This is a genomic window from Maricaulis sp. D1M11, from assembly GCF_047308265.1.
In the GTDB taxonomy this organism is placed as follows: domain Bacteria; phylum Pseudomonadota; class Alphaproteobacteria; order Caulobacterales; family Maricaulaceae; genus Maricaulis.
Genome location: NZ_JBKQWY010000002.1, coordinates 1 through 112685 on the forward strand (window position 1 = coordinate 1; position 112685 = coordinate 112685).

109 protein-coding genes and 2 tRNA genes (1 of these 111 running past the window's edge) are annotated in these 112685 nt (G+C 60.3%); 55 read left to right on the top strand and 56 right to left on the bottom strand.

The window, feature by feature from the left end:
* Window positions 1-246 precede the first annotated feature (246 nt).
* The 6 genes from RMQ97_RS04105 to gluQRS form a co-directional block, all read right to left on the bottom strand.
* Window positions 247-372 carry a hypothetical protein gene (locus RMQ97_RS04105; protein WP_413659581.1) on the bottom strand — a complete coding sequence of 42 codons (126 nt, stop codon included), beginning with the start codon at window positions 370-372 and terminating at the stop codon, window positions 247-249.
* A gap of 300 nt (window positions 373-672) precedes the next feature.
* Window positions 673-1158 carry a hypothetical protein gene (locus RMQ97_RS04110; protein WP_413659582.1) on the bottom strand — a complete coding sequence of 162 codons (486 nt, stop codon included), beginning with the start codon at window positions 1156-1158 and terminating at the stop codon, window positions 673-675.
* Between the two features lie 654 nt (window positions 1159-1812).
* Window positions 1813-2394, bottom strand: a complete 582-nt coding sequence (locus RMQ97_RS04115; RefSeq protein WP_413659583.1) for a cob(I)yrinic acid a,c-diamide adenosyltransferase — start codon at window positions 2392-2394, stop codon at window positions 1813-1815.
* A 30-nt stretch (window positions 2395-2424) separates the two neighbouring features.
* On the bottom strand, window positions 2425-2631 hold the full coding sequence (locus tag RMQ97_RS04120) for a twin transmembrane helix small protein (protein WP_413659584.1): 207 nt from the start codon (window positions 2629-2631) through the stop codon (window positions 2425-2427).
* Window positions 2631-3677, bottom strand: coding sequence for a Rieske 2Fe-2S domain-containing protein (locus tag RMQ97_RS04125; protein ID WP_413659585.1), 1047 nt, complete (start codon window positions 3675-3677; stop codon window positions 2631-2633). Before RMQ97_RS04125 ends, RMQ97_RS04120 begins: the two co-directional genes overlap by 1 nt.
* Before the next feature lie 74 nt (window positions 3678-3751).
* The gene (gene gluQRS / locus RMQ97_RS04130; protein WP_413659586.1) at window positions 3752-4618 is read right to left on the bottom strand and encodes a tRNA glutamyl-Q(34) synthetase GluQRS; all 867 of its coding nucleotides are present in this window, start codon (window positions 4616-4618) and stop codon (window positions 3752-3754) included.
* A gap of 84 nt (window positions 4619-4702) precedes the next feature.
* Between gluQRS and RMQ97_RS04135 the strand changes: the two genes are divergently transcribed.
* From RMQ97_RS04135 to RMQ97_RS04145, 3 genes are all read left to right on the top strand, one after another.
* The gene (locus tag RMQ97_RS04135) at window positions 4703-5377 is read left to right on the top strand and encodes an alpha/beta hydrolase (RefSeq protein ID WP_413659587.1); all 675 of its coding nucleotides are present in this window, start codon (window positions 4703-4705) and stop codon (window positions 5375-5377) included.
* Between the two features lie 226 nt (window positions 5378-5603).
* A complete protein-coding gene (locus tag RMQ97_RS04140; protein ID WP_413659588.1) occupies window positions 5604-6170 on the top strand; it encodes an HNH endonuclease in 567 nt (188 codons plus the stop codon).
* Window positions 6171-6271: 101 nt separating this feature from the next.
* Window positions 6272-9004 carry a M16 family metallopeptidase gene (locus tag RMQ97_RS04145; RefSeq protein WP_413659589.1) on the top strand — a complete coding sequence of 911 codons (2733 nt, stop codon included), beginning with the start codon at window positions 6272-6274 and terminating at the stop codon, window positions 9002-9004.
* Between the two features lie 155 nt (window positions 9005-9159).
* Here the strand turns inward: RMQ97_RS04145 and RMQ97_RS04150 are convergent, their stop codons facing one another.
* From RMQ97_RS04150 to RMQ97_RS04160, 3 genes are all read right to left on the bottom strand, one after another.
* Window positions 9160-9723, bottom strand: coding sequence for a demethoxyubiquinone hydroxylase family protein (locus RMQ97_RS04150; RefSeq protein WP_413659590.1), 564 nt, complete (start codon window positions 9721-9723; stop codon window positions 9160-9162).
* A complete protein-coding gene (locus RMQ97_RS04155; protein ID WP_413659591.1) occupies window positions 9720-10229 on the bottom strand; it encodes a disulfide bond formation protein B in 510 nt (169 codons plus the stop codon). The genes RMQ97_RS04150 and RMQ97_RS04155 overlap by 4 nt, the downstream gene beginning before the upstream one ends.
* A gap of 74 nt (window positions 10230-10303) precedes the next feature.
* On the bottom strand, window positions 10304-10936 hold the full coding sequence (locus RMQ97_RS04160) for an exopolysaccharide biosynthesis protein (protein WP_413659592.1): 633 nt from the start codon (window positions 10934-10936) through the stop codon (window positions 10304-10306).
* A 126-nt stretch (window positions 10937-11062) separates the two neighbouring features.
* Here RMQ97_RS04160 and RMQ97_RS04165 point away from each other — a divergent pair.
* The 9 genes from RMQ97_RS04165 to pgeF all read left to right on the top strand — a co-directional run bounded on the left by RMQ97_RS04165 (window position 11063) and on the right by pgeF (window position 19443).
* Window positions 11063-11147, top strand: a tRNA-Leu gene (locus tag RMQ97_RS04165).
* 244 nt (window positions 11148-11391) lie between these two features.
* Window positions 11392-12267 (top strand): hypothetical protein, encoded by an 876-nt coding sequence (locus RMQ97_RS04170; protein ID WP_413659593.1) that lies wholly within the window; start codon window positions 11392-11394, stop codon window positions 12265-12267.
* A gap of 114 nt (window positions 12268-12381) precedes the next feature.
* Window positions 12382-13266, top strand: a complete 885-nt coding sequence (locus RMQ97_RS04175) for a hypothetical protein (protein ID WP_413659594.1) — start codon at window positions 12382-12384, stop codon at window positions 13264-13266.
* 124 nt (window positions 13267-13390) lie between these two features.
* Window positions 13391-15184 carry a long-chain-acyl-CoA synthetase gene (locus RMQ97_RS04180; RefSeq protein WP_413659595.1) on the top strand — a complete coding sequence of 598 codons (1794 nt, stop codon included), beginning with the start codon at window positions 13391-13393 and terminating at the stop codon, window positions 15182-15184.
* On the top strand, window positions 15181-15756 hold the full coding sequence (locus tag RMQ97_RS04185) for a DUF924 family protein (protein WP_413659596.1): 576 nt from the start codon (window positions 15181-15183) through the stop codon (window positions 15754-15756). The genes RMQ97_RS04180 and RMQ97_RS04185 overlap by 4 nt, the downstream gene beginning before the upstream one ends.
* Window positions 15757-15905: 149 nt before the next feature.
* Complete coding sequence (locus RMQ97_RS04190) at window positions 15906-16130, top strand: hypothetical protein (RefSeq protein ID WP_413659597.1); 225 nt, start codon at window positions 15906-15908, stop codon at window positions 16128-16130.
* A 130-nt stretch (window positions 16131-16260) separates the two neighbouring features.
* Window positions 16261-17205 (top strand): alpha/beta hydrolase, encoded by a 945-nt coding sequence (locus RMQ97_RS04195; protein ID WP_413659598.1) that lies wholly within the window; start codon window positions 16261-16263, stop codon window positions 17203-17205.
* A gap of 16 nt (window positions 17206-17221) precedes the next feature.
* Window positions 17222-18658, top strand: coding sequence for a protein adenylyltransferase SelO family protein (locus RMQ97_RS04200; protein WP_413659599.1), 1437 nt, complete (start codon window positions 17222-17224; stop codon window positions 18656-18658).
* Window positions 18655-19443 (top strand): peptidoglycan editing factor PgeF, encoded by a 789-nt coding sequence (pgeF, locus tag RMQ97_RS04205; RefSeq protein WP_413659600.1) that lies wholly within the window; start codon window positions 18655-18657, stop codon window positions 19441-19443. The genes RMQ97_RS04200 and pgeF overlap by 4 nt, the downstream gene beginning before the upstream one ends.
* Here the strand turns inward: pgeF and RMQ97_RS04210 are convergent.
* Window positions 19421-20341, bottom strand: a complete 921-nt coding sequence (locus tag RMQ97_RS04210) for a LysR family transcriptional regulator (RefSeq protein ID WP_413659601.1) — start codon at window positions 20339-20341, stop codon at window positions 19421-19423. The two genes, pgeF and RMQ97_RS04210, sit on opposite strands and share 23 nt — an antisense overlap.
* 98 nt (window positions 20342-20439) lie before the next feature.
* Here RMQ97_RS04210 and RMQ97_RS04215 point away from each other — a divergent pair, with 98 nt between their 5' ends.
* Window positions 20440-21369 carry an NAD(P)H-binding protein gene (locus tag RMQ97_RS04215; protein WP_413659602.1) on the top strand — a complete coding sequence of 310 codons (930 nt, stop codon included), beginning with the start codon at window positions 20440-20442 and terminating at the stop codon, window positions 21367-21369.
* Window positions 21370-21391: 22 nt separating this feature from the next.
* Here the strand turns inward: RMQ97_RS04215 and RMQ97_RS04220 are convergent.
* The 3 genes from RMQ97_RS04220 to RMQ97_RS04230 all read right to left on the bottom strand — a co-directional run bounded on the left by RMQ97_RS04220 (window position 21392) and on the right by RMQ97_RS04230 (window position 22927).
* A tRNA-Arg gene (locus RMQ97_RS04220) sits at window positions 21392-21468 on the bottom strand.
* 76 nt (window positions 21469-21544) lie between these two features.
* Window positions 21545-22093, bottom strand: coding sequence for an SMI1/KNR4 family protein (locus RMQ97_RS04225; RefSeq protein ID WP_413659603.1), 549 nt, complete (start codon window positions 22091-22093; stop codon window positions 21545-21547).
* 285 nt (window positions 22094-22378) lie between these two features.
* Window positions 22379-22927, bottom strand: coding sequence for a methyl-accepting chemotaxis protein (locus tag RMQ97_RS04230; protein WP_413659604.1), 549 nt, complete (start codon window positions 22925-22927; stop codon window positions 22379-22381).
* Between the two features lie 194 nt (window positions 22928-23121).
* Here RMQ97_RS04230 and RMQ97_RS04235 point away from each other — a divergent pair, with 194 nt between their 5' ends.
* Complete coding sequence (locus RMQ97_RS04235) at window positions 23122-23895, top strand: thermonuclease family protein (RefSeq protein ID WP_413659605.1); 774 nt, start codon at window positions 23122-23124, stop codon at window positions 23893-23895.
* 239 nt (window positions 23896-24134) lie between these two features.
* On the opposite strand, the gene RMQ97_RS04240 is transcribed toward RMQ97_RS04235, so the two are convergent.
* Complete coding sequence (locus RMQ97_RS04240; protein ID WP_413659606.1) at window positions 24135-25049, bottom strand: RNA polymerase factor sigma-32; 915 nt, start codon at window positions 25047-25049, stop codon at window positions 24135-24137.
* Between the two features lie 114 nt (window positions 25050-25163).
* Between RMQ97_RS04240 and RMQ97_RS04245 the strand changes: the two genes are divergently transcribed.
* Window positions 25164-25703 (top strand): GNAT family N-acetyltransferase, encoded by a 540-nt coding sequence (locus RMQ97_RS04245; protein WP_413659607.1) that lies wholly within the window; start codon window positions 25164-25166, stop codon window positions 25701-25703.
* Between the two features lie 136 nt (window positions 25704-25839).
* Here the strand turns inward: RMQ97_RS04245 and RMQ97_RS04250 are convergent, their stop codons facing one another.
* The 6 genes from RMQ97_RS04250 to RMQ97_RS04275 all read right to left on the bottom strand — a co-directional run bounded on the left by RMQ97_RS04250 (window position 25840) and on the right by RMQ97_RS04275 (window position 31573).
* A complete protein-coding gene (locus tag RMQ97_RS04250) occupies window positions 25840-26361 on the bottom strand; it encodes a CarD family transcriptional regulator (protein ID WP_413659608.1) in 522 nt (173 codons plus the stop codon).
* A gap of 219 nt (window positions 26362-26580) precedes the next feature.
* Entirely contained in the window at window positions 26581-26922 is a 342-nt protein-coding gene (fdxA, locus tag RMQ97_RS04255) for a ferredoxin FdxA (RefSeq protein ID WP_413659609.1), read from the bottom strand.
* Between the two features lie 69 nt (window positions 26923-26991).
* A complete protein-coding gene (locus RMQ97_RS04260; RefSeq protein WP_413659610.1) occupies window positions 26992-27441 on the bottom strand; it encodes a TerB family tellurite resistance protein in 450 nt (149 codons plus the stop codon).
* A 13-nt stretch (window positions 27442-27454) separates the two neighbouring features.
* Window positions 27455-27778, bottom strand: coding sequence for an RNA-binding S4 domain-containing protein (locus tag RMQ97_RS04265; protein ID WP_413659611.1), 324 nt, complete (start codon window positions 27776-27778; stop codon window positions 27455-27457).
* On the bottom strand, window positions 27775-30684 hold the full coding sequence (locus RMQ97_RS04270) for a helicase-related protein (RefSeq protein WP_413659612.1): 2910 nt from the start codon (window positions 30682-30684) through the stop codon (window positions 27775-27777). Before RMQ97_RS04270 ends, RMQ97_RS04265 begins: the two co-directional genes overlap by 4 nt.
* A 61-nt stretch (window positions 30685-30745) precedes the next feature.
* On the bottom strand, window positions 30746-31573 hold the full coding sequence (locus RMQ97_RS04275; protein WP_413659613.1) for a DUF3108 domain-containing protein: 828 nt from the start codon (window positions 31571-31573) through the stop codon (window positions 30746-30748).
* Window positions 31574-31782: 209 nt separating this feature from the next.
* On the opposite strand from RMQ97_RS04275, the gene rpmB reads away from it, so the two are divergent.
* The 3 genes from rpmB (at window position 31783) to RMQ97_RS04290 (ending at window position 34513) form a co-directional block, all read left to right on the top strand.
* Window positions 31783-32067 carry a 50S ribosomal protein L28 gene (gene rpmB / locus RMQ97_RS04280; protein WP_413659614.1) on the top strand — a complete coding sequence of 95 codons (285 nt, stop codon included), beginning with the start codon at window positions 31783-31785 and terminating at the stop codon, window positions 32065-32067.
* 151 nt (window positions 32068-32218) lie between these two features.
* On the top strand, window positions 32219-34060 hold the full coding sequence (locus tag RMQ97_RS04285) for an amidohydrolase (RefSeq protein WP_413659615.1): 1842 nt from the start codon (window positions 32219-32221) through the stop codon (window positions 34058-34060).
* 84 nt (window positions 34061-34144) lie between these two features.
* On the top strand, window positions 34145-34513 hold the full coding sequence (locus RMQ97_RS04290) for a hypothetical protein (RefSeq protein ID WP_413659616.1): 369 nt from the start codon (window positions 34145-34147) through the stop codon (window positions 34511-34513).
* Here the strand turns inward: RMQ97_RS04290 and RMQ97_RS04295 are convergent.
* The 5 genes from RMQ97_RS04295 to RMQ97_RS04315 form a co-directional block, all read right to left on the bottom strand.
* The gene (locus RMQ97_RS04295; protein ID WP_413659617.1) at window positions 34510-35430 is read right to left on the bottom strand and encodes an esterase-like activity of phytase family protein; all 921 of its coding nucleotides are present in this window, start codon (window positions 35428-35430) and stop codon (window positions 34510-34512) included. The two genes, RMQ97_RS04290 and RMQ97_RS04295, sit on opposite strands and share 4 nt — an antisense overlap.
* Window positions 35431-35646: 216 nt before the next feature.
* Window positions 35647-37554, bottom strand: coding sequence for a cobaltochelatase subunit CobT (cobT, locus tag RMQ97_RS04300; RefSeq protein WP_413659618.1), 1908 nt, complete (start codon window positions 37552-37554; stop codon window positions 35647-35649).
* 69 nt (window positions 37555-37623) lie between these two features.
* Entirely contained in the window at window positions 37624-38526 is a 903-nt protein-coding gene (locus tag RMQ97_RS04305; RefSeq protein WP_413659619.1) for a histone deacetylase, read from the bottom strand.
* A 39-nt stretch (window positions 38527-38565) separates the two neighbouring features.
* Window positions 38566-39543 (bottom strand): cobaltochelatase subunit CobS, encoded by a 978-nt coding sequence (cobS, locus tag RMQ97_RS04310; RefSeq protein ID WP_413659620.1) that lies wholly within the window; start codon window positions 39541-39543, stop codon window positions 38566-38568.
* 124 nt (window positions 39544-39667) lie between these two features.
* Window positions 39668-40282, bottom strand: a complete 615-nt coding sequence (locus RMQ97_RS04315) for a J domain-containing protein (RefSeq protein WP_413659621.1) — start codon at window positions 40280-40282, stop codon at window positions 39668-39670.
* Window positions 40283-40346: 64 nt separating this feature from the next.
* On the opposite strand from RMQ97_RS04315, the gene RMQ97_RS04320 reads away from it, so the two are divergent.
* The gene (locus RMQ97_RS04320; protein ID WP_413659622.1) at window positions 40347-40616 is read left to right on the top strand and encodes a BolA family protein; all 270 of its coding nucleotides are present in this window, start codon (window positions 40347-40349) and stop codon (window positions 40614-40616) included.
* Between the two features lie 10 nt (window positions 40617-40626).
* On the opposite strand, the gene RMQ97_RS04325 is transcribed toward RMQ97_RS04320, so the two are convergent.
* The 3 genes from RMQ97_RS04325 to RMQ97_RS04335 are packed head-to-tail and all read right to left on the bottom strand — an operon-like array spanning window position 40627 to window position 43551.
* Window positions 40627-41910: an HlyC/CorC family transporter gene (locus RMQ97_RS04325; protein WP_413659623.1), complete on the bottom strand. Its 1284-nt coding sequence runs from the start codon at window positions 41908-41910 to the stop codon at window positions 40627-40629.
* Window positions 41907-43031: a 3-dehydroquinate synthase gene (gene aroB / locus RMQ97_RS04330; protein WP_413659624.1), complete on the bottom strand. Its 1125-nt coding sequence runs from the start codon at window positions 43029-43031 to the stop codon at window positions 41907-41909. The genes RMQ97_RS04325 and aroB overlap by 4 nt, the downstream gene beginning before the upstream one ends.
* On the bottom strand, window positions 43021-43551 hold the full coding sequence (locus RMQ97_RS04335; RefSeq protein ID WP_413659625.1) for a shikimate kinase: 531 nt from the start codon (window positions 43549-43551) through the stop codon (window positions 43021-43023). Before RMQ97_RS04335 ends, aroB begins: the two co-directional genes overlap by 11 nt.
* Before the next feature lie 123 nt (window positions 43552-43674).
* Between RMQ97_RS04335 and RMQ97_RS04340 the strand changes: the two genes are divergently transcribed.
* The 5 genes from RMQ97_RS04340 (at window position 43675) to RMQ97_RS04360 (ending at window position 48076) form a co-directional block, all read left to right on the top strand.
* Window positions 43675-43815, top strand: a complete 141-nt coding sequence (locus tag RMQ97_RS04340) for a hypothetical protein (protein ID WP_413659626.1) — start codon at window positions 43675-43677, stop codon at window positions 43813-43815.
* A complete protein-coding gene (locus tag RMQ97_RS04345; protein WP_413659627.1) occupies window positions 43796-45439 on the top strand; it encodes a hypothetical protein in 1644 nt (547 codons plus the stop codon). The genes RMQ97_RS04340 and RMQ97_RS04345 overlap by 20 nt, the downstream gene beginning before the upstream one ends.
* Before the next feature lie 3 nt (window positions 45440-45442).
* A complete protein-coding gene (locus tag RMQ97_RS04350; protein ID WP_413659628.1) occupies window positions 45443-46375 on the top strand; it encodes a site-specific tyrosine recombinase XerD in 933 nt (310 codons plus the stop codon).
* Between the two features lie 95 nt (window positions 46376-46470).
* Window positions 46471-47454, top strand: coding sequence for an acetyl-CoA carboxylase carboxyltransferase subunit alpha (locus tag RMQ97_RS04355; protein WP_413659629.1), 984 nt, complete (start codon window positions 46471-46473; stop codon window positions 47452-47454).
* 217 nt (window positions 47455-47671) lie between these two features.
* Window positions 47672-48076 (top strand): hypothetical protein, encoded by a 405-nt coding sequence (locus tag RMQ97_RS04360; protein ID WP_413659630.1) that lies wholly within the window; start codon window positions 47672-47674, stop codon window positions 48074-48076.
* A 155-nt stretch (window positions 48077-48231) separates the two neighbouring features.
* On the opposite strand, the gene RMQ97_RS04365 is transcribed toward RMQ97_RS04360, so the two are convergent.
* Window positions 48232-49467, bottom strand: coding sequence for a CsgG/HfaB family protein (locus RMQ97_RS04365; RefSeq protein ID WP_413659631.1), 1236 nt, complete (start codon window positions 49465-49467; stop codon window positions 48232-48234).
* Entirely contained in the window at window positions 49464-49889 is a 426-nt protein-coding gene (locus RMQ97_RS04370) for a hypothetical protein (RefSeq protein ID WP_413659632.1), read from the bottom strand. Before RMQ97_RS04370 ends, RMQ97_RS04365 begins: the two co-directional genes overlap by 4 nt.
* A 318-nt stretch (window positions 49890-50207) precedes the next feature.
* Between RMQ97_RS04370 and RMQ97_RS04375 the strand changes: the two genes are divergently transcribed.
* Window positions 50208-51011 (top strand): hypothetical protein, encoded by an 804-nt coding sequence (locus tag RMQ97_RS04375; RefSeq protein ID WP_413659633.1) that lies wholly within the window; start codon window positions 50208-50210, stop codon window positions 51009-51011.
* 80 nt (window positions 51012-51091) lie between these two features.
* Here RMQ97_RS04375 and RMQ97_RS04380 read toward each other — a convergent pair whose 3' ends face one another.
* Both RMQ97_RS04380 and RMQ97_RS04385 read right to left on the bottom strand, forming a co-directional pair.
* Window positions 51092-52363: a CsgG/HfaB family protein gene (locus RMQ97_RS04380; protein ID WP_413659634.1), complete on the bottom strand. Its 1272-nt coding sequence runs from the start codon at window positions 52361-52363 to the stop codon at window positions 51092-51094.
* The gene (locus tag RMQ97_RS04385) at window positions 52356-52754 is read right to left on the bottom strand and encodes a hypothetical protein (RefSeq protein ID WP_413659635.1); all 399 of its coding nucleotides are present in this window, start codon (window positions 52752-52754) and stop codon (window positions 52356-52358) included. Before RMQ97_RS04385 ends, RMQ97_RS04380 begins: the two co-directional genes overlap by 8 nt.
* 593 nt (window positions 52755-53347) lie before the next feature.
* Between RMQ97_RS04385 and RMQ97_RS04390 the strand changes: the two genes are divergently transcribed.
* A complete protein-coding gene (locus RMQ97_RS04390; protein WP_413659636.1) occupies window positions 53348-54280 on the top strand; it encodes a hypothetical protein in 933 nt (310 codons plus the stop codon).
* Window positions 54281-54376: 96 nt separating this feature from the next.
* On the opposite strand, the gene RMQ97_RS04395 is transcribed toward RMQ97_RS04390, so the two are convergent.
* Both RMQ97_RS04395 and secA read right to left on the bottom strand, forming a co-directional pair.
* On the bottom strand, window positions 54377-54847 hold the full coding sequence (locus RMQ97_RS04395) for a GNAT family N-acetyltransferase (protein ID WP_413659637.1): 471 nt from the start codon (window positions 54845-54847) through the stop codon (window positions 54377-54379).
* Window positions 54837-57722, bottom strand: a complete 2886-nt coding sequence (gene secA / locus RMQ97_RS04400; RefSeq protein ID WP_413659638.1) for a preprotein translocase subunit SecA — start codon at window positions 57720-57722, stop codon at window positions 54837-54839. The genes RMQ97_RS04395 and secA overlap by 11 nt, the downstream gene beginning before the upstream one ends.
* A 162-nt stretch (window positions 57723-57884) precedes the next feature.
* Between secA and RMQ97_RS04405 the strand changes: the two genes are divergently transcribed.
* The 3 genes from RMQ97_RS04405 to RMQ97_RS04415 are packed head-to-tail and all read left to right on the top strand — an operon-like array spanning window position 57885 to window position 59502.
* Complete coding sequence (locus RMQ97_RS04405; RefSeq protein ID WP_413659639.1) at window positions 57885-58847, top strand: peptidylprolyl isomerase; 963 nt, start codon at window positions 57885-57887, stop codon at window positions 58845-58847.
* A 53-nt stretch (window positions 58848-58900) separates the two neighbouring features.
* Window positions 58901-59314: an 8-oxo-dGTP diphosphatase MutT gene (mutT, locus tag RMQ97_RS04410; protein WP_413659640.1), complete on the top strand. Its 414-nt coding sequence runs from the start codon at window positions 58901-58903 to the stop codon at window positions 59312-59314.
* A complete protein-coding gene (locus tag RMQ97_RS04415) occupies window positions 59311-59502 on the top strand; it encodes a Flp family type IVb pilin (RefSeq protein WP_413659641.1) in 192 nt (63 codons plus the stop codon). The genes mutT and RMQ97_RS04415 overlap by 4 nt, the downstream gene beginning before the upstream one ends.
* Here RMQ97_RS04415 and RMQ97_RS04420 read toward each other — a convergent pair.
* Window positions 59499-60416 carry a methyltransferase domain-containing protein gene (locus RMQ97_RS04420; protein ID WP_413659642.1) on the bottom strand — a complete coding sequence of 306 codons (918 nt, stop codon included), beginning with the start codon at window positions 60414-60416 and terminating at the stop codon, window positions 59499-59501. The two genes, RMQ97_RS04415 and RMQ97_RS04420, sit on opposite strands and share 4 nt — an antisense overlap.
* 50 nt (window positions 60417-60466) lie before the next feature.
* Here RMQ97_RS04420 and RMQ97_RS04425 point away from each other — a divergent pair, with 50 nt between their 5' ends.
* From RMQ97_RS04425 to RMQ97_RS04440, 4 genes are read left to right on the top strand one after another with little or no spacing between them, the layout of a single operon-like run.
* Entirely contained in the window at window positions 60467-61234 is a 768-nt protein-coding gene (locus RMQ97_RS04425) for a ComF family protein (protein ID WP_413659643.1), read from the top strand.
* Window positions 61235-61253: 19 nt separating this feature from the next.
* Window positions 61254-61511: a glutaredoxin 3 gene (grxC, locus tag RMQ97_RS04430; protein WP_413659644.1), complete on the top strand. Its 258-nt coding sequence runs from the start codon at window positions 61254-61256 to the stop codon at window positions 61509-61511.
* A gap of 4 nt (window positions 61512-61515) precedes the next feature.
* Entirely contained in the window at window positions 61516-62421 is a 906-nt protein-coding gene (locus RMQ97_RS04435) for a carbon-nitrogen hydrolase family protein (protein ID WP_413659645.1), read from the top strand.
* The gene (locus RMQ97_RS04440; protein ID WP_413659646.1) at window positions 62418-62843 is read left to right on the top strand and encodes a DUF1178 family protein; all 426 of its coding nucleotides are present in this window, start codon (window positions 62418-62420) and stop codon (window positions 62841-62843) included. The genes RMQ97_RS04435 and RMQ97_RS04440 overlap by 4 nt, the downstream gene beginning before the upstream one ends.
* Here the strand turns inward: RMQ97_RS04440 and ubiG are convergent.
* Window positions 62840-63601, bottom strand: a complete 762-nt coding sequence (gene ubiG / locus RMQ97_RS04445) for a bifunctional 2-polyprenyl-6-hydroxyphenol methylase/3-demethylubiquinol 3-O-methyltransferase UbiG (RefSeq protein WP_413659647.1) — start codon at window positions 63599-63601, stop codon at window positions 62840-62842. The two genes, RMQ97_RS04440 and ubiG, sit on opposite strands and share 4 nt — an antisense overlap.
* Before the next feature lie 217 nt (window positions 63602-63818).
* Here ubiG and RMQ97_RS04450 point away from each other — a divergent pair, with 217 nt between their 5' ends.
* The 4 genes from RMQ97_RS04450 (at window position 63819) to ispG (ending at window position 69512) form a co-directional block, all read left to right on the top strand.
* Window positions 63819-65036, top strand: a complete 1218-nt coding sequence (locus tag RMQ97_RS04450) for an aspartate kinase (protein ID WP_413659648.1) — start codon at window positions 63819-63821, stop codon at window positions 65034-65036.
* A gap of 3 nt (window positions 65037-65039) precedes the next feature.
* A complete protein-coding gene (ptsP, locus tag RMQ97_RS04455) occupies window positions 65040-67340 on the top strand; it encodes a phosphoenolpyruvate--protein phosphotransferase (RefSeq protein WP_413659649.1) in 2301 nt (766 codons plus the stop codon).
* A gap of 78 nt (window positions 67341-67418) precedes the next feature.
* Window positions 67419-68273, top strand: a complete 855-nt coding sequence (locus RMQ97_RS04460) for a helix-turn-helix domain-containing protein (RefSeq protein WP_413659650.1) — start codon at window positions 67419-67421, stop codon at window positions 68271-68273.
* A gap of 90 nt (window positions 68274-68363) precedes the next feature.
* Complete coding sequence (gene ispG, locus RMQ97_RS04465; RefSeq protein ID WP_413659651.1) at window positions 68364-69512, top strand: flavodoxin-dependent (E)-4-hydroxy-3-methylbut-2-enyl-diphosphate synthase; 1149 nt, start codon at window positions 68364-68366, stop codon at window positions 69510-69512.
* 3 nt (window positions 69513-69515) lie between these two features.
* Here ispG and RMQ97_RS04470 read toward each other — a convergent pair whose 3' ends face one another.
* The 3 genes from RMQ97_RS04470 to RMQ97_RS04480 are packed head-to-tail and all read right to left on the bottom strand — an operon-like array spanning window position 69516 to window position 72290.
* Window positions 69516-69926 carry a hypothetical protein gene (locus tag RMQ97_RS04470; RefSeq protein ID WP_413659652.1) on the bottom strand — a complete coding sequence of 137 codons (411 nt, stop codon included), beginning with the start codon at window positions 69924-69926 and terminating at the stop codon, window positions 69516-69518.
* A gap of 9 nt (window positions 69927-69935) precedes the next feature.
* Window positions 69936-71330, bottom strand: coding sequence for an MBOAT family O-acyltransferase (locus RMQ97_RS04475; protein ID WP_413659653.1), 1395 nt, complete (start codon window positions 71328-71330; stop codon window positions 69936-69938).
* 12 nt (window positions 71331-71342) lie between these two features.
* Window positions 71343-72290: a DUF459 domain-containing protein gene (locus RMQ97_RS04480; RefSeq protein ID WP_413659654.1), complete on the bottom strand. Its 948-nt coding sequence runs from the start codon at window positions 72288-72290 to the stop codon at window positions 71343-71345.
* 336 nt (window positions 72291-72626) lie between these two features.
* Between RMQ97_RS04480 and RMQ97_RS04485 the strand changes: the two genes are divergently transcribed.
* The 3 genes from RMQ97_RS04485 (at window position 72627) to RMQ97_RS04495 (ending at window position 77559) form a co-directional block, all read left to right on the top strand.
* A complete protein-coding gene (locus RMQ97_RS04485; protein WP_413660015.1) occupies window positions 72627-73517 on the top strand; it encodes an ABC transporter ATP-binding protein in 891 nt (296 codons plus the stop codon).
* 28 nt (window positions 73518-73545) lie between these two features.
* Window positions 73546-77145 (top strand): ABC transporter permease/M1 family aminopeptidase, encoded by a 3600-nt coding sequence (locus RMQ97_RS04490; protein ID WP_413659655.1) that lies wholly within the window; start codon window positions 73546-73548, stop codon window positions 77143-77145.
* Window positions 77146-77214: 69 nt separating this feature from the next.
* Window positions 77215-77559, top strand: coding sequence for an ArsC/Spx/MgsR family protein (locus RMQ97_RS04495; protein ID WP_413659656.1), 345 nt, complete (start codon window positions 77215-77217; stop codon window positions 77557-77559).
* Between the two features lie 14 nt (window positions 77560-77573).
* Here the strand turns inward: RMQ97_RS04495 and RMQ97_RS04500 are convergent, their stop codons facing one another.
* Window positions 77574-78686 (bottom strand): PDZ domain-containing protein, encoded by a 1113-nt coding sequence (locus RMQ97_RS04500; RefSeq protein WP_413659657.1) that lies wholly within the window; start codon window positions 78684-78686, stop codon window positions 77574-77576.
* Between the two features lie 69 nt (window positions 78687-78755).
* Between RMQ97_RS04500 and RMQ97_RS04505 the strand changes: the two genes are divergently transcribed.
* The 5 genes from RMQ97_RS04505 (at window position 78756) to RMQ97_RS04525 (ending at window position 82786) form a co-directional block, all read left to right on the top strand.
* Complete coding sequence (locus tag RMQ97_RS04505) at window positions 78756-79337, top strand: TIGR00730 family Rossman fold protein (RefSeq protein WP_413659658.1); 582 nt, start codon at window positions 78756-78758, stop codon at window positions 79335-79337.
* A 77-nt stretch (window positions 79338-79414) separates the two neighbouring features.
* Window positions 79415-79834 (top strand): MAPEG family protein, encoded by a 420-nt coding sequence (locus RMQ97_RS04510; RefSeq protein WP_413659659.1) that lies wholly within the window; start codon window positions 79415-79417, stop codon window positions 79832-79834.
* A gap of 58 nt (window positions 79835-79892) precedes the next feature.
* Entirely contained in the window at window positions 79893-80966 is a 1074-nt protein-coding gene (gene prfA / locus RMQ97_RS04515; RefSeq protein ID WP_413659660.1) for a peptide chain release factor 1, read from the top strand.
* Complete coding sequence (gene prmC / locus RMQ97_RS04520; protein ID WP_413659661.1) at window positions 80963-81928, top strand: peptide chain release factor N(5)-glutamine methyltransferase; 966 nt, start codon at window positions 80963-80965, stop codon at window positions 81926-81928. Before prfA ends, prmC begins: the two co-directional genes overlap by 4 nt.
* A 207-nt stretch (window positions 81929-82135) precedes the next feature.
* Entirely contained in the window at window positions 82136-82786 is a 651-nt protein-coding gene (locus tag RMQ97_RS04525) for a DUF4167 domain-containing protein (RefSeq protein WP_413659662.1), read from the top strand.
* Window positions 82787-82816: 30 nt separating this feature from the next.
* On the opposite strand, the gene RMQ97_RS04530 is transcribed toward RMQ97_RS04525, so the two are convergent.
* On the bottom strand, window positions 82817-83581 hold the full coding sequence (locus RMQ97_RS04530; protein ID WP_413659663.1) for an MOSC domain-containing protein: 765 nt from the start codon (window positions 83579-83581) through the stop codon (window positions 82817-82819).
* 155 nt (window positions 83582-83736) lie between these two features.
* Here RMQ97_RS04530 and clpB point away from each other — a divergent pair, with 155 nt between their 5' ends.
* A complete protein-coding gene (gene clpB, locus RMQ97_RS04535; protein ID WP_413659664.1) occupies window positions 83737-86349 on the top strand; it encodes an ATP-dependent chaperone ClpB in 2613 nt (870 codons plus the stop codon).
* Here the strand turns inward: clpB and RMQ97_RS04540 are convergent.
* The 4 genes from RMQ97_RS04540 to RMQ97_RS04555 form a co-directional block, all read right to left on the bottom strand.
* Window positions 86346-86783, bottom strand: a complete 438-nt coding sequence (locus RMQ97_RS04540; protein WP_413659665.1) for a glyoxalase superfamily protein — start codon at window positions 86781-86783, stop codon at window positions 86346-86348. The genes clpB and RMQ97_RS04540 overlap by 4 nt on opposite strands.
* 189 nt (window positions 86784-86972) lie before the next feature.
* Entirely contained in the window at window positions 86973-88052 is a 1080-nt protein-coding gene (arsB, locus tag RMQ97_RS04545) for an ACR3 family arsenite efflux transporter (protein WP_413659666.1), read from the bottom strand.
* 142 nt (window positions 88053-88194) lie between these two features.
* On the bottom strand, window positions 88195-89037 hold the full coding sequence (gene purU / locus RMQ97_RS04550; RefSeq protein WP_413659667.1) for a formyltetrahydrofolate deformylase: 843 nt from the start codon (window positions 89035-89037) through the stop codon (window positions 88195-88197).
* Between the two features lie 16 nt (window positions 89038-89053).
* Window positions 89054-90559 carry a peptidoglycan DD-metalloendopeptidase family protein gene (locus tag RMQ97_RS04555; protein ID WP_413659668.1) on the bottom strand — a complete coding sequence of 502 codons (1506 nt, stop codon included), beginning with the start codon at window positions 90557-90559 and terminating at the stop codon, window positions 89054-89056.
* A gap of 266 nt (window positions 90560-90825) precedes the next feature.
* Between RMQ97_RS04555 and chpT the strand changes: the two genes are divergently transcribed.
* From chpT to RMQ97_RS04585, 6 genes are all read left to right on the top strand, one after another.
* On the top strand, window positions 90826-91491 hold the full coding sequence (gene chpT, locus RMQ97_RS04560) for a histidine phosphotransferase ChpT (protein WP_413659669.1): 666 nt from the start codon (window positions 90826-90828) through the stop codon (window positions 91489-91491).
* Window positions 91492-91657: 166 nt separating this feature from the next.
* Window positions 91658-94441: a chemotaxis protein CheW gene (locus RMQ97_RS04565; protein ID WP_413659670.1), complete on the top strand. Its 2784-nt coding sequence runs from the start codon at window positions 91658-91660 to the stop codon at window positions 94439-94441.
* Window positions 94438-94917: a chemotaxis protein CheW gene (locus RMQ97_RS04570; RefSeq protein WP_413659671.1), complete on the top strand. Its 480-nt coding sequence runs from the start codon at window positions 94438-94440 to the stop codon at window positions 94915-94917. Before RMQ97_RS04565 ends, RMQ97_RS04570 begins: the two co-directional genes overlap by 4 nt.
* A gap of 14 nt (window positions 94918-94931) precedes the next feature.
* A complete protein-coding gene (locus RMQ97_RS04575) occupies window positions 94932-95306 on the top strand; it encodes a response regulator (RefSeq protein ID WP_413659672.1) in 375 nt (124 codons plus the stop codon).
* A gap of 9 nt (window positions 95307-95315) precedes the next feature.
* Window positions 95316-96509: a protein-glutamate methylesterase/protein-glutamine glutaminase gene (locus RMQ97_RS04580; RefSeq protein ID WP_413659673.1), complete on the top strand. Its 1194-nt coding sequence runs from the start codon at window positions 95316-95318 to the stop codon at window positions 96507-96509.
* Window positions 96506-97345 carry a CheR family methyltransferase gene (locus tag RMQ97_RS04585; protein ID WP_413659674.1) on the top strand — a complete coding sequence of 280 codons (840 nt, stop codon included), beginning with the start codon at window positions 96506-96508 and terminating at the stop codon, window positions 97343-97345. Before RMQ97_RS04580 ends, RMQ97_RS04585 begins: the two co-directional genes overlap by 4 nt.
* Before the next feature lie 141 nt (window positions 97346-97486).
* Here RMQ97_RS04585 and ctrA read toward each other — a convergent pair whose 3' ends face one another.
* Both ctrA and RMQ97_RS04595 read right to left on the bottom strand, forming a co-directional pair.
* A complete protein-coding gene (gene ctrA, locus RMQ97_RS04590) occupies window positions 97487-98182 on the bottom strand; it encodes a response regulator transcription factor CtrA (protein ID WP_413659675.1) in 696 nt (231 codons plus the stop codon).
* Window positions 98183-98554: 372 nt separating this feature from the next.
* The gene (locus tag RMQ97_RS04595) at window positions 98555-99985 is read right to left on the bottom strand and encodes a hypothetical protein (protein WP_413659676.1); all 1431 of its coding nucleotides are present in this window, start codon (window positions 99983-99985) and stop codon (window positions 98555-98557) included.
* Window positions 99986-100252: 267 nt separating this feature from the next.
* Between RMQ97_RS04595 and fliI the strand changes: the two genes are divergently transcribed.
* Both fliI and fliJ read left to right on the top strand, forming a co-directional pair.
* Window positions 100253-101593 (top strand): flagellar protein export ATPase FliI, encoded by a 1341-nt coding sequence (gene fliI / locus RMQ97_RS04600; RefSeq protein WP_413659677.1) that lies wholly within the window; start codon window positions 100253-100255, stop codon window positions 101591-101593.
* The gene (gene fliJ, locus RMQ97_RS04605) at window positions 101590-102006 is read left to right on the top strand and encodes a flagellar export protein FliJ (RefSeq protein WP_413659678.1); all 417 of its coding nucleotides are present in this window, start codon (window positions 101590-101592) and stop codon (window positions 102004-102006) included. Before fliI ends, fliJ begins: the two co-directional genes overlap by 4 nt.
* A gap of 116 nt (window positions 102007-102122) precedes the next feature.
* On the opposite strand, the gene RMQ97_RS04610 is transcribed toward fliJ, so the two are convergent.
* The gene (locus tag RMQ97_RS04610; RefSeq protein ID WP_413659679.1) at window positions 102123-104222 is read right to left on the bottom strand and encodes a TonB-dependent receptor domain-containing protein; all 2100 of its coding nucleotides are present in this window, start codon (window positions 104220-104222) and stop codon (window positions 102123-102125) included.
* Between the two features lie 135 nt (window positions 104223-104357).
* Between RMQ97_RS04610 and RMQ97_RS04615 the strand changes: the two genes are divergently transcribed.
* Window positions 104358-105344 carry a DUF6607 family protein gene (locus RMQ97_RS04615; protein ID WP_413659680.1) on the top strand — a complete coding sequence of 329 codons (987 nt, stop codon included), beginning with the start codon at window positions 104358-104360 and terminating at the stop codon, window positions 105342-105344.
* 73 nt (window positions 105345-105417) lie between these two features.
* Here RMQ97_RS04615 and RMQ97_RS04620 read toward each other — a convergent pair whose 3' ends face one another.
* The 8 genes from RMQ97_RS04620 to fliG form a co-directional block, all read right to left on the bottom strand.
* Complete coding sequence (locus RMQ97_RS04620) at window positions 105418-105741, bottom strand: hypothetical protein (RefSeq protein ID WP_413659681.1); 324 nt, start codon at window positions 105739-105741, stop codon at window positions 105418-105420.
* Between the two features lie 30 nt (window positions 105742-105771).
* A complete protein-coding gene (locus RMQ97_RS04625) occupies window positions 105772-106572 on the bottom strand; it encodes an AAA family ATPase (RefSeq protein ID WP_413659682.1) in 801 nt (266 codons plus the stop codon).
* A complete protein-coding gene (locus tag RMQ97_RS04630; RefSeq protein ID WP_413659683.1) occupies window positions 106572-107567 on the bottom strand; it encodes a flagellar biosynthesis-like protein (FlhF) in 996 nt (331 codons plus the stop codon). Before RMQ97_RS04630 ends, RMQ97_RS04625 begins: the two co-directional genes overlap by 1 nt.
* 21 nt (window positions 107568-107588) lie before the next feature.
* Complete coding sequence (gene flhA / locus RMQ97_RS04635) at window positions 107589-109661, bottom strand: flagellar biosynthesis protein FlhA (RefSeq protein ID WP_413660016.1); 2073 nt, start codon at window positions 109659-109661, stop codon at window positions 107589-107591.
* 116 nt (window positions 109662-109777) lie between these two features.
* Complete coding sequence (locus RMQ97_RS04640; RefSeq protein WP_413659684.1) at window positions 109778-111151, bottom strand: sigma-54 interaction domain-containing protein; 1374 nt, start codon at window positions 111149-111151, stop codon at window positions 109778-109780.
* 43 nt (window positions 111152-111194) lie between these two features.
* A complete protein-coding gene (gene fliN, locus RMQ97_RS04645; RefSeq protein WP_413659685.1) occupies window positions 111195-111551 on the bottom strand; it encodes a flagellar motor switch protein FliN in 357 nt (118 codons plus the stop codon).
* A 13-nt stretch (window positions 111552-111564) separates the two neighbouring features.
* Window positions 111565-112212: a FliH/SctL family protein gene (locus RMQ97_RS04650; protein ID WP_413659686.1), complete on the bottom strand. Its 648-nt coding sequence runs from the start codon at window positions 112210-112212 to the stop codon at window positions 111565-111567.
* A gap of 9 nt (window positions 112213-112221) precedes the next feature.
* On the bottom strand, window positions 112222-112685 hold the 3' end of the coding sequence (gene fliG, locus RMQ97_RS04655; protein WP_413659687.1) for a flagellar motor switch protein FliG. The gene runs 562 nt beyond the window's last position; 464 of the gene's 1026 nt are visible here — the last part of the coding sequence; its start codon lies beyond the right edge, outside the window; the stop codon is at window positions 112222-112224.

Sequence of the window (112685 nt, forward strand, 5' to 3'; positions counted from 1 at the left end):
CTTCACCGTGGCATCGCCATTTCTGCGAACGGAGCGCGCATAGACCCAGTCACCCACGCGGACGGTGTCTCATACGCTGGGCGCGATGCAAGTGGGATGGGTGATATTCGTGTTATGCAACCAAAGTGGGGTTGGGGTGTGGCGCGAGTAACATGCACGTTATCGTGCGGTCTTCGCATCTAAACGGTCTTTGTATCTAAGCGGTCCTTGAAAACAGCCCCCGGCGGATGCTGGGGGCTATTCGGATCAATCAAATTTGCTTGTACAATAGCCAAGCGCATCGCGAATTAATTCCCCAAATGCCTCGTCGCTCTCCGGCATGGCAATCAGCTCCTCCGAATAGCCTGTCTTTGCGGGACCAAAGCCGTTCATTGTTTCCTGATGCTCTCGGTGCACTCAATCCCGTCACAAATGCGCGTGTCATCTGCCCGAACTTGGAGATGACGGGCCTTAAAAAACGAGCGACAACAGATCCGGCACCGCCCAGCGCAAGCCTACCCGCACTATGGCTACCGGGTTGTCCCAGATGACCGGGCTGGAGTGCCAGGCGCCAGGGGAATAGAGGAAGTATGGGCGCAGCCGGGAGGAGTGAATCTGCCGACGTTACAGCGCAGAGTTAATCCGGCAGTATATAGAACGCTTCATCGAAGCAGCCCGAAAATAACTGCTAGGCTAACAGAAATCCGCGTATTCAATTGCCGCCCCAACAACAAGCCCATAATCTAAACCGACCTCCCACTCGCCGTTATAGTAAAAATGGCCCTCAATTGAATACAACCCTCTGAATACGTTAAATTTGTAGTGCATTCTTCTTGTTTCGCTCTCCACCAGTAAGTCAAATTTATATGAATCGCAGATATCATCTGTATTATTGCTATTGGATATCTGAACGGTGTAGGTGCCATTCTCGATCGAGAATTCACGCTCATGCGAATTATTTGGAATGATGATAGGAAAATCCCCATCCCTGCAATATCGGACACCTTCAACATCACATTCCTCGAACCTGAGTAAAAGGTCATCGTATCTCGCTTTCTCACTGCCCTCAAACCAGTATAGTATTTCCCCCGATTCAATGCTCACGAAGTTGGCTGTAACCTCGTCATTGTCGATAGGCGAGTGCATTAGATGAAATTGGCCGAACAAGACATCTAGCATTTTGCCTCCTCCAAATTCTATTCTTGGATGTACTTGACGCTGTCTGGATGGAGCGACCAGTTATAAGAGAAATCTGCCGGAGTGTATCCGAGCCCAATCAAAGTTTCATAGGCAGTATCTTCAACCCATTGGTGCGCCCTTGTAAAGCCGCCGCTATTAGGGCGACCAATATGCAACCGTTCATGGATGATAGTATCCAAAATCTGAGCGAATCCTCATTGAAACGCGTTTTGAGTAATTGCGAACCATTATTAGTCACGTACCCCTAACGTCTTTGATAGTGAGCTGGGTCACAACATATGGTGCGATATCGCCATTGCGGTCTATTCGAAGATATACGACCCCCTCACGGCCTCGGACTTCAGGCATCACGCTCCTCGGCCCCAGCGTCACAATGTCATCCGCAGCGCGCACGGGCCGCAGCGCGCACGGGCCGTGGCGCGCAGGCCGGTCGAGCCACCAGGAAACCCACGGACTAAAGCCCCAGCAGCAACTCCCGGCACAGCGCCGACGCCACCGAACAACGTCCCGACGACATTGGATGCGGCTGCCGGGACGGTTTCGGTGGGTGCCGGTTTTCGCCCCGCCTGCAAGCCCACAGGCATGTTGGGATTGACCCTGCAGGCCATTGGCTTTGGCAATGCGATAGCTTCGCTAGGTGTCGCGCGAGGCGCCGGGCACCCACAACACATCGCTCCGACCGTCATCATTGGTGATGCGCGCCATGACGAAGAGCAGGTCAGACAGGCGATTGGCATAAGTCAGCACCGGTGCACCGACAATGTTACCGGAGGCGATGAGGGCCGAAATCTGGCGTTCGGCGCGTCGACAAATGGTGCGGGCCATGTGCAGGCGGGCGGCGGCCTCTGTCCCACCGGGCAGGATAAAGGAGTTGAGGGCATCCAGCCGGTCGTTCAGCCGGTCAATCTCGCCTTCCAGCCAGGTCGTTTGTCCGGCATCCATGCGCAGCGGCTGCCAGTCTCGCGGTGTGTCACTCTCGGGCACACACAGATCGGCGCCCAGATCGAACAGATCATTCTGGATCCGTGCGAGAACCGGGTCGAGCTCATGGTCGGCGCCCAGGGCGCAGCGCGCCAGCCCGATGGCGCTGTTGGTCTCGTCGATATCGCCATAGGCGGCCACACGATGATCGTGTTTGACGGTCTGGGACATGTCGCCGAGACGCGTGGCTCCGGCGTCCCCGGTGCGTGTGTAGATTTTTGTCAGCTTGACCATGGCGTACTCTGGGGCGTGCTCTGGGCAGGGTTAGCTGCCGAAATTCGCTTTCACAAACGCCAGCAGGCCGAGCAGGGCGATGGCCAGGGCCTGGAGGGCAACGCGCGCGCGCATCAGCTTGTTGGATTGGGAGCGCGCCTTGTCGCCCGAGCGGTAGAGCGAGATTATGCCCAGCACGAGCACGACGGCCGTGCCGCCAATGGCCAGATAGATCAGGATTGAGAGGAAATCGGCCATCAGCTTCTCCAGCGCAGTGTGGCGGGCTTGACCGGATTGCGGAAGGGCTCGCCGGTGTCGCGATGTTTGGTCCAGGCATCTTTCAGGCGGAAATACCATTTCGCCTGAACATCAGCATCATGGATGAGCATGAGATTCGGGTCATAGGCCAGGCCCACCTGCTGGGCATTCACGGCGTCGCGATCCTGTCCCAGGAAGGTCTCCCCGGCCAGACGCAAGATAGGGCGCGGCACGAAGTTGAGAAGGGGATGGTTCCAGTAGATCGCAATGGTGATGGCGGTCTTGGTCTCATTGGTCGGGGTCACCGCCGTAAAGATGGTGATGTGTTTGCCGCCCGCCTTGATGTATTCGGTGCGCAGGCCCGGGATCTGGACCTGGATCTCCGTCGTCCGGCCTTCACCGAGAAGATTATAGACAAAGGAATTGGCCGACGGGGTGTGGGGCAGCATGGAGAATCCGCGTTCGATCGGTCCAAACGCCTTCTCCTTGTCGCGGACGGACTTCTTTGTCCGATACCACCACTGGCGGTGGATATAGGGAATGTGGGCCGGGTCCATCAGACCAATCACCGCGTGATCAACCGAACAGTTGAACACGTCAGTAATGATCATCCGGGGCTTCTCGCCCTCCGGCATATCCAGTTTCGGGGGCTCAATGGTCGGTTCGCCCGAATCTTCCGCGCCATAATAGATCCAGATCAGGCCCTGGTCCTCATGCACCGGAAAGGCGCGTGTGCGGATCTTGCTGAGATCCATCGCCTCGGCCTGGTCGGCGGTCAGCGAGGGAATGGCGGCACACGACCCGTCCGTGCGGAAACGCCAGCCATGATAGGGGCATTCCACATGGGTCTCATCGCCATGCTGCTGGGCTTCGCCGCCGGACAGCAGAATGCCGCGGTGCGGGCAGATATCCTTGAGGGCATAGGCGCGGCCCTGATGGTCGCGGCCAAACAGGATGGGCTGGCCCAGCAGCTCCCGATGCAGGTGCTGGCCCGGTTTCAACTCGCTCGACAGAGCGCCGAAATACCAAAGATCGCGCAAAAACATGGGCTCAGCTCTTAGCGGTCCTGACGCGTTTTGCCTAGACAGGGTCTGTGTGACGCCGCTGCGGCATTTTGGATTTAGCCGGTCGGTCTCGCGGCCTGGAGACGCGCGTGAACATCGGCGGGGGACAGACCGGCTTCGCGCAGGCTTTTCAGGGTGGCGGCTCTGTCGCGCTTGGCGAGGCGCTTGCCTGTTTCATCCGTTATCAGCGGGTGGAAGCGGTAGACAGGTGTGTTCAGTCCCAGCAGACGCTGTAGCAGGACATGTAATCCTGTGACCTCTTCCAGATCTACGCCGCGAACAATATGTGTGATCTCCTGCAGGGCGTCATCATGCACTACGGCGATATGATAGCTGGTGCCGATATCGCGCCGCCCGAGAATGACATCGCCGAGCGCATCGGCCTGTGCGGCGCGCCAGCCTTCCCCCATCACCTCAAAACCCAGCCGGTCGAATTCCTTACCCAACAGGTCGCGGCAATGATCGATCGACAAACGCCAGGCATGGCTTTCACCGCGGGCCAGGCGTTCGGCTTCCTCGTCAGCGCTCATCGGATCGCGGGGGCCGCGATAGATCTGGCCGTCCGGTCCCTCGCCCGGGCCGTGAGGCGCGCGTGCGATCTCGTCGAGAATGTCGCGGCGGGTCTTGAAGCAGCGATAGGTCAATCCTAGTCCGGTCAGTGTCGAGAGCGTGTCTGAATAGGCGTCAAAATGCGCGCTTTGCACACGCACGGGCTTGGGCCAGGCGAAACCCAGCCAGGCCAGATCGTCGAGAATGGACTGAGCGAATTCGGGCTTGCAGCGCGTGGTATCGATATCTTCGAGCCGCAAGATACATTCCCCGCCCGTTTCGGCGGTCAAATGCCAGGCGCACGCCGCTGAATAGGCATGTCCGAGATGGAGGTGGCCGGACGGCGAGGGGGCGAAACGGGTGCGAAATCTCATCTCCCCTGCATGACAAGCCGCGCGTGCGGCTTCAAGCCCCCGATTGCGGCGCTATAGTGGGGGCACATGATTTGAGGATACCCCATGACCCGACCGATCGATGGCCCCCGCCTCGCCCCGCGCAATGGCCAGGCGCCGAGCAAACTTGTCATCCTGTTCCACGGGTATGGATCCAACGGCGATGACCTGATCTCGCTGGGGCAGCACTGGTCCGCCCAGCTGCCGCATGTGCAATTTGTCTCTCCCAATGCCCCGGACCCGGTGCCCGGCGCGCCCAATGGATTCCAGTGGTTTCCGATCTCCAATCTGGACCCGCACCGTATCGAACAGGGTGCAGCGATGGCGGGCCCGATTGCGGATGCCTTCATCACGCAGGAGCTGACACGTTACCAGCTGAAAGAAGAAGACCTGGTTCTGGTCGGCTTTTCACAGGGTACAATGCTGTCACTTCAGGCGGGATTGCGACGTGAACGCCCGATTGCTGGCATTCTGGGCTATTCCGGAGCCTTGCCGGGTGGAGATCGGCTGAAAGACGAGATGCGGTCCAAGCCGCCGGTCTATCTCATTCATGGTGACCAGGACCCGGTCTTGCCGCCCGCCTTCATGTTCGACGCCCTCACAAAGCTGACCGAGGCCGGTCATGGCGCGGAATGGCATATTTCGCAGGGTCTGCCGCACTCGATCGGACCGGACGGGCTGGAACTGGGGCTCAGCTTCATTAAATCGGCTCTGTCGGGACGTTATCGCACAGCTGTCTGACACCGTATCTGGGGGTCTTCTGCGAGGGACACACAAGATTATTGGTCGCGTCATGGTTTTGTCACGCGAACAGCTGTAGTGTCCGCACCAAGTTCTAGGAGCGCGCTGATTCTCCTGTGGTTTCAGGCGCTGCTGACGAACTTGGGAGGTGCGTTTTCAGGACGAAGCACGTCAGGACACATCCCCCGACCGGCCCGCATCTGGCGTGCTGTGAGGGAGGACGAGCATGAAAGTGCTCAACCAGGCGCTGGACGGGTGGCCTTGCCTCGTTCTGAACGCTGATTATCAGCCTTTGAGCTATTGGCCTTTGTCGACCTGGCCCTGGCAAGAAGCGATCAAGAATGTCTTCCTTGAACGTGTTGCTGTCGTCTCCCACTACGACGAGGTCGTGCACTCTCCGACCTTTGAAATGCACGTGCCCTCGGTGGTGGCCCTGCGCGAATATGTGACGCAAAACCGCTCCCCGGCGTTTACACGATACAATGTCTGGCTCAGGGACGGCTTCCAGTGTGCCTATTGCGGCAAGGAGGGCGTCGAGAATCTGACCTTCGACCACGTCATTCCGCGTCGTGCCGGCGGCAAGACGAGCTGGGAGAATATCGTGGCGGCGTGTGGTCCGTGTAACCTGAAAAAGGGGGGACGCAATCCTCGCGAGGCCGGCATGCCGCTTGCGCGTCCGCCCATGCGTCCGACCATGCACGAGCTTCAATCTCAAGGCCGCAAATTCCCGCCGAAATTCCTCCACGAAAGCTGGATGGATTATCTCTACTGGGACGTGGAATTGCAGCACTGATTGCGCGCTTGGCTTCATTACAGCGATTTTACTTCCTGTCCTTCGCCTTACGGAGCATGTTTCCGTCCGACTATGGGAGCACTGTGAGGGGAGAGACCATGATGATCCGCACACTTACGGCAGCGGCAACAGCCTTGCTGTCGATTACAACGATCGCAACGGCTCAAATGCCGGATGTCGATATTCCGTTCGAACGGTTCGAACTGGAAAACGGACTGACCGTCATTGTTCACGAAGACCGCAAGGCGCCGATTGTGGCTGTCAGTGTCTGGTATGGCGTTGGTTCCGCTGACGAGCCGGAAGGTAAGACCGGCTTTGCCCATCTGTTTGAACACTTGATGTTCAACGGGTCGGAAAACTTCAACGACGACTATTTTGGTCCGTTCGAACAAGTCGGCGCCACGGGTATGAACGGCACCACCTGGTTTGACCGCACGAATTACTTCCAGACCGTGCCGACGCCCGCCCTTGAAATGGCTCTGTGGATGGAATCCGACCGCATGACCCACCTGATGGGCGCGATCGACCAGGACAAGCTGGATGAGCAGCGCGGCGTGGTTCAGAACGAGAAACGCCAGGGCGATAACCAGCCCTATGGCATGGTCAACTATTCCCAGCTGCGCGCCCTTTTCCCGGAAGGCCATCCGTATGCGCATTCCACCATCGGCTCCATGGCCGATCTGGAAGCGGCGTCTCTGGACGATGTCGGCGATTGGTTCGAACAATTCTATGGTGCGTCCAACGCCATCGTCGTCCTGGCTGGTGATATCGATGCCGAAACGGCCCGCCCGCTGGTCGAGCGGTATTTCGGCGATGCCCCGGTTGGTCCTCCGATCACCCGCATGCAGGGCTGGGTTCCCGAGCGGGAATATGAGACCCGCGAGGTGATGTATGACGAGGTCCCGCAGGCCCGCATCTATCGCACCTGGGTCGTGCCGGGCCGGACCACCATGGAGCGCGCGGATCTGGAGCTCTTTGCCGAGGTTCTGGGTGGAGGCCGCACTTCGCGCCTCTATCGTGAACTCGTGTTTGAAGGTCAGGTCGCCTCCAGTGCCTTTGCTTATGTGCAGGAGCATCAGCTGGCCTCCATGTTTGAAATCCAGGTGACGCTGAACCCCGATGCCGATGTGGCCGATGTGTCGGCCCAGATCGACGCCATTGTCGACGAGCTGCTGGAAAACGGTCCGACTGAGGACGAGATTCAAGCGGCCCAGACCGGTATCAATGCCTCCACGATCCGCGGTCTTGAACAGATCGGTGGCTTCGGTGGCAAGGCTGTCGCCCTGGCCCAGGGTGAGCTCTATGCCAATGATCCGGGCTTCTGGCGGACCTATCTTGAGCGCGTCAACGCGACTACGGCTGACCAGACCCTGACGACCGCGCGTGAATGGCTCAATACCGGCTATCACCAGATCGAGGTTTTGCCTTTCGGTGAAATGGCGTCGGTGGAAACCGATGCGGACCGGTCCGGCCTGCCTGAAGTCGGCGAAACGCCGGTTCTTCAATGGCCCTCCGTCGAGACGGCGGAATTGTCCAATGGTGTGGAGATTGTCTTTGTGCGCCGCGATGCGGTGCCGGTCGTCGGTCTCTCCATGGTGTTTGATGCCGGTTATGCCGCTGACAATGTCGGGGGTGCGCCGGGTCTGAACAGCTTTGTCATGGATATGCTGGATGAAGGTGCGGGCCGTATGGACGCGCTGGAAATTGCAGCGGAAGCCGAACGCCTGGGCGCCAATCTGTCGACCGGATCCAGCCTGGACCAGTCCACGGTGTCCCTCTCGGCGTTGAACACCACGCTGGCTGACTCGCTCGAGCTGATGGCCACGGTGATCATGGATCCGACCTTTGCCGACGACGATATTGAGCGCCGTCGTCAAGCCCGTCTCAATGGTATCAACCAGGAAATGGCCCAGCCGGTCGGCTTGGCCCTGCGCCTCCTGCCGCCGGAACTCTATGGTGAAGGGCATGCCTATGCTGTGCCGTTCACGGGGTCGGGGACGCCGGAAGCTGTCAGCAGCTTCACACGGGAAGATCTCGTCAATCACCAGCGCAACTGGTTGCGTCCGGATAATGCCACCCTGTTCATCGTGGGTGACACGACGCTGGATGAAATCCGTCCGATGCTGGAGCGGGCCTTCCGGGGCTGGCGTGCACCGCGCACCGCCCTGCCGGAGAAAAACCTGGCCACTGTCGCCAATGCCGATCAGCCGCGCATCATCATCGTGGACCGCCCGAATTCGCCGCAGTCCATGATCCTGGCCGGTCGTCTGGGTCCTGAAGGCAGCCATCCGCAGGACATCGCCATCAATGCGGCAAACGACGCCATCGGGGGTCAGTTTTCTGCACGGGTGAACATGAATCTGCGCGAAGACAAGGGGTGGGCCTATGGTGCCTATACCTTCCTCAATGGCGCTCTGGGACAGCGCCCGTGGATGGTCTACGCGCCGGTTCAAACCGACCGGACAGCGGATTCCATGGCGGAACTCGTGCGTGAGCTGACGGAGTTCACGGGCGATAACCCGATGACGGCGGATGAGTTGACCCGCACGATCAACAACGCCACGCGCTCGCTGCCGGGACAGTATGAAACCGCCAGCTCGGTGCGCGGTTCCCTGATCTCTAGCCATCTGTATGGCCGGGGCTGGGACTATCCCGCCACCCTGACCGAGGCCTATCGCTCGCTCGACCTTGATGAGGTGCGTGGTGTGGCCGGCGAACTGGTGACCGCAGACGATCTGGTCTGGATGGTGATCGGTGATGCTGCCGTGATCGAAGAGTCGATCCGCGAGCTTGGCATTGGCGAGATTGAAGTCCGACGCGTGGGCGGCGAGTAAATCGTCACACCTGCCAGAGACACAGGAAAGCGGGAACCCTCGGGTTCCCGCTTTTTCTTTACCAGACGCGTTCAAGCCTGAAAGATTTAAGCTTGGTGTGGCGTGTTTAATCGGCCAAGTCTTATTGCGCTTCGGGGGTTACCCGTTCGAGGCGATCAGATACGCTCAGCGATCTTGATCACGACCTTGCATCCGGTCTGGATGAAGCGGGACAGCAGCGGATAAGCCGCCGCCTCGCGTGCGCCTTCCTCCACGGCCAGGTCACGGTGGGCGACTTCTTCCTCGCGGAATTTGTCAAAGAGGGTCGCAAGCTCGTCCTCGCCCATCTCGCGCAATTCTTCCACCTGCCCGGCATAATGCGCCTCGATTACGGTCTCGACCGCTTCGGTACAGGCATGGGCGGCCTTTTCGCCCATCAGTGCGGTTCCCGCCCCCAGGGCCTGACCGGCAATGTTCCAGATCGGGGCCAGCACAGTCGGGCGGGCCTTGTGTTCCATGATCAGCCCGTCAAACGCGTCGAGATGATGCTGTTCATCGGCTTCCATCTCTTCGAGCTGGTCGGCAATGCGGGCCTTGTGGGGAAGCTTGCCAAACACCGCGCGTTGTCCGCGATAGATGGCGACGGCGCCATATTCTCCGGCATGATCCACGCGGATCATCTGTTCGATGCGCGCCGTATTGCGTTTGCGACCCGGCATGGGTGGTGTGAAATCGCTCATTTGCGCAATCCCTGAAGCCCCACAAAGATGGAAACACCGGCCATGCCCAGCGAGATCAGCGCATTGTATCCGGCCATCGAAATGCCCAGCAGGGTCCACGCCGCCTCATCACACATCACGGCTGGAATCTCGCCATCGAGCGCCGCGAAGAGATCGGCCGTGTTGACCGAAACAGTGCCCGCTGTGGTGCAGGTTGCCGGACCGTCCCACCAGTCATACTCAATCCCGGCATGCCAGCCGGCAAAACCAAAGGAGTAAAGGAGAATAGCGGCGATGACGAACAGGGCCCAAGGCGCAAACCGGCCCAGATTGGGGCGCACGATCAGGGCTGCTCCTGACGCCAAACCCAGCGCAATGACGGCCATATGGATGTAGCGCTGGTCATAACACAGGGCGCAGGGTGCATATCGGCCAATATATTCAAAGCCCCAGGCGCCCAGAAGCATCATCAGGGAGCCGGCTGCCATGAGCAGCGGCCAACGGGTCAGCGGAAATTGGTTCAGCACGGGCGTCATGCCTCTACAGTCAGTAAAAAAGCCAATCAGGACAAAGCGACACAATGGCGCAGAGACGGGGCTGATCAAGCACTGCCGGACAGCCAGCTCGTTACCACATCTTTCATCATCGACAGGGCGGCGTCTCCCACAAATATCAGAAGCGCAATCCATGCCGTACCCAGCACGAGACCCAGGAGGATCAGCAGTCCGTCCCGTGTGACCAGGCCGAGCGAGGCAATGGCGATGGCGATGCCGGGGGTGGTGTTGGTGGCGGGCAGCGGGATCATGATGCTCGCGCAAAATACTGTAAACACGAGTCCAATCACTCTCTCCGCACCGGCAGCTGACAGTACCAGAAGTCGCGGGCGCGCGAGGGTTTCCAGCCATCCGAACCATTTGCGGCCGCCGCGCGCCATGCGTTGCAGACTCTCCAGCGAGAGATTGCGCTCGCGAAAACGTGAGGGCAGCCAGGGTTCGTCGCGCCCGGCCAGCATCTGCAGGGCGAGGAACATCATCGGAAAGGCCACGACCTGTGGCACGCCGTAGAGAAACGGTATGGAGACGGGCAGTGCAAAGGCGAACAGAATGATGCCAAAGGCGCGTTCGCCCAGAGCATCGACAAACTCACCCAGGCTCAGCCCGTCCTCAGGTGCGGTTTCAGCAAGGCTTTCCAGCGCGCTGATCAGTCCGCCCTGGGGCATCTCATCGTGGGACATAGGGATCTCCGGAAGGCCAAGAAGCAAGGGTGGGCCCGACAGTGTGCAGGCGAGGGGTGAAAACACTGCAAACCAGATTGACATTTGGCGCGCAAGAAACATTCTTGCGGCCACCTGAAACACAGGGCCCCTGTGGCGGAATTGGTAGACGCGACGGATTCAAAATCCGTTTCCGCAAGGAGTGTCAGTTCGAGTCTGACCAGGGGCACCATTTTTTCGTTGTTTTCTCTCCGCTCGATACGAATCCCTAGTCATGTTCAGTATTGGGGGCGGGCGTGCTTCATCAACCCGCGACAATCTTCTCTGCGTCAGCCCCGCTCGAACCCGAATGCGTTCGCGGTGTTGTGCGGGAGATCGGGCTCGCCTGAAGCACGCCATCTCTTGTCTCGATTTCCAACCGGCCTGCTGTTAGTGTTCCCTTGAATCTTTGGGGAGATTCGCTCAGGAGGAGAGACATGCTGACGCCAGCTCAAGCGGCAGGTGTGACGCGCGGCGTTCTGGCTGTGAGTTTTGCCATTTTGGCCGTGTTCAACATCCTGCCCGGCGCAGAGGCGTCATGGTCAGCATGGCTGAGTGACCACCCTGTTCTGGGCGACATCTCCAATCAGGCCCTCGGATTGGCGCTCGCCGCCGCCGTCTATCAACTCGCGATTGCAGGTCTGCTTGGCATACCCATGCTGGGCGCGCGTTTGCGCCGGGTGGGGTATGGGCTTGTGGGCGGGTATGCGATCGGCAATTTGCTGATCCTGGTCTCGAATTCCAACTGGCTGTCGCCCATGGCCGATAACCAGGCCTTTGCCGATGGACACATCCTTCTGATCGCCAGTGTCCTGCCGGGCCTGGCCCTCTGGGCCGCCGGTTTTGAGCATGACCGCATGTTCACCGCACGCCGGCAGGCCGACCAGTCACTGGCCCGCCATCTCATCGTGACGGGGTTGATTTTGGTGCTGATGTATATCGGCCTGACCAAAATCTGGCCCACTCCCGCTGATTATACCGGGCAAAGATTTGCGGCGTCTCTGATTGGGCGCGTGTCGGGCGAGGTCTGGGGGCCTTGGATTCTCAAAGTGTTGGGTGTCATTCAGATTGTGACGGCACTGGCGCTTAGCGGGTTTTGGTATAGTCGGCGCTTCTTGCGGGCGGGCCTGATCCTTGGAGCGTTCTGGATCGTCTGGGCCTGGGTCAACGCCACCACGTCGGGCCATTTTTTCCAACCCGGTGCGGGTTCGACCTGGCAGTTGGGGGATATGGGAGAATGGGCCCTCAAGACCAGCTGGGCGGCAGCGGCCCTTCTGGCCATCCTGTCCGAGCGCCGTCGGCGTCGTCGTTGAGGACTTGGCAAAAACAGGATTCCTGATCGTGAAGACCTGAGGTGTTTACATCTTGGCCAGACTTTCCATGATCTAGTCGTCGCACTACGTCTTTTGAAAAGGAGACTGCGCACCGTGATCAAATCTGTGCACGCCGCCATTCTGACACGCTGGACTCTCGTCAGCGTCTTTGGACTGTTTGGCCTGTTCGGACTCTTTCCTGGTGCGGCCAGTCACTGGCGATCCTGGCTGAGCGAACACGCTTTGCTGGACGGGCTGACGGGTTCGGGATGGCTGGTCGCCTTGCTGATGGCAGCCTATTCGTTTCTCATCGCGGCGCTGCTGGGTTTCCCCGGCCTGTCCGCTGGATGGAGGCGGAGCGGCTACAGGCTGGCTGCTTTTTACGGTGGTTTGGTCGCCCTCTTGGTCATCATCAATCCGTTCTGGTTGTCGGACCTGCACGTGCTGACCACGTTTCGCGACGGGCATACTCAACTGATCAGTCTCGTTCTTCCAGGGCTTGCGCTGTGGACTGCAGGAACGGAAGGAACCGGTCGGACCGGTCGAGACAATCGCTTCGCCAGGGAATGGGGGCGTCACCTGATGGTCGCAGGGCTGATTCTCTTCATGGTCTTTGTGGGGCTGGTCAAAATCTGGCCGACCGAGGCGGATTATGCCCGCGCGGTCTATGCCAACAGCTTCTACAAATGGCTGGGGTCTGGTGAGACTCTAAACACGGTTCTGGTCTGGACCGGCTATGGACAGATTATTGCCGCACTGGCACTGGCGGGCTACTGGTTCTCTCGGCCTGTCTTCCGGCTCGGGCTCGCCATGATGGCCTTCTGGCAGCTCCACGCCTACCTGATCCTTGTTCAGCCCGGTCTGGAATGGATCGATTTTGAGACAGAGACCGGATTTGCGGTGGGTGTGACACTGGTTTGGGCCTTGAAACTCACCTGGGTGACAGCTGTTGTGGTCGTCCTTGCGTCGGAACGCCAGCGCCGTCGCCTGTGGCCTTGACGCTGAAACTTAGCGTAACGTTTTGAAATAGGCTTCACACTTACCTCGCCAGAAGGCGTGCCTGCTTGACCCGTGCGCCAAGACGGGATGCTTTGACCGAAAACAAGATCGGGGAGATCAGGCCATGGGACTGCTGTCAGCGGTCAAGCGTGAGCTTAGCTACATCACGCAAATGCGCGATATTCTGAGTAAGGTTGATGCGGTTGGACCAAAGTCCGGCCTGCGTGTGCCGGATCATATCGAACGCACAGTCGATGCCTATCCGGACCGGGTGATGGCGTATACGGATGAGGGTGAGATCCGGTATGCCCAGTTCGACGCCTATGCCAACCAGGTAGCCAGCTGGGCTCTGGCCCAGGGGCTCAAGCCCGGCGATTGCGTCGCCCTTCTGATGGGCAATAAATGGCAATACATCGCGATCTGGTTTGGCCTCTCCAAGGTCGGGGTCACCGCTTCACTGCTCAATAATCAGCTGGCCGGCAAATCGCTCGCGCATTGCCTCAATGTTGGCGAAAGCGCTCATCTGATCGTGGATGCGGATCTGTTCGAGAATTACACCTCGGCCTGTGACCATGATTGCGACGCGGTGGTGCCCTGGATCTATGGCGATGCGCCCGAGGGTGTGGCCAGCTTTACCGACACGATCGCCAGCTGTGGAGATGAACGTCCGGACACGGCGTTGCGCGCCGAGGTCAAGAATTCGGACACCGCACTGAAAATGTTCACCAGCGGCACGACCGGGCTGCCCAAGGCGGCGCTCGTGACCCATATCCGCGCGCTGTATTATCTCAACGCCTTTGCGGCGACCTCCAAATCCGGCCTGGATGACCGCATGTATCTGGTCCTGCCGCTCTATCATGCAACGGGTGGTCTGTGCGGCGTGGGCTGTGCGCTCTCTTATGGCGGCGCCCTCATTATCCGGGATCGCTTCTCGGCCTCAGCGTTCTGGCCGGACGTGAAACACTTCAAGGCGACCCAGTTCATGTATGTGGGCGAGCTGTGCCGCTTCCTCGTGAATTCACCGGAGGCTCCGGAAGAAAAAGAGCATTCGCTTCGCGTCGCGATCGGTAACGGCATGCGCCGTGATGTGTGGGACGCGTTCCAGGCCCGGTTCAACCTGCCCTGGATCATCGAATTCTATGGATCCACCGAAGGCAATGTCGGTCTGGTCAATGCCACCAACTTTCCGGGAGCGGTCGGCCGTGTGCCCGGCTATCTGAAGAGCCGTTTCAATGTCGAACTGGTTCGTTTCGATATCGATACGGAAATGCCGGTGCGTGATGAAAATGGTCGCTGCATTGTGTGTGGACCGGATGAAGTGGGCGAGGCCGTCGGGCGGATCGATCCGAATGACAGTCGTTTCCGGTTCGACGGATACGGTTCAAAGGCGGATACTGAGAAGAAGATCCTGCGCGATGTGTTCAAGCCGGGCGATGCCTGGTTCCGCACGGGCGATCTGATGAGCCGCGACAAGCTTGGCCATTTCTTCTTTGTCGATCGGGTCGGCGATACGTTCCGTTGGAAATCCGAGAATGTGGCGACGGGCGAGGTGGCCGAGGCCCTGAATGTGCCCGGTATCGAACAGGCCAATGTGTATGGCGTCGAGGTTGACGGGCATGCAGGGCGTGCAGGCATGGCCGCCATTGTGGGGCAGCCCGATGCGATCGATCTCGACAGTCTGCATGCGCATGTCCATGACAGCCTGCCGGCCTATGCTCGTCCGCTCTTCCTGCGTCTCCAGGAACAGACCGACACAACGGGCACGTTCAAGTTTCGCAAGGTCGATCTGGTGAAAGATGGATTTAATCCTCAAAAGATCGACGAACCGCTCTTTTTCGATCATCCGAGTCTGGGTAAATACGTGCCATTGACGCCTGAGATTTTCGGGCAGATCCAGGATGGAAGCCTTCGCATATGAGCCAGCCCGCCGCGACGCCTGATCGTATCCTCGACTTTTGGTTCAATCAGGCCGGACCGGCGAAATGGTATGAGGGCGGACCCGCCTTTGATGCCCGGGTCCGACGTCAGTTTGCGAGTGCGGTGGAGATGCATGCGCGCATCATGCTGGCACTGGAGCCGGGTGAGCGCCATGACTGGCAGGCCGAACCCTGGTCGGCCCTTGCTCTGATCATCCTGTTTGACCAGTTTCCCCGCAATGTCTGGCGCGGTTCCGGCCGGTCCTTTGCCTATGACGGGCTGGCTCGGGAGGTGGCGTCAGACATGATCGAACGCGGGTATGACTGGGTCATCCCCGGTGCTCAACGCGACTTCATCTACCTTCCATTCATGCATTCGGAAAATCTGGACGACCAGATCTTCTCACTCAGCTGTTTCCGCGAGCGATTGGATCACCAACGCCAGGTGCCCTACGCCCTCGACCACCACGCCATTATCGAACGGTTCGGGCGTTTTCCCTATCGCAATGCCGCACTCCAGCGGCCCACGACCGAGGCCGAGACAGCCTGGCTTACCGAGCGGACGGCAGGCTGACCCCGGCAAAATTCGCCGCGTGGCAAGCTTGTCCGTTGTCCGGGGGCTTCGCTCTGACGTAATGCGTTGATGTAAATGGCTTAATTTCCGGAACCGTCTGGCATTGGCCTTGCGTTGCATGCAAGCATAGCTTTGCCCCGGGGACATTCATGACACCGCACGTTCACATCACCGTTGAAGATATTCGCCAGATTGCCTGGACCCTGGTGGATCTGCACGGTGCACAGGCCATCGGATATGCTGACGAGGCGATGCAGGATCTGGAAGCCCAGGGACAGCCTGAAGGCGCGGAAGCCTGGCTGGCTCTGAAATCGGTGATGGAAGACGCGCTGGCCGGTCGTCTCGACCGCGACGCCCATCTCACCCTGCACTAGCCCGGCGAACCGAGACCGGTCCTGCAAGAGCGGAATCAGACCGCTGCTCCACTGACGCAGCTGGGGAATTCTCCATCCTTGGACGAAACACGCCCTTGCCTCGCGGGCCGGTGCCGCCTAACGCTGGGACATGACCGAAACGCCCTGGACACTCGCGCTTGCCCGCCTCGGCCTGGAAGACCCTTTCAGCCCCGGCCAGACCACGCCCCATATGCGCCGCGCCTTGCAGAGGGCAGCACCCTATCTCGATATTCCGGGACCCGATCTCGCATCCGTTGAGGGTCTTCTTCTGCCCGGAGCAGAGGATGCGCGCCCGGCCCGGCTCTACACACCCCCGGGTGTTGCGGATCGCGGTCCCTGCCTGATTTTCATGCATGGTGGGGGTTATCTGATCGGGGATCTCGACACTCATGACCGTCTTTGCCGCATGCTTGCGGGATGGAGTGGTGTGCGTGTGCTGGCGCTGGATTATCGTCTGGCTCCGGAACACCCCTTTCCAGCAGGCGTGGAAGATGTCCTGGCGATCTTTGACGCGCTCGTGTCGGGCGCTGTTGAGGTGAGGGGGGTGGACCCGGACCAGCTGGCTGTTGGCGGGGACAGTGCAGGCGGAGGGCTGACAGCCATGCTCGCGCAACAGCGCCGGGAGCAGATCCGCTTCCAGCTATTGATCTATCCCCTGCTCCAGATCGTGCAGACCCGCAAACCGAAGCTGAAAGCGCTGGAAGGCCATTTCCTGTCGGTCATGGCGCTCGACCAGATCGTGGATGCCTATCTGGCCCGGCCGGAACAGGCGTCCGATTTGCGGGCGTCTCCCTTGATGGAGAATGATCTCAAGGGCTTACCCCCGGCTTTCACGCTGGCGGCCGAGCTCGATCCCTTGCTGGATGAAGGGCAGGCCTATCATCAGCGGCTACTGGCAGCAGGGGTGCCGGCCACCTATCTTCTCGGTCAGGCCTTGCCGCACGGCTATGCCACTTTCACGGCGATTTTTCCGCCAGCCCGACACCTTGTGCGCCAGGCCGCCGATGCATTGGCGTCTGCGTTCAGAACGACCGGTCTGCCTGCTCAGGGCTGATCAAGCGGAGATCCGGATGACTTTCAGTTCACGCTATCAACCTGCCCCGGCCTATACCGATCTGGGTGAGGGCTTCTTCGATCCGGTGGATGCGGCCGCATTTCCCCGGTCCGACCTGCGCTACTGGAATGAGCGCTGGGCGCAGCATATCGGTCTGGACACCCTGGATGCGTCCGAGAAAAAGACGTTCTTCCATCGGTTTGAGGCTCTGCCAGACAATCATCCGCGGTCGTTGGCCCTGCGTTATCACGGCCATCAATTCCGGGTCTATAATCCGCAGATCGGGGATGGGCGAGGATTTCTGCATGCTCAGCTGAAGGATGATCAGGGGCGTTTGCTGGATCTGGCGACAAAGGGATCCGGGCAGACCCCTTGGTCGCGCAGTGGCGATGGGCGATTGACCCTGAAAGGTGCCGTGCGCGAAATCCTGGCGACGGAAATGCTCGAGGCACTCGGTGTCTATACCTCCAAGACCTTCGCGGTGTACGAGACCGGTGAGGCGCTGCATCGTGGCGATGAACCTTCGCCCACACGCTCAGCCGTTCTGACCCGGCTGGGTCATTCCCATATCCGGTTCGGCATGTTCCAGCGTCAGGCCTATGAAGGCGAACCTGACCGGATCCTCAAACTCGTCGAACATGCGCTGACCCATTATTATCCGGAGCGGGCGAATGATCCGGATCCGGCCGTCAGCCTGCTGGAAGCCGTCGTGGCGGCCCAGGCCCAGCTGGTTGCAAGCTGGATGGCCGCCGGTTTTGTGCATGGTGTGCTGAACACCGATAATCTCAACATCACGGGCGAGAGTTTCGATTATGGTCCATGGCGTTTCCTGCCTCATTACGAGCCGGGGTTTGTGGCGGCCTATTTCGATGAAACCGGTCTGTATGCCTATGGCCGCCAGCCCGAAGCTGTGTTCTGGGCGCTTCAGCAGTTCGCGGGTGCCTTGAGCCTCGTCGCGCAGACACCGGCCCTGGAAGCGGTGCTCAATACCTATCCGGCACTGTATCGCGATGCGGTGCCCAAGGCCTTTCTGGCGCGCCTTGGATTGACGCCCAAGGGGGATGAGACAGATTTCGAGTTCTTCCAGACCTTTGTGGATTTCCTGCGCAGTGCGCCAACGCCCTGGGAAGGTGTGTTTTTTGACTGGTTCGGCGGAGAGGCGTCGCGTGTACGCGCCTTCGACGGTCCGCGCCGGGCACACTATCAGGGTGAGGCTTTTGACGCGTTTGCGGCGCGCATGAGTGATTACGCGACCGAGCGTCCGGCGCGTCTCGACCATGCTTATTTTGGCGCGAGCGACCCGGCCTCGCTGAAGATCGAGCGGGTTGAGGGGGTGTGGGCACCGATCGCCGAGCAGGATGACTGGTCAGCGTTGCACGCGTTGCTCTTGCAAATCGAACAGGCTCGCCAGGCCTATGCCCTGAAACCCGGTGCGCCAGGATTTGACCTATGAGTCTGACCTTTGTCACAGCCCCCGACTGGCCTCAGGGCATGAGCGTGCACGCGTTTACGACCCGTCCCGGCGGTGTCAGTGAGGGCGCTTATGCCTCGCTGAACATGACGCGGTCGCGGGGTGATGATGCATCTCATGTCGAGGAAAACCGCGAGCGTGTTCGCAAGGCGCTGGGCCTCAATTATCTTGTGTTTGCAGCCCAGGTGCATGGCCGGGCGGTCGTGCAGGTGAGCGGTCCCCCAAAGGGGGCTGCCCCGGTTGGCGAGGCCGACGCCCTCATCACCGATCAGCCGGGTTTGGGCCTGGTCTGTCAGACCGCTGATTGCACGCCCATTTTGATCCAGGACACGGCCCGACCCGCGATTGCCGCCATTCATTCGGGTTGGCGCGGGACCGTGCAGAATATTGTCCAGGCCACCCTGGACGCCATGCAACAGGCCTACGGGACGCAGCCAGGTGATTGCCGCGCTGCGATCGGCCCATCCATCTCGGCCCCTCACTATCGGGTCGGGCCCGAGGTTGTCGCTCAGTTCGAAGCGCTTTTGCCGACCAGCCGGGGTGTGCTCTCGCCGAAGGATCCCGAGGGCGGCGCGCATCTTGATGTCGCCGAAGCGTGCCGACGCCAACTGGTTCTGGCCGGCGTGCCGGAAGCGGCGGTCTGGCGATCCACCGAGTGTACCTATGCCAATGAACACACGCTGTTTTCCGCGCGTCGCAGTCATCATCGCGGTGAGACGGGCGTGTTTGGCGGCCAGGCCGGAATCATTGCGCTGAAAGCGTCTTGAACCGGGTTTTGAACCCCTCCGCCAGTCGATCATAAGCCCAGCGGATGCGGCGACTGGTGCGCAGTTCCGAATGGGCCGTGATCCAGATTTCCAGGGGCGGAATGGCAAGATCGGTCATGACCTGATGCATGCCTTCCGTGGCCTCGCCGAGGAAACAGGGTCCGAAACACAGACCCATCCCCGCCCGGCCCATATGCCAGAGCGCGACCTGGTCATCACACCGGATGGGAAAATCCTCGCGTTTCACCGTCTGGCCAAATTCGGCAAAGCCTCTGAGAATACGTTCATCCCGGTCGTAACCCAGCACAATATGCTCGGCGAACGCCTCCATCGTTGTGGGCGCACCATGGCGTTCCAGATAGGCATCCGAGGCAAACAGGCCGAGATAGATTTCTCCCACCTTGCGTGTGATCACATCATTCTGTTCGGGGCGGAACATGCGAATAGCGATGTCCGCTTCGCGCTTGAGCAGGTTATGGGTCGAGTCCATCGCCAGGATTTCATAGTCGAGCGCAGGTTCATCACGAAACATCGGGGCGAGAATATCCGGCAGGGCATAGGTGGCGATCATCTGGCTGGCGGTGACGCGGACGGTTCCATCAATGCGTTCCGAGCGTCCCGCTGCACGCAGAGCCAGTTGCTGGGCCGAATTCTGCATGGACCGCGCCAGTCCGAGAATATCGGTTCCGTCCCGGGTGAGGCGCAGCCCGTCCGGACGTCGTTCGAACAGGATGACGTCGAGCTCTTCCTCAAGGGCGCGTATATGACGTCCCAGCGTGGGCTGGCTGCATCGCAGCGCCCGGGCGGCAGCAGAGACGGAGCCGTGTTCGGCGGCCGCCAGAAAGGCCTGGACGTGATCCCAGTTGAACAGATGATTGGGATCGACTGCGGTATTCATATTTGACTTCCCCTTAAACGATGATCGCCAATGGCAAGTCAAAAATGAATTGAATAATCCTCGACGTCAAGCACAGCCATTCAGAACTGGAGAGAGAGATGAGCCAGCGAGTGATTATTCTGGGCGCGGCCGGTCGCATGGGGCAGGCCGCCTGTGAAGCCTTCCTGGATGCGGGCTGGTCGGTCACGGCCTTTGGCCGACGTCTGGCAGACCGTCTGGAGAGCCGCGAAGGGCTGACGTGTCTCGAGGGAGATGCGCTCGATCAGGACGGACTTGTGAAAGCGTGTAGCGGTCATGATGTGATCTTCAACGCGCTCAACCCGCCCTATAGTCACTGGTCGCGGGTCGTACCGCAATTCACCGCTAATGTGATCGCTGCAGCGAAGGTCAGCGGGGCGCGGATTGCCATTCCCGGCAATGTCTATGTCTACGGACAGACCATGCCGCCCGTTTTGCGGGATGACACGCCGTTTCAACCGTCCAATTCCAAAGGGCGCTTGCGAGCCGAGATGGAGGCTTCCTATCGGGATTCTGGCGTGCCGACCTTGATACTGCGGTGCGGGGATTTCATCGACACGCGGGTCAGCGGCAATTGGCTGGAAAGTCACATGTTGGCAAAGATCCACAAGGGTGAGTTCATGTATCCCGGTCCCACCGATCTGATGCATGCCTGGGCCTTCCTGCCGGATGTCGCGCGCGGTTTTGTGGCTCTGCTCGATCAGCCTGGCGCGCTGGCAAGGTTTGAGAGCATCGGCTTTGCGGGGTATGCCCTGACAGGTCAGGACCTGATCAATACGGTTGAGCAGGTCGAGGGGCGGCGGCCCAAACTGACAGGACTTCCCTGGCCCATCATTCGTCTTATGGGCCTGTTTGACGGGGTCATGCGGGGCGTGGTGGAGATGTCCTATCTCTGGCGGACGCCCCATCACATCGAAAGCGAGCGTTTTCAAACGCTGTGCCCGGATTTTTCCGTGACGCCAGTGACCGAGGCGGTGCGTCAATCCATCGCCGCTGTTCGGGAGAGTTGAGCCGTGTGTGATACAGCGGGCCTGGCGACCCCGAGAGGATTCGAACCTCCGACCTTCAGATTAGGAATCTGCTGCTCTATCCTGCTGAGCTACGGGGTCTTGAGCGCAAGATGCCGCTGCGGGACCGGGCTGGCAAGCGTTGCTGCAGGTGACGCGCAATCGATGTGTGCCTGCCTTAATCCGGTTTGAAACAGCGCGCGGTGAAGCTGGAATAAAGTGTTCCGGAGCTGAACATCCATTCGATCACGCCAGGCAGTCCGCCCTCCACGGCATAGATAGTCGCTTCATCCCGCGGCAGAACATAGATCCGGTCAGGCTGGGACGGGTGGAAGATGATTTCGTCGCCTACTGTCGTATCCGCGAACACGACGCACTCCACAGCTTTGTCTTTGCTCAGCACGTCCGCGCCATCATTCCAGAACCAGTACTTGGTGATGCGCTCCCGCCAGGCTTCCACTCCGTCCGCGGTGTCGAGAATGTCTGCAGGTGTGTAAACGCGGATTTCGCTCCCGGTGTTTTCATCATCGTCGTATTTTTCCGGGTTCTGCATCATCTCTTCATAGGTGAGGTTGAGATGGTCATCGCCCAGAATGCCCTTGCCGAACTTTGTCACGAAGGCGCGATAGCCGGTCGGAAAACGGAGATTGAGCTGCGCCTCAGCCGTTGCAAGATCGGCTTCGGAAACGGGGTTTGGTGTACCAAAAATCGTGTACTGATCGAACATGTCTTGCCTCCGTTTGATACCCTTTGGCCATATCCTGAGCCTGTGACGTCACGATGTCGCAAGCGCGTCAGGCCTTGCACAGAAAGGTGCGGAGAACAGGAAGATGCGGGCCGTTTTTTGGCGAACGACCATGAGGCCTTTGATATCAGTGTCTCGTCAGAGGCTGGATCCCACTAGAAAGCTTCATCCAACCACCCCCGCAAGGCCGGGCTCGCAAGGGGACGTTGCCCAACAAAAAAGGCGGCCCGTAGGACCGCCTTTCGTGTCATGGGAACGCGATACGCGCTAGGCGCGGACCTGGTCGCGCAGGCTGATGAGGGATTGGGCAACCTCATCAGTGGCTTGTGTCATCTGGTCGACGGCCTCACGACCCTGCGCCACAGAGACGCCGGAGGAGCGTACGCCTTCCAGAATTTCCTTCACCTCGGCGTCGAGGGCGGAAATGCGCGACGCAATGTCTTCGGTCGCCTTGGCGGTCTGGCCGGCCAGAGCTTTCACCTCACCGGCGACGACGGCGAAACCGCGACCGGCTTCACCGGCGCGAGCCGCTTCGATCGTGGCGTTCAGGGCCAGGAGATTGGTCTGGCTGGCGATGGCCTCGATCGTGGACAAAATGGCATTGATGCGCTGGGAGGCATCGGTCAGCGCCTCGACCCGGCGTTCGAGAACCTGGCTGGATTCCTCGACCTGGTTCATCGCGTCGCGTGCGATCTGGGCCGCCTCGGCGCCCTGGGAGGCGCGGGCTGCTGTATCACCCACAGCATCGGCAATGGCGTTGACATCGGAGTTTTGAGCCGGTGCGTAGACATCATCGGCGTAGGCAGTGGCGTTCATGAGAGCACATCCCTGATTAAGTTCGAGCACACCCTAAACCGCGAAGGAGAAATTAAAGGTAAACGCGCTGAAGGGTTAAGGAAGGTTCTGTGGTGAAACCACGGGGCGTCACAAAAGCATGATCGATAAACAACTCAAGAGTGTGCTATGGGGGTCTTGGGTGTTCGGGCGTAAACAGGGCAGGAGGATTGAGGGTGAAGGCTCAATTCAAAATTGTGCTTGTGGTCGCTATGTGTCTGGCGGGATCGATCGCGCGCAGCGATGATCCGGCCCCCGAAGGTGAGGTCCTGGCCATGGCCGGACGTCTGACCTTTACGCTTGATCAGGAAAGCGGACCTCTGGCGGTCCGGTTTGCGGGTTTGGACCTGCCTCCTGATTCGTCTCTGGATGACTGGTTCGATGACAATCTGGTTGGTCAGCGTGTCCGGTTGATCCTCGCCTCTCCCGAACCGGACCGGTATGGCCGTCTCATTGCGCAGGTCTATCGCCTGGGTGAGGGGGCGCCCGTCTGGCTCCAACAGGAATTGGTGGAGGCGGGACATGTCCGGGTGGTCAGCCATGCCGATAATTTCGATTATGCCGAGTATTTGATGCGTGTGGAGGCCGAAGCCCGGTCTGCCGGGCGCGGCTTGTGGGCGGATCGGGCTCATCGTGTGCGCGATACCCATCCCGATGCGTTGGCGCAGGACCTCGACAGCGTACAGATCGTGGCGGGGCGGGTGACCTCGGTTGCCGAGCTGGACAGTGGTCGGGTCTATATCAATTTCGGGACGGATTATCGCACCGATTTCACGGTCCGGGTGGATGCGGATGATGTGCCGGTCTTTCGGGCGCGCAATCTCGAACCCCTGGAGCTTGAAGGGCGACGGGTCGAAGTGCGTGGATGGCTCTATGAAGAAAATGGCCCGATGATCCGGCTGGATCATCCCGAACGTTTGCGGTTTCTGGACGAGGCCCCGCCGGGATAGTCGATTGTAACAACGACCGGGCCATCCGCACCGCGCTCAATCACCGCTCTTCAACATCGGGCGTCGAGACCGCGCTTCGCGGGAATCGAGTCTTCGCATCAAGGTGAGGTGTCACGGTCTGCGTCAGGTCTCCGTTCCACCTGTTCGGGCAGGAAGAACGGAGACCTGGGTCGGCTTGCCCTAATCAGGCCGCGGGGTGCAGACCTCGGTTGTTTGGCTGTGAGTTCAGACTGAGAGCATCAGGCTGAGGGTATCAGCCCTGCTTCGTCCGGATCACCAAAGCGTTCGGTGAGGATGCGCTTGAGCTTGCCCATCGCCGATTGTTCGATCTGGCGGACACGTTCCTTGGATATGCCCAGGCGCTGGCCCAGGCTTTCCAGGGTGACGCTGTCATCGGTGAGGCGGCGTTCGCGGATGATCATCTGTTCGCGATCGGACAGCAGGTCTATCGCCTCGCCCAGCCAGGCGGTGCGGCGGTGGGCATCGCGATCTTCCATGCGGCTGTCACCGCTGAGCGCATCCTCATCGGCCAGCAGGTCCTGCCAGTCCATTTCCGCGTCTTCGGTGACCGGGGCGTTGAGAGAGCGATCACTGGCGGCCAGTCGGGCGCTCATCGTGTCCACATCCGCCTCCCGGACGTTGAGCGTGTTGGCAATCTTCTCTCGCAATTCCGGGGTCAGCGACCCATTGCCAAACTCACCCAGCGTGGCGCGCAAGCGCCGCAGATTGAAAAACAGGGATTTTTGCGCCGACGTTGTTCCGGTCCGGACGATCGACCAGTTGCGCAGGACATAATCCTGGATGCAGGACCGGATCCACCAGCTGGAATAGGTCGAGAAACGGATATCGCGTTCAGGTTCGAAGCGTTCCGCCGCTTTCATCAGGCCAATATTGCCTTCCTGGATGAGGTCGGACATCGGCAAGCCATAGCGCCGGAAGCGGGCGGCAATGGCGATCACGAGGCGCATATGGCTCTGGGTCAGGCGGTGGAGGGCGCGCTCATCCCGGTCATCACGCCAGGCCCGGGCCAGTTCCTGTTCCTCTTCTTTGGGCAGAAGGCGTTCCGCCATGGCCTTTTCAACGAAATCGCGATCGCTGAAGCCGGTGGTGATTGTGTCTGTCCGTGATTTTGCGATAGGCCCAACCGTATCCATGCCTTACCTCTTTTGTCTCACACAAGTCCTACGCAAGAGCTCAGGTATTGGATCAGTCGCAGGTGCAGATGGCCTGCGACCAGGTCGGGAATTTTCAATTTAGACGATGAAATAATGGATCAAATTCAGATCGATCAACTGAATGTGAACGATGTTCGACAAGCCCTTGTTCCGCTGTCGGAGATCTTGCGAGCGACGGTGGAGGCCGGCGGGGCGATCGGCTTTGTTCACCCGGTCAGTCAAACTCAGGCTCGGTCTTTCTGGGCGCTCGATGTGTGTTCCGCGATGGAATGCGGTGATCGACTTCTTTGGGTGGCCTGTGTGGAAGAGGATGGGCAGGCGCGGCCGGCCGGTACAATCCAGCTGATACTGAGCATGCCGGACAACCAGCCACACCGGGCCGAGCTGGCCAAGCTGATGGTCGCGCCCTGGGCACGGCGGCGCGGTCTGGCGCGTGCACTGGTTGCCGCGGCGGAACAGGCCGCCGTCCAGGCCGGGCGTACGCTCATGACAATGGATACGCGGCAAGGTGAGGGCGCTGAAACGCTCTATGCGGCGATGGGCTATGAGATCGCCGGAATTATCCCCGATTATGCCCTTAATCCGCTGGGTGATGGGCACCACGCCACGACGTTGATGTATAAATATCTCTAGGCGAGAGGTCGGGCGCAGATGCCAGTCGACGTAATTACCGGTATCGGTCGCCCCGACCCGGAAAACTCCAGCGCTGAAAGCAAAACGCCCGATGCACAGGGCACCGGGCGTTTGGCAGTCATGAAATGTCTGAGCGTCAGGCTGCAGCCTTGGCCAGAAGGGATGCGTCCAGCATTTCCTTGGCTTTTTCGTGCTCGATATTTTCAACAGCAGCGAGTTCGCGGATCATGCGATCCAGTGCGGACTCATAGAGCTGGCGTTCAGAATAGGACTGCTCCGGCTGGTCTTCAGCACGGTGCAGGTCGCGGACCACTTCAGCGATCATGATCAGATCGCCGGAATTGATCTTGGCTTCATATTCCTGGGCACGTCGGCTCCACATGGTGCGCTTGACGCGAGCCTTGCCTTTGAGCGTTTTCAGCGCGTCCTTGACAATCTTGTCGCTGGACAGCGGGCGCATGCCGGAGGCAGTGGCTTTGGCTGTCGGAACGCGCAGAGTCATCTTATCCTGCTCGAAGGTAATGACATAAACTTCGATGTCGAACCCGGCGACGGTGTCTTTCTCCACGCCGGTGACCTGCCCTACCCCGTGGGCCGGATAGACGATGAAATCACCCTTTTTGAATGTCACGTTTTCGTTGGCAGTCTTTTTGGTCATCGATGCTCTCTCATCGGGCTTTTCTGCGGGTGGCACAGCGCAGCGGGACGATCTGGCGTAGAGATCCGCCGGGACGGCGGCGTCAGGATCGGCAATTGCAAGGGCACGCACACCACAAATGAAAAGCGGGCAGCGCCAACTGCACTGCCCTACGGTGTGGTATGCCTACCACAATTTACCGGAAATATCAAATCGCAAGGAAGGTTTAACGCGTTTGCGCTAATCACCCGCGCCCGGCTTCTCGGAGAAATGCGCGTCGAACTTGTTCGTTTTGTCCGCAAATTCCTCGGCCTCAGGAAGCGGGTCCTTGCGCACGGTGATGTTCGGCCAGATCTCTGCAAATTTGGAATTCACAGCGAGCCATTTGCCGTCCTTGTCGTCCTCAGTGTCGGGTTTGATCGCCTCAACCGGGCATTCCGGCTCACAGACGCCACAGTCGATGCACTCGTCGGGATGAATGACGAGGAAGTTCTCGCCTTCGTAGAAACAGTCTACGGGGCAAACCTCGACACAATCCGTGTATTTGCAGCGAACACAAGCATCAGTAACGATATAAGTCATGGGGCCGTTTTCCGGGACGTCTTGGGACAAACCTATCCGGCGGGGAGATGGTCCGCCTGAACGGATTTGTCAATGACCTCTGACCTTGGCTTCTGCACGTGAACGGGCAAAGGCGCGCTGTCGGTCATCCACCGCCAACAGCGGAGCAATGCGTCGGACAAAGCTCTCTTCGATGGCCGAGCGATGACCGTCAGCCAGAGCGACCGCAAACAAATGTTCGACCAGAGCGACCCGTTCCGTCTCGGGCAGGCAGGATTTAACCACTTTGGTAAAGCGAAAGTGATCCACGGCGTGTTCAGCCAGGGTCTCCGCTTCGTCGAGAACGGCCTGGGCCCTGCTTTCCTCCATGGCAAAGGCGTCCTGCAGGATACTCAGGATTTCTGCCTGTTCGCTGTCTGCATAGACCCCGTCCACAAGAGCGGCCTCCACCAACAGCGCGGCGGCGGCGACATGCGGATCCGTTTCAGGTGACGGGCTATGGTCGGCCTTGCCAAAGAGGGTCTGGATCAGGCGTTTCATCCGCAGGTCTCCGTCACGTGTCCGTCGTTGTCTTGTTAATCGTCGCCCTGTCTAACGTCGCGGCCGGGTCTCGAATGGCATAGAGCTGACGGGCTTCCTCGGCCGGGCCTCGGCGCTGCCCTAGCTCGATCACTTCTAGGTCGAGCATTCCCTGCTTCAGGGGCAAGGTCAAATAATCGCCCGGTCGCACAGGCGTGGCCGGTTTGGAAATCCTGCGCGTTTGCCCCCGATGGGTCAGGCGTACCCGTCCGTTCTGGACAAAACCGGCAGCCAGAGTGCGGGTTTTGAAAAAACGCGCACGCCATAACCAGATATCCAGCCGGATCTCGTCGCTCATGACGAGGAGGTGTGCGGGCTGGTCTCGGTCTCGCTGTTCGTGGTTTCCGATGACACGGTTTCGGGTGTTTGAGGTTCAACCGGGGTGTCATCAGCCGCCGGACGTTGTGATTCCATAGCGGGCTCGGGCGATGTCACGATCGGTGTGTCACCGTCCCCCTGGGTCATCGGGCTGGCGGTCTCGGCCGGTTTCTTCTTGGGCTTGCGACGTTTGCGTTTTTTGGGGGCCGGTTCGGGGGTGGCCAGTTTGAGTTCGGCGAGTGCCGCGAACGGGGAGGACTCCATGTCAACGGGCTCTGGCGCAATCACATCGCGCGAGGTCGGGCGCGGTTTGCGACCTTCCCGTTTGGGACCACCCCGACGATCATTGCGCTCGTTTCTCTCGCCGCGGTCGGACCGTGCCCCCCGGGTCTCGCCCCGGCCGTCATCGGGCTTGCGACGCGGCTGATCGGGGCGGCGCTTACGCATGCCCCAGATCTCGCCGGCGGCTTTTTCCGGATCCTCGCCCTTCTTGATGCAACGATAACGCAGGGAAGAGAGAACGCCCCGTAAATCTTCAACCGAGCAGCCCAGCAGGCCGTTCATACCGGCGCTCAGCTCAAACTTGCCGGCCATCTCACCTTCGCTCTGCCGCGCATCCCGGATCATGTCCGCGAGGCGTTCCAGCATGTCCAGACGGATGGCGCGGGGCCCACAGGGGTAAAAACCGCGCGCGACATAATCAGGACGGCTTCGGGCGCGGTCATTGACGATCGAGGTCAGGCCAGGAGCCGGCATCCACACCGGTTCGTCCGTGCCGCGATCAGGGGCATTGAAGTCGCGCAGAATGGCATTGAGCTCGGCCGCGGCCGGTTTGAGCATGGCCGGTAGGAATATGGCGTGTTCGCCAAAACGCACTCCGGCCTTGCGCAGGGCTGAGCGTTCGGGCGGGCCCAGCGCTTTCACTTCATCGGCGATCTCGTGACGTGGCAGAGCACCGCCGGCTTCAAACAGGCGAAAGGCGAGGCCACGGGCCGAGCCGGGCACATCGAGGTCGTCTGCGGCTGCCTTGAGAGCCAGCAAGGGCGCCAGCACGTCTTCGACCCGGGTGCGAATCCAGGTCTCCAGACCGGTCTCTGCAGCCTTGATCGCCGGTCCGGCGCCCAGCTCGCCACCGACCAGTTTCACACCCGGTTTCAGGGTGTCCGGCCCGGGAACCAGGCGAGCGATGACAAAATCCTGCCATTCGATCATGCCGGTCTGGGCCAGTTTCAGATCACTGGCGGGTATTTCGGCGATCTCGCCGAGACGTTGATTGACCTCCGGCCGCAGGGCCTTGAACGCAGCGGATTTCAGCATTCTCGCTTCCAACTCCTTACCTCTGACATCGGGCTTGAAGACCAGCCCCTCCAGGCGGCCGAGATAATGGCCTTCAACTGTCACCTCACCGGCGGCATTCACGCCGGCCAGCATATCCCGTTCTCCGCGTAGCCCCTTGACCAGGGCCGAGGTGCGGCGATCGACAAAACGCTGGATCAAACGTTCATGCAGGGCGTCTGACAGCCTGTCTTCCAGATCCCGTGTCCGACCTTGCCAATAAACCGGATCGCTCGTCCAGTCAGCCCTGTTGGCCGCATATGCCCATGTTCGAACATGTGACAGGCGAGCGGCCAGGGCATCCACGTCCCCAGACATCTTGTCGAGCTTGGCCAGTTGGCCGTGTAAAAATTCATGCGGCAACAAGCCATTCCCTTCGGTGAGGTGCATGTAGAGCGTCTTCACCAGCCGGGCGTGGGCATCCACTGTGGCCTTGCGGAAATCGGGCAGCCGGCAGGTATCCCACAGACGCGCCACCAGGCCGCGCGAGGTGAGACGGTCGCGCACATCGGCATCGCGGGCGAGTTCGTTGAGTGTCAGCTCGTCAATCGCTTCGCGAACACGCTCCAGGCTTTTGTCCGGCGGCGGACGGGTCAGGGAGTGTTGCAGCGCCCGGATCGAACTCTCGTCGAGCAGGGGATTACGCCATTGCAGTTTCTGGACGGGTGCAAATCGGTGATGTTCGACCGCCTCGACCATGTCCGGTGTCAGCGGGCGGGCATCGGCAGTCTCACCAAACGTGCCATCGGTTCGAAAACGACCGGCGCGTCCGGCGATTTGGCCGAGCTCTGCCGCTGTGAGCGTACGAAAACGGCGACCATCAAACTTCTTGGTATCGGCAAAGGCGACATGGTCGACATCCATGTTCAGCCCCATGCCGATCGCATCCGTGGCGATGAGAAAATCTACCTCTCCGGACTGATAGAGCCCGACCTGTGCGTTGCGGGTGCGCGGAGATAGGCCGCCCATCACAACGGCTGCGCCGCCGCGACGACGTCGCACAAGCTCGGCGATGGCGTACACACGCTCAGCGGAGAAGGCGATGATGGCAGAGCGGCGCGGTAGCCGGGTCAGCTTGGACGGCCCCGCATAGGTCAGCTGGGAGAAGCGTTCGCGGTTTTCGTGGTGGAAGTCCGGCGTCAGGTGACGCACCTGGCTGGTCATTGTCGCAGAGCCCATGAACATGGTCTCCTGCGTTCCGCGACAGTGCAGGAGGCGATCTGTGAACACGTGGCCGCGCTCGTGATCCCCGGCAAGCTGGATTTCGTCCAGCCCCACAAAGTCAAAGCGGCGGCTGACCGGCATCGCCTCGGTGGTGCAGATGAAATAACGCGCTGTTGGGGGGATGATCTTTTCTTCCCCGGTCACCAGCGCAGCGGCTTTTGCCCCTTTCGCAGCGACGACCCGGTCATAAATCTCCCGGGCCAAAAGCCGCAGGGGTAAACCCATAATCCCCGATCCGCGCGCCAGCATGCGTTCCACGGCCAGATGGGTCTTGCCCGTATTGGTCGGGCCGAGCACGGCAGTCAGGGTCTGGTTGGAAGAGGACATGGGCAGGCTCCAGCCCGGCATCGATCCTGTCGGCGCCGGGCTGAGAAAGTGTGGGTCGGGTCTAGTTGACGCTCAGATGACGCGCCGTGACGGTGATGCCGCCAAAACCGGAATTGGCGCGGATCTTGACCGGAACATGAATTTCACCCTCGGCCAAGGGGGCGAGCCACATCACGATGGGTTCAGCGACATCGCTATCGGAGGGATATTCGTCTTCATCATAACCCGAGATTGGTTCGTAATAGATGCGACAGACCACGGCCTCGCCGCGCCAGCCCCGCGTGCGGATCGAATCATACCCGCCATCCTCGAAACGCAGATTATAGCGGGCCTTGCCATCAAAGACCGGGAGTCGGCCTTCGCAGGGATGGTCCTGGCCTGCGACCGCACCCAGGCCCGCCGACAACAGCGCGGTCAGGGGATCTGTCGCGCCTTGCCGCTCTTCATCGGTGGCAGGGGGTTCTCCCATGGATCCGAAGGGCGGATTGACGTCGGGCACGGCCACGCCATCTGGAAAGTCGATGCCGACAATCCGGCCCTTGTTGGAGGCGTGATTGAGATGGCTGTAGCGATAGGGCTGCAGAGTCGGACCCGTACGGTAACCGCTGACCCCGGCTTCGATATCGGCGTCGGAGAACAGGGCTGCGATCCCCGCTGTCGTCAAACGAGCCGCGGCCTGATAGGTGTCATCGTGAAATTGACTGCTGACCGAGATATCGGCGACCTGGAAGATCATCACCGACCCGGCATAGGACACATTGACGGTCAGAGGCGCTGCAGTTTGTGCAATCGCGGCCTCATCCGTGTCAGCACCCGTGGGTGTCGAGATTGCCAACCCGATGAGGGCAGCAGATAAAGTGGTAGATAAACCAAGGGCCTTCTTACTCATAACGCCTGTTTTCTCCTTCGGATCCAGAGCGTATCCGCCCTGTTTTGCCGTTGAACCCCTCAGCCTGCAACTGCAATAACACGGCCATTGCCGCTGCAAGATGAACGGCCAAAGCTTGACGGGACCCTTCCACTCCGTTATTTCGCCCGCTCTCGCGCTGGTCGCAAGGCCCAGCGTGTATGGAATTGAAGTTTTTGAAAGGTGCGACTATGGCGCGTCGCTGCGAATTGACCGGCACGGGTGTGATGACGGGGAACAATGTGTCCCATGCCCACAACAAGACTCGTCGCCGTTATCTGCCGAACCTGTGCGATGTGACCCTGGCTTCTGAAAAGCTGGGTCGTAGCTTCAAACTCCGCGTGGCCGCCAAGGCTCTGCGCAGTGTCGACCATGTCGGCGGTCTCGATGCTTTCCTCATGAAGGCCCGTGACGAGAAGCTGTCTGATCGTGCAATGAAGATCAAACGCGATCTGAAAAAGGCTCTGGCTGCTTAAGTCCGACCCGGCACAGACTTTTGACGAGGCCCGTATCGCAAGATGCGGGCCTTGTTGTTTGTAATATCCGGCATGCGTTCTAGTCTCTGTCCGAAGACGGAAGAGAGGTGCCTGGTGTCTTGTGACACAGACCCGGCACGGGGAGAGAGACATGTTCACGTCCTATGTACGCAGAGGCGTATTCGCCCTGCCTTGCCTGGCTGTTCTGGCCTGTTCACCCGCGGGTGAGGGATCTCTCCAGCCTGAGGCGGGCGAGGCGGACACGCGAGGTGCTCAAACGAACCCAGCCGAATCACCCGGGTCTTCAGGGTTCGCGGGCGCCGCAGCGCGCGAATCCACCTTGAATGGTTCAGGGGGGATTCCCGCCGCATCGGTGATCTACTGGGGCGGGCCAATCTACACTGCGGATGATCGTCAGCCGGTGGTCGAGGCCGTCGCGACCCATGAGGGCCGTATTATCTATCGGGGTGCTGCTGCGGGAGCCGAGGTCTGGTTCGGGCCTCAAACCCGGCTGGTCGATCTCAATGGCGGTGCGATGTATCCCGGTTTCACCGATAGCCATGTGCATGTGCTCGGCGTCGGGCTTCGGGAAATGACGCTGAATCTGGAAGGCACAACCTCGATCGCGGATCTGCAGACGCGGGTCGCCGAGGCGGCAGAGGGTCTGGATGCAGGCGATGTGCTGTTTGGCCGAGGCTGGATCGAGACGCACTGGCCTGAGGCGCGCTTCCCGACGCGTGAGGACCTGGATGCCGTCGCTCCCGATCAGCAAGTGGTGTTGGTGCGCGCGGATGGTCATGCCCTTGTCGCCAATAGCGCGGCTTTGGAGGCGGCGTCGATTTCCGCCCGGTCCGAAGCGCCGGAGGGCGGCGACATCCTGCGCGACGGGGAGGGTGAACCGACCGGCATGTTGATCGACACGGCCATGTATCCTGTCCAGGCCCTGGTCGCCCAGCCAACCGGAGAGGCTCGGGCGCAGGCCTATCTGACCGGTGCTGCGACACTCAACTCTGTCGGCTGGACCGGGGGGCACGACATGTCGGTCCCGTGGGCTGATGTCGAGATGATTGAACGCCTGGCAGAGACGGGTGATTTGCCCCTGCGGGTCTATGTCTCGGTCAATCCGGACGGGTATGGCGCTCTGGCCCAAGCGGCTCCGCGTGTGGCCGGTGATGGTCTGGCCATCACCCGCGCGGTCAAGCTCTATATGGATGGTGCGCTGGGTTCGCGAGGGGCAGCCCTGATCGAACCCTATAGCGATGCGCCGCAGACCCGGGGGCTGATGCTGTCGGAAGCGGATGAAACCATTGGTGTCTTTACTGACGCCCTGCGCTCGGGCGTGCAAATGAATGTGCATGCTATCGGCGATCGCGGCAATCGCCTGCTGTTGAACTGGGTCGAGGAGGCTCTGGCCCAGGTCCCGGCCGATGAGCGCGCACTACCCGATCACCGCTGGCGCGATGAACACACCCAGATCGTACAGCCCGATGATATCCCGCGTTTTGCAGAGCTTGGCGTTATCGCTTCCATGCAGCCCTCGCATGCGATCGGAGATCTGCACTTTGCGCCCGACCGGTTGGGGGATGCACGTCTGGACGGGGCCTATGCCTGGCAATCCCTGCTGGACGCCGGTGTTCACCTGACCGGCGGATCCGATGCCCCGGTTGAGCGTGGGGATCCACGCATCGAGTTTTATGCCGCCGTGGCACGGGCTGACTTGTCCGGCTTTCAGGGCGAGAACTGGCGGGCCGATGAAGCCCTCTCTCGCGCGGACGCGCTGAAACTCTTCACGGCCTGGCCGGCCTATGCCTCATTCCGCGAGGAAGAGTTGGGCACGATCAGTGTTGGCAAGCGTGCGGATTTCACGATTTTCTCCGACGACATCATGACAATATCCGAGGCCGAGATCCTCACAGTGACACCCTGGATGACCGTTGTGGGCGGCGAGATTGTCTACGCCCACTCCGAACGGTTTCACGCATCGCCGCAGTAAACTGCGACGGCGTGTCGCGCGAATGACGCCTATCCGCCCGTTTTCGCCAGTTTCGCGCTAATACGGCCCGTAAAGGAGATCATCATGCTCAATCTGATTGCGGCGGTCCTGCTGGTTCTGGTCGGTCTGTTTCATTCCTTGATCGGGGGGCGACGCCTCATTGCGCCGATTGTCGCGCGATCAGACCTGCCGGTCATTCTGGGCGATATCGCCATGAGCCGTATAACCCTGCGCGCTGGGTGGCACATGCTAACCCTGTTCTGGTTCGCTCTGGCGGTGATCCTGGTCGCCCAGGTCGTCAGCGCGATCAGTTTTGACCGTCTGGTGATGGGCGTGTTTGGCGTCAGCTTTCTGATTGCCGCACTGATTGCGCTGGTCCTCAGCCGGGGCAAACATCTGTCCTGGGTGTTGTTCATCCCGATCGGTGGCATCCTGCTGGCTGGCGCGTTTTAAGGGGTTAGCGCGAAGGCCAGCATGAGCGTGCGCTGATTGGCGCTGAAATTATCGTCAGACACAAGGATGAGCAGGGTTTCCCCGTCTCGTTCTAGAATGGCGAGACCTTCAAAATTATCCACCGCCATACCCGCCTCCAATTCACCGAGACGTTCGGGTTCGATCACGCCGGCGCCGTCCAGGGCAGCGGTCGGGAAACGCAGGATGCGGATCCGATTGCCCACATCGCGCCGCCAGAACCGTTCAAGCGCGTAGACATGATCGCGATGGGTCGCCAGGGCTGTCAGCCCGTAACCCGGCTCAGCGCTCATGCGAACATCGCGCCACTGGGTATTGTCCAGCAGGGCCAGCTGCCGTTCGCCATTCACGGCACGTTCGACACCGGCCAGCAAACGCCCGTGGGGTAATCGCGTCAGGCCTTCCATGCCGCCATTGTTTTCATAACGGTCAGCACCAGGCGGAGCCGGGTGTGGCCGTGCGGGCGTCCCGGTCCGGCTCCAATCCGCACCCAGAGTGTAGAGCGCGATCCGGTGCTGGCGCTCGAAGGACACCGCAAACAATCCATCCCCCAGATCGGCAAGGGCCTCGCTGTCGCGGGCTTCCCCCTCAAAGGGCGTGCCATCGGGCGCGAGCAGGGGCGCGAGGTCCGTGATCTGTGCGCCGGTCAGTCGGCCAGCGGTCCATTCCAGGTCGCCTTGAACCCAGACTGCGCGATCAGAGACAGCCAGGAAGCGCGAACCGGTTGTATCGAGATGGATAGCCGAAAGACCGCCAAAACGCGGATCCTCATGGCTCAGATGCAGACCACCGCGATAGACAAGACGTCCTGTCGACAGCTCATCCAGCGAGGTCATGCCGGAGTCCGAGGTAGCTGAGGCCGTGTCATAAAGCGCGACCGGCGTGCTGTGTCTGGGCATGGGCCGTGTGTCGACCGACGACGAGGTCGATGCTGGATTTGATCGCGACGTCGAAGGGGGTGCGGAACAGGCGCTCAGCGTCAGGCCCAAAATCACACTCAGACACACACGGCCCGATACAGTGCCACACCCACCGCGCATTACACACCTCGTCTCACTTGTGCCCATCCTGGGCGGATGGACACTGTCTAGCGCGCGCGGATGAGAGAGGCGAGATTAAACCCGGCCAGCGATGCTGGAAAAATCGATCCGGCGCAAAGGAGAGGGCGTACCTGTCGCCGTGAAGCCCGGCTTGGTGGGGCCGTTTTCATCAAACAAGGCGGCGAGCTGGTCGGTCATGGCGCCACCCAGCTGGTCGACATCATTGATGGTCACGGCGCGCTTGTACCAGCGGGTGACATCATGCCCGATGCCGATTGCCAGCAGCTGGATGTCGGATCGGGTCTCGATGGCGGCAATGGTCTCGCGCAGATGGCGTTCCAGATACCCGGCTGAATTAGCAGACTGGGTGCCGTCATCCACGGGTGCGCCATCGGAGATGACCATCAGGATGCGGCGCTGTTCCGGGCGGGTGGCGAGGCGTTTCCAGGCCCACATCAGGGCTTCGCCATCGATGTTTTCCTTGAGGATGCCCTCGCGCATCATCAGGCCCAGATTGACGCGGGCGCGACGCCAGGGCGTATCGGCCCCCTTGTAGATGATGTGGCGCAGATCATTGAGTCGGCCAGGATTGGGGCTCTTGCCCTCGGCGAGCCATTTTTCCCGCGACTTCCCACCTTTCCAGGCCTTGGTGGTAAAGCCGAGGATCTCGGTCTTCACACTGCAACGTTCCAACGTGCGCGCCAGAATATCTGCACAGGCGGCGGCGACGGTGATCGGACGACCGCGCATAGAGCCGGAATTGTCGAGCAACAGGGTGACGATGGTATCACGGAATTCCGTGTCGCTTTCCTGCTTATAGGACAATGGCAAGGTGGGATCGGCAATCACGCGGGCGAGGCGCGAGCCATCGAGCACGCCTTCTTCCAGATCAAACTTCCAGGCGCGTTCCTGCTGGGCCAGCAAACGACGCTGTAGGCGGTTGGCCAGACGCCCCACTACCGGGTCGAGACCTTTCAGGGTGCCGTCGAGATACTGGCGCAGACGCGCCATTTCTTCCGGGTCGCACAGCTCTTCCGCCGGCAGGGTTTCGTCAAATTCGCGTGTGAATACGCGATATGCCTTGGCCTGGCTCTCATCACCCGGGCGCCAGTTGGGCCGCATCATGGTCTGGGCGGCACCCTCATCATCCATGGCATCGACGCGGGTCTCGCTGTCATCACTGTCGGCGTCGACTTCCTGATCATCCGAGGCCGAGCCTTCCGCCTCCGGTGTGTCGGGCTGTTCGCCGGGGTCCTGTTCGGGATCTGTTTCCTCATCCCCGGTGCGCTGTTCGCGATCCACGCCCTCGTCGTCATCATCGGGGTTTTCGCTCTCTTCGGGATCGCCGCCAAGCTCGTCAGAGAGATCGAGATCGTGGATCACCGTGCGAAGCGCTTCCGCAAAGGCTTGCTGGTCCTCGGCATTGCCGGCCAGGGCGTCGAGCGACAGGCCCGCCCGGTTTTCCAGGCCCTCTCGCCAGAGCTCCATCAGGCCTGCCGCTTCGAGCGGGGCAGGCCGACCGGTCAGGCGTTCGCGGATCATCAGCGCGAGCGCCTCCTCCATGGGGGCCGCCTGGCGATCCTCCACACGCTGCCAGCCCTTTTGCTTGCAGCGATGCACAAGGGCGGCGTCGAGATTATCGGCTGTGCCCCGCATGGCCTGGGCCCCCAGACCTTCCACCCGGGCCTGTTCGGCGGCGTGAAAAATGGCGCGGGCCGTCGCGCCGGGCGGCAGGGCACGCACATGCTCGCCCTCATCATGATGGGACAGGCGCAAGGCCAAGGCATCAGCGCGTCCGCGGATAATGGCCGCCGCTTCCGGGGACGGGTCCTGACCGGGATTGGGCAGCACCATGCTTCCGCCGCTGAGGCCGGCGACTTCGCCGCCAAAACGGATATCCAGCTCGCCGTCTTCGGCGATCGCACGAGTGGTGGCGCTCAAGGCGCGCTTGAAGGCGTCCTGGGGATCATTGGGCTGGCTCATGCGATGTAAACTAGCCAATTGCCCGGCGATTGCGAGAGGCAAAACCGCGCGCAATACAGCATGCAGGGCTTACGCGAATGCATAGAGGTCACGCGCCACACGATAGGTGTTGACATAGGCTAGAACCGTGGCCTCGATCGGATCCGCATAGCCGCCACCAATTCCCATTGAAACCGGAATGCCGCGGGCGTGGCATTCTCCCAGAACACGGCGGTCACGGGCCATCAGACCCGCATGGGTCAGGTTCAGTCGACCCAGCGTATCCTCGGCCAGCCCGTCTACACCGCTCTGGTAGAGGACGAGGTCGGGGGCAAAGGCGAAGACCTGGGGCAGCGCGCTGTCCAGGGCGTCGAGATAGGCCTCGTCAGCAAGCCCGTCGGCCAAGGGGATGTCGAGATCGCTGACGGTCTTGCGGAAGGGAAAGTTCTTTTCGCCATGCATGGAGAAGACAAACACGGCAGGGTGTTCACCCAGGATGGCCGCATTGCCATCGCCTTGATGCACATCGAGATCGATAATTGCCACCCGGCGCACACGCCCGGTTTCAATGAGGGTCAGCGCGGCAATCGCGAAATCATTATAGATGCAGTATCCCAACCCGAAATCGCGGTGCGCGTGGTGGGTTCCGCCCGCCAATTGTCCCGAGAGTCCGGTTTCAAGTGCGGAGCGCGCGGCGGCCAGAGCGCCTCCGGCTGACGCTGCCGTGCGCAAGACCAGCTCCGGCGACCAGGGAAAACCGATGCGCCGAATAGCCTTTTCATTAAGGGTGCCGGTTTCGAACGCGCTGATGTAATCGGCGTCATGGGCGCGCAGAAGGTCTTCGCGCTCGATCAGCGGTGAGACCTGCATCTGGTCGGTGCGCACCACACCGCCCTGGACCAGTGCGTCGCGCAACAGCCGATACTTGGTGCCCGGGAAGCGGTGCGTGTCCGGCAGCGGTAGCGGATAGGTGTCGGAGTAAAAGACCTTCATGTCCGACGATCTAGAGCGGATACTGGCGTGAGACAGAGCCTATTCGGCTTTGACCGGCGCTTCCGGCAGGTTTTCACCAAAGACACGCTGATACATCTCTGCGATGACAGGGCGTTCCAGCTCGTCGCACTTGTTGAGGAAGGTGAGCCGGAAGGCCAGACCAAGATCGCCGAAAATCTCGGTATTCTCCGCCCAGGTCAGCACGGTGCGCGGGCTCATCACGGTGGAGATGTCACCATTGATGAAGGCCTCGCGGGTCAGATCCGCCACCTTCACCATGTCGGTGATGGTCTGGTTGCCGCCCTCGCTGGCCGCCAGATCCTTCATTTTCGATGCGATAATGGTGTTTTCTGTCTCGGTCGGCAGATAGTTGAGCGTGGACACGATCGACCAGCGGTCCATCTGACCCTGGTTGATCTGTTGCGTGCCGTGATAGAGGCCGGTCGTATCGCCCAGGCCAATTGTATTGGTCGTGGCGAACAGACGGAAAAAGGCGTGGGGCTTGATGACCTTGGTCTGGTCCAGCAGGGTGAGCGAGCCGGAGGCTTCCAGAACACGCTGGATGACGAACATGACGTCCGGACGACCGGCATCATATTCGTCGAACAACAGCGCGACAGGACGCTGAAGGGCCCAGGGCAGGATGCCTTCCTGGAATTCCGTGACCTGTTTGCCGTCCTTGAGGACAATCGCGTCCTTGCCCACCATGTCGATCCGGCTGACATGGCTGTCGAGATTGACCCGCACCATCGGCCAGTTCAGGCGCGCGGCGACCTGTTCGATGTGGGTGGACTTTCCGGTTCCGTGATAGCCTTGAACCATGACGCGGCGATTGCGGGAAAAACCGGCCAGAATGGCGCGTGTTGTCGCCGGATCGAACACATAGTCTGGATCAATGTCCGGCGTGTGCGCGTCCCGTTTGGAGAACATCTTCACCTCGAAACCAGCATCAAATCCGAACAGCGCCTGGGTGTCGGCGATCATGTCAGGGGCGTCGAGGGGGAAGCTGTCGCTCATGGAACCGGTCTTTTATCTGGGGAGGCGGCTGGCCGCGTTTGGGAACTGGTAGAGTCTGAGGTATCGCACGCCATGCCTTGCGGCAAGATTGGGAACTGCGGCGAATGGCCAAATTCAAGGCGTGTCAGGCCATGCCCGCATTCTTGAGGATTTGATAGGCGGCGATCACGCGGCCCAATTGTTCCTCGGAGGAGCGGTCCCCGCCATTGGCGTCAGGATGGAAGCGTTTAACCAGTTCGGCGTAGCGCTTGCGAACCTGGCTGGAGGTGGCATCGGCATCGAGCGCCATGGTTTCCAGGGCCTTGGATTGCAGCCGGCCCATGGATTTCTCCCGGGGGGCTTCCTTGGCGGGCTCGCCCCTGTCGCCGAACAGGTCGAACGGGTCGGAGAAACCCTGTTTGAAATCCTTGGCCGCTTTTGCAGCCTGTGCGTTCGCGCCGTGGGTGTTGCGCCAGGACCAGGTCGGTCGATGGCCATAGGCCGCGCTCTCACGATAGGTCTGCGCCGCGCTTTCGCTCATGCCTTCGAAGAAATTCCATGACCGATTGTATTCACCGGCATGGGTCTGGCAGAACCAGTAGAAATCATTCAGCCGATCATTCGATTTGGGAGCTTTGCAGTCCCCCGCCTTGCGACAGCCCGGCCACTCGCACACACGCTCTTCCGGCGCCGGTTCGTCGCCGGGCGGTTTGATACGGATGTCCTTGAACCGTGGTGTGTAGTGGAAATCGTCTGACATAATGACCAATTATGGCGGGTGCCGGGTAAAGCGGCAATGAAAGCTCTGTGAAGGAAGGTGTAAAATGGGGACTGTGCGCGATCAGATCGAGGCCAAGCTGCAAGATGAACTACAGCCCGACAGCCTAACGGTGACCGATGACAGTCATTTGCATGCCGGTCACGCGGGCGCACGCCCCGGTGGGGAAAGCCATTTTACTGTGGATATCGTGGCGGAGCGTTTTGCACGCGAGAGCCGGGTGGGTCGCCACCGGTTGATCAATACCATCCTCGCCGATGAACTGGCGGGACCGATCCATGCCCTGGCCATCAAGGCGCGCGCGCCGGGAGAGTAATCGCCGAGCCCTACTCGTTCGCGTCCGGTTCCTGTTGCAAGCTCACCTTGAGCTGGGTGATCTGGTTGCGGCGGCGTTCGATGACCTCAAACCGCACACCGTGAAAGCGAAAGACCTGGCCGGTTTCCGGAATGGTTCTCGCTTCATGAATAACAAGACCGGCAATGGTGACGGCTTCCTCGTCAGGTAATTCCCAGTCGAGGGCACGATTGAGATCGCGAATCGGCACAACGCCATCGACGATCCAGCATCCATCGGCCTCCTGGCGCATGCCCTCCACGGTGATGTCGTGTTCGTCCTCGATGGTGCCGACAATCTCCTCAAGAATGTCTTCCAGAGTTACCAGCCCCATCAGGGCGCCATACTCGTCCACGACCAGAGCAAAGTGTTCGCGTTTTTCACGGAAGGCGTTGAGCTGGTCCTGGACCTCGGTGGTTTCGGGCACAAACCAGGGCTCGCGCTTGACCGCATCGATCTGGACCTGGCGGGCATCGCCACCGGCTTCCAACAGAGCGCGGGCGAGGTCGCGGGCATGCAAAATGCCGACGATATTCTCCACATCATCCCGGTAGAGCGGCAATCGGGTGTGCGGACTGCCCAGGGCTTCCGCGATAATGGTTTCTGCGGGCTGGTCAGCATCGATCATCACAATGGATTTGCGGTGGACCATAATGTCATCAACCGTCAGTTCACGCAGATCGAGCACCCCGCCCAGCATGTCCCGGTCGTCCTTCACCACAGCCCCCTCTTCGTGGTGAAGCGCAATGGCGCCGCGTAGCTCGTCGTGCGCGGAGAGCACCGGACCCACAACTGTCGCTCCGAACAGACGCAGCACACCGCGGACAATGAGCTGAACAGCGCCGACAATGGGAGCAAAGACCCGGACCACAATGGAAATCGGCCGGGAGACGGTGAGGGCGAAGCGGTCCGGGTTGGACAGCGCATAGGTCTTTGGAAGGACCTCTGCGAAGACCAGAACCAGTATGGTCATGACCAGTGTTGCCCAGAGCACGGAATTGCCGCCGAACAGCCGTTCGAACAATTGTCCTGTAATCATCGAGGCGGCGATGTTGACCAGGTTATTGCCCAGCAGGATCGAGCCCAGCAAACCCTCACCATCACTGATGAGGCGATTGACCCGCGCGGCAGACAGATTGCCATCCTTCTCCATTTGCAGGATGCGCGCCCGGGAGGTCGCGGTCAGCGAGGTTTCCGACCCGGAAAAAAAGGCCGACAGGCAGAGCAGGCCTATGACGGTGAGAGCGGGGGTGATCAGGCTCCAGTCGAGTGTCATGTCAGTTCCGTGGTCAGGAAGTCGGTCAAATCGGCGCGGTCCGCCTTGGGCTCGATATACGCGTTTCCGATGCCACGAGCGAGGATAAGGGTGATCTCGCCGCCGGAATTCTTCTTGTCGTCCTGCATGCGCGCCACCAGGCTCTCAGCCGACCAGTCGGTATGAGCGAGGGTTTTGGGATGATCCGGCAGGCCGACGGTGCGCAGATGGGCGCGCACCCGAGCGGTGTCTTCCGCCGGACACAGGCCCAGTCGGGTGGAATACTCAAAGGCCAGACCCATGCCGGCAGCCACAGCTTCGCCATGGCGAATGACATCCTTGGGGGCGTCGGCCTCGAAGGCGTGCCCGAAGGTGTGACCGAGATTGAGCAGGGCCCGCTTGCCCGCCTCGTATTCATCAGCCTCGACAATGCGGGCCTTGAAGTCGATGGCGGCGGCAATGGCGGTTTTCAGGATATCCGGTTGTGTGACCGAGGCGCCGTGGGCTTCCAGTCGGTCAAACAGATCGGCATCGCCGATCAGGGCCGCCTTGACGATCTCGGCATAGCCTGATTTCAGCTCGCGATCAGGCAGGGTGGACAGGAAGCCCGCATCCGCAACCACCAGGCGCGGTTGATGAAAGGCGCCGGCCAAGTTCTTGCCCTGCCGGGTATTGATTCCCGTCTTGCCGCCCACCGAGCTGTCGACCTGAGACAGGAGCGTGGTTGGCATCTGGACAAAACCCAGTCCGCGCTTAGCGACGGCCGCCGCAAAACCGACCAGATCCCCGATCACCCCGCCGCCCAGGGCGATCACGCTGTCCTTGCGCTCCAGACCGGCATCCAGAAAGGCCTCGGTCAGGAATTGCAGCATCTCCCAGCTCTTACTGGTTTCACCGGGGGGCAGGATCAGGGCCGTTGACCGAATGCCAACCTCGCCAAGGCGGGCCTGGAGCCTTTCGAGATGACGTTCAGCAACATGTTCATCCGTGACGATAAGGGTCTGGCCACGCGGACAGGCGGCTTGAATTCCCGGCAATCCGGCGGTCAAGGCATCGGGCCCCACATGGATGTCATAAGCGCGCTCGCCCAATCCCACATTCAAGGTGAGGGTCGCGCTCGGGGTCGACAGATCAGCGGTCATGGGATGGCTCCAGCTGGGCCAGGATGGTCCTGACGGTCTCTTCGTGTGAACTGCCTGCAGCGTCGATATGGATATCGGCCTCGGCATAGACCGGGTTTCGTTTGGCCAGAAGGTTCGCCATAACGGCCCGGGGATCATCGGTCTGCAGGAGTGGGCGTGTATCGCGGCGCCCGACTCGCTTCATCAGTGTGTCCAGGTCTGCATCCAGCCAGATCGAGGTCGCATGTTGACGGATCAGGGCGCGAGTTTCCGCGGACATGAAGGCCCCGCCTCCCAGGGCCAGTACCATCGGGGGCTCGCTCAGCAGGCGGGCGATGATCTTGCGCTCGCCATCGCGAAAGGCGGCTTCACCAAAATCATTGAAGATATCGGAGACAGATCGTCCCGCGGCGGTTTCGATCGCCTCGTCCGAATCGCGAAAGACACAGCGCAGCGCGGTCGCCAGGCGCCGGCCGATCGTGGTCTTTCCCACGCCCATTGGCCCGATAAGGACCAGAGATTGCTGCAAATGCTCGGTCATCAACATGGGAATGGTATAAAGCGTCTGGAAATCGCCGCAATCGGAGTTAGGCTTGCGGCTGCATTCGCGATGCAGTGTGATACGGTTTGTGTCCCAGGGACGCAGCTGAGGAAAGGGTAAGGTATGCGAGGCGCAATTATCGGCCTGGCCGTTCTTTTGGCTATAATTCTGGGTGTGTTCGGAGCCCTGGCGGTTCTGGCCAACAACCTCTCCCCCCAAACCGAAACCGTCCGGATCGAGCTTGATGACACATTCCCGCGCTAAATCCGTCTGGGGCGGCCTCATCGGTCTGGCCCTTGTTTCAACATCGGCTCTTTTCTCGACGTCGGTATTGGCTCAGAGCAGTATTGAGGTCGAAAGCCTCGACACGCTGGATCCGCTGGAAGTGCGTCTGTCGGATGCCGCACTGGATGACACCCTGTGGTCAGGCACATCCATCGACATGTTGCGCCTGCTGCTGGATGGTCTGCCCGATGCCCGTCGCGGCCAGTATGAAGCCCCCGCTTTGGCTGAATTGAGCCGGGCCGTCCTGGTTTCCGGCGGGCGCCCTCCGCGCGGTGGGCGCGGTGATGATGATCTGGCCTGGCTGCGGGCTGATCGCCTCCTGGCATCGGGGGGAGCCCATGACGCCTTTGATCTGCTTGAGCGGACGCCGGATGTTCACGAGCGACCGGACCTGGCCTTGTTGCATACCGAGCTGGCCTTTGCCCTGCGTCAGGATGCGACGGCCTGCCGGACGGCGCGAGCCTTGATCGAAGAGCGTGAGCAACCTTACTGGCAGCGCGCTCGGGCCTATTGCTTGGCGCTGGAAGGGCTCAATGCCGGTGCGGAATTGTCGGCCGACCTGGCCCGCGACCAGAGCCCGGACCCTGATTTTGACCGGCTTCTGTTCGGTCTCACCCTGGGCGGCGTGATTGAGGAAACCATGCCGTCGCCGCGCAATGGTCTGACCCTGTCCATGGCGCGCAACCAGCCGGGTGATGGCCGGTCCACCCCTGAAATCTATCTGTCCGAAGCGGCTCCAGCCTGGCTGACGCGCCTGTTCGAGCAGGACAGCCTGCCGCCGCTGACCCCGTCACAGGACCCAGCCGCCGCCCTGGTGCTGGCCGAGGCCGAGCGGGGCGAGGCCCGTCGCGTCCTGCTGGAAAGTGTCCTGGTCCAGCCGCGCGACCGTGAGGCTGCCGCCGTGGCTCTGGAATACTTGCTCTCGGATGCCGCCGAAGACGGACGTTTTCTCGATGCAGCCCATTATTATGGTGCCGAGGTGCAAAGCCTGCCGATCAATACCGATACCTTGCAGGCGGGATATCGCTTTGCCCTGGCGGCTTTGGCCGTAGGTGATGTCGAAACAGCCCGGGCCTGGCGCAATGGTCTGGTAAACGGTCCGGAAATCTCCCCATCAGAGGACCCGATCGCCGAGGCCATTGTCGAAAACGCGTTTGCAGCCCCGGTTCAAGCTGAAACCTGGGTGGGCCCGGCACCGGCCCGCATTCATCAGCTCGATCTGATCATCGCCATTGCGGCCGATGAGCTCGATCTCAGCCGCACGCATACACTTGTCCAGGACTGGCCGCAGGCGGCAGGGCGCCAGGGTGCACAGGATGTTGCCATGCTGGTCGCGCTGGGGCTGAGCCAGCCGGACAATTATCGCCTCAACCTTATCGATGCCCGACCGACGCGTATTCCGCCTTCTCTGATGGCCATGGAAGCCGCCACGGCCGCCGGAGCGGATGGAGAATCCGTATTGCTGGCTCTGCGGGTCATGCTCGAGGCTGAAGGTTTGACGCCCTATGCGGCGGGTCGGATCGCTCAGACGCTTGATGCGGCTGGTCTGCGGGCGCATGTTCTTCGCCTGGTGACGGATCGTCTGATCTCCGCCGCCGGTTAAATTATGTCAGTCAGCGGCGATATCGCCCTGTTTCTCGACATGATGGCAGCGGAACGCGGGGCGTCGCGTCATACGCTCGACGCGTATGAGCGCGACCTGAAGGATATCAATGCGCGCCTTGCCGGGGCCGGTATGGCCCTTGTCGACGCCCAGACAGCGGATCTGGAAGCTGTTCTGCTCGGATTCAGGCGGGATGGTCTGGCTGCATCAACGGCGGCCCGGCGTTTGTCTGCAATGAAGCGCTTCTATCGCTTCCTCATGACGGAGGGGCGTCGGGGCGATAATCCGGCGGCCAGTCTGCGAGGGCCCCGCCAGGCGCGCAGCCTGCCCAAAGTGCTCAGCGAAGGCGATGTGGATGCCCTGTTCGATGCGGTCGGCCTGCAGGAGGGTGAGGAGGGATTGCGAAACCGGGCGCTGATGGAATTGCTGTACGCCGCCGGATTGCGGGTGAGTGAACTTGTCTCTCTGCCTCTTGCCGCCATCGTGCCATCCGAACGCTGTCTCTATGTCACGGGTAAGGGCGGCAAGGAACGTCTGGTCCCCCTGACACCGGCCGCACTGGATGCGGTTGCTGCCTATAAAGGGGTGCGTGACTGTTTTCTGCCATCCAAGGCCAAGGCTGTCGGTCCGGCCCGACGTTTTCTCTTCCCCTCCAAGACGGCCAAGGCCGGGCACCTCACGCGGGAGAGGTTTGCCCAGATCCTGCAGGAGCTGGCGGAGGTGGCGGGCCTGCCAGCGCACAAGGTATCGCCGCACGTTCTCAGGCATGCCTTTGCCACGCATCTGCTCGCCCGCGGTGCAGATTTACGGAGCGTCCAGATGCTTCTGGGGCATTCCGATGTCTCGACCACACAGATCTATACGCATGTCCTGGCCGAGCGTCTGAAGCAGGTGGTTGAATTGTCTCACCCTCTCGCACGGAAGCCCGATAGTTAGCGGATCTGCGTTGAAGAGGTATGGCGCTCTTGTGACACGGGTCACGGATCGCTAGTTTGCGCTCACGTCAACTAGTCCACAGGTGAAGACCGGGCATGTCCGACCCCACGCGTACCTATCTGGAATTCGAGCGGCCGCTGGCTGAGCTGGAAGCCAAGATCGAAGAACTGGAAACCCTGGCCCGCGGCAATGGCGAAGATGCGCCGGATGTCGCGGAGGAGACCGCCAAGCTGCGCCAGAAGGCGGCAGACCAGCTGGCGCAAATCTATGGCCAGCTCGATCCGTGGCGCAAAACCCAGGTGGCCCGCCACCCGGATCGCCCGCATTTTCGCGAGTATCGCAAGGCGCTGATCGAGGATTTCGAGGAGTTGTCGGGGGATCGACGCTTCTCTGAAGACGCTGCGATCATTGGCGGTCTGGGCCGTTTTCGAGGGCAATCCGTGGTCGTGATCGGCCATGAGAAAGGCCATGATACCCAATCTCGCCTGCACCACAATTTCGGCATGGCGCGTCCGGAAGGTTATCGCAAGGCGATCCGTCTGATGGATATGGCCGAGAAGTTTGATCTGCCCGTGCTGACCTTTGTAGATACAGCGGGGGCCTATCCGGGGCTGGGCGCGGAAGAACGCGGGCAGTCGGAGGCGATTGCGCGTTCGACCGAGCGCTGTCTCACGCTGGGCACGCCTTTGGTGTCTGTCATCACGGGTGAGGGGGGCTCCGGCGGTGCTGTGGCTCTGGCCAGCGCCAATGTGGTGATGATGCTGGAACACTCCATCTATTCCGTGATCTCGCCGGAAGGCTGTGCGTCCATCCTCTGGAAGGACAGTACCCGCGCCAAGGATGCTGCGGTGGCGATGAAAATCACGGCTGAGGACCTCACCGCGCTGAAGATCGTCGACAAGGTTATTCCCGAGCCCGTCGGGGGCGCACATCGCAATACACATGTGACCCTCAAATCCGTCGGTGATGCGATCGAGGCGAGCTTGCGGGATCTGTCCGGCCTGTCTCCTGCACAGCTCAAGCTGCAAAGACGTGAGCGTTTTCTGGCCATCGGCCGCATGGAAATGGGCGATCTCTGACGCCCATCCAAGCGTTGAAAAACTGGCATGAAACCGGCCTGTTGCGAAGCGCAATGGGCCGGTCTTGCATTTTGCGTCAGGCTTGGGAGCACTTTGCAAGAGTGCTCAACTCTGGCGTGATCAACCTTAAATAAAACAATGTGTTACCCGCGGTCTGTCTCTGGCTTGCTGTTTGCTCCTCAAGAACCAAACGGCCCAGCAACACGGAGACGAGGTCATGCCGCGCAAATCGACATCCATCTGGATCCTCAGTGGTCTGGCCGCGGGTGGTCTGGCCACATCGGTCCTCCTGCCCGATGCGGAACACCGCCCCGTCACGGACGCAGCCACGATTATGTGCGAACGGGTCGAGAGTTGCGAAACCCCGCAGACAACTCCCGCGCCACCGGCCTGGTCCCTCAGCCAGTTCCCGGCGGCGGGTCCGGCATCCTCGCCGGCTGACCTGGCCCTTAGGGTCGGTGAGGATGCCGAACGGCTTTTGCGTCGCGAGCTGGAAAAGCGTGTCGCCTATGAACCTGTTTTCGATGCCTGTCGCATCTGTCCCGAACCGGGAGACGTGATCTCTCCGCCGACAGACTGGGTCAGCACCGTCATGTGTCAGCCGGGGTGGTGCGTCCCCTGATCTCCTGAAATCGCCCAGGCTGACCGGCCGGACCTTTCCCCCAAAGGTCCGGCCAATTTTTTGTGGGCGGCGTGCAGCACCCTTCCGGACTTGTTCGTATAGCAAAAGGGGACCGGCCGAAGCCGATCCCCCACCCCGGGCAAAATGTGGAGGGTTTAGCCCAGGGGTTCTCCGGAAAAAGGTTCAACCTCGCAATACACGCCCGCCTGACGGAGCGTGTTGCAGCTCTCCTGTGCATCGGACGGATAACGCCAGGGCCCAATCAGCAGGCGACGATACAGGCCGGTTGTCAGATCATCGACAGGCGCCAGGCGCGCGTGGCGACCCGACAGGGAGTCCGGGAAGCGTTCTGCGAGATAATACCAGCCGAAACGGGCGGACTCGACCGAGCGGTAGGAGGCGAGATGGATGCCATATCCTGCGCCTGTATCGTTCGTCTGGGGGGCATGAGCCTGGGGAGCATCCAGTTCCGCGCTCTGGGTCGGAGGTGTAACCGGGCTGGAGTGCGGCTGTGGCGCGTCCGGCGTGCCATTTGATGTGCTGGCCGTATTCACGGGCGGGGCGGCGGGACGGCTGGCACACGCCTCCTCCGGCAAGCTGTATAGTTCGCGAACAAACTCGGCGACGGCCCGGTCAATCATCGACCGTACGGCGGTCTGAACCGGTTCCAGTGCGCGTTCTCCAGAGCCCACATCAATAAGATTGCCATCGAAGAAGGCGAACAGGCCGGCTTCGACTTCCCGACCGCGAATTTGTTTGCGCAGGGCGCGAACCGCGATCACTTCTGTTGTGCGGGCATCCACCAGCCGCAGATCCATACCGACATCAATGATGTAATCGCGTCCGCCCAGATTCAGGCCCACGGAATTCTCGCCTGCCGAGCTGGCGAAGGCCCGTGCTCCGCCGGAGCGGATGTTGGGATTGTACTCCGTGATACCGCCGATCAGATACAGATCCGTACCCTCGATCTGACCGGCCTGGACCTGGCGGACTTCGTCAGAGCCATCATGCAGCAACTGATTGCGGGCATAATCGAGATCCACCTGAACGACGCCGGTATCGTAGCGCTCGACGAGGCGCATTCCGGCGGAATTCACTGCTGACATGGCCATCAAAGTGGCGCCCTGGGTCAGTCGGCGACCCGTGAAATAGTCATCGGCTCCCGTCAGGTCCGTGATATGGCCGACGGCGATGCGCGGTGGCTCAAAGCCGGTCGACGCGGCATAGCGGGACAGGCAAGTAAGCGTCGGGGAGTATGCGGTTGAGACTGAAACGACTTCGGAGCCTAGAAGCGGCGTGACGTGGGTCGCAGGCTGATGAGGGTCGATAGTCGTGGCACATCCGGCGAGACACAGGGCCGACGCTCCACTCGCGAGGAGACGGGACTTCATTCTTCGTCCTCCTCGCCTGGCGTTTCAGGATCAGACCTTTGCGCGATGCTGGCATTGGCGTTTTGCGGCCCGGAATTGATCTGGGTCAGGACAAATGTGCTGTTCGAGGCGCCGTTGATCTGGATGAGATTGCCGATACTCATGGCCGTCGAGCGAGGCCGGGCCAGGCTTTCTCCGGACAGGGTCTGGCGGTCACTCATCAGACCAAAACCAGAGATGTTCGAGGCCGGAGCGTCGATGACCTGGCCATTGATCACATAGAGATTGCCGCGATCATCGCGTCGTCCGGGATCATAAGGGGCTGCCATGGCTCCGGATTCATGGCCCCAGGGCCGCGTTTCGGGATGGCCGGTTCGGTCCTGGGCGAGAGCCGTGGAACTCAATCCGGCCGCCAGGCTTATTGCGATCAAATAGGTATTCATGTCAGACCTCCACATCTTCGTGTGAGGGTTGCAACGGGAGCGCCAGACAGAGTGAGTATTCTAAATAGCTGTATTTGAAGCGCTATCAGGACCGGGCCGAAGTTCTGAAGGGCAAGTGTGTTAAACCGCAAGGGTTGAGCATTGCATTACGCGAGATTGAAATTGCAAAAAGCCTTGAACTGCAAGGACCGGGTATCGGCGAATCCGACAACCTCCTGAATAAGCGGGTAATCCTTGGTTAACCCTGCTTGGTCGCCCACTTGCTCCGTGTTCTTCACCCCCGCGCGTGGCCGGGGAAGTCATTTCAAGGAGAACATGATGACACTGTCTGCCAGTCTCAAATACGGTGCTTGTCTCGCGCTGGGCTTTACCCTGCTTTCAGGCGCGGCCGAAGCGCAACAGCGCACGGTCAATAATGTCCAGACCAGCTGGGCGGAAAGCCGGGCCGAGCTGAATGCCGGTATCAAACGCGTGGGCGATGATGTGAGCGCAACCTCGGCTGCGATCAATAATTCGCTCTCGGTACAGAGCAATCGCACGACGTTCGTCAATAATGCCCAGGCGTCGACGGCGGCGAGTTTCGCGGAGTTGAACGCGCGTATCTCCGGCGTCAGTGAAGAGGTGAGCGCCACTTCAGCCTCCATCGGTAACTCGGCATCTGTGAGCATTGAGGCGGGTCGGCGTTTGCTCGATTCAGATGTGATCAACGCCCAATCCTCAACCGGCTGGCGCAGTGCCACGCTAAATGCGGATATTCGTCGTGCCGAGGATGCCAGTGCGACCGCTGCTGCGATCGGCAATTCCGCGAGTGTCGAGAGCACCCGGGCAGCGACACTGGATGTGACCAACTCCCAGGCCAATCTGGGTGGGGTGGCCGCTGTGGCGAATGTGGACATTGCCTCCATTGGCAATGATGCGTCGGTGACCGCGGCAGCGATCGGCAATACGCTGTCGGTCTCCACCTTGCCGGGCGTCGGGCGGGTCAATACGGCGACCAGCCAGTTCAACACCGGCTACATCAATGCCACGGCGAATGTTGATCTGCGCCGGGTGCGTGATGATGTGTCCGCCACGGCCGCCGCGATCGGGAACTCGGTCAGCGTGACGGTGGGGGATTTCTGATCCTCCCCTCACAGATACCACAAAAAGAAAGGCCGGATCCATGGATCCGGCCTTTTTGACACGTAAGAGAGACGCAGCGATCAATAGCGCATCATCGCATCGCCTGCGTAGGCGGTCACGGCGCACTGTCCGCCCAGGTTTCGAATATCGCGACAGGCGCTGGCCGCGGCGGCCTCATTGGGCCAGGGACCGGCCATGACCCGGAAGATTGTGCCTTCATTTCCCCCATCGTCCGCGACGATGCGGCCATGACGGTCTCCCAGGATCTGCTCATAGGCAGACCGGATCTCGGGCCACTGGCGATTGGCATTCCACATGGTGCGATAAGAGGCCAGATGGAGACCATAGCCGGTGTGGGTCGAGCGGTCCGGAGCGGTCGAGACAGCTGCCGGGCTCTGGATCGAGGGGGCAGCGGGAACCGGGCTCGGCTGACGCTGAGGCGCGGTCTGCGCGACCTGACGCGGGGCCGGTTGAGGTGCGACCTGGCGCTGGGCGTGCTGGGCCTGTTGCACACGCGCGCGTGCGGGCTGTCCATCGACGCAGGATCCCGTCTGGAGATCGTACAGACTGGCCATGAATTCGAACACGGCTCGGTCGACCATGGCCCGAACAGCGGTCTGGACAGGTTCAAGCGCACGTTCACCGCCGCCAATATCGATGACAATGTCATCCATGAAAGCAAACACGCCGCTTTCAATCTCACGACCGCGCACCTGTTTGCGGAAGGCCCGAACGGCAATCACTTCGGTGGAGCGCACATCAATGAGGCGAAGGTCCATGCCGATATCAATGACATATTCCGAGCCGGAATAGGTTCCGGCACCGCCACTATCGCCCAGAACACTGGCATAGGCCGTGCGGCCCGAAGAGCGGATATTGGGATTGAACTCGGTGAGACCGCCGACAAGATACAGGTCTGCACCTTCGATCTGGCCTTGCTGGATCTGACGCAGGCGATTGGGCGCATCCCGCACGAGGCCGTTCTGCGCATAGTCGAGCTCCACCTGGACCACGCCCATGTCGAATCGCTCAACAACCCGCATACCGGCGGTATCTGCGGCCGATATTGCCATCAAGGTCGCGCCCTGGGTCAGGCGACGACCGGACATGTAGTCATCGGCTCCCGTTAAATCGGAGATGTGGCCGACCGCAACACGCGGGGCGGGATAATTCTGTGCGCCGGCAAAACTCGCCAGGCATTGCAGCGATGCTGTGTAGTCGGTCTCAACCGTCTGAATGGGGGCGCCGGACAGAGGCGTGACCGGCACCACCGGCGCCTGGGGATCGCTCGTCGTCTGACAGGCGGACAATCCCAGTGCGGTTGCGAGTGCCAGAAGGGGCGCTCTAGTCATTCTCGCCTCCGTTCGAGGTCTGTCTCGTGCCGATGTTTACAGTCTGACTGGCCTGATTGCGCTGTTCGATGATGATCGTCGTATTGGATACGCCGGTGATGGAGACGCTATTGCCGATCGCCGCCGCGGTGACACTAGGGCGGCCCAAAGTGCCACCGGCTGCCAGCGTTGAGGCGGGGCGATTGCTCAGTGTGACAGGTCGACCGGGTGTGCCCTGATCCTCACTGTCGATAACACGGCCATTGATCACAATCCGATTGCCCTGGGCATCGCGTTGTGGCGCCTCATAGGGCGTGGCCATGTCCGCGTGGGTGGTGCCATAGGGCTGGGTCTGCGGATAGCCCTGGGCCTGGGTAAGGCTCGCCATCGCTATTAGAAGAAGGCCTGTCATTGTTTCATTCCCGTATCGCTCGCGTGTCAGGACACATCTGTGCAATCGCGGGACCAAGTTTGGCCGGTTGAAGGCGGGTTTTTCAGTGCCCTTCAATAAAAACAGACAATTAGGCGCCGGCCCGGATTTCTCCGAACCGGATTCATGGTTTGCAAACCGTAAATATGCCCCTGAAAATTCTTATAAAAAGCGAACGCGTCTGGCAGGATCTCTCGCAGAGCGCTAATTCGACTCCCGTCCCGGGAAGTCCATTGATTTCAAGGCTCTCCCGTCAGGGGAATGCGTCATCGGGCGTGCCAGAACTTGCCAGATTTACACTTTGTTTACTGACACTTGGCCCGGAACGACACAGATCGTATTCGAAAACGAGACGTTAACGGCGTGGTTAAACTGGCCCGGGACGCGTTTACGTTTGATTAGGATTTGCGGCATTCGTGTAAGTGTTTGAATTTGTTTTTATAATAATCCTAAGAAAAAAATTTACCCGCCGTTAAGGGTGATCGGGCGGGCAAACTGGCATGGCAGATGGATTGCGACGTGTGGGACGTCACCGACTGGGGTGGCAAATGTGAAATGTCTCGGGAGACACGACTATGAAAAAGCACATGATTTCCACCGCTCTGGTTATTGCTGGCGTTGCACTGTCCGCTCCGGCCTTTGCCCAGGACCGCACGATCAACAATGTCCAGCGCAACTGGGCGCAGGCGCGTGCTCAACTCAATTCCGACGTTGAGAACGTTCAGGGCGAGGTTGCCCTGACGTCTGCCGCGATCAACAACTCGTTCTCGGCCGATCTGGATGGCAATCCGCAGATCAACAATGTTCAGTCCACCTATCGTGGTGCCTATTCTGAACTCAATTCCGACATCGACAACATCACGGGTGATGTGTCGGCAACGGCGGCGGCCATCGGCAACTCTGCATCCGTGACCATCGACAGTGATGCGGATTATGCCAATATCGCCAATCATCAGGTGGCGATCGGCAATTTCGAATCCAAGCTGAGCCTGGGTGTCGAGAATGTAGCCGGTGATGTGTCCGCCACGTCTGCGGCGATCGGCAATTCCCTGTCTGTTGAAGCGTCGGGTGAAAACCTGAATCTGAGCAACAACCAATTCTTCCGTGGGGATGCCGTGTCTAAGCTGAACGGCCACGTTCAGAACGTGACCGGTGATGTGGCGCTGACCTCGGCTGCAATTGCCAACTCTGCGTCCTATGAAGTCAGCGCATCCAATTTTGCGTCGATCAACAACTATCAGACGACCAATATCGACCCGCGCGCTTACTCCAATGTGGGCGTGTCCAACGTCACCGGTGAAGTGACCAGCACGACGGCTGCGATCTCCAACTCCCTCAGCGTCTCCACGCTGCCGGATACGGCTGACATGCGTCTGAATTCTACACAGCTGAACAACGCATTCACGGGTGCGGAAGCGAATGTGGAAATCGAAAACATCACGGGTGATGTGTCCGTGACGGCTGCCGCCATCGGCAACTCCGTCTCTGTGTCCAGCCTGGACTTCTAATCGAGACAGTCCTCAGCCTGCATCCCCCCGATCGCATCGCTGGGGGCGGCGGCCGGATCCTTCATGGGGTCCGGCCGTTCTCATGTCAGGCGAAGCTCAGCGCAGATCCATGGCCATCCAGGGCAGGAGACGGCCCGGAAACACATCTGAGGCCCGCATCTCGATCCGGTGGGCGCCCCACTTCAGATAGGCGGATTCGGCCTGGGGGTCGGACAGCAAGGTCACGCGACGCTCTCCGGCCGCGCGAAGGCGGTCACAGGCATTCCAAAACAAGGCACGGCCGATGCCCTTGCCCATCATGTCGGGATGAATAAACAATAGATCGAGATTGCCGACCGGATGACCCGGAGCAATCTGGCAGACACCGCGCACGGCTCCATCGGGCCTTTGAGCGACCCAGGTATGGCCCTGCTCAATATCCGTTTCCTCGACACGCAAATACGGTCGGCAGGCGTCAAGAAAATCTGCCGGATAGCCCCAATAGGCCTTTGAAAGGAGACATAGTTCCGACAGGGGCGTCGCCTCACCCGGCCGCGCCGGACGAAGCGAAAACTCCCTAGCCGTCATTGTCGGTAGCAGAGGGCGTCAATGCACCGTGGCAATGCTTGTACTTCTTGCCGGAGCCACACGGGCAGGGCGCATTGCGCGAGACACGGCCCCAGGTTTCCGGGCGCGTTGGGTCCAGATTTTGCGCGGGTTTGCGCAAGGGCGGCGCGGGCGGGCGTGCCCGAGGGGCCGCCTGTTGCGCCGAGGCCATTTCATTCCGGCCGGTATCTGGATTGATGTGTGTTTCCGTCAGTCCCTGCGGAGCCGGAGCCGCGGCAGGTTCTGGCGCCCGCTCCAAACGTAGAAGCATCAGTTTCTGTGTCACTTCGGACCGCATATTGTCGGTCAGGCGTTCAAACAGCTCGAAGGCTTCCTGTTTGTATTCATTCAGCGGATTGCGTTGGGCGTAGGAGCGCAAACCAATCATGGAGCGCATGGCATCGAGGTTTTGCAGGTGTTCACGCCAGTTCAGATCAATCGCCTGCAGCAGAATGGATTTCTCCACGCGGCGCATCAGGTCCGGGCTGGCAGATGCGACCTTGGCCGCATAGGCCTTGTCGGCCTCTGACAGTAGACGCTCGAGGATTTCCTCATCCGCGATGCCTTCTTCGGCGGCCCACTCGCTGATGGGGAGTTCAAGACCGAATGTCTCCTGCACCTTGAGGTTCAGGCCTTCGATATCCCATTGGTCAGCATAGGCCTTGGGCGGGATGTGATGTTTGACCAAATCTTCGGCCACGTCATGCCGCATGTCGGTGATGACATCGGCGACATCGTCGGCGGTCATGAAATCGATGCGCTGTTCGAAGATCGCCTTACGCTGGTCATTCATCACGTCATCATATTTCAGGACGTTTTTCCGGATGTCGAAATTGCGCTGTTCCACCTTGCCTTGCGAGGTTTCTAGCGCCTTGGACATCCACGGGTGCGCGATGGCTTCACCTTCTTTGAGACCCAGGCGACGCATGATCATGTCCAGCCGTTCGGCGGCGAAGATGCGCAGCAGATCGTCCTGGACCGACACATAGAATTTCGACCGACCCGGATCACCTTGACGACCGGTCCGGCCACGCAGCTGATTGTCGATCCGGCGGCTTTCATGGCGTTCCGTCGCGAGCACGTACAGGCCGCCGGCATCGAGGGCATGTTGCTTCTTGGCAGCGATATCGGCGGCGATGCTGTCGCGCTCCGCCTCAATCTCGGCTTCGCTCGGTTCCCGTCCAGCCGTTTTCTGGGCGTCGAGCCAGGCCTCCAGACGCATGTCTAGGTTACCGCCCAGCTGAATATCGGTTCCGCGGCCGGCCATGTTGGTGGCAATGGTCACGGCGCCAGGGACACCGGCCTGAGCCACTATACCGGCTTCGGCTTCGTGATAACGCGCATTGAGGACCTGGTGCTCAATCGGCAGGTGAGCGAGAATCTCTTTCAGGAGTGGACGTTCAGGACGTCCGTCCTTCTCCCAGGCTTCTTTTTCCGCTGCGTCCTTGGGATAGAGATGACCGACCTCTTTCTTGAAGAGGTTCTTGTCGCCCAGAAGCGCGGAGATGATTTCCGACTTCTCGATGGAGGCTGTCCCCACCAGAACCGGTTGTCCACGGTCCTGGCAGTCGATCAAATCGTCGACAATGGCAGCGTATTTTTCAGCCGCCGTACGGAAGACCACATCCTCATCATCAATCCGGGCAATCGGTTTGTTGGTGGGAATCTCCACGACATCAAGACCATAGGTCGAGTGGAATTCGTCGGCCTCGGTCGATGCGGTACCGGTCATGCCCGCCAGCTTGTCATAGAGGCGGAAGTAATTCTGGAAGGTCACAGAGGCCAGCGTCTGGTTCTCGGGCTGGATGTCCGTTCCTTCCTTGGCCTCGATCGCCTGGTGCAGGCCTTCGGACAAACGGCGTCCCGGCATCATCCGGCCAGTGAATTCATCAATCAGGACAACGGCATTGTCCTTGACGATGTAATCCTTGTCGCGCTGGAAGATCTTGTGGGCCTTCAGCGCCTGGTTGACGTGGTGAACGACCGAGATGTTCTCGATGTCGTAGAGATCGCCCTCTTTGAGCAAGTCGCGCTCTTTGAGCATCTCTTCGACGCGTTCATTGCCCTCTTCCGTCAGCAGGATGGAACGGGCTTTTTCGTCAATCTCGTAGCAGTCCTCGTCCAGCAGGGGGATGAGTTCGTTGATCGTTTTGTAGAAGTCCGTGCGGTCCTCGGTGCGACCCGAGATGATCAGCGGCGTGCGGGCTTCGTCGATCAGGATGGAGTCGACCTCGTCGACGATGGCAAAGGCGTGACCGCGCTGAGCCATCTCCTCGACGGAATGTTTCATGTTATCGCGCAGATAATCGAAGCCGAGCTCGTTATTGGTTGCGTAGGTGATGTCGCAGGCATAGGCCGCGCGGCGCTGTTCATCGCTCAGGCCATGCATGATGACCCCTGTGGACATGCCCAGCGCGCCATAGACCTTGGCCATCCACTCGGCATCCCGCTTGGCGAGATAATCATTGACCGTCACCACATGCACGCCCTTGCCCGGCAGGGCATTGAGGTAAACGGGCAAAGTCGCAACGAGGGTCTTGCCTTCGCCGGTTTTCATCTCCGCAATGGAGCCCTCGGTCAGCACGATGCCGCCCATCATCTGCACGTCGTAGGGACGCAGGCCCAAGGTTCGTTTCGCGGCTTCGCGGACGGCGGCAAAGGCTTCAGGGATCAGGCTTTCCAGCTTGGCACCATCGGCGAGGCGAGCCCGGAATTCGCCGGTCTTGGCCGCCAGGCCCTCATTGCTCAAGCTTTCGAAATCGGGCTCCAGAGCATTGATCTTGTCGACGATGGGCCGCAGGCGGCGCACCTTGCGATCGTTGGAGGATCCGAAGAGCTTGCGAACAATTGGCAGCATGATAACGGCTTTACGGTCTTTTCAGGCCGGACGTGGTGTCTCATTCATCAAGACACACTCGTCGCAGCATTGCTTTTAAACGTCTGGCTGACTTAAGGATGGGGGCATGGCGTGTCAATCAAGGCACGCGGCTGGAACAGCAATCCGAGGTAAGAGCGCGCCATGTCTGCACCAGTATGGGTCAGAGTATGTTTGGTTTTCGGCCTGGGCCTTCTGGTGGCATGCGGCCCTGAGCCGCGGCGGACTGCCGAGACGTTTTCCGGACCGGAAGAGATGTTGTCGCCGGACGAGGCCGATCCGGTGGTGGCCCGGGTCAACGGGACTTTGATCCGCGTCTCCCATGTCATGCATGAACTGACAGACCAGGCGGGCGATGTGGGAGCACAGGATGTCGGTCCTGGGGATGATGTGTTCGAGCGAGCGCTTGATGAGCTGATTGACCAACGCCTGTTGGCGCTTGAAGCCCGGGCGCGGGGGCTCGAACGAGATCCCGAAGTGCATCGGCGCCTCGCTGTGGCGCGCGAACGCATTTTGTCCAATGTGCTTGTGGAGACGGCTCTGAATGATGCGGTGACCGACGAGGTGATCCAGCGCATCTATGAGGAACAGATCAATTTCATGCGGTTCGGCGACGAGGTGCGCGCCCGGCATATTCTGGTGAGGACGCGCGAGGAGGCCGAGGCAATCGAAATCCTGCTGGACTCCGGAGAGAGTTTTGCCGAACTGGCCGTTGCGACGAGCCAGGATCATGCGACCCGGCTTGACGGTGGGGATCTGGGCTATTTCACGCGGGGCGGGATCCTGCCGGCCTTTGGAGCGGTGGCCTTTTCCACCCGGGTGGGTGAGGTCTCGCCGCCCTTCCAGACCGAGTATGGTTGGCACTTGCTGCAGATCGAGGATCGGCGTCGTCAGCCGGCTCCCACACTCGACCAGATGCGCCCTCAGATCGTGAGCAATTACACGCTCGAACACCTGCAGACCCTGGTGGATACACTGCGCGTGGAGGCCGAGATCCAGCGCCCGGACCTTGCCGGACCGGACGAAGAGGATGATATGAGCGCTGAAGACGCAGCCGGTCAGCCGCCACAGGACGTGATCGACCTGAGCGCCCAGCCCGACGGGTAAGCTTCCGTAAACCCTTCTCCTGCACGGCATTTTAAGAAAATGAGGTCAGTGTCATGAGTCAGAACCCGAAGCCTGTGCTTTATGTGGCGGCGTGTGCCCTTCTTGATGCGGATGGCCGCATCCTTCTGGCGCAACGACCGGACGGCAAGGACATGGCAGGGCTTTGGGAGTTTCCCGGCGGCAAGATCGAGCCCGGGGAAACGCCGGAACAGGCGGTGGTGCGTGAATTGCGCGAGGAGTTACTGGTGGAGCCGTGTGAGCGCTGCCTGCATCCCTTCGCTTTCGTGTCCCATCCGTACGAGGCATTTCACATTGTGATGCCTTTTTTCCTGTGCCGGACATGGGACGGTTTCCCCCAGCCCCAGGAAGGGCAGGAGATCGCCTGGGTCCGGAAAGAGAATTTGCGGGATTTCAAAATGCCCGCAGCTGATCTGCCGCTTGCGGCTGAACTGCGGGACCGCCTGTGAGCGGTGTCGCTCTGGTGAAAGGGTCCGGCATGCGCTGGTGGTCACGGTTCTGGAAAGACGAGTTCGGCGGAACAGCGATCGAATACTCCGTTGTCGCCGTGATCATATCGATTGCCGGTGTGGGCGCACTCGCCCTGATCGGCCCTACGGTTCAGCAAATGTTTGTCGACGCTTCGGGCGGTTTCTAACCCCCGGCCTTCTCACCTGCCGAGATCTCTGTCGTGCCAAGCGCCGCCGCCAGGCTGTGCGTGGCCGAGCCGGGGCGTTTGGGCTTGGGCTGGTCGGGATGAGGCGCCCAGCCTCCTGCATGCACAATTTCGAAACTGGCCCGGATCCGACCATCAGGATCGCTGAATTGTTCAGCGTAAAGGGCTGCGGCCTGCATGAAGAGCGCTCGGGAGGCGGGACGGCGGGGCCGGTCGGTCAGGACGCTGGTCTCGCCCATGCCGCGCAGGTCCCGCATGAGGTCAAAAGCGCTGTCATAGCGCACGGTCAACCGGTCGATATCCGAGACGGGCAGGGCAAAACCGGCGCGTTGCAGCAGGGCTGCCATGTCAAACGTTCCCGCAAAGGGTGACACACGGTTGTGGACACCGTCGGAGAGGGCACTTTCCGCCATCATCAGGGCGCGGCGCAGCTCAGTGAGGGTCTGGCCGCCAAACAGGGCCAGGGCCAGGAAGCCATCCGGTTTCAGGGCGCGATTGATCTGGATCAGCGTGCCCGGCAGATCGTTGGACCAGTGCAGGTTCAGCGGTGCCAGAACCAGGTCGAAACTCTCATCGGCAAAGGGAAGGTTTTCCTCGTCCACACAGGCACGCGACGCGCCGGGCAGGCTCGCGGCCACAGGGCGGGCAATGTCCGTCTGGATGATATGGCCCAGCTTGCCGGTTGTGGCGGACGCTGCGAGCGCCGGGACAAAACGCGGCCCCCCACCGAGCACCAGGACACGGTCGAAATCGCGTGTGATACTCTCGATCCGGTCGACCATATCCTCGGCGACACGCTCCACGAGAAAGCTGAAATCGTGTAGGCTGTCCGCTTGGCGGGCACGACGCTGCCGCAACAGGCGGCGATCGAAAAGCTGGGGAGGCATCTCTGTCATCACGAGGGGGATATGCGCGTTTTTCAGCGTCCGGGAAAGGGGCGAGAACTGTGTTTTCTCCGCTCCGGCCGCTGTTTCGGCGCGCCTGCGATCTAGTCTGGCCACCGCAGTGTCCGGTTAGCGGCCAGGCTGTGGATGATCCCGGGCATCTGGCCGTCAACCCATGGCGGGAACTGACCTTCCTCGCCCCGCCGCAGTGTTCATCCTGTGGCCGCCCGTTTGAATATGCCCCCGTGCCGGATAGCGGCGACACCTCTCAGGAGGACTGGCTGTGTGGCGTGTGTCTTGCGCATCCGCCGCGGTTCGACAGCCTGCGCGCTCCGCTCGCCTATGACGAGGCCAGTAGCGCTCTGGTCTTGGCGTTCAAGAAGGCCGACCGGGTCGAGATGCTGCCCCAGTTCGGTCGGTGGATGCGTATGGCGGCACGCCGTGAACTGGATGCAGCAGACCTGGCCATTCCTGTTCCGCTGCACTGGCGGCGCCTGCTCGCCCGGCGGTATAATCAGGCCGCCTTGCTGGCGCGGGCGCTGGTGTCGGGGACATCGTGTCCCGTGCGCACGGATATCCTGGTGCGTAAGAAAGCCACGCCTTCACAGGCCGGGCGCAGCGCCAGCGGGCGGCGGCGCAATATGGTGGGGGCGTTTGCCGTACGCAAACCGGACGCGCTGTTGGGGCAGCGTGTGCTTCTGGTCGATGATGTCTATACCACCGGCGCGACGATCGCGGCCTGTACACGACTGCTCAAACTCTCTGGCGCAATCCGTGTAGATGTCGTGACATTGTGCAAAGTTGTGCGGGAAGAGACTCCGCCTACATAGGGCGCAAAGGAGAATTCTGATGAGCCAAGTAACGATCTATACACGTCCCCTGTGCGGCTATTGCGCCCGTGCAGTCTCTCTGCTCAAGCAAAAGGGTGTCGCGTTCACCGAAATCGAGGCGGGCATGGACCGCGAGAAGCGCCAGGAGATGATCCAGCGCTCCAATGGCGGAAACACCTTCCCGCAGATTTTTATTGGCGACATGCATATCGGCGGCTGCGACGAAATGATGGCGCTGGAACGGGCCGGCAAGCTCGATCCGCTGCTCAACGCCTGATCTCATGCGCGCTCGCCCGATGGATACCTTGCCTGTGGCCCTGGTCCAGATGCGCTCCGGGATCGATCCGGATGCGAATCTGGACGTGGCCGAGGTGGCCATCCGCCGGGCAGCGGATGAGGGTGCACGATGTGTGCTGACACCGGAATGCACCAATCTCGTCCAGAAGGACAGTGCCGCTGCGATGGCCGTGCTGAAACCCGAGAACGCGGATCCGGCCTTGCCTCGCTTTTCGGCTCTGGCGGGCGAGCTGGGTGTGCATCTGGTGATCGGTTCGCTGGCTCTGAAGGGCGAGACCGGCAAGGCGGTCAACCGGACTGTCGTGTTTGGTCCCGATGGCGCTTTGCAGGCCCGCTATGACAAGGTCCACATGTTTGATGTGGGTCTCGGACAGGGCGAGACCTATCGCGAGAGTGATACCTATGCTCCGGGGCAGCAGCCTGTGATCGCGGATATCGCCGACGCGCGTTTGGGCTTGTCCATCTGTTATGATGTGCGCTTTGGCTATCTCTACCGGGCTCTCGCGCAGGCCGGCGCACAGATACTGACCGTTCCGGCGGCTTTCACCCGTCCCACAGGCCGGGCCCACTGGGAGGTCCTGCTTCGGGCACGGGCGATTGAGACCGGCAGCTATGTGCTGGCCCCGGCCCAGGGCGGGCTTCATGAGGATGGCCGCCGGACCTGGGGGCATTCCATGATTATCGGCCCTTGGGGCGAGATCGTGGCCGAGCTCAAGCATGACGAGCCCGGAATTTTGCATGCGGTGCTGGATATGCGAAAAGTGTCGGACGCGCGGCAACGCATTCCTGCGCTCAGCCATGACCGTGCTGTTTCCGCGCCGGTCCAAGGTCTGGTATCCATGGGGGATCAGATGCCCGCTGACCCAGCGACCGAATACGAAAGCGAATGATCAAGTACGCGCTGTTATGTGACCAGGACCATGCGTTCGATGCCTGGTTTTCCGATTCCGACGCCTATGAGATGCAGGTCGAGCGGGGCCTGGTCGAGTGCCCCCATTGCGGATCCACCGATATACGCAAGGCCTTGATGGCCCCCGCCGTGCGCACCGCACGCCAGGTCGAAGCCCGGGATGCGAAGGCGGATCTTCAGAAGATCGCGGCCCAGGTCCGCAGCCATATTCGCGATAACTATGACTATGTCGGTGAAGATTTCGCCCGAGAAGCTCGGGCGATGCATGAGGGTGACAAGCCGGAACGATTGATCTACGGCGAAACCAGTGCGGCAGACAGCGAAGCGCTCCAGGATGAGGGCGTGCCGGTCATGCCGCTGCCTGACGCTCTCGCCCCCACGCCGCCGAAAAAGCTGAATTAGCCCGGTTTGCGCGCGATCATCATATAATTCACCGACGGGTCTGCGCTCAAAGACCATTGGTCATTGAGCGGATTATAGCTCACGCCGATCGCGTCATCGGGTGTCATGCCTCCGGCCCGAAGCGCTGCCGACAATTCGGTCGGCTTGACCAGCTTGTTGAACCGGTGCGTGCCGCGCGGCAGCCAGCCCAGAACCCATTCCGCGCCGACAATTGCCAGAGCAAAGGCTTTGGGAGTGCGGTTGATGGTGGCGCCGATCATCAGCCCGCCGGGTTTGACCAGGTGCGCGCTGTCGATCAGGAATTGGTGCGGATCGGCGACGTGCTCCATCACTTCCAGATTCAGGACCACATCAAACTGGGCTTCGCCCTCTTCGAGCAATTGCTCGGCCACACCGTGTCTGTAATCGATCGTCAGGCCGGATTCCTGCGCATGTACGCTGGCGGTCTTGATATTGGCTTCTGCCGCATCCACCGCGGTGACAGATGCGCCCAGACGGGCCATGGGCTCGCTGACCAGGCCACCGCCACAACCGATATCGAGCAGTCTGAGACCCTCGAACGGGGTCTCGCCGGACAGGTCGAAATGATCGCACACCGTGTCCCGGATAAAGCCCAGGCGAACCGGGTTAAACTTGTGCAGTGGTGCGAATTTGGAATTGGGATCCCACCACTCCGACGCAATGCGCGAGAATTTCTCGACTTCCTCCGGATCGACCGAGGGCCGGGACAGAGTTTCGGGTGCGGTTGCGTGTGCCATGGCGTTCACCTTCCGGGCGAGTTGTCTGCCGCTTGCGTTCGGGCGTTGCATCCAAAAGACCGCGCAATTAGATCAAGGATGAAATCGCTTTGGTCCGGGTGCCTTAATATGGCCTCAGCCGGGCGGCTAATCGAGTGGGCTGCGACGATTTGAGCAGTCCTCGTCACAGCCACCGGGATACAGGGCCCGAACGGCGCAGGTTTGAGGGGAGCGACACATGCAGCGCGTGGTCGCAAAATTTGGCGGCACATCGGTCGGTTCGATCGAGCGTATCCGTCATTCCGCGCGACTGGTCGCGCAAGCCGTGCGCCGTGGTGAGCCCCATGCTGTTGTCGTGTCTGCCATGGCGGGTGAGACGGATCGCATACTGGGCCTCACACGCGAACTGGGTGGAGATCTGGGACATGCTGAAAGTGATGTGGCGCTGGCAGCGGGTGAACAGGTCTCCGCGTCTCTTATGGCCCTGGCGCTGGAAGGCGAGGGGCTGAAGGCCCGCTCGCTGATGGGATGGCAGGTCCCGGTTCTGGCTGATGGTCCTGCCGGTTCTGCGCGAATATCCGGACTGGATGGTCGAGGCCTGGCTCAGATGATGGACGCCGGTATCGTGCCCGTTCTGGCGGGCTATCAGGGCATGACTGAAACCGGTGAAATCCGGACGCTGGGGCGCGGCGGCACGGACCTCTCTGCGGCCGCACTGGCTGCTGCCCTGGAGGCGCGATGCGACATCTACACAGACGTCGACGGGGTTTACACCACGGATCCGCGGATGGAGCCCGCCGCACGGCGGATCGACCAGGTCAGCCATGATGAAATGCTCGAACTGGCAGCCCAGGGCGCAAAAGTGCTTCAGGCCCGCTCGGTAGAGTTTGCCAAGACCCACAGCGTGCCGATGCGGGTCCTGTCCAGTTTCGCGGCTCCCGGTGACGCGCAGGGCACGGATGTGGTCGATGGCGCGCAGATCAGCGAGCGGCGACTGGTGTCCGGGGTCGCCTATGTGCGAGACCAGGCCCGACTGTCCCTGCCGGGACTTGATCCGTCGGGCGAGCAGATGGCTGTCGTCTTTGCAACCCTTGCCGGGGCACAGATCGGGGTCGACATGATCGTCCAGTCGAACGGGCGCACACCCGATCACGTCAATCTGGAATGCTCGCTCGCCGGGCGCGATCTCGAACGGGCACTCGCTCTGTGTGCCGGACTGGCTTTACCGGAGCCGGTTCGGACCGGTGAAAACCTCGCCAAAGTGTCTGTTGTTGGAGCAGGTCTGCGACAAAGAGCAGACATTGCCCGCTCGTTGTTCGGGGTTCTGGGGGAGCGCGGTATCGCCGTTAAGCTTCTGGCAACTTCCGAAATCAAGATTTCAGCATTGATCGAACAGGATTCTGTCGAACGTGCGGTGCGTGCCCTGCACGCCGCTTATGGACTGGACAAGGTCTGACTCATGCAAGAACCGCCCATCACCCGGACTGCCACAGACCCGCGCCGCCTGCTCAAACGCATGCGCGAGCTTATGGCCGTGCAGGAAAACGCACAGGAACGTCTGGACCATCTGACGGATCTGATCGCCGATGAAGCCGGGTGGGATGTGTGCTCCATCTATCTGCGACGGGCTTCCAATGCGCTGGAGCTGTGCGCCACACATGGCCTGAAAAACGAGGCCGTGCACCAGGTTCGGCTGAAACAGGATGAAGGGCTTGTGGGCCTCGTGGCGCGTCAGGCGCGTCCGTTCTCGGTGGAAGATGCCCAGGCCCACCCGTCCTTCTCCTACAAGCCGGAAACCGGTGAGGAACCGTTCAAGGCCTTTGTCGGCGTGCCAATCCTGCGCGGGGGCCGTCTTGTCGGCGTTCTGACAGCACAGTCCACCGATCAGCGCCTGGTGGAAGAAGACGAGATCGAAACGCTGCAGACCGTCGCCATGGTGCTCGCCGAGATCGTCTCCTCCGGTGAGATCATGGACACGGGCGAGCTGGGCGAGCTGGATGTGCGCCCCTCGCGACCGGAACGCCTGCAGGGCGGGGCCTATTCGAGTGGGCTGGCAACCGGTGTGGTGGTGAAGTTCGAACCGCATGTGTCGTCGGCCCGACTGATCGCTGATGACAGCGCAAGCGAGGCCGAAAGGCTGACGCACGCCATTCTCGGCTTACGCGCATCCATCGATGACATGTTCGAAAGCGGCCGCATTCCCTTTGGTGGACCCAGCCGTGATGTGCTGCAGGCTTATCGCATGTTTGCGCACGACCGGGGCTGGCTGAACCGTCTCCACGAGGCTGTGCGGCGCGGTCTGACGGCCGAAGCCGCCGTCGAACGGGTCCGCAATGAAAACCGCGCGCGGCTGATGAAAGCCCAGGACCCGATTTTCCGTGAACGCCTGCACGATCTCGAGGATCTGGCCAATCGCCTGTTGCGCCATCTGGACGGTTCCGCGTCCACACTGGCGAACCTGCCCGATAACGCGATCTTGCTCGCGCGCAATATCGGTCCGGCGGAACTGCTCGATTTTGATCGCGACAAGCTGAAGGGGATTGCGCTGGAAGAGGGCGCCGCCTCCTCACATGCCGCCATTGTCGCCAAGGCTCTGGGTATTCCCCTTGTGGGTCAGGTTGAAGGGGCGCTCGACCGGGCTGAGAACGGCGATGATGTCATTCTCGATGGCGAGTTCGGGCTTTTGCATATCCGTCCGACGGCTGAAGTGATCGTGACCTATGAGGAACGCCTGGATGCGCTGAGTCGTCGCCGGGCGGCCTATGCCAGCCTGGCCGACAAACCCAGTGTCACAGCTGATGGGCGCCGGATTTCGCTCAACCTGAATGCCGGTCTTCTGATCGAACTGACTCAGATGGATGATACCGGCGCGGATGGAGTGGGGCTCTTCCGGACCGAGTTTCAGTTCATGGTCGCAGAAACCCTGCCGCGTCTGGATGAACAGGCCACGGTCTATGGTTCCGTGCTGGATGCAGCCGGAGATCGTCCGGTCATCTTCCGCACACTGGATCTGGGCGGGGACAAGGTGGCACCCTTTGCGCCTTCGACCAAGGAGCCCAATCCGGCGCTGGGCTGGCGGGCCATTCGCATGGGGCTGGATCGTCCGGGCCTGTTGCGTTACCAGCTTCGCGCCCTGATCCGGGCCGCGGCCGGGCGTTCGCTCAAGCTGATGTTCCCGATGATTTCCGCCCCGTGGGAATTGCGAGCGGCGCGCGACATGTTCGAGCGCGAATTGCTGTTCGCGAAGCATCGGGATCTGCCTATGCCGGAAACGGTTGAGGTCGGATTGATGCTGGAAACGCCAGGCATGGTGTTCGCGCTGGAGCATTATATCGACAGCGTCGACTTCATTGCCGTGGGCGCCAATGATCTGATGCAGTATTTCTTCGCGGCTGACCGGCAGAATCCGCGTGTGTCAGAACGGTATGATGTACTCAGCCCTCCCGCTCTCGGACTGTTCAAACAGATACAGACCATCTGCACCAAACATGAGGTTCCGCTCTCGGTCTGCGGTGAAATCGCGTCGAGACCGCTCGAAGCGGCGGTGCTTATCGCATTGGGCTATAACCGGCTTTCCATGGCGGGTGGCAGTATCGGGCCGATCAAGACCATGCTCGGTCAGCTCGATGCCGAAAAGCTTGGCACCTGGCTTGCTCCGCGGCTTGACAGTCCGGTCGATAGCCTCAGATCACAACTGGTGTCGGCTGGCACAGAAATAGGCCTTCCGCCGGAGGCTGTTGATAACTCCGGTAGGATTTGATTTTATTAACCTCTCGCCCTGTCATAAAGTATGAGGGCGAAAAGGATCGCTCCGGGCGAACGAGAGCGATGTAGGGTGATGTCGGGTCAAGTTTCGAGCACGGGTTTTGTGCCCGTAGACGCAGTGTTTTCCGAAGAGGGTGCTGATCTCCTGCAGCTCAGCGCAGGAGAACGGCTTCGTGATCTTCGTATCAAGGCCGGGCTGACGCTCGATTCCGCTGCAGCGCGGACGCGTATTCGCCGTGACTATCTTGAAGCCATTGAGACGATGGACCCGCGCGGCCTGCCGGCCCGGGCCTATACGATCGGATATCTGCGCACCTATGCCAGCTTTCTGGGACTGGAAGCCGATGCCATCGTTGAACAGTTCAAACGCGAAGTGGATACGGATACGGGGCGGGCGCGCCCCACAGCCGCGACCAAGACCCGTAAGGATATCCGCTTGCCGCGGGGTGCCTTTGGTGCGGTCCTGATCCTGGTCAGCGTTGTGGCCATTGGATGGTGGTATCTGCAGCAGGTGCAGGACGGCAGCGAATTCCTGGGTGTGCCCGCGCCGCCGGATGCCATTCCTGACTGGGCCATGGATGATTTCAGCGATGAACCCGTGCGCGCCAGTGTCGCCGAGATCTGGGACGAACTCCCGGTCAGCGAACCGCTGACCTCGTCTGAACTGGTGCTGCGCGCGCTGTCCCCGACCTGGCTGGAAGTGCGCGACCGTTCGGGCCGCATCCTGTTCGCGCGCGATCTTGAGGCCGGGGAGATCTACCGGGCTCTTGAGGCCGGGCTCCAGGTCTCGACTGCCAATGCAGGAGCCATCGCTCTTGAACGCGATGGTGCAGCTGTCGGGCGTTTGGGTGAAGAGGGCCAGGCGCTGGAAAACCAGCCCCTTCCCGGCACACCATCAGATGTGGCCGAGGCTCCCACTGAAGGCTGAGTTGCGGCCGATTGTCGGACCTGCCTTAAAACCGGCGTCAAACCTGTCTATATCCTGACCGACTCGTCTTTCACGTTGGAGCTGATCGTCATGTCTGCAGCTGGCAAGGATCCCCGTACTGTCCGTCCGTGGCGCATGATCGAGCGTCGTCCCAGTCGCCAGATCATGGTCGGCGCGGTTCCGGTGGGCGGCGATGCACCGATCACCGTGCAAACCATGACCAACACGCCCACTTCTGACGCGGGGGCGACGATTGACCAGATACGCCGGTGTGAAGAGGCCGGGGTGGATCTGGTCCGAGTGTCCTGTCCTGACGAAGACTCCACGGCCGCGTTCAAGGAGATTGCCCGGGCGGCGACGGTGCCTCTGATTGCTGATATTCACTTCCACTATAAACGCGGGATCGAAGCCGCAGAGGCCGGAGCGGCCTGTCTGCGGATCAATCCGGGCAATATCGGCTCGATGGACCGGGTCAAGGAGGTCGTCCAGGCGGCCCGCGATCATGGCTGCGCGATCCGGATTGGTGTCAATGCCGGGTCTTTGGAAAAGCATCTGCTTGAAAAATATGGTGAGCCCTGTCCTGAAGCGATGGTGGAGAGCGCGCTCGACCATGCCCGTATTCTCGAGGATCTGGATTTCCGCGAATACAAGATTTCGGTAAAAGCCTCTGATCCCTTCCTGACCGCTGCAGCTTACCAGGCCTTGGCCGAGGCGACCGATGCCCCGCTCCACCTGGGTGTGACTGAGGCCGGCGGTCAGCGTATCGGCACCGTGAAGTCCTCGATCGGCATGGGTAATCTTCTGTGGGCCGGTATTGGCGACACGATTCGTGTGTCACTCTCCGCGGAACCGGAAGAAGAGGTGCGTGTCGGATTTGATATCCTCAAATCTCTGGGGCTGCGTACGCGCGGTGTGAATATCATCGCCTGCCCGTCCTGTGCGCGGCAGGGATTTGATGTGATCCGCACCGTCGAGACCCTGGAAGAGCGGCTCTCTCATATCTCCGAGCCCATTTCGCTGTCGATTATCGGCTGTGTGGTCAATGGTCCGGGCGAAGCCCTGATGACCGATCTGGGTTTCACGGGCGGGGGAGCCGGGTCGGGCAAGATGTATGTGTCGGGACGTCCCGACCACAATGTCACCAACGCGGCCATGGTCGAACATATTGTCGAAATGGTCGAGGCACGGGCCGATCTTTTGCGCCAGGAACGCGAAGCCTCGGAGGCCGCAGCCGAATAATCGCTAGCGCGCATCCTCCGGCGACGCCTCGGAGGCAGCCGGTGTCAGTTCCAGCTCGCTTTCGGCCTCAGACGCCGTGCCGGTTGTTTTCTCCTGAAAGCGGGGCAGGCGAATGTCGTGCCACCCCGTTCCCTGCAAGCCGTCCCACCAGGTTTCAATAGCGTCGCGAGGTGTGTTGAGTCCGAGCAATTGCATGCGTTGTGACCAGACCTGTGTGGTCAGTCGGATGGTTTCGATGCCCCAATTCGGTGCCTTGGCCGCGGCCCATCTCTCCATTGAAACCGGATTGAGTGCGGCCACCAGAAGGAGGCTGAGCAAAACGCCATTATTCAGCCAGAGGCGTCCGCGCTCATGCTGGACCGGATCTTCCGGCTGTTCGAACAGGGCGTCCCGCAGATCGTCATCCTCGTTCATCACGCACCCCTAGAACTGGAAATAGATGAAAGGCGCCATGCCGGGCTGGCGCAGCGCATCGATCAACACGAACGCCACTGCACCGGTCAGGGCCAGCCCCGGCGATCGCAGATGGGACATCACGATAGCGACCTGTTCGATCAGGCGCGGGGGCAGGGCATTCAGGCCCAGACCGAACACGACCAGGCCGGCTATGAACGGAGTGAGCTGGAAAACCGGTTCGGTGATGGAGTGCCAGTCCGTGAGGAAGGCCCAGGCTGTGGCAAAATCGGGAGAACGGAACAGGATCCAGGCCAGGCAAACGCCGTGGAAGGTGATCACAAGGCTCATCAGCCCGCGGCCTGACCGGGCGAGGCCAAGGGCGCGTTCGATCATCAGGGCACTGCCATGAATGAAACCCCAGGCGAGGAAGGTCCAGGCGGCACCGTGCCACAATCCGCCCAGCAGCATGGTGATCATCAGATTCCGGCTGGTGGCAAACGGGCCACCCCGGCTGCCCCCGAGGGGTTTGTAGAGATAATCGCGCAGCCAGGTGGACAGGGAGATATGCCAGCGCCGCCAGAAATCCTGGAAGGAACGTGCGCGATAGGGCTGGTCGAAATTCCTGTTGAACCGATAACCCAGAAGCGCTGCGGCGCCGATGGCTATGTCGCTATAGGCCGAGAAATCGCAATAGATCTGGACCGCATAGCCATAGACGGCAAACAGGCGGTCCAGGCCACCGAACTCGGCCGGCGAAAAGAAGACCGGGTCGACCAGGCCTGTCGCCAGCTCATTGGCGATCACCGTCTTCTTGAACAGCCCCCACAATATGAGCAACAGTCCCAGACTCATGGCGCCACGTGAAATACTGGGTGCACGGTCCAGCTGAGGCAGGAAGTCCTTTGCTCGCACAATCGGTCCGGCGACCAGTTGCGGGAAGAAGGAGATATAGAGCATCACATCGACAAGCCCGGTCTCACCATCGGCCTCGCCGCGTTTCACGTCGATGAGATAGGAAATGCCCTGGAAGGTGTAGAAGGAAATTCCGACCGGAAGGATGACCTGTAGCAGGGGCAGATCGCGTTCCCAGCCGGCCATTGCCAGCGCTTCGCCGATATTTTCCAGAAAGAAGCCATAGTATTTGAAGAAGGCCAGGACGCCCAGATTGAGAACGACGCCGAAACAGATCACGGCGGCGCGGGTGGGACCTTCCGGCAATCGCCCGATGATCCGGCCGAGCATCCAGTTGCCGATCGAGCTGATGGCGAGCAGGAAGCAGAAACGCCAGTCCCACCAACCGTAGAAGACATAGCTGGCGGCCAGGAGGAAAAACTTGCGCCGGGCATTCTCGCGATCGAGCGCCCAGGTGAAACCGAGCACGACCACAAAGAAAATGCCGAAAGTGAGCGTGGGAAACAGCATGACTGAGAGGGCCTACTGATCTGCCGAACTGACGGTGGGCGTACCGGTTTCGGCGCCATTGGGATCTGGCGCGTCGAGGGTCACCGGTTGGCAGATATAGGCTTGTCCATTAATGGCCACGTTCAGCCAGTCCGCGAGAGCGTCCGGGGCCTCGTCTTCGATTTCGGCTTCGGCCACAAGCGGTATTTGAGGCCGGGGATTGTCCCAGCCTTCACGAATGGCGGCAGCAACTGGCGCGGAGAGACGGGTATAACCCGGCAGGGTGAAATGAATGCCGTCATCCGCCCGTACCAGGCGCTGAGTGCCACCGGCATCGGCCAGATAGGCGGAATAATTGCCCTCGGCATCACCGGTCACCGCGCGGGTCGAGATAAAGACCGCCCCCAAGGCTTCGACTTCTTCGCGGAAAATGCCGTTGAGATAGATCGTATTGGCATTATAGCGGCTGGAGCGCATGACGGGCAGGCCGACCCAGTAGACCGTAGCCCCGTCGGTTTGCAGCTGGGTCACCACATCGCGGATACGCTCACGATACACCGTCTCCCAATCGGCGGAGCGGAAATTATAGACCGCGCCACTGTCATGACGAATGCCCTGGATATCATTGGAACCGAACAGCACCACGGCGACATCGAAATCCTGTTCAGCCAGCTGATCGCGTGTTTTCTCGGAGATGTCGCGGTAGACGTAATTGGTCAGACCGGTGGACACCTCACTCATCTGGAGGATCTCGCCGGCACGATTATCACGGCGAAGATTGCGGCGCAGACCGACCCATATGCCGTCCGCTATGGAGTCGCCAAAAACACCGATGCGCTGGGGTGTGGTGACGGCCGGGGCGGAAGTCTGGGCTTCGCCCGTCGGAGTGTCCTGTTCGCCGCCCGAATGCTCCTGTGCAAAACCGGACGAGCTCATCAGGCCAATACACAGGGCCATCGCCCACACACGCACACATTTCATGTTCCGGCCCCCCGCCATGAACTCGCCTGGACCTGTCGATTGGATCCGTTAACAAGTTTTAAACGGTAGTTTCGCCTGACGTGCAATGCGCGTTTCGCGATTGGGGCGGAATTGTGAACACCTCTGTTGTTGTCAGGCCACGTTTCTCGTCTGTCAGACTAAATGTCTCGCCGGATAAGGGAATTTCAGCGTGATCGGATGGGGGACACGCGGACCAATAGTCCCGCTTTTCACTTGCGTGAACAATCGATCATTTGAAACGCTGACAACTCCCGTTCTAGGCTTCGGGAGTAATGGGGTCAATATTGGGGAGGCGGACAGGTTCCGCACATGTCTATGCTTGAGATCAACGGACTGACAAAAACCTATGGCAATGGCGTGCGCGCCTTGGACGGGGTCAGCCTGAGCGTGCCCAAGGGCATGTTCGGCCTTCTGGGCCCGAACGGTGCGGGCAAATCATCGCTCATGCGAACGATTGCCACCTTGCAAACCGCCGATGAGGGTTCAATCCAGTTCGGCGAGATGGATGTGCTGAAGGAGCCGCAGGCCTTGCGCGCCACCCTGGGTTATCTGCCGCAGGATTTCGGTGTCTATCCCCGTATGTCGGCCCGAGCGATGCTGGATCATCTGGCCGTATTGAAGGGTATTTCCAACGGCAAGGAGCGCAAGCATCTTGTTGAAACCCTTCTGGAACAGACCAATCTGACCCAGCACGCGAAGAAATCCGTCGCCTCTTATTCCGGCGGTATGCGCCAGCGGTTCGGCATTGCCCAGGCCCTGATCGGTGATCCGCAACTCATCATCGTTGACGAACCGACGGCGGGTCTCGACCCGGAAGAACGCAATCGTTTCCATAATTTGCTGTCCGAGATCGGGGAGAATGTGGTGATCATCCTGTCCACCCATATCGTGGAAGATGTCGCCGATCTTTGCCCGAACATGGCGATCATGAATCGCGGTCAGATCGTCAAGAAGGGCTCCCCTGACTCGCTGGTCCGTGAGCTGGACGGCAAGGTCTGGGGCAAGACGATTGCGAAGGCTGATCTTGCGGCGCTGCGCGAGCGTTACACCGTGATTTCCGAACGCCTGACCATGGGCCAGGTGCGTGTCCACGTCTTGTCGGATGACAATCCGGGTGAGGGTTTCGAACCCGTCACCGCCGATCTCGAGGACGTCTATTTCTCGACTATTCGTGGCAATAATGCTGAAGCGGCCCAAGCGGCCTGATTTGAACCCGACTTGAAAGGAGCACGCTATGCTCTCGAAAATTGCCGGGTTTGAGATCCGCTATCAGCTGTTCTCGCCCGTTTTCATCGCGGTCTTCGCGATTTTCTTTCTGCTGGTGTTTGCCGGTGTCACGATTGACCAGGTACAGGTTGGCGGTGGCGGCAGCACCAATATTAACTCGCCCAATGCGCTGACTATCAATGTTCTGATCTTCTCGCTCTTTGGCGGGTTGATTCCGGCCGCATTCCTCTCATCCGGGGTTTTGCGTGACCGCTCTTTCAAGATGGAAGAGATATTCTTTTCACGTCCAATCGGAAAACTCGGCTTTGTATTGGGTCGCTTCATCGGTGGATTTGTCGCCACAGCGCTGTGTTTTGCCAGCGTGCCGCTGGCCTTTTTGATCGGGTCCCAGATGCCCTGGCTGGACCAGGAACTCATCGGTCCGACGAATTTGAACTGGTATCTCTACATCTATTTGGTCTTCGGCCTGGTCAATATGTGGGTCGTCGGCACCATCCTTTATGCGATCGCCAGTTTCACGCGGTCTAATCTTGCGGTCTGGATCGGCTTCCTCGGGCTGATCGTGCTCTATCTTGTTGGCAGCACCATCGCCGGCCAGGAACCGAGCTTGCGCGACGAACTGGCGCTGATCGACCCGTTCGGGTTCAACACTTTCAGCGAGGTCACCCGTTACTGGACGGCGTTTGAAGCCAATACGCAGGTCGTGCCGTTTGAGAGCACCTTCCTGATGAACCGGTTGATGTGGATCGGTATCGGGAGCGCGCTTCTGGCGATCACCATCATGACTTTCCAGTTCCGCAAGGCCGGGTCCGGATCCAGCCGCAAGGCGGGCAAGGCACAACAGGCGAAAGGGCCTGTCAGCGCCATTTCAGATATCGATCTGCCGCGTGTCCAGCCCATGCTGAACGCGTCCACCGTTCGGCAACAATTCTTTGCCCGCACGAGTTTCGAGGTGAAGGGCGTGGTTTTGAATGTGGCCTTCTGGGTCATTCTGGCCTTTGGCCTGTTCAATACCGTCCCGGGCTTTTTCTTCGCGAGCGGTCTTTACGGCACAGACAACTATCCGGTGACCCGGGTGATGATGAATACGGTAGCTGGCGCCTATTCCATTATCCCGATCATCATCGTGATCTACTATGCTGCAGAGCTGGTGTGGCGGGAACGGCGGTTTGCCTTCAATGAGATCGTTGATGCGACGCCCACACCTAGCTGGGTGTTTGTGACGTCCAAATTCCTCGGCATGATGGTGGTTATCGTCGCCCTGGCCGTTGTCGCGATTATCGCTGCCATCCTGTCTCAGATGATCATGGGCTACACGGTTTTTGAGCTGGATCAGTATGTGTTGCGCGGGGTTCTGCAGATCGTCTTCCCGGCCGCTCTTCTGGCGGCTCTGGCGATTTTCCTGCAGGTCTTGTTCAACAATCGCTGGCTCGGCATGGCAGCCATGCTGGTCTTCTTTGTCGTGTCCTTGGTGATCAGCCAGATCGGTTTTGATCACAACCTCTATCAATATGGATCGACGCCGGGCGCGCCTTACTCCGACATGAACGGGTATGGCCATTTCCTTGGCATGCTGCTCTGGTTCAACAGCTACTGGGCCTTCTGGGCACTCTTGTTGATGGTGTTGTCCTATCAGCTCTGGAGCCGTGGAGCGCTGACCCCGATCGTGCAGCGCCTGAAGGCCTTGCCGGCATCCTTCTCGCCGGCAACGGGTGGTCTAGCACTGGTCTCAGTCGTGGGTGCGGTGCTCACAGGTGGGGTGATCTTCTATAATACGAATATTCTCAACACCTATATCTCTGGTCCTGAGGGTCGTCGCATGGCGGCGGAGTATGAGCGGCTGTATGTGCATCTACTGGACGCGCCCCAGCCAACCATCACGAACACCCTGTATGAGGTGGACATCTATCCGGATGAGCGTCGTTATGTGGCAGCTGGCGAATACATGCTGCAGAATCTGACGGATGAACCGCTTGAGACCGTGTGGATCTCCTATGGCGCCGGGACAACTGTCGTTAGCCAGGAGATTGAAGGAGGGGAGCTGGCAACATCTGACGAGCGTTTCCGGTTTTACAGCTTTGATCTGGAGACTGCGATTCAGCCCGGTGAGAGTCGGAATTTCAGCTTCGAGGTGGAGCGCAGCAATCCGGGTTTCCGGAATTCCGGCAATGTGACGACGGTCAACTATAACGGGACCTTCTTCAACAATGGCGAATCCATGCCGCAAATCGGTTTCGATGCGGGTCGTCGGTTGCAGGACCGGGCTCAACGGCGCCGACAGGGGCTGGAGCCAATCGAGCGAGCGCATGATCTCGAGGATGAGCACCGCCACTATGAGAATGGCATCACCAATTCTCACTATGTGACGTTCCGAACGATTGTTTCGACTGCCGCGGATCAGATTGCTATTGCGCCGGGTTATCTGCAGCGGGAATGGGTTGAGGGAGATCGCCGGTATTTCGAGTATGTGATGGATCGGCCGATCCTGAACTTCTACTCATGGCTGTCGGCCGAATATGAAGTCGAAAGTCGAGAGGTTGATGGGATCAATCTTCAGGTCTTCTACCACGCTCCTCACCACTGGAATGTGGAGCGAATGCTGGAAGCGTCAGAAGACAGCCTGCGTTACTTCTCCGAGACTTTAAGCCCGTATCAGTATCGACAGTTCCGCGTTCTGGAGTTTCCGGCCTATGCCTCGTTCGCCCAAGCCTTTCCGAACACTATTCCCTACTCGGAAGGCATTGGTTTTATCGGGGATCTGCGTGATCCCGATGATATTGACTATGTCTACTACGTGACCGCGCACGAAGCGGCGCACCAGTGGTGGGCGCACCAGGTCATGTCGGCCAATGTGCAGGGCGGAACGATGCTGATCGAGACTTTCGCTCAGTATTCCGCACTGATGGTCATGCGCCAGGAATACGGCGATGACGCCATGCGACGCTTCCTCAAATGGGAGCTGGACACCTATCTGGGTGGGCGGGGCTCTGAAGCCATCGAAGAGCAGCCGCTCTATCGTGTCGAGAACCAGGCCTATATCCACTACCGCAAGGGTGCCGTGATCATGTACGCCCTGCAGGACTATGTGGGAGAGGAGACGGTCAATCGTGCCATGCGGCGTCTCATCGACGAGCGTGCCTATTCCTCCGAGCCCTATGCGACCACTCTCGACTTCCTGCGTATCCTGCGTGAGGAGGCCGGACCGGAATGGGAGGGCATGATCCACGATTTCTTCGAACGGATCGTGCTTTTTGATCTTAATGTCGAGGACAGCGAACCCGCTCCGACAGCAACAGAGCTCGAAGATGGCCGTTGGGAGGTCTCCTTCACCATCAATGCCAAGAAGTTCTGGGCGACAGGTGAAGGTGAGCAAACTGAAGAGCCCATCGATTATCTGATCGATATCGGTGTCTTCAATCGCAATCTGGATGGCGCGCTGGAGGGCTCAGATCATGTGCTCTACCTGGACAAGCACCGCATCAATGAAGAAACGATGGAATTCAGCTTCATCGTGGACGAGCGTCCGGCTTATGTCGGTATCGATCCCTACAACAAGCTGATTGATCGCAATTCGGACGATAATCTGGTGCGGGTCACGATTGACTAGACCCGCCAGTCACCCGGAAAGGGGAGGGCTCGCCCTCCCCTTTTTGATTCCGCCACAAGGACGTTCGACATGATCACGCTTTACGGTCTGAAAAACTGTGATACCTGCAAGAAAGCGCTCAAAGCGCTGGCTGATGCTGGCCGGGAGACGCGTTTTGTGGACATCCGGGCGGAGGCGGATCTGGCGGACCGGGTCCCCGTCTGGCTGGCGAAAATCGAGTCCAAGCGTCTCGTCAATACACGATCCACCACATGGCGCGGACTAGATGATGAGCAGCGTGTGCGGGCTGAAACGGACACTGCGGCCCTGTTGATCGAGCATCCCACACTGATCAAGCGCCCGGTTATCGAGGCGGGCTCAGACATTTGGGTAGGCTGGACAAAAGCGGTGGAAGCCGCGCTGGTTCAAGCCTGAAGGACGGTGTGCACTCACGGCACCAGCACAAACAGATCTAGCTCGCGCTCGAGTGTTTCGCTCTCGCGCTGCAAAACCAGATGAAGGCGTGGTGTTTCATCCGGTTCGCAGGTTCGTGAGGCAACCGGTTCATGATCATAGTGGGTAATGAAATCACCGGGCTGAATATCGGCGATGTCGGCCGGCGTACCATCCACGACAGACACCACCTCAAAACCGTTATCGCGGGGTCGAAACACCATGCCGTGGGCGCGCAGGGGCGGGAAGCTGATCGGTGTTTGCGGGTCGATCCGGTCCAGTTGTACGCGCTTGTTGGCGATGTCGAATGTCCAGTTGAAGTGGCGCATCACATCTCCGCCGAACAATTCCGTACCATTGGATGTATCGAGCATCGGCGTTTGCAGGATGTGGGGCCCCAGATAGACGTCATGGTCTGCACGTGCAGCGGATCGTCGCTCAACGCGGTTAAGATGGACGGACGCGCCGTAGGGCCGCGGTTCATCAACGAGATCATAGCGGTCCAGGTTATTCAATGTCAGGGCTGTATTGGCCGCGCCGCTATCGACAAGCAGGCGCCGGGTGCGGTTGGAGAATCTCACCTCCATCCAGGGGCGGATATCGGGGCCCCGGACGCTGAATACCGTTTCGCCGTCTGCCGGGGGCAGCGCACCCTCACGCAGATGGATCGAACCGGTCTCATAATCAAGCGTGAGCAGAAAACCGTCAAACGTCTGATAGGAGAGAATACCGTCAATTTCGCGCCCCAAGGCGAGCGAAAGATGGTCAAGCTCACTGACGCGCGCTTGCATCCGGTTCACATTGACTGGTCCGATTGAGAGGTCCGAGAAATTGGCCCGCTGACCGGCGCGCACACGTGAAGACGAAATGCGGGCAATACTGTCCGGGTCGACGTGTGTCGTTGCCGCGCCCGTATCATAGATGAACCATAACCGACGGGGCTCTGCGGTCTCGTCCGGGGAGGCAGTGTCCGGGGAAGCGAGATCAAGCGGCAGGAAAAAATATCCGCGACACATCTCGACGGGCAAGGCGTGGGATGGCGTGTCTTGAACCGGTGCAGCCTGAATGAGACTCGATGCGGTAAGCAGGGCCATCAGCAATTGCGACATGAAACTATTCCCCCTCTGTTTATCTCAGGATAAATCACAAAACGTGGGGACGAACAGGGATTCGGGATGATGAAGTCCATCTGCGTGTATTGCGGGTCCAATCCGGGCAAGTCGCCGGCTTTCATGAAGGCGGCACAAAAGCTGGGGCGCGAGCTGGCACAGCGGGAGATCACGCTAGTTTATGGCGGTGGCCAGGTGGGGCTAATGGGCGAGGTTGCCGATGCCACACTCGAGGCCGGGGGCCGGGTGGTGGGTGTCATCCCCGAATTCATGGCGCTCAAGGAGATCGCTCATCTCGGTCTGAGCGAGTTGCACGTGGTTCACACCATGCATGCGCGCAAGGCCAAGATGGAGCAGCTGGCTGACGGGTTTATCGCGCTGCCCGGCGGCATCGGCACCATGGAGGAATTGTTCGAGATCTGGACCTGGGGGCAGCTCGGACAACACCGCAAACCCTTCGGATTGCTCAATGTGGACGGGTTCTATGATGATCTTGTGCGCTTTATTGACGGCATGACGCAAAAGGGATTTCTCGCGCCCATGCATCGCAACGCCCTGCAAGTGTCTGACTCAATGGCCGATCTTCTGGAGGCGTTTGAGGTCTTCGAGGCGCCCGAGGCGGATGTGCGTTTGAAGACCCAGCAGACCTGACACAGAGCGGCTCGAGACTTGACCCGATCTTCGGTGCACGGCCTGATGCGGTCAAACACCATCGGGAAGGGACATCCATGACATCGCTTTTGACGCCCATGCTGGCACTGATCATCTGGACATTGTTCATGTGGCTGTGGATGTATGCCACGCGACTTCCGGCCATGCACAAGGCGGGTATTGATGCCACAAAGATCCGGCGCAAGGGCGAACTGGACATCCTGCCGGTCGAGGTCAGCCGGATCGCCGATAACTATAATCACCTGCACGAGCAGCCGACGGTTTTTTATGCGCTTGTCGTGTACGGTCATCTGGTCGGTGCCGAGACCGTCTGGCTGACAGGTTTGGCCTGGGCCTATGTGGTTTTCCGTGTTGCTCACAGCCTGGTGCAGGCTCTGTGGAATTTTGTTCCGGCGCGGTTTGCTGTTTTTGTGCTCAGCACGCTGACGCTCATCGGTATGGCAGGCATCGTGACGGGTGTGACGCTGGCCGGTTAGGGGCCACCAACAGCGCCGCGATATTTTCAAGACGGGCTTTGAATGCTAACCGAACGGGATGCACGCACCCGAAGCCCGACTCGCCCTCGTTATCGACCGGTTTGACCAGGTTGAAGCCCGTCTTGGCGCTGCCGCCGACGCGGAGGAAATCGTCAAGCTGTCGAAGGAACATGCCGAACTCAAGCCGGTGGCCCAGAAGGCCTCCGAGCTCAAGGCCGCACGCCAGGAACTCATCGACCTCGAGGAGATGATGAACGGCGATGATGCCGACATGGCCGAGATGGCGAAGGACGAGTATTACGCTCTCAAGGAGCAGCTGCCCGACCTGGAACATGAAATGTCGCTGCTGCTCCTGCCCAAGGACAAGGATGACAGCGCGGATGCCCTGGTCGAGATCCGTGCGGGCACGGGTGGCGATGAGGCGGCTCTGTTCGCCGGCGATCTTTATCGCATGTATGAACGTTACGCCCAGCTGCAGGGCTGGTCTTGGTCACTCGACAGTGCGTCAGAAGGTGAACAGGGTGGCTACAAGGAGGTCATCGCCTCGGTCTCCGGACCAGGCGTGTTCGGGCGTCTGAAATTTGAGAGCGGTGTTCACCGGGTCCAGCGTGTGCCGGCGACAGAAAGCCAGGGCCGTATCCACACCTCAGCCGCGACAGTGGCCATAATGCCCAAACCCGATGAGGTCGAGGCCGGGCTCGATATGAGCGATGTGCGGGTGGATACCATGCGTGCTTCCGGTGCCGGTGGGCAGCACGTCAACAAGACCGAATCCGCTGTGCGCATGACCCATATCCCGACCGGGATCATGGTGGTCTGCGCGGAAAAATCGCAGCACCAGAACCGGGCCAAGGCCGCGGAATTGCTGGCCGCGAAGCTTTATGACATGCGCCGTGAGGCTGCTGCAGCTGAACGCGCGGCGGAACGTAAGGACCAGATCGGTTCGGGTGACCGCTCGGAGCGCATCCGGACTTACAACTTTCCGCAGGGGCGTGTCTCGGATCACCGGATTAACCTCACGCTCTACAAGCTCGACGAGATCGTGGCCGGGGACGGTCTGGACGAAGTGGTCACCGCCCTGATTTCCGAGGACCAGGCCCGTCGTCTGGCGGCCCTGGAAGAGGAGGCGTGAGCGAGGATTTCGCGGCGCTGGCGGACCGCGCCGCCGACCAACACCGTCAACGGCCCGGACATGGCCTGTTCGTCAGCTGGCAAGGCCTGTCGCTGGCCGATATCCGGCGGGACCTGCTTAGGCGTCTGGACGCGGCGGGTATTCATGCGGTGGACCAGGAGGTCCGCTTTCTCATTGAACATGCTCTGGCACCGGCACGCCTGGCTGAGGCGTTGGCCGATCCTGTGCTTGCACCCTGGCAAAAACTGTTTGACCTAGCCGATCTCGCCACGGCCCGTCTGACCCGCAAACCTCTGTCCCAGGTTCTGGGCACTCAACCCTTCTGGACGATCGATCTGGCTGTGACGGGCGATGTTCTGACCCCGAGAGCGGACACGGAAACGCTTGTAGAGGCCGTGCTGTCGCGCCGTCCGTCGGCGCGGTCCGACTCTCTGGGGCGTTCGGTCGAGCTGGTCGATCTGGGTACGGGCTCGGGCGCGATCGTGTTGGCCCTGCTGCACGAACGAGCCGACTGGACCGGTCTGGGCGTGGATGTGTCGTCCCGGGCGCTCGCTGTGGCTCAGGCCAATGCCGCGCGTGTGGGAGTGAGCGAGCGGGTACGTTTTCTTCAGACGTCCTGGTCTCACGCCCTGGCAGATGAGAGCGCCGATATTGTGGTGTCGAACCCGCCTTACATCGTCAGTGATGTCTTGACCGGGCTGGAGCCGGAGGTACGTGATTTTGAGCCGCACCTGGCGCTCGATGGAGGTGAGGACGGGCTGGACGCCTATCGCGTGATTCTGGATGACCTGCCGCGAATCCTGCGTCCGGATGGATTGTTCGCACTCGAAATTGGCTATGATCAGGCAGCGGCGGTCAGTGGTCTTGCGCGGGCGGCGGGGCTTGTCGGGGTTGAGGTGTTGAATGATCTGGCCGGACTGCCGCGCGTGGTTCTCGGCTTTCGCAACTGCAGCAGCCGCTAAAAAGGCTTGGAATGCTGAAAATTGCGGTCTAGTTTCGAAATCAACAGATGGCTCGCGCCAATGCGGGGGCATGCGCGGCCGGACAAAGCCGTCTGAATATATCCGGCCAAAGACAAAAACCTCCTATAGGCGCGCAGGATTGCACCTGCGAATGCACAGCTTGAACCGCAGGGTAACTTGCATCGCTGGTAAACAGGGATAGGCGACATGAAGCGTCAGCGCGGACGAGGACGGAAGTCCAGTAACCCGGCCAACCGGACTTTCGAGAGTAATGGTCCGGAGGTGAAGATTCGGGGAAATGCGTCCCAGATCTTTGACAAATACTCCCAGCTGGCTCGCGATGCGGCCTCGTCTGGTGATCGTGTGCGCGCAGAAAATCTGTATCAGCACGCCGAACACTATTTCCGCATCCTGCAGGCCAACGCGCCCAAGCGTGATGTGAATGCCGAAGAGGGCGAAGAGGCGGACGCCCAGGACAATGGCGAAGAGAACCGGTCCGAACAGCAGGCGCGAGAGCCCCGCGAACCGCGTGAGCCGCGTCGCCGGTCGCGTCGTTCCCCCCGCAATGAAACCGCAGATGCGGACCCGATGAATGTCGTGACGCCGGAAGGTGATGCGTCCGCGGGTGATGCGTCTGAAGGTGGAGAGACCGCTGAAGCCGCAGAGACCCCGTCTGAAGACCCGGCGCCGCGTCGCCGCACGCGCCGGACCCGTCGTCCGCGCTCGGACGCTGCAACCCCGGAAACAGGTGAGGCTGAGGCGGCCCTGGAACAGGCTTCTGTGGACCAGGCCTCTGCGGACCAGGCCCCGGCGGAGAGCACGGCTGAGGCCGGTGACGGTGAAACAGAAGCGGCCTAGAGCGCTGCGTCTGACCCGTTCCAGTCTGCTTTACATCACACGTGAAATATCTGCGCCGGGCTCGATGAGGCCCGGCGTTTTTACGCGGGCATACACGCCGCAATCCATGTGACCGCGCGTCTGCATCAACAGGGCCGGCATATCGATATCGCGCTGTGCGGTGTCAGGATGGACCGATGTCGCCGGGCAGCGGCGAATGCGCGCCATGATTTCCAGCTGGGCGGATCCGACTTGCCAGACCTGACCGACGGCCTCCAGCTCGCTCCAGGCCTCCATGCCGGAAACAAGAAGATTGCCACGAAACCGGACCGGATCGACGGGCAGGCCGCAGGCCGTTTCGAGTGTTTTCACACTCTCAAGATTGATGATCGACAGATGCGGATCGGGGATATCTGTCAGGGCCTGATCGCTGGCATGCACCAGATCCAGCGTTTCGGGCTCAAGCGAGGCCAGAGCGCACAGCTCTTGGCACAAACCGGGATCCACAGACACACGGGCAGTTTTTTGCGGCAGATCAAGTGTGAAGCTCTGTCCTGAGGGAAGAGAGAGTTCCAGTTGATCCCCGTCGATGAGGCGTGTCTTTACCCGCGCCAGTTCTGGGTAGAACGCCAGCATCAGCGTGAATTTCTTTTTCATGTGCGCGGGCGCGCTGACATCAAAGGGCGCCCCCGGACGAGCCAGCGCATAAGCGCGATCACCGGGCAGTACCCGGTCCGCGGCAAGGGAACACGCATCAAGCGTTTCCGGGCTGAAGCCTTTGAGCGCGTAGCGGTGGATGGTGTCGAGACGGGCCATGAATTTCTCCTCAACCGGGTGACAGGCCGGAAATGTCGCAGGCGTGGGCCTTGTGTGTCGCGAATGCCACACTTACATGCATGACAAGTCGCAGACCGGCGTGCTTGATGAAGGCGCGGGTCTGCAGGTTATCTCGCCTTGTCAGGGGGATCGACATGGATTTTGAACGTTATACAGATCGTGCACGCGGCATTTTGCAGGCGGCGCAAGGACTGGCCATTGGCCAACAGCATCAGCAATTTACGCCCGAGCATATCCTCAAGGCCCTGCTCGATGATCAGGGCGGGCTCGCGCGCAATTTGATTGAGGCCGCCGGCGGTCAGGTCGTGCCGATCGCAGACGCCGTGGAGCGGGCGATAGATGCCTTGCCGAAGGTGCAGGGGGCCAACAGCCAGCTCGTCATGGTGCCGCAAACGGCCCAGGTCTTCACCCAGGCCCAGTCTGCGGCTGACAAGGCAGGCGACCAATTCGTCACCGCTGAACGTCTGTTGCAGGGCGTCAGTCTGGCAGCGGGTTCGAAGGCGAACCAGGCGCTGAACCAGGCGGGTGTCACCCCGCAAAAGCTCAACGAGGCGATCAATGACCTGCGGGCCGGGCGGACGGCGGACAGCGCCTCCGCGGAAGATACATTCGAGGCCCTCAAGAAATATGCGCGGGACCTCACCGAGGTCGCCCGGGAGGGAAGGCTGGACCCGGTGATTGGCCGCGATGAAGAGATTCGCCGCGCGATCCAGGTCTTGTCACGTCGCACCAAGAATAATCCCGTGCTGATTGGTGAGCCCGGCGTGGGCAAGACCGCCATCGCTGAGGGTCTGGCTCTGCGGATTGTCAATGGTGATGTGCCCGAAAGCCTGGTGGACAAGCGTCTCCTCGCACTCGACATGGGCGCTCTGATTGCCGGGGCCAAGTTTCGCGGCGAGTTCGAGGAGCGGCTGAAATCAGTCCTGCAGGAAGTGGAATCGGCACACGGCCAGATCGTGCTCTTTATTGATGAAATGCACACCTTGGTCGGAGCCGGCAAGGCCGATGGGGCCATGGATGCCTCGAACCTGCTGAAACCCGCTTTGGCGCGCGGTGAGCTGCATTGTGTGGGCGCGACCACGCTGGATGAGTACCGCAAGCATGTGGAGAAAGACGCGGCCCTGGCGCGGCGTTTCCAGCCCGTCATGGTGGAGGAGCCGACGGTTGAGGATACGGTCTCCATCCTGCGCGGTCTGAAGGAGAAGTATGAGGTTCACCACGGTGTTCGTATTGCCGATGGTGCGATTGTCGCCGCGGCCAATCTCTCCAATCGCTACATCACCGACCGCTTTCTGCCCGACAAGGCCATTGATCTGATGGACGAGGCCGCCTCGCGCTTGCGCATGCAGGTCGACAGCAAGCCGGAAGAGCTGGACGAGATTGATCGCCGGGCGATCCAGCTGAAGATCGAGGCCGAAGCGCTGAAGAAAGAGAAGGACGAGGCGTCCCGCGATCGTCTGGAAAAACTCTCTCGGGAGATCGCCGAGCTGGAAGGGCGGTCTGCCGAGCTGACGGCGGCCTGGCGTGCAGAGAAAGACAAGCTGGCGTCCGCGACCACGATCAAGGAAAGCCTCGACCGGGCTCGCCAGGACCTGGCGGATGCGGAGCGGCGCGGGGATCTAGCCCGGGCTTCGGAGATCAAATATGGCCGATTGCCGGACCTGGAGCGTCAGCTGGCGGACGCGGAAACGCGCGGATCAGATGAGCAAATGGTGCAGGAAGTGGTCGATGAAGAACAGATCGCCCACGTCGTCTCGCGCTGGACCGGTGTTCCCATCGACAAAATGCTTGAAGGGGAACGTGACAAGCTGTTGCGCATGGAAGATGGCCTGCGCGGTCGTGTGATCGGTCAGGATGATGCTTTGACATCGGTCGCGGACGCCGTGCGCCGGGCTCGGGCGGGATTGAAAGATCCCAATCGTCCGATCGGGTCTTTCCTGTTCCTGGGCCCCACCGGAGTGGGGAAGACAGAGCTGACAAAAGCCCTCGCCGAATTCCTGTTTGATGACGAAACGGCGGTCAGTCGTCTCGATATGTCGGAATACATGGAGAAACATTCCGTTGCCCGCATGATCGGCGCGCCTCCCGGTTATGTCGGGTATGAGGAGGGGGGGGCCCTAACCGAAGCCGTGCGGCGGCGCCCCTATCAGGTCGTTTTGCTGGACGAGGTCGAGAAAGCGCATCCGGATGTGTTCAATGTCCTGTTGCAGGTGTTGGACGATGGTCGTCTGACCGATGGTCAGGGCCGCACAGTGGATTTCCGCAATACCATCATCATCATGACCTCCAATCTGGGAGCCGAGCACCTGCAATTCGTCGAGCAGGTGAGTGAAGCCCGCACCCTGGTCATGGAGGTGGTCCGTAGCCATTTCCGGCCAGAGTTTCTCAATCGGATTGATGAAATCATCCTGTTCAACAAGCTCGCTCCGGAACATATGGGCGCGATTGTCGACATTCAGACGCGCGGTCTGGCCCGTTTGCTGGAAGACCGGCGCATGACGATCGATTTGGATGGTGAGGCGCGCGACTGGCTGGCCGCGAAAGGCTATGACCGCGCCTACGGCGCCCGTCCGCTCAAGCGGGTGATCCAGAAAGAGCTTCAGGACCCGTTGGCACGGATGCTTTTGGACGGCACAATCAAGGATGGTGATGCCATCCATGTCAGTGCCGAAGCCGGTCTGTTGGTGATCAATGGTGTGGCGGTCGGAGAGGTCCGGCCCGATTTTTTGCCTGCACGCCAGGATTAATGCGTGCCCGTGACTTTCATGTGGGGGCGTCCGTTGGACGTTGTCGCGAAGGATTGTCCCGCCTCGTCCAGCGTGCACGTGACGCGCTGTCGATAGGCCGAGAAACTGTCGAACGTGACGACATCCACCGGTGTTTCGAAGTGGAAGGTCACATCATACCGCTTGCCGCCATTGAGCTTGCGGACCGCGATGACTTCACCTGTGAAAGGCTGACCCAGATAGGTGCCGCTGAGGGTCTGGCCGAGCCAATAGGGTTCGAGCGGACGATTACCGCTGGCCGCATGAAGCGTGTTCCAGTTGCGAAACCCCAATTGACGAGCGAGCAGCTCCAGGGCTTCGGCATGGGAGATGAAATTGCCCTCTTGTTCCAGGGCGCTTCGCAATTGACGGGCCTGCTGTTTCAGATTGGGCAGGTCGGCGAGAATAGGTGACATGGCATGCCTCTTTCAGTGCATGCGGACTGATCGATGGGGCTCGCATTGCCATCGCGCCGCAGATCAACTGAAGAGCGAATGCATCATATCGAAGGGACCACTTCACCTTACCCTTGCGGGCGCGAGCGGCAGGCGTGTCCAGCCGGGAGAGGCTTATGACGCCTTCAACGAGGGTCGGTCAAGCCTTTTCTAGCTCCAGTCCTTGAACCAGCCTTGTGTCCGATTGGCGAAAGCAACGAGCGACAGCATGACGGGCACTTCCACCAGAACACCGACTACAGTGGCCAGGGCCGCGCCGGAATGCAGTCCGAAGAGGCTGATCGCGACGGCCACGGCGAGTTCGAAGAAATTGGAGGTGCCGATCATGGCGCACGGTGCGGCCACGTTGAACGGGGTGCGCCACAGCCAGGCTGCGCCATAGGCCAGGGCGAAAATGCCGTAGGTCTGGATCAGGAGCGGGATGGCAATCAGTACAATTGTTACCGGCTTGCCCAGGATGACTTCGCCCTGGAAGCCGAACAGCAGGACCACGGTCGCAATCAGGCCGATAATGGAGCCAGGCTTGATGCGTGCTGTGAAGGTGTCAAGGCGGGCCTGGCCGTGGTCAGGGGCATGGCCGCGGATCAGGAAATGACGCGTGAACGCACCCGCAATCAGCGGGGCAATGACATACAGACCAACGGACAGGATCAGGGTTTGCCAGGGAATGTCGATATCGGTCACACCCAGCAACAGCGCGACGATCGGGGCGAAGGCGAACACCATGATCACATCGTTCACGGCCACCTGGACGAGGGTGTAATTGGCATCCCCCCGGGTCAGCTGTGACCACACAAACACCATGGCGGTGCAAGGGGCGGCGCCCAGGATGATCAGACCGGCGATATAGGATTGGGCATCTTCGGGTTCGATCCATCCCGCAAAGATGTGCTCGAAAAAGAGAACGGCGATGAGGGCCATTGAGAAGGGTTTGACCAACCAGTTGATCACCACCGTGATAACCAGACCCTTGGGGCGTTCACCGACGCGGGACAGGCTGGAAAAATCGATATTGATCATCATCGGGTAGACCATCGCCCAGATGAGGACTGCGACGGGTAGGTTCACCGATGCGATCTCCATGGCGCCCAGGCTGGCAAATAGCCCGGGCAGAACGGTGCCCAGCCCGATCCCGACAAGAATGGCCAGTCCCACCCAGACAGAGAGATATGTCTCGAAAAACCCAATCCCGCCTGGTGCAGGCGGTGTCTGTTGTGATGCGTCGCTCATGGAAGCACTCCCGGATATCGGGCGCGAAATAGCGGTTTGATGACGGTTCCGCAACGCTCAATTTGGCGTCAGATGATCAAAATGAGGTTCTGGATTATGAGTCATCAGGTCTGCCGAGCCGATGAGCTGAAAACCGGTGGTGTTAGAGGATTATCGTGCGGTCGCCGCACCGGAAAATCCGGCGTTGTGCGTGCCAGCGAACCGCGCGCGCCAGGACGGCGGCTTCGATATCCCGGCCGATCATCACCATCTCATCCGCTGTTGTCGCGTGGTTCACGCGTTTCACATCCTGTTCGATGATCGGACCCTCATCGAGGTCAGCTGTCACATAATGTGCGGTCGCGCCGATCAGTTTTACGCCCCGATCATGGGCCCGGTGATAGGGGCGAGCGCCCTTGAAGCTCGGCAGGAAGGAGTGGTGGATATTGATGCATTGTCCATCGAGCCAGCTGGCGAAGTCATCACTGAGGATCTGCATATAACGCGCGAGCACGGTCAGCTCAGCCCCGCTGGCCTCGATCACGTCTCGAAACTGTTGTTCCTGGGCTTGCTTGGTGTCGGGCGTGACCGGCAGGTGATGAAAGGCCAGGCCGTGCCAGGCGGCCTGGTCAGCAAAATCCGTGTGATTGGAAACGATGCCGACAATCTCGATAGGCAGCGCGCTGATCTGGGTTTTATGGATCAGATCAACCAGGCAATGATCCTGTTTGGACACAGCGATCAGCGTGCGCAGTTTCTGACCCAGATCATGAATGCTCAGATCCAGCTCAAGTGCCTGCCGGATGGGACCCAGCAGGCGTTGAAGATCGGCGGCATTGCCCTGACCGGCCAGATGCATGCGCACGAAGAACTGACCGGTCTGAGGATCGCCATACACGGCCGCATCACGAATATCCCAGTCCGCTCCCGCCAGTGTCGTTGCGACAGCAGCGACAATACCGGGCCGGTCTGCGGTCCGGATGCAGAGAACAAGATCTGGGGTCATGGTTTCAGGTCAGGCCTTATTGCGCACCGTCTTGATTGGACGCCATGAGCGTATCATCGGGCTCTGCCGCGGAAGCTGCCGTTTCCAGCATAGCGAGAATACGATCCCGTTCGGCTTCAAACAGCGGAAGCTCGTCGTCTTCCAGCTGGCGACCCGTCGGCAGGTCCAGCGTCATCGGATTGACCGGACTGCCATTGAGGTGGACCTCATAGTGGAGGTGCGGGCCTGTGGAGCGGCCGGTCGTTCCCACATAACCAATAATCTGGCCCTGGGTGACACGGCTGCCGGCGCGGATGCCGCGGGCGAAGCCGTTGAGATGGGCGTAAGCCGTCTGATAGCCGTTGGGGTGGCGAATCCGGATGTAATTGCCGAACGAGCCGAAGCGATTGGCCCGCTCGACCACGCCATTACCGGCTGCCATGATCGGGGTTCCAGTCGGCGCGGCAAAGTCTGTTCCGTTGTGGGCGCGCGTATAGCCGAGGATCGGGTGGCGACGGCGACCGAAATGTGAACTCAGGCGCGCGCCATTGATCGGAGTGAGCATCAAAAGGCGCTGGGCACTTGCGCCGTCTCCAGAATAATAACCCACAATCCCGTCCGGAGTTTCGAAGCGGAAAAACTCCTTGGGTTCGCCGCGGCCATCATAACGCGCATAAACAATATCACCTGTGCGGGCGACATCTCCGTCGGCGTCGATAAAACGTTCGAACAACAGGTCGAAGCCGTCACCGGGATAGATCGACCGCTGGAAATCAATAGCGTAACCGAGAACACCGGCGAGTTCGACAACGACCCGGTCGGTCGCGCCCGCCTGCAGGGCATCCACGTACAGGGAGGAACTGATCGTGCCGGAGGCGCGAACCCATTCACTGCTGAACGTGTTGCGGGTTTCACGTGCCCGATAAGATCCGTCAGACAGGCGAGCGACGGTGATGGTTCGCTCAATGTCGGGACGGAAGGACAGTCCGTCGAGCTGTTGAAACGCCTCGCCGTCCTCATCCTCGGAATCGCGCAGATAGACCTGGATGGCCTGACCCACCCGCAGATCGCGCACGTCAAACAGATCGCCCAGCGCATAGATAGCGCGTGCAGCTTCGCGGCGTCCTGCACCGGCATCGTCGAGAACGCCCGCCAAAGTCCCGCCGCGCGGTACTGTCAGGCTGGCATTGCTGATGGCGTCACAGTCAGGGCAGTCGCGAAACGCGTTCTGGTTCAAGCGTTCCAGCGGCAAGGCCGGGGCAGTGGATTGCAGCGCAATCGAAGACGACAACAGAGGCTCACTGTCGGAGGTCTGGGTTGATCGACCCATGTCATCTTCCAGTTCGGCTAGGCCAGCGGTATCAAGATCCGCCTCGGCCTCCGGGACGTCCTGTTCGGCGAGAACCGGTGGCTCACTCGCATCCGAGACACTCCGGGCGGAAATCAGGGCAAACAGCAAAAAGGCCGACAGGAGGACACTCGACAGAACCACAACCATACGGGCGCGGCGCGTATCAGCCTGGGACACATCAAATCCGGACATTCTTCATTTCCCTCTCGGGCACGCGGGGTGAGCCGATGTGCAACACGTAGCGCAGGTCAGTCCTGCACAACACCGTCGCTCGCACCGCCTCCTGGCTGTAACACAGCAAATAACGCGCCTCTTAAAGACGTTTGCCTGCCCCCAGCTCCCCAGCGGTCGAATCATGTCTTGTGCTGATTGGGTTGCCAAGTCCTTTCCACGCTGCAAATGCGATTCGTGTGATTGTTGAGGAGCGCACCGGTTCGAATCGTGGTTTCGATACCCTTATGAGCACTGAAACCATCTCCGCCCTGTCCGCCGAACAGCTTGCTGCCCTTCTGGCTGCGCGCCTGTGCCATGATCTCGTCAGCCCGATTGCCGCATTGGGAGCTGCCCTGTCTGTTCTCGATGACGATGACTCGTCCGACATGCATGACGATGCGATGGGGCTGGTGAAGGAAAGCGCCAAACAGGCTCAGGCCAAGCTGGAATTTTCCCGCCTTGCTTTTGGAGCCGGCGGTTCCGCTCCGGGCATTCTCGATACACGTGAATTGCAGCGTTTGACGGAAGGCATGTTTGCCACCGTCAAACCGGAGATCGTGTGGAAGGTCGAATCGCCCGGTCTGGAAAAGGCAGCGGCCCGCCTCCTGCTCAACATGGCGGTTCTCGGCGTCGAGGCGGCGCCGCGGGGCGGGACCGTGACGGTTGAAGGTGTAGATGCTGCCGGTGGCGCGCGCCTACAGGTCGTGTCCGAGGGGCGCCGGGCCAAGCTGGAAGACAGTGTGGTTAAGGCGCTGGCGGGCGAAGAGCCGGAAGACGGTTTCGACGGTCGTTCGGTCCAGCCCTATTATGCAGGTGTGATTGCACGCGGCGCGGCTGGACGTATCACGGCGCGTATTGAAGGCGAGCGCGTTGAGTTTGTTGCGCTTGTGGCGCCGCCAGAAGAGCGCTGAGCGCTCCTTCATCTTTGGCGTGTGGCCCATTCGGGCGTGAATATTTCATAATCTCGTACAGTTGAACGCAATCCCGCGGCACCAACAGTCCGTTAACTAAGATCGTGCGACGTTTCCGTTGATTCTGGTGCAGACTTCATTTGCGCCGACAACGACGGGGCCTGAAATGGACGATCTTATCAGCGAGTTCCTCACCGAGACCGCCGAAAGTCTTGATGTTATCGACGCTGAACTGGTCCGCTTTGAGAATAATCCGGACGACCGCGCGATCCTCGATAATATTTTCCGCCTGCTTCATACGGTGAAGGGCACGTGTGGCTTCTTGGGCCTTCCGCGCCTGGAAGCTGTAGCGCATGCTGGCGAGACCTTGCTGGGCAAGTTCCGGGATGGCGAATTGGCGGTAACCCCGCCGATGGTGACGCTGGTTCTCGAATCGATTGACCGGATCAAGATGATCCTCACCGCGCTTGAGGCCACGGGCGTCGAGCCGGCCGGTGAAGACCATGAACTGATCGGCCGTCTGGAAGACGCGGCCATGGGACGCATGGTTGAGGCGACTCCGGCTGCTCAAGAGCCTGAAGCGCCCGCCGAAGATACTCCAGAGGGCTGGGATGCGGATTTGGGACGCGAACTGCGCCCAGGTGAAGTCTCGCTCGCCGATTTGGAAGCGGCATTCCAGAGTGCTGAAGCTGAAATGCCCGGTGGGGCTGAAGCCAGCCCGGCCGAGGCACAGGAACATCTCGGCGTGGGTGATTTTGATCCGGATCTGGGCCGGGAACTGCGTCCGGGTGAGGTCTCGGCGGCTGAGCTTGAAGCGGCCTTTGCGGCGGCTGATGCTGAGGTTCCCGCGGGTGTCGCCGATCCGGTGATCACGGAAGATATGAGCCAGGAAGAGGCGTTGCAGACGGCTGTGGCCGAACTTTCGGGCAATGGTGCCGCCGGCATGGATGGTGGGCCGCGTGTCCAGCAGACGGTGCGTGTGGGTGTCGATGTGCTTGAAGCGCTGATGACCACCGTGTCCGAACTGGTGCTGACGCGGAACCAGTTGATGCAGACCATTCGGGGTCTGGAAGATGATGAGCTGAAAGGCCCGCTGCAGCGTCTGTCTGCGGTGACCGGCGAGCTGCAGGACGGGGTCATGAAAACCCGCATGCAGCCGATCGGCGATGCCTGGCGCAAACTGCCGCGGATCATCCGCGACGTCTCCACGGATCTGGGCAAGAAGATCGAACTGGAGATGGACGGGAACGAGACCGAGCTTGATCGCCAGGTTCTCGAACTGATCAAGGATCCGCTGACCCACATGGTCCGTAACTCTGCGGATCATGGTCTGGAAATGCCGGACGAACGCCTTCGTGTCGGCAAGCCGGAAAAGGGCACGATCAAGCTGTCCGCCTATCATGAAGGTGGTCACATCATCATCTCCATCGCGGATGATGGTCAGGGTCTGAACACCGACAAGATTGGTGAGAAGGCGCTGGAAAAAGGCCTGACGACGCACGAAGAACTGGCTGGCATGAATGAGGGCCAGATCCATCGCTTCATCTTTGCACCGGGCTTCTCCACGGCCGCGAAAGTGACCAACCTGTCCGGCCGCGGTGTCGGCATGGATGTGGTGCGTACGAATATCGAGCAGATCGGCGGCGTTGTGGATGTCCACTCCACGCGTGGCAAAGGGTCGAAATTCACGATCAAGATCCCGCTCACGCTTGCGATTGTTTCCGCGCTTATTGTGGGCTGCGAAGATCAGCGCTTTGCCATTCCTCAACTGTCCGTTCGCGAACTGGTTCGTGTGGGTGCAGGGTCCGAGCATGTGGTCGAGAGCCTTCACGGCGCTCATGTTATGCGTCTGCGTGACCGTCTTCTTCCGCTGGTTGACCTGCGCGTCGCCTTGCAGGTGGGCGGCGAGACCAAGATGGATGGTGACGAGGCCGGTTTTGTTGTGGTGCTCGACGCGGGCGGACGCAATGTCGGGGTTGTCGTCGATAATGTGCTCGACACGGAAGAGATTGTGGTCAAGCCGCTGTCTGAATCGCTGCGCAGCGTCGGCGCCTATTCGGGTGCAACGATCCTGGGTGATGGTTCCGTGATCATGATCCTCGATCCCAACGGTCTGGCCGCTGACATCGTCACGGCCATGGATGATGAGCGGGGGGGCGATGTGGCCGGTTCTGTTGTCAACGAGATCCAGGAAACCCAGCGCCTGCTGCTTGTTCGTGCTGGCGGCGAAGAGCCAAAGGCGGTTCCACTCGCCCTGGTGACACGTCTGGAAGAGTTCGACGCCAATACCATCGAATTCGCCAACGACCGCCATGTGGTTCAGTATCGCGGTCGCTTGATGCCGATCGTCGCCATGGGTACGCAGATGGGATCGGGAGGCGCCGATCAGCGTCAGCCGGTTCTGGTCTTTGCGGAAGATCACACCGCCATCGGCCTGGCTGTCGACGAGATTGTCGATGTGGTCGAGGAGCGCGTCGATCTGCAGATGAATTCTGATCGTCCGGGAATCATCGGCTCGGCTGTGATCAAGGGCAAGGCGACCGATGTGATCGACATTGCCTGGCATCTCGACCAGGTGCGGGCCGGATCGGTTCAGCGCCGCGCCACGTCGCGTAAGCGTGTCCTGCTGGTGGATGCAGATGCCTTTGCCCGTCGCATGGTCGCACCGCTCCTGGCTGCAGCGGGTTATGATGTGACCCCGGCCGGCGGCATGCATGAAGTGCGGTCCATTGCGGCGACGGGCGAGCAATTTGATGCCCTGGTCGGTGATCCGATCGCGCTGGAGCGGATCCAGGAAGACGCCATGTGGCCCAACGCACCGGCTCTGGCCGTCACGGACTGGCCGGAAACAGCTCAATCCGAAGGTCTGGCAGCGGTTCTCCCGCGCTCGGATCGCGGCGCCCTGATCGCCGCCCTTGATAAAGCATCCCAAGAGGAGGAAGCGGCATGACCGTGACCACGACTGACTCCAGCGAGCTCGGAACCGAAGCCATCAGCGAATACGTATCTGTTCGCATCGGCGGACAGTTGTTCGGCGCCCCGGTGGACGCCATTCGCGAAGTCTTCACGCCGCAATCCGTTACGCATGTCCCGCTGGCGCCGCCAGAGGTTGCTGGGTTGCTTAATCTTCGCGGTCGGATCGTCACCGCCGTGGACGCCCGCCGTCGTCTGGGCTTGCCGCCGCGCGAGGCCGGTGAGACCGGAATGGCACTTGGCGTTGAGCGCGGTAGTGAAATCTTTGGATTAATCGTGGACTCTGTCGGGGAGGTGCTTCGCCGCCCGAGTGCCGAGCTTGAACCGGTCCCGCCGCATGTGGACATCAACTGGCGCTCGATGGTGAAGGGTGTGCACCGCCTGGAGAAAGAACTGCTCGCTGTTCTCGATGTGTCCGCTGTTCTGGGCACGACTGCAGCTGAAGCAGCCTAACGGAGGTATTGGGGATGAAAACCTGTCTGGTTGTAGATGACTCGCGTGTCATCCGAAAGGTTGCGCGAAAAATCCTTGAGGAGCTGGATTTCAGCTGTGAGGAAGCGGCCGACGGACAGCAAGCCCTGGACGCCTGCCGACAGCATATGCCGGATGCGGTTTTGCTGGACTGGAACATGCCGATCATGAACGGTCTCGACTTTGTCAAAGCCCTGCGGCGCGAAGAACGCGGTGATCAGCCGATCGTTGTCTTCTGCACTACGGAAAACGACATGTCGCACATCACCGAAGCGCTCCGGGCCGGGGCCGACGAATATGTGATGAAGCCGTTTGACGGGGATATTATCCAGTCGAAATTCGAACAGACCGGCCTGTTGCGCGCGTCATAGGGGTTTTGCATGAGCCAGACAGTCGCTCGCCCCGGATCCGCCACTGCGATTGCCCGTGTCATCGTAATTGATGACAGCGCCGTCGCGCGTGGTCTGATGACCCGATGGATTGAAGAAGATGCTGACCTCGATCTGGTCGGATCTGCTGTGGATGGCGAGCAGGGTGTAGCCCGTGCTCGGGACCTACAGCCTGATCTTATCGTTCTTGATGTCGAAATGCCCAAGCTGGACGGGCTTGCCGCGTTGCCGATGCTGATTGAGGCGTGTCCGAACGCCAAGATCGTCATGGCCTCGACGCTGACCCGTCGCGGTGGCGAGGTGACGATCCGTGCCCTGTCGATGGGGGCTGCGGATTATGCGTCCAAACCCCAGGCCGGGCGCCTGGCCGGGGCGGAAGAGTTTCGGCGCGATCTACTGGGCAAGCTGAAAGCGCTGGCGCCGCGGCCCATTCCGCCGGTTCCCAGTCAACGTGAAATCGCGGCCGCACCGCGACCGGCAGCGCGAACGGCACCGCCCGCACGTCCGGCCGCTACACCTGCTGCTCCGCCCCAGCGCAGGGCGTTCAATCCGGTTGCTGCGCCTCCTGGGCAGCGCCATACGCCCCGTTCCAATGCCCGGCCGCAATTGATCGCCATTGGCTCATCCACGGGTGGGCCCCAGGCCCTGCGTGATGTGGTCGCCGCATTCAATGCAATGGATGTGAAGGCTCCGGTTGTGATTGCACAGCACATGCCGGCGCTGTTTACCCGAATTCTCGGTGAGCACCTGACGAAAGCCGGGGCTTTGCCGTGCAAGGAAGCGGAAGATGGAGAACGTCTCCTGGCTGGCCGGATCTATCTGGCACCCGGTGATTTCCATCTGACGGTTCGAAAGGATGCCGGCGGATTTTACGCCGTCTTGGATCAGACACCGCCGGTCAATTTCTGCCGTCCGGCTGTCGATCCGCTCTTCCAGTCCGTGGCCGAAGCCACTGGTGGACAGGCGCTCGCCATTGTTCTGACCGGTATGGGCCATGACGGACGCGAAGGTGCACGTCTTCTGCGCAATGCCGGAGGAACCGTGCTGGTACAGGATGAAGCGACGAGCGTCGTCTGGGGCATGCCCGGAGCGGTGGCCGAGGCGGGTCTCGCTGATGAAATCCTGACCCTGAAAGATATAGGACCGGGCATAGTCCGGCGCGCCAAGGGTGGACTGCAATCATGATCAAAAACGATGACATGGCCTTTGTGGCCGAGGAAGCCTACAAGCGTTCCGGTCTCGTACTGTCGATGGACAAGGGCTATCTTCTGGAAAGCCGATTGTCGCCGCTGGCGCGCGCTGAGGGTTATCCGTCTATCGAGGCGCTGATCAGTGCTGCGCGTCGTGAAAAGAATGAGCGCCTGCTCTGGGGCATCACAGAAGCCCTGGCTACGCACGAAACCTTTTTCTTCCGAGATAACACCCCGTTTGACCTGTTCAAGCAGGACATACTGCCGGTTATGTCGCGTGCCCGGGCTCGTAACGGTGTTCTGCGTGTGTGGTGCGCGGCCTGTTCCTCGGGTCAGGAGCCGTATTCCCTGGCCATGATCCTGGATGAGGAAAAGGCTCGCCTGGGCGGGCTGCGTATCGAGATCACCGCAACAGATATGGCGCCGCGTATTCTGGAGAAGGCAAAGGCCGGGATCTACACCCAGTTTGAGGTTCAGCGTGGCCTTGCGATCCAGCGGCTGGTCCAGCACTTCGATCAGAACGGCGATCAGTGGCGGATCAAGCCTCATATTCGCCAGATGGTGAATTTCCAGCGCCAGAACCTTTTGGAGAATTTCGGTTCGATGGGCATGTTCGATGTCGTCTTCTGCCGCAATGTGCTCATCTACTTCGATGCCGAGTCCAAGAAGGGCGTGCTGGCCCGTCTGGCCCGTCAGATGGCTCCCGATGGTTATCTGGTGATGGGAGCCGCCGAGACCGTCGTCGGCCTGTCCAGTGACTTCTCACCGGTTCAGGGTCGTCGTGGGCTGTACGCGCGCGGCGAGGATGGTATCCGGGCTCTGGCGGCCTGACGGATCAAGACTGACAAACACAGAAAACCCCGCTTCTGGCGGGGTTTTTTATTGGCTCATAGTCAGCGTGCATTGAATGTGACACAGCAAAAAGCCCGGATCCTGTGGATCCGGGCTTCCATGCGGGTTGGGAGCGCTGTCTTAGGACGCGACTTTTTCCTCGACCGGGTCACGCAGCACGTAACCACGACCCCAGACAGTTTCGATATAGTGTTCACCCTCCGTGGCAGAGGCGAGCTTTTTGCGGAGTTTACAGATGAAGACGTCAATAATCTTCAGTTCCGGTTCGTCCATGCCGCCATAGAGGTGGTTGAGGAACATTTCCTTGGTGAGCGTCGTACCCTTGCGCAGGGAGAGCAGCTCGAGCATCTGATATTCCTTGCCGGTCAGGTGGACGCGCTGATTGTCCACTTCGACGGTCTTGGCGTCGAGGTTGACGGCAATCTGACCGGTGCGAATGACCGATTGGGAATGGCCCTTGGAGCGACGGACGATGGCGTGAATGCGGGCAATCATCTCGTCTTTGTGGAAGGGCTTGGTCATATAGTCATCAGCGCCGCAGCCCAGGCCGCGCACTTTGTTGTCGATGTCCGCATTACCCGTGAGGATCAGGATCGGCGTATCCACCTTGGCCACGCGGAGGGTTTTGAGCACATCAAAGCCCGGCATGTCCGGAAGGTTCAGATCGAGCAGGATGATGTCGTAATCATAGAGTTTGCCGAGATCGACACCCTCTTCACCCAGATCAGTGGTGTAAATGTTGAAGCCCTCGGACTTCAGCATCAGTTCAATTGACTGGGCTGTCGCCCGGTCATCTTCAATCAGAAGAACCCGCATGGTTCGCCTCCGGTCTCAGTTGGGCATGCGCGAATCAGCCTCACGCCCGGTCGGATCATGATTAACCTTATTCGTACGCTAGGCGGAAACCCTTAACGAACATTAACCGCGTCTTGACCAGACCCCGGAATCGCAGCGAGCGACAGAATCGGTGCAGGGGGTTGATCAGAAAAACCTGTTAACTTTTACGCTGTTAACTAATTTATCTAATGAAAATAATGGGTAAGGACAGTGTCAGGTATGTTTTATAATCGCATAAAGTATGCGCAAGCTACCGTGATCAAACTATAATCCGCTGAGGAAAACCGTGCGAACCGAGCCATTGCAAAGGCTCAAATCGCACGGAATCTAAGTTTTCCACAGCTTGTTGTGTTATTCGGCAGCCATCAGCGCGGTGTCTGCGAGCGCCAGCAGTCCGGCGACACGCTCATCAGCAACATCCTTGCGGCCATCATAGATCATCCGGTCTTCATAACCGGTCAGCCAGAGCGCATCCGGATTTCTCCGGGCGATCAGAGTTGTGCCCTGTTTGGCTTCATGTGGGGAACGGTGCAGCCGGAATATGATGAGACCGTCTTCAAGAAGTTCACCCAGCGGACCGGGCACATTCCGCACAGGGTCGATCAAAGCCACCACTTCCATTTTGCCTGCCTCGGTTGAGAGCGAGAAACGCGAACGTTCAATGCCCGACAGACCATACTGGCTGTCCCGATGCAGCTGATAGGCGGTTTCTACCGGGACGGCGAAGGCGCGATGCCCCTCAATTTCCCGGCACTGGAAGAAATAGTGATTATTGACACCCAGGCGTTTCATTTCCTGTTGCAACAGGCGAAGCGCCTGTTCGTCATCATTCACACTGTCGATAATGGGGGTCTGGTTCTCCAGGGTCACAAACGGGCGTGAGCGCAGAGAGGTGATGGCGTCGGCTACCAGCGGGTTGCGCACTGGGCGGCCGGTCTCATCGAATGTGTAACTGCCGTCCTCGTTGACATGGAGAACTTCATCCGGGTGGGTGAAGTGCACCATGAACGAGATGAGGACCTGCGGGTGCAGTTCATGGAACAGGTCCAGCATGTCGAGGAAGTTCTGGTCGATCCGTTCCGGGAAGAAGGCGAGTTCTTTCGTACCGATCCGGATGATGTCGAGGCCGGCCTCGGCCAGGCCATTGAGGTAGTCGAACAGGTTGCGGTTCGACAGCACCATGGGGTCGCCGCCGGACAGAAGGGCTTCACGAATGCGCGGGCGCGTGGTTTCGCCGCGTGCGACCTTGGCGTTGTGATCTTCGATATAGGTCCGGATCTCGTGGATCGAGCCGGTATCCTTCTCGGTCTTGCCGGTCAGGAAATCGGAGCGATAGCAGTAACGGCACCAGGATGAGCAGGCCCGCACCACATAGAGAAGGACCAGTTCATACTTGTGCAGCAGTCCGGGAACCGGGCTGTAGGACAGCTGGTTGGACGGATCGCTTTCTCCGGAGAGGTCATTCGTTTCCTCCGGGCGGGCCTTGATCAGGTTCCGCACGGCCTCGCTGCGGCGGGCGAGGTCCATATAGTATCCTGTGGCGCGCGGGGGCAGGCGGTCGGATACTCCGGCGCGTTCCAGCTCGTCCAGTTCGCTCTGCGAATAGACTGATGCCCCTCCGTCGCGCAGATAGGCGCGGTATTGGGCGAGGTCATGCTGGATGTAGCGACGAAACTTACTCTCACGGATCTGAGAGTAGAGATTGTCCTTGTGAGCGCGGCTGCGCGTTTTCAGTTTGGGCCGAGAACCGGCAATAAGCGTGCGCGACTTGGCGGGCGGCATGCGTGTCTCCCGTCAGTTGGGGCGTGCGGTCTGCGGAACATGGCCTCATCCGTCTCCCGGGAGGCTCCAGTTTCTTGCAGGACTCGTCACGTGAGTGGCTGAGTGATGGCGCCAAACTAGCGTGTCGCACGCGTTTGTGAACCGGTGGAGCGGAAAAACATCAGGGCTGCAGATTTTGCCGGGTGTTTACACACCGGCAACCGACGCTTCCTAGGCTTTCCCTGTCATCCTGATTCTCCAGGGTGCATGTCATGTCAGGACAGGCCAATGCAAACACTTATCGATCGGATCGGACGGCTTGATGCCCGCATTCTCGAAGGGCGGGTCACAGCACTGAACGGTTTGATGGTCGAGGTGGAAGGGCCACAGTCTGGCCTGAGCCTGGGCGCCCATGCGGTGATTGAGACACCCCAGGGCGGCGCGCCGTGTGAGATTGTCGGCTTTCGCGGCACCACAGCGCTGACCATGCCGTTCGGCGCCTTGCATGGCGTGCGACCGGGTGCGCGGGTGTTTCTGCAACCGGATGCGGCGAGTATTCGCCCAAGTCTGGCCTGGCGAGGCCGTGTGATTGATGGGTTCGGCCGACCGCTTGATGGTCAGGGTGATTTGCCGGAAGGCGGACGGGCCTGTCTGATCAAGGCGGATCCGCCGTCAGCTCATGGCCGTGACCGGCTGGGTCAGCGCCTGGATCTGGGTGTGCGGGCGCTCAACACGTTCACGCCGATGCGGCGCGGACAGCGCCTGGGTATTTTTGCGGGTTCCGGTGTGGGTAAATCCGTTTTGATGTCGATGCTGGCCCGGGCCTGTGCGGCCGATGTGATCGTGATCGGGCTGATCGGTGAACGGGGCCGCGAAGCGCGCGAATTTGTGGAAGACGTGCTGGGGCCCGACGGTCGCCAGCGGTCTGTCGTCGTGACCGAAACCTCGGATGCGCCAGCTCTCGCGCGTCGCCAGGCCGCCTATATGACATTGACGGTCGCCGAGTATTTCCGGGATGAGGGTCTGGATGTCCTGTGTCTGATGGACTCGGTGACACGGTTTGCCATGGCCCAGCGCGAGATCGGCCTCGCGGCCGGTGAACCGCCGACGACGCGGGGCTTTACGCCCTCGGTTTTTGCTGAATTACCAAGGCTTCTCGAACGCGCTGGTCCGGGGCCTGTACGTCCTGGACAAAAAAGCGGATCCATTACCGGTCTTTTCACTGTTTTGGTGGATGGTGATGATCATAACGAGCCCGTAGCCGATGCGGTTCGCGGTATTCTCGATGGTCACGTGGTCATGAATCGCTCCATCGCAGAACGTGGACGCTATCCGGCGATCGATGTTTTGAAATCGGTCAGCCGCTCTGCACCTGAGGTCTATGACCCTGCCGAGCGACCGCTGGTGGCCGAGGCTCGAAAACTGCTCGCCGATTTCGGCGATATGGAAGAATTGATCCGCCTGGGTGCGTATTCCCAGGGGGCGAATCCGGAGGTGGACCGGGCCATCGCGCTCAATCCGGCTCTTGAAGGGTTTCTGACCCAGGCAAAAGACGATGCGTCGGACATTCCGACGACATTCGCGGGTCTGGCTCAGATTTTACATGGTGGTGAAGGAGTCGTCGCATGACACGCTCGCATCAACCTTTGATCCGACTGGCGCGGTTCAAGGTCGAGGAATTGCAAAAACAGCTTGCCGAGCTGGACCGGTCGAAAGCGTCGCTGAATGACCAGATCGTCCGTTTGGAGGCGTCCGTACCTGAGGAACAGGCCCAGGCGACCCAGTCCAAGGAAGGCTATCTGGCCTATGGATCGTATGCCCAGGCGGTGATCAAGCGGAAGGAAAACATCCGCGCCTCGCTCACCGAGGTTGAGACCCAGGCGGATGCCTTGCGCGAGCGCTTGTCCGAAGCCTTCCAGGAATTGAAGAAATACGAACTCCTCGAAGAGCGTCGCCTGGCCCGGGCCGAAGATGCTGTCAGACGCGCAGAGCAGGACGGGCTTGATGAAGTGGCCCAGATCCGCCATCGCCGCTCGCATTAGCGCAGACCGAGTACTTCTCCGATCAGCAAAGGCCACCTCCATGGGAGGTGGCCTTTGTGTTTGCCCCGGCCCGCATGTGGTTGGGCTGTGAGACGGACCGGAGCGCAGGAGACGGATCAGAAATTGCGGGACCAGCGCACATCGAGACGGGCATTGGTGCCAGGTTCGGTGACACCCGCAAAAACCCGCTCATAGTCTTCATCAAACAGATTATCGACGCCGACATTGATGGTGAGGCCGCTCTGTTCCAGCGGTTGCCAGCGGGCATAAGCGCCGAACACGGCATACGCATCGCGTTCCGCGTCCGGGCTTGTCGTATTGTCGAACTCTGCCGCCCATTCCATGCGACCGCCCAGGACCAGACGCTGTGCGTCCAGGGTCCAGCGCGCATCCAGGAAAAGCCGGTCAGGCGAGAGGGAGCCCAGGGGATCACCGCTCTCGCTGTCCTCACCATCGATATGGCTATAGCTGGCATCGAGACTGAACGGGCCGTGTTCATAGCGAAGCTGGGACTCGATACCGCTCAGCTCGGCATTGCCGACATTGCGGCTGAACGAGGTGCCCGCCGAACACGGTGTGAAGAAGGGCGGCGCAAAACACGTGGGATTGAACGCGAACGCGACCGTCAGATCGATCAGATTTGTTGCGTCCGTTTCAAAATAGGCGGTCCGCCATTCCAGCTGGTCCGCTGAGGTGAACAGGCCGTTGCGGCGCACGCTGACACCCAGTTCCCAGGTTTCGGTTTCTTCCGGCAGGAGATCCGGATTGGCAATGAACTCATTGGTGATGAACACCGGCGCACCCAGGATGGGGTGGGGTAGGGAGAAATGGGTCCCGTCCATATAGAGTTCATTGATCGAGGGCGCGCGGAAGGCCTCTCCCCAGCTTGCAAAGATATTGAAGCTCTCAACGGGGGCATATGTCGCGGCGAAGCGTGTAGACGTAGCACTGTCTGACGTATCGCCAGCAAGATCAGATGAGGTCTCGAAATCGTCATACCGGACACCGGGCACCAGGGTGATCCGACCGGGCAGGCTGAACGGCGCCGGACCGGTCAGTTCCAGCTGGGTATAACCGGCTGTGTACTGACTGGACGCATTGGGAGCGCCGCCACGAATGCCATCCGTGGCCGCCGTGTCCAGACCGGTTTGTGTGTCCTCGTAATACTCACCGCCCACGGTCAGGGCTGCGTCATAGGCTCCCAGATCGAACTCAAAACGTTGATCAGCGCGAACGCCGATTGTTTCCAACTCGCGGGAAAGAAAGCGGTCGCTCGATCGTTCAGCCTCGTCCACCGTGGACGTGTTGCGGTAGACGGTAACATCCAGATCCAGCCAGCTCACAGAGGGCGGGGTCAGATTGACTGTCAGGGCAAGGTTGTCGGACGTGATATCCTTGTCGACCAGAAGATTGAGGGGATCTGCAACAGCAAGGCCCTGACCATTATTGGGTTCTGTTGCCTCACCCTCATAACGTTGCCAGCTGAGTTCACCGCGCAGGCCGTCGCCCAGATCCGCGCCTACCTTGATCAGACTGGAAAACAGCTCATCCTCGGCGGGCAGATCATCGCCTGAAGCCAGTCGGATGTCCGAACTGGAACGCTGGCTGACAGAGACGAGACCATCGAACCGGCCGGTCTGACCATAGAGGCTGGCTGATGTCCGTACTTCCTCGGAGACCGAGGAGAGACCTGCGCCGAGATTGAAACCCCAAGTATCGTTTGCGTCCAACAGGTCCTGCGCGCTGGCTGTCTGAAAAGCGATAACCCCGCCCGAAGCGCCGGAGCCATAAAGAGCCGATGATGAGCCGCGCACCGTCTCCACACCGACAAGCAGGGCCGGATCCACAAAAAGCACGCCATCATGAGCCGAGGTGAAATTTTGGCGGCTGCCATCGAGCAGCAGGGTGGTGTTCTCGCGTCCCTGACCGCGAAGAGCCAGGGTTTGGCCCGTGCGCCGGGGACCGCCAGCGATGTCGAGCCCCGGAATGTCACGCAGCAAATCATCAAGATCGGCGGGCCGGAGCAGATCCAGCGTTTCCATGTCCAGGCTGGAGAGCAGGCCGGGATAATCAAAGGCGTCGATTTTGGTTTTGGTCGCCTCGACGATGATGATGTCGTCAATGTCGTCAATGTCGTCGATGGTGGTGTCTGTTTGAGCCAGCGCCAGGCCGGGCAGACAAAAGGCTGCTGCGCTGCCGAGAAGAAGATATTTCATGGTCACCCCTGAACTGCGAATGATTATCAACTGCGACGTTATTGCGCCTTGATTTATGCAATTGCAAGTGAGAAACACTCACAATAAGCATGCGGGCTTTTCGGCGCGCAGATTGAGACCTCAAGGGGAATTCAGATGAAAACGATGATGGCGGCTGGACTTGGCGCACTGGTTTTGCTGGGTGGGTGTACGGTGACGACCGATATTGATTTGCGGGACAGTGTCCCGCCGGTCGCGGCCGACGCTTCCCGGTTTGAGGCCGATCGCGCGGCGATCCTGGCCATGCAGGGCGAATACGAGGTGACGTTCGACTTCCGTGAGACCGTGGCTGTTGCTCCGGGTTACGAGCTCGCTGAACCGAAACTGACGCCGGCTCGCGAGATCGTCATTGTCGTGGAAGACACGGGCGACACGATCATGCTGCAGCATCTGTTGGTCGTGGGCTCGGCGGAAGACCCTTTCATCGTGAAGCACTGGCGTCAGGACTGGCGATATGAACCGGCCAGCCTGCTGGCGTTTCAGGGACATGATGACTGGGTGATTGAAAGCGTGGCTGCTGACGATCGTTCGGGGGCGTGGTCGCAGACAGTCTACCAGGTGGATGACAGTCCGCGTTATGCAGGCCTCGCACGCTGGACCCATGATGATAACGGGATTTCCACGTGGGAACCGGCGGTGTCCCTGCGTCCGCTGCCGCGCCGGGATGATACAACGCGTGATGACTATGACGCGATTGCTGCGGTGAACCGGCACACCATTCTCAATTGGGGCTGGACCCATGAGCAGGACAATTCGAAAATCGCCCTGCGTGATGGGGTGACCACGGAGATTGCGCGAGAAATTGGCATCAATACCTATCGCGAAGCCCCGGTCGAGGGCGCGCAGGCGGCGTATGACTACTGGGACCTGACCCAGGCGTACTGGGCCCGGGTGCGCGAGCATTTCCTGGCGCTGGAAACCGAGGGCCAGGCCTTCCATATCGAGGATGATGCCGAAGGCACGCTACTATATGGCGCCATTCTGGACGCTGGGCAGAGCGTGTTGTTCGAACAATCCACAACGGATCAAGCCTGGGAGGACATCCAGCCCTTCCTGGAAAGCCAGATTCAACCGGTCGACTAGTCAGGCAGGAGACCGGTGATAGGCGGGCGGCTGAGCCATCAGTCGCCCGTTTTCATGTCACCGATGGTGATGGCTAGTTCCGGCCATAGCGCCGTTTGGTCCAGAAGAAGAACGCGATCAGGATGAAATAGATCGACAGGCGCAGGAGCACGACTATGCCGCCGCGCTCATCGACGCGGCTGAAGGCGATATCAAATGCGAAATCCACGGGCACACCGGTCGCGACGCGAAAGAAAAAGGGCGCCACGGAATCGACCAGAAACGCAATCGCCGCCGCGGCTGGCCATTGTGGCCATTTGCGGATGATCAGCGCCCCCACCAGTGACAGGACGATGATCAGCCACCAGTCGAAACCGGTGAAGCCATAGGCCAGTCGTTCGGAAAATGAATCATACATGCAAAGCCCCCAACTCTTTGAGCGGGTAGATTAGGCGGCTTCCTTGCCGCGGGCCAGAGTTCCGGCGAGCGCATCCAGATCACGCGATGCCCCGGATTGAGGGGAGCGGATGGCGACCAGGGTTTGTGCCCGAATCGCAGCCGGAATTGTGTCGTCGCGCTGGACGATTCCGGCCAGGACAGGCGTGAAACTCAAAAAACTCTCGCAGGTCTTCTTGAAAGCGGAAAAGGCGTCATGAGCCGCTGCCCGGTTGGGTGTGTTGTTGACCACGACGAGCGGGGCCGCACCGTCATCCTGCAAGCGCAGGGATTTGACGAAGGCATAGGCATCGGTCAGCGATGTGGGCTCGTCATTGAGCACGATCATCACATCATCCGCGGCCAGGGCCAGACGCAGGGTCGAGCGGTCCGCTCCAGCTGCGAGATCAAGAATGGCGCGATCATAGGACAAGGCTAGGGCCGCAGTGCCTGCTGCCAGCTTGGTCAGGCTGGGACCGGACAGATTGGCCAGGGCGCCCGATCCGGAGCGACCGGAAATCACGTCAAACCCGCCGCGTTCGGGCGCGCCGCCAAAGGCCGGGCAAACAGCCTTCTCCAGCGATACTGTTCCATTGATCACGCTGGCGATGTCCGAGGAGGGGTTCAGACCCAGCTGAACGTCGACATTGGCCATACCCAGATCACCATCGACCAGGAGAACCCGCTCACCCAATTGCGAAAAAGCGCGGGCGAGTCCGGTTGAAATTGCGGTCTTGCCAACCCCGCCCTTGCCAGAAGCGACGGCGAGAATGCGCCCGGCGGCGCGGTGTTCCGGTGCAGTGGCCAGTTTCATCAGTCAATCGCCTCGTCAAATGGCATGTCGCGTTCGTCCAGAAGCGCGCGGGCCAGGCGCAGCGGTGTGGCCGGAGCCAGACCACCGCCAATAAAGGGCGTGGAAGAAAGTTGTGAAAAGGCGAGGCCGGTTTCGCCCACGCCCAGCAGAGCCCCCATACGGCGGGCGCAGTCGAGCTTGACCGGGATGGCGCGCCCCGCCCCGATGGAGGCAAACAAAGAGGCCGCATCTTCAGCGTCTTCCGGTGCCAGTCCGGCATCAAAGACATAAATGATCTCGGCATCACCGGCATCGGCAAAGGCCAGCGTCATGTCCAGATCATCGAGTTCAAACGGGTTGACGGCGGGGCTGTCGATCAGCACCGGGCCAGTAATGTCGCGCAAGGCGTCGGACAGTTCACGCGGATCGTCCACAGCCTTGAAGTCTGCGCCCATGGCTTTGGCGAGGCTGGCCAGGCGGGCATCGGCACCGGCGCGTTCACCGTCGCAGGAAATCATCAACGGGCGAGCCCCTGCGCCTGTGGCGCGTGCGGCAATCTTGGCCATGGCTGACGTCTTGCCCACACCCGGTGTGCCGGCAAACAAAAGCGGGACTTCCGGTATCGCCGGGATTGGCAGGAAGGCATAGCGCGCCTCAATTGCGTGAGCGAGGCGGGCCACCGATACGCCGTCGGACAAATCCTGGGCAGAGCGGATCAGGCTTTGCGCGGCAATACCGGGCACGCGGTGAAACCCTAAAGAGCGGATGATGCGCTCCAGGTGTTCGTCTTCATGGTCGCCGCGTTCGATCTGCCATTCATCTGCCAGCCGGGCGCCCCGATCACGCAAAGGTTCCGGTTCCGCCTCGCGCATGGGGGCGTCGGAGGCCGCACGGACCTGGACGCCGCCTTCCGGGCCGTCATGAGTGGAGATGATAACCGCCTCGGGACCCATTTCCCGTCGGACATCCGACATGGCTTGAGTCAGGCTGGGGGCGGCAAAGGTTTTCAGACGCATTGTCGAATATTCCGGCTCGGCTTAGCCAACATGGCCCAGCGTGCGCAGACGGGCGGTCGGGTGGATTTCATTTTGCGACATGACCACAGTTTGCGGTCTAAATCGCTCCACAAGTGACCGAACGTACGGGCGAATCAGTGGGCTCGTCAGCAGTACAGGAACATGACCCTGCGTGCCGGCGGTTTCAAAAGAGTTTCTAATCGCCTCAACAAAATCGTGAAGGCGGGACGGTGCGAGGGCCAGCTGCTTGCGTTCACCTTCACCGATCAGGGCTTCCTGGAAGGTCTGTTCCCATTGCGGGGCCAGGGCGAGAACCGGCAACTGGCCTTCCACGTCACGATTGGCGTAGCACAGCTGGCGGGCAATCCGGGTGCGCACATGTTCGACAATCGTGTCGAGATTTTGTGTTGCAGCACTGGCTTCGGCAACCCCTTCAAGGATGGTGGGCAGGTCGCGGATGGAGACCCGTTCCTTGATCAGGTTCTGCAGCACACGTTGGATACCTGCACGGGTGATCTGGGCCGGGGCAATGTCTTCCACCAGCTTCTTGTGTTCCTTGGAGAGCTTGTCGATCAGTTTCTCCACCTCGGCATAGGAGAGAAGGTCCGCCATGCTCTCGCGCAGGGATTCGGTCAGATGTGTGACGATGACCTGGGCTGGTTCAACGATGGTGTAACCGCGGAAAGAGGCTTCCTCGCGCAGGTTTTCATCGATCCAGGTGGCAGGGAGACCGAAGGCGGGTTCTTTCACATGCTTGCCGGGCAGGTCGATCGGCAGACCACCGGGATCCATGACCAGAAGCTTTTGCAGCTGGATTTCTCCGCGCCCGGCTTCCAGCTCCTTCACCCGGATGGCGTATTCCTCATTGCCTAGCGTCATATTATCGACGATGCGCACGGCCGGGGTGACAAAGCCCATTTCTTCGGCCAGCGAGCGACGCAAGGCCTTGATCTGGTCGGTCAGCTTGCGGCCTTCCACATCATTGATCAGCGGGAGAAGGCCATAACCGAGCTCGATTTTCAGCTCGTCGATCGCGAGGCTGTCCTCGATCGGCGCTTCGGCCGGGGTTTCGCTCTGCCCGTCCGCTCCGGCCTCTCCGGGGCCGCGTGCGGCGTCTGCGAGGGCCTCTTCGGCTTTCTGTGCATCCTCGGTTTCGCGGTTCCGGTTCAGCCAGGCCAGGCCTCCGGCACCGGCTGCCATCATGGCAAACGGCAGGAAGGGCATGCCCGGCAGAACACCCACGAGGAGGGCCACACCGGCGACCAGCGCCATGCCTTGCGGTTTGGCGGTCAGCTGTCCGTAGACCGCCTTGTCGGCTTCGCCATTCACGCCGGCCTTGGAGACCAGGAGACCGGCGGCGACCGAGATGATCAGGGCCGGGATCTGGGAGACCAGACCGTCGCCAATCGTGAGCGAGGAATAGGTGCTGGCCGCATCGCCAAACGCCATGCCGGATTGGACGACCCCGATCACAATACCGCCGACAAGATTGATGGCGGTGATCAGGAGACCGGCCATGGCATCGCCGCGGACGAATTTCGAGGCACCATCCATGGCACCGTAGAAATTGCTTTCGCCTTCCAGTTCCTGGCGGCGTTGACGGGCTTCAGCTTCCGTGATCAGCCCGGAGGACAGATCGGCATCGATGGCCATTTGTTTGCCGGGCATCGCATCCAGCGTGAACCGGGCCGCCACCTCGGCGATCCGACCGGACCCCTTGGTGATCACGACAAAATTCACAATGACCAGAATGGCAAAGACAATGACGCCGATGACGACATTGCCCTGCATCACAAACCCGCCAAAGGCCTCGATGACGCCGCCGGCGGCGTGTGTGCCCTCATGTCCGCGCGACAGGATGAGACGGGTGGAGGCGATATTCAGGCCCAGCCGCAAGAGCGTGGTAATGAGCAACACAGTGGGAAAGGCTGAGAATTCCAGCGGTTTCTTGATGAAAAGCGCGGTCATCAAGACCAGGACCGATGCCGAGACCGACAGTGATAGCGCCAGATCCAGCATAATGGCCGGCATGGGCAAAAGCAGCATGACCAGAATGGCCAGAATGCCGATCCCCATCGCGACATCGCCGCGCATGGCCAGTTTCAAAATTCTGGGCAGGTCGAATCCGCCGGATGTTTCGCCGGACGTCTCGCTGGTCTGACCTGAAGTGGGTGCTGTATCCGCCACGCGTGTTTACTCGCCTTGGGCCATTAGGCCGCAGAAATATCGCCGATGCCCTGATTGGGCTGGGGAACCTCGACACCCTGATCGGCGTAGAGCTTCAGCTTGTTGCGCAGGGTCCGGATGGAGATGCCCAGGATATTGGCCGCATGGGTTCGATTGCCCAGACAGTGATCGAGCGTGTCGAGGATGAGATCCTGTTCCACTTCGGCCACGGTCTTGCCAACCATCACGCGCTGGGCGGCGTCGGCAGCATCCGCAGCCTGACGGGCTACATTGCCGCCCGACTGACTGGAAAAGGCCGAGCCGTCCGGCATGCGGATCGCGTCAGGGCCAATCTCCCGGCCGTTGGCCAAAAGCACAGCGCGGTGCATGGCGTTTTCCAGTTCACGCACATTGCCCTTCCACTCCCGCGCGATCAGATGGGTGCGCGCCGCATCAGAGAGCGGACGTTCCTCGATCTGGTTGGCATCGGCATATTTGCGGACGAAATGCTCGGCCAGCGCGATGATATCGGTCGGGCGCTCACGCAGCGGCGGCAGGGCCAGATTGACCACGTTGAGACGGAAGAGCAGGTCTTCGCGGAACACACCGTCCGCCACGGCCTTGCGCAGATCGCGGTTCGAGGTGGCGAGAATACGGATATCGACCTTGACCGGTTTTGTACCGCCCACACGATCGATCTCACGCTCCTGGATCGCGCGGAGCAGTTTCGCCTGCAGGCGCACATCCATCTCGGAAATCTCGTCGAGCAGCAATGTACCGCCATTGGCTTCCTCGAACTTACCGATGCGGCGGGCCATAGCGCCGGTGAACGCGCCTTTTTCATGACCGAACAGTTCGGATTCGAGCAGGTTCTCCGGAATGGCGGCGCAGTTGACCGACACAAAGGGGGCGGCTGAGCGGCGGGACCGGGCGTGGACATGGCGCGCCATGACCTCTTTACCCGAACCACTTTCACCGGTGATCAGCACCGAGGCGTCGGACGGCGCGATGCGTTCGGCGAGTTCGATGACCTGGCGCATGGCCGGATCGCTGGCGATCATCGGACGTTCGTCGTCGGCCACGGCTTCGAGAACGGCGGCGATCAGGTCGGCATCTGGCGGCAGCGGGATGAATTCCTTGGCCCCGGCGCGGATGGCGGCCGCGGCAGCTTCGGGACGCACATTGACGCCACAGGCCACAACCGGAACGGAAATCCGTTCGCGCTCATTGGCATCAATCAGTGCCTGGACGTCCAGGGACAGATCGACCATCAGCAGGTCGGCCCCCCGACCGGCCCGCAAATGGCTTGTGGCCTGTTCGATCGTATCGACCTGCGCAACGGTGGCGCCGCGATCCATGGCGATCTTGGTGGCGGTGTAGAGCTGGCCGCCCAGGCTTCCCACGATCAATACGCGCATAACGTCCACTCCCTGCTGAACACGACGGTCTGGTCTTCACGCATCATGCCGTGTCCCCGTCCTTGATGATTTCCGTCATGGTCACGCCCAGGCGATCTTCCACAACGACCACTTCGCCCCGTGCAACGAGGCGGTTATTGACGTAGATATCGATGGCTTCCCCGATCTTGCGATCCAGCTCGACCACCGATCCGGCGGTCAGTTTGAGCAGGGAGTTCACATCGATATTGGCCTTGCCGAGCACCGCGGAGATATTGACGGGAACGTCAAACACCGGCGCCAGATCGGCGGCATTCTTTTCTTCTTCTTCCAGCATCGACTGACCGGGAGCCGGCGGGGTTGCATTGCCCGCTTGCGGCTGTCCGCCGCTCAGATCGGGAAGGTCGAGATCATCAGACATGGCTCGGTCTCCTTCAGGCCGCGCTCGCGCCGCTCATCGGCGTCTGCAGGGCGGGATCCTGTTGGTCTTGCGCGGGCGCCTGCAGCCAGCGTTCGACAATCTCTTCAATGCGCGCAGCGACATCTTCACTGCGGCGTTCAATGGCGCCCGATGCCCATTCCAGACGGATGTCAGCGCTGCGCATGCCCGGGTCCGGCCGGACAATGATCGCGCCGTCATATCCCGCCATACGTGCCGTGTCCGTCAGTCGCTCCGACAGCATGTCGACGAGATCGGGATGGCAACGCACGGAAAAATGCGGTTCGGATCTAATGTCTTGAAGTGCTTCGCGGGCAGTTTCCAGCAATGTCTCCTGTGGAAACTGATCGAGAGCAGAACCGGCGATCTGGCGAGCGACCGCCAGGGCCAGACGTGTGGCGTCCTCGCGCAGGGCTTCGGATTCCTGGGTGAGGCGGGCAAGGATGAGCTGCATCTGCGAGGCCACGGCCTGGAGCGCGTCGGCGCACTTGCCTTCCTCCATCTCCCGGCCTTCTTCCACACCCCACATGCGAGCGGCATCCACATCATCCTGGGTGAAAAAGCGCTTATAGCTCTCACCCTCCCGGAGGATTTCGCCATTCCGGTCAAATTCGGTGTCAAAATCGAAACGCATCGGTTTCATGGCGGTCTCCTAGTAGATCAGCTCGTCATCGGCGCCGCCGTCGGCGAGCATGATTTCACCCTTGGCCGCCAGATCCTTGGCGAGGGCGACAATGGCTTGTTGGGCCTGGTCCACATCCTTCAGGCGGACGGGGCCCATGGCTCCCATGTCTTCGCGCATGATTTTCGCGGCGCGTTCAGACATGTTGGAGAAGAAGAGGTCGCGCAGGCTGTCGGACGCGCCCTTCATGGCAAGCCCCATCTGATCCTTGTCGATGGCCCGCAGGAGCGTCTGGATGCCGCCCGGGTCGAGCTTGGAGAGATCCTCGAAGACAAACATCAAGGACCGGATCTTCTCGGCACTGTCGCGATTGCGTTCTTCCAGGGCCGCGAGGAAGCGGTTTTCCGTCTGCCGGTCGAAGTTGTTGAAGATGTTCGCCATCATCTCATGGCTGTCATGCTTGGCCGTACGGGCCAGGTTCGACATGAATTCAG

Bases quoted from the DNA above. Each gene is read 5' to 3' on its own strand.
- RMQ97_RS04105 (WP_413659581.1), bottom strand. From the start codon at position 372: ATGAACGGCTTTGGTCCCGCAAAGACAGGCTATTCGGAGGAGCTGATT.
- RMQ97_RS04110 (WP_413659582.1), bottom strand. From the start codon at position 1,158: ATGCTAGATGTCTTGTTCGGCCAATTTCATCTAATGCACTCGCCTATC.
- RMQ97_RS04115 (WP_413659583.1), bottom strand. From the start codon at position 2,394: ATGGTCAAGCTGACAAAAATCTACACACGCACCGGGGACGCCGGAGCC.
- RMQ97_RS04120 (WP_413659584.1), bottom strand. From the start codon at position 2,631: ATGGCCGATTTCCTCTCAATCCTGATCTATCTGGCCATTGGCGGCACG.
- RMQ97_RS04125 (WP_413659585.1), bottom strand. From the start codon at position 3,677: ATGTTTTTGCGCGATCTTTGGTATTTCGGCGCTCTGTCGAGCGAGTTG.
- gluQRS (WP_413659586.1), bottom strand. From the start codon at position 4,618: ATGAGATTTCGCACCCGTTTCGCCCCCTCGCCGTCCGGCCACCTCCAT.
- RMQ97_RS04135 (WP_413659587.1), top strand. From the start codon at position 4,703: ATGACCCGACCGATCGATGGCCCCCGCCTCGCCCCGCGCAATGGCCAG.
- RMQ97_RS04140 (WP_413659588.1), top strand. From the start codon at position 5,604: ATGAAAGTGCTCAACCAGGCGCTGGACGGGTGGCCTTGCCTCGTTCTG.
- RMQ97_RS04145 (WP_413659589.1), top strand. From the start codon at position 6,272: ATGATCCGCACACTTACGGCAGCGGCAACAGCCTTGCTGTCGATTACA.
- RMQ97_RS04150 (WP_413659590.1), bottom strand. From the start codon at position 9,723: ATGAGCGATTTCACACCACCCATGCCGGGTCGCAAACGCAATACGGCG.
- RMQ97_RS04160 (WP_413659592.1), bottom strand. From the start codon at position 10,936: ATGTCCCACGATGAGATGCCCCAGGGCGGACTGATCAGCGCGCTGGAA.
- RMQ97_RS04170 (WP_413659593.1), top strand. From the start codon at position 11,392: ATGCTGACGCCAGCTCAAGCGGCAGGTGTGACGCGCGGCGTTCTGGCT.
- RMQ97_RS04180 (WP_413659595.1), top strand. From the start codon at position 13,391: ATGGGACTGCTGTCAGCGGTCAAGCGTGAGCTTAGCTACATCACGCAA.
- RMQ97_RS04185 (WP_413659596.1), top strand. From the start codon at position 15,181: ATGAGCCAGCCCGCCGCGACGCCTGATCGTATCCTCGACTTTTGGTTC.
- RMQ97_RS04190 (WP_413659597.1), top strand. From the start codon at position 15,906: ATGACACCGCACGTTCACATCACCGTTGAAGATATTCGCCAGATTGCC.
- RMQ97_RS04195 (WP_413659598.1), top strand. From the start codon at position 16,261: ATGACCGAAACGCCCTGGACACTCGCGCTTGCCCGCCTCGGCCTGGAA.
- RMQ97_RS04200 (WP_413659599.1), top strand. From the start codon at position 17,222: ATGACTTTCAGTTCACGCTATCAACCTGCCCCGGCCTATACCGATCTG.
- pgeF (WP_413659600.1), top strand. From the start codon at position 18,655: ATGAGTCTGACCTTTGTCACAGCCCCCGACTGGCCTCAGGGCATGAGC.
- RMQ97_RS04210 (WP_413659601.1), bottom strand. From the start codon at position 20,341: ATGAATACCGCAGTCGATCCCAATCATCTGTTCAACTGGGATCACGTC.
- RMQ97_RS04215 (WP_413659602.1), top strand. From the start codon at position 20,440: ATGAGCCAGCGAGTGATTATTCTGGGCGCGGCCGGTCGCATGGGGCAG.
- RMQ97_RS04225 (WP_413659603.1), bottom strand. From the start codon at position 22,093: ATGTTCGATCAGTACACGATTTTTGGTACACCAAACCCCGTTTCCGAA.
- RMQ97_RS04230 (WP_413659604.1), bottom strand. From the start codon at position 22,927: ATGAACGCCACTGCCTACGCCGATGATGTCTACGCACCGGCTCAAAAC.
- RMQ97_RS04240 (WP_413659606.1), bottom strand. From the start codon at position 25,049: ATGGATACGGTTGGGCCTATCGCAAAATCACGGACAGACACAATCACC.
- RMQ97_RS04245 (WP_413659607.1), top strand. From the start codon at position 25,164: ATGGATCAAATTCAGATCGATCAACTGAATGTGAACGATGTTCGACAA.
- RMQ97_RS04250 (WP_413659608.1), bottom strand. From the start codon at position 26,361: ATGACCAAAAAGACTGCCAACGAAAACGTGACATTCAAAAAGGGTGAT.
- fdxA (WP_413659609.1), bottom strand. From the start codon at position 26,922: ATGACTTATATCGTTACTGATGCTTGTGTTCGCTGCAAATACACGGAT.
- RMQ97_RS04260 (WP_413659610.1), bottom strand. From the start codon at position 27,441: ATGAAACGCCTGATCCAGACCCTCTTTGGCAAGGCCGACCATAGCCCG.
- RMQ97_RS04265 (WP_413659611.1), bottom strand. From the start codon at position 27,778: ATGAGCGACGAGATCCGGCTGGATATCTGGTTATGGCGTGCGCGTTTT.
- RMQ97_RS04270 (WP_413659612.1), bottom strand. From the start codon at position 30,684: ATGTCCTCTTCCAACCAGACCCTGACTGCCGTGCTCGGCCCGACCAAT.
- RMQ97_RS04275 (WP_413659613.1), bottom strand. From the start codon at position 31,573: ATGAGTAAGAAGGCCCTTGGTTTATCTACCACTTTATCTGCTGCCCTC.
- rpmB (WP_413659614.1), top strand. From the start codon at position 31,783: ATGGCGCGTCGCTGCGAATTGACCGGCACGGGTGTGATGACGGGGAAC.
- RMQ97_RS04285 (WP_413659615.1), top strand. From the start codon at position 32,219: ATGTTCACGTCCTATGTACGCAGAGGCGTATTCGCCCTGCCTTGCCTG.
- RMQ97_RS04290 (WP_413659616.1), top strand. From the start codon at position 34,145: ATGCTCAATCTGATTGCGGCGGTCCTGCTGGTTCTGGTCGGTCTGTTT.
- RMQ97_RS04295 (WP_413659617.1), bottom strand. From the start codon at position 35,430: ATGCCCAGACACAGCACGCCGGTCGCGCTTTATGACACGGCCTCAGCT.
- cobT (WP_413659618.1), bottom strand. From the start codon at position 37,554: ATGAGCCAGCCCAATGATCCCCAGGACGCCTTCAAGCGCGCCTTGAGC.
- RMQ97_RS04305 (WP_413659619.1), bottom strand. From the start codon at position 38,526: ATGAAGGTCTTTTACTCCGACACCTATCCGCTACCGCTGCCGGACACG.
- cobS (WP_413659620.1), bottom strand. From the start codon at position 39,543: ATGAGCGACAGCTTCCCCCTCGACGCCCCTGACATGATCGCCGACACC.
- RMQ97_RS04315 (WP_413659621.1), bottom strand. From the start codon at position 40,282: ATGTCAGACGATTTCCACTACACACCACGGTTCAAGGACATCCGTATC.
- RMQ97_RS04320 (WP_413659622.1), top strand. From the start codon at position 40,347: ATGGGGACTGTGCGCGATCAGATCGAGGCCAAGCTGCAAGATGAACTA.
- RMQ97_RS04325 (WP_413659623.1), bottom strand. From the start codon at position 41,910: ATGACACTCGACTGGAGCCTGATCACCCCCGCTCTCACCGTCATAGGC.
- aroB (WP_413659624.1), bottom strand. From the start codon at position 43,031: ATGACCGCTGATCTGTCGACCCCGAGCGCGACCCTCACCTTGAATGTG.
- RMQ97_RS04335 (WP_413659625.1), bottom strand. From the start codon at position 43,551: ATGACCGAGCATTTGCAGCAATCTCTGGTCCTTATCGGGCCAATGGGC.
- RMQ97_RS04340 (WP_413659626.1), top strand. From the start codon at position 43,675: ATGCGAGGCGCAATTATCGGCCTGGCCGTTCTTTTGGCTATAATTCTG.
- RMQ97_RS04345 (WP_413659627.1), top strand. From the start codon at position 43,796: ATGACACATTCCCGCGCTAAATCCGTCTGGGGCGGCCTCATCGGTCTG.
- RMQ97_RS04350 (WP_413659628.1), top strand. From the start codon at position 45,443: ATGTCAGTCAGCGGCGATATCGCCCTGTTTCTCGACATGATGGCAGCG.
- RMQ97_RS04355 (WP_413659629.1), top strand. From the start codon at position 46,471: ATGTCCGACCCCACGCGTACCTATCTGGAATTCGAGCGGCCGCTGGCT.
- RMQ97_RS04360 (WP_413659630.1), top strand. From the start codon at position 47,672: ATGCCGCGCAAATCGACATCCATCTGGATCCTCAGTGGTCTGGCCGCG.
- RMQ97_RS04365 (WP_413659631.1), bottom strand. From the start codon at position 49,467: ATGAAGTCCCGTCTCCTCGCGAGTGGAGCGTCGGCCCTGTGTCTCGCC.
- RMQ97_RS04370 (WP_413659632.1), bottom strand. From the start codon at position 49,889: ATGAATACCTATTTGATCGCAATAAGCCTGGCGGCCGGATTGAGTTCC.
- RMQ97_RS04375 (WP_413659633.1), top strand. From the start codon at position 50,208: ATGACACTGTCTGCCAGTCTCAAATACGGTGCTTGTCTCGCGCTGGGC.
- RMQ97_RS04380 (WP_413659634.1), bottom strand. From the start codon at position 52,363: ATGACTAGAGCGCCCCTTCTGGCACTCGCAACCGCACTGGGATTGTCC.
- RMQ97_RS04385 (WP_413659635.1), bottom strand. From the start codon at position 52,754: ATGACAGGCCTTCTTCTAATAGCGATGGCGAGCCTTACCCAGGCCCAG.
- RMQ97_RS04390 (WP_413659636.1), top strand. From the start codon at position 53,348: ATGAAAAAGCACATGATTTCCACCGCTCTGGTTATTGCTGGCGTTGCA.
- RMQ97_RS04395 (WP_413659637.1), bottom strand. From the start codon at position 54,847: ATGACGGCTAGGGAGTTTTCGCTTCGTCCGGCGCGGCCGGGTGAGGCG.
- secA (WP_413659638.1), bottom strand. From the start codon at position 57,722: ATGCTGCCAATTGTTCGCAAGCTCTTCGGATCCTCCAACGATCGCAAG.
- RMQ97_RS04405 (WP_413659639.1), top strand. From the start codon at position 57,885: ATGTCTGCACCAGTATGGGTCAGAGTATGTTTGGTTTTCGGCCTGGGC.
- mutT (WP_413659640.1), top strand. From the start codon at position 58,901: ATGAGTCAGAACCCGAAGCCTGTGCTTTATGTGGCGGCGTGTGCCCTT.
- RMQ97_RS04420 (WP_413659642.1), bottom strand. From the start codon at position 60,416: ATGACAGAGATGCCTCCCCAGCTTTTCGATCGCCGCCTGTTGCGGCAG.
- grxC (WP_413659644.1), top strand. From the start codon at position 61,254: ATGAGCCAAGTAACGATCTATACACGTCCCCTGTGCGGCTATTGCGCC.
- RMQ97_RS04435 (WP_413659645.1), top strand. From the start codon at position 61,516: ATGCGCGCTCGCCCGATGGATACCTTGCCTGTGGCCCTGGTCCAGATG.
- RMQ97_RS04440 (WP_413659646.1), top strand. From the start codon at position 62,418: ATGATCAAGTACGCGCTGTTATGTGACCAGGACCATGCGTTCGATGCC.
- ubiG (WP_413659647.1), bottom strand. From the start codon at position 63,601: ATGGCACACGCAACCGCACCCGAAACTCTGTCCCGGCCCTCGGTCGAT.
- RMQ97_RS04450 (WP_413659648.1), top strand. From the start codon at position 63,819: ATGCAGCGCGTGGTCGCAAAATTTGGCGGCACATCGGTCGGTTCGATC.
- ptsP (WP_413659649.1), top strand. From the start codon at position 65,040: ATGCAAGAACCGCCCATCACCCGGACTGCCACAGACCCGCGCCGCCTG.
- RMQ97_RS04460 (WP_413659650.1), top strand. From the start codon at position 67,419: ATGTCGGGTCAAGTTTCGAGCACGGGTTTTGTGCCCGTAGACGCAGTG.
- ispG (WP_413659651.1), top strand. From the start codon at position 68,364: ATGTCTGCAGCTGGCAAGGATCCCCGTACTGTCCGTCCGTGGCGCATG.
- RMQ97_RS04470 (WP_413659652.1), bottom strand. From the start codon at position 69,926: ATGAACGAGGATGACGATCTGCGGGACGCCCTGTTCGAACAGCCGGAA.
- RMQ97_RS04475 (WP_413659653.1), bottom strand. From the start codon at position 71,330: ATGCTGTTTCCCACGCTCACTTTCGGCATTTTCTTTGTGGTCGTGCTC.
- RMQ97_RS04480 (WP_413659654.1), bottom strand. From the start codon at position 72,290: ATGAAATGTGTGCGTGTGTGGGCGATGGCCCTGTGTATTGGCCTGATG.
- RMQ97_RS04485 (WP_413660015.1), top strand. From the start codon at position 72,627: ATGCTTGAGATCAACGGACTGACAAAAACCTATGGCAATGGCGTGCGC.
- RMQ97_RS04490 (WP_413659655.1), top strand. From the start codon at position 73,546: ATGCTCTCGAAAATTGCCGGGTTTGAGATCCGCTATCAGCTGTTCTCG.
- RMQ97_RS04495 (WP_413659656.1), top strand. From the start codon at position 77,215: ATGATCACGCTTTACGGTCTGAAAAACTGTGATACCTGCAAGAAAGCG.
- RMQ97_RS04500 (WP_413659657.1), bottom strand. From the start codon at position 78,686: ATGTCGCAATTGCTGATGGCCCTGCTTACCGCATCGAGTCTCATTCAG.
- RMQ97_RS04505 (WP_413659658.1), top strand. From the start codon at position 78,756: ATGAAGTCCATCTGCGTGTATTGCGGGTCCAATCCGGGCAAGTCGCCG.
- RMQ97_RS04510 (WP_413659659.1), top strand. From the start codon at position 79,415: ATGACATCGCTTTTGACGCCCATGCTGGCACTGATCATCTGGACATTG.
- prfA (WP_413659660.1), top strand. From the start codon at position 79,893: ATGCACGCACCCGAAGCCCGACTCGCCCTCGTTATCGACCGGTTTGAC.
- RMQ97_RS04525 (WP_413659662.1), top strand. From the start codon at position 82,136: ATGAAGCGTCAGCGCGGACGAGGACGGAAGTCCAGTAACCCGGCCAAC.
- RMQ97_RS04530 (WP_413659663.1), bottom strand. From the start codon at position 83,581: ATGGCCCGTCTCGACACCATCCACCGCTACGCGCTCAAAGGCTTCAGC.
- clpB (WP_413659664.1), top strand. From the start codon at position 83,737: ATGGATTTTGAACGTTATACAGATCGTGCACGCGGCATTTTGCAGGCG.
- RMQ97_RS04540 (WP_413659665.1), bottom strand. From the start codon at position 86,783: ATGTCACCTATTCTCGCCGACCTGCCCAATCTGAAACAGCAGGCCCGT.
- arsB (WP_413659666.1), bottom strand. From the start codon at position 88,052: ATGAGCGACGCATCACAACAGACACCGCCTGCACCAGGCGGGATTGGG.
- purU (WP_413659667.1), bottom strand. From the start codon at position 89,037: ATGACCCCAGATCTTGTTCTCTGCATCCGGACCGCAGACCGGCCCGGT.
- RMQ97_RS04555 (WP_413659668.1), bottom strand. From the start codon at position 90,559: ATGTCCGGATTTGATGTGTCCCAGGCTGATACGCGCCGCGCCCGTATG.
- chpT (WP_413659669.1), top strand. From the start codon at position 90,826: ATGAGCACTGAAACCATCTCCGCCCTGTCCGCCGAACAGCTTGCTGCC.
- RMQ97_RS04565 (WP_413659670.1), top strand. From the start codon at position 91,658: ATGGACGATCTTATCAGCGAGTTCCTCACCGAGACCGCCGAAAGTCTT.
- RMQ97_RS04570 (WP_413659671.1), top strand. From the start codon at position 94,438: ATGACCGTGACCACGACTGACTCCAGCGAGCTCGGAACCGAAGCCATC.
- RMQ97_RS04575 (WP_413659672.1), top strand. From the start codon at position 94,932: ATGAAAACCTGTCTGGTTGTAGATGACTCGCGTGTCATCCGAAAGGTT.
- RMQ97_RS04580 (WP_413659673.1), top strand. From the start codon at position 95,316: ATGAGCCAGACAGTCGCTCGCCCCGGATCCGCCACTGCGATTGCCCGT.
- RMQ97_RS04585 (WP_413659674.1), top strand. From the start codon at position 96,506: ATGATCAAAAACGATGACATGGCCTTTGTGGCCGAGGAAGCCTACAAG.
- ctrA (WP_413659675.1), bottom strand. From the start codon at position 98,182: ATGCGGGTTCTTCTGATTGAAGATGACCGGGCGACAGCCCAGTCAATT.
- RMQ97_RS04595 (WP_413659676.1), bottom strand. From the start codon at position 99,985: ATGCCGCCCGCCAAGTCGCGCACGCTTATTGCCGGTTCTCGGCCCAAA.
- fliI (WP_413659677.1), top strand. From the start codon at position 100,253: ATGCAAACACTTATCGATCGGATCGGACGGCTTGATGCCCGCATTCTC.
- fliJ (WP_413659678.1), top strand. From the start codon at position 101,590: ATGACACGCTCGCATCAACCTTTGATCCGACTGGCGCGGTTCAAGGTC.
- RMQ97_RS04610 (WP_413659679.1), bottom strand. From the start codon at position 104,222: ATGAAATATCTTCTTCTCGGCAGCGCAGCAGCCTTTTGTCTGCCCGGC.
- RMQ97_RS04615 (WP_413659680.1), top strand. From the start codon at position 104,358: ATGAAAACGATGATGGCGGCTGGACTTGGCGCACTGGTTTTGCTGGGT.
- RMQ97_RS04620 (WP_413659681.1), bottom strand. From the start codon at position 105,741: ATGTATGATTCATTTTCCGAACGACTGGCCTATGGCTTCACCGGTTTC.
- RMQ97_RS04625 (WP_413659682.1), bottom strand. From the start codon at position 106,572: ATGAAACTGGCCACTGCACCGGAACACCGCGCCGCCGGGCGCATTCTC.
- RMQ97_RS04630 (WP_413659683.1), bottom strand. From the start codon at position 107,567: ATGCGTCTGAAAACCTTTGCCGCCCCCAGCCTGACTCAAGCCATGTCG.
- flhA (WP_413660016.1), bottom strand. From the start codon at position 109,661: ATGCGCGGCGATGTCGCGATGGGGATCGGCATTCTGGCCATTCTGGTC.
- RMQ97_RS04640 (WP_413659684.1), bottom strand. From the start codon at position 111,151: ATGCGCGTATTGATCGTGGGAAGCCTGGGCGGCCAGCTCTACACCGCC.
- fliN (WP_413659685.1), bottom strand. From the start codon at position 111,551: ATGTCTGATGATCTCGACCTTCCCGATCTGAGCGGCGGACAGCCGCAA.
- RMQ97_RS04650 (WP_413659686.1), bottom strand. From the start codon at position 112,212: ATGAAACCGATGCGTTTCGATTTTGACACCGAATTTGACCGGAATGGC.